This window comes from Pseudomonas sp. LB3P81 (genome assembly GCF_054897965.1).
In genome coordinates this window covers 1770352-1883456 of the sequence record NZ_JBUBVG010000001.1, presented here as the reverse complement: position 1 = coordinate 1883456, position 113105 = coordinate 1770352, and the positions used below count along the sequence as shown (strand labels likewise).

The 113105-nt window shown below is 59.9% G+C and carries 107 protein-coding genes and 1 pseudogene (2 of these 108 only partly in view); 53 read left to right on the top strand and 55 right to left on the bottom strand.

All coding sequences use genetic code 11. The features are described from left to right. The 6 genes from ACYZTL_RS08695 to ACYZTL_RS08670 form a co-directional block, all read left to right on the top strand. A protein-coding gene (locus tag ACYZTL_RS08695) for a glutamine synthetase family protein (protein WP_461951445.1) crosses the window boundary here: on the top strand, window positions 1-967 show its 3' portion. The gene continues 416 nt to the left of window position 1, outside the view; 967 of the gene's 1383 nt are visible here — the last part of the coding sequence; its start codon lies beyond the left edge, outside the window; its stop codon occupies window positions 965-967. Window positions 968-1135: 168 nt separating this feature from the next. Next, window positions 1136-2785: a phosphoethanolamine transferase gene (locus ACYZTL_RS08690; protein WP_461951444.1), complete on the top strand. Its 1650-nt coding sequence runs from the start codon at window positions 1136-1138 to the stop codon at window positions 2783-2785. 76 nt (window positions 2786-2861) lie between these two features. Next, window positions 2862-3524 carry a class I SAM-dependent methyltransferase gene (locus ACYZTL_RS08685; RefSeq protein ID WP_461951443.1) on the top strand — a complete coding sequence of 221 codons (663 nt, stop codon included), beginning with the start codon at window positions 2862-2864 and terminating at the stop codon, window positions 3522-3524. 123 nt (window positions 3525-3647) lie between these two features. Then, window positions 3648-4781: a ribonuclease D gene (rnd, locus tag ACYZTL_RS08680; protein ID WP_008034962.1), complete on the top strand. Its 1134-nt coding sequence runs from the start codon at window positions 3648-3650 to the stop codon at window positions 4779-4781. Next, window positions 4778-5071, top strand: coding sequence for a YcgL domain-containing protein (locus tag ACYZTL_RS08675; RefSeq protein WP_007898694.1), 294 nt, complete (start codon window positions 4778-4780; stop codon window positions 5069-5071). Before rnd ends, ACYZTL_RS08675 begins: the two co-directional genes overlap by 4 nt. 120 nt (window positions 5072-5191) lie before the next feature. After that, on the top strand, window positions 5192-6124 hold the full coding sequence (locus tag ACYZTL_RS08670; RefSeq protein WP_461951442.1) for a D-2-hydroxyacid dehydrogenase: 933 nt from the start codon (window positions 5192-5194) through the stop codon (window positions 6122-6124). A 91-nt stretch (window positions 6125-6215) separates the two neighbouring features. On the opposite strand, the gene ACYZTL_RS08665 is transcribed toward ACYZTL_RS08670, so the two are convergent. Then, on the bottom strand, window positions 6216-6809 hold the full coding sequence (locus ACYZTL_RS08665; protein ID WP_461951441.1) for a nitroreductase family protein: 594 nt from the start codon (window positions 6807-6809) through the stop codon (window positions 6216-6218). A 279-nt stretch (window positions 6810-7088) separates the two neighbouring features. On the opposite strand from ACYZTL_RS08665, the gene ACYZTL_RS08660 reads away from it, so the two are divergent. Both ACYZTL_RS08660 and ACYZTL_RS08655 read left to right on the top strand, forming a co-directional pair. Further along, window positions 7089-7538, top strand: a complete 450-nt coding sequence (locus ACYZTL_RS08660) for a YcgN family cysteine cluster protein (protein ID WP_461951440.1) — start codon at window positions 7089-7091, stop codon at window positions 7536-7538. Between the two features lie 18 nt (window positions 7539-7556). Beyond that, window positions 7557-8786 (top strand): hypothetical protein, encoded by a 1230-nt coding sequence (locus ACYZTL_RS08655; RefSeq protein WP_461951439.1) that lies wholly within the window; start codon window positions 7557-7559, stop codon window positions 8784-8786. Window positions 8787-8883: 97 nt separating this feature from the next. Here the strand turns inward: ACYZTL_RS08655 and ACYZTL_RS08650 are convergent, their stop codons facing one another. The 4 genes from ACYZTL_RS08650 to ACYZTL_RS08635 form a co-directional block, all read right to left on the bottom strand. After that, the gene (locus ACYZTL_RS08650) at window positions 8884-9261 is read right to left on the bottom strand and encodes a YgaP family membrane protein (RefSeq protein WP_461951438.1); all 378 of its coding nucleotides are present in this window, start codon (window positions 9259-9261) and stop codon (window positions 8884-8886) included. A gap of 92 nt (window positions 9262-9353) precedes the next feature. Continuing rightward, window positions 9354-9824: an RNA methyltransferase gene (locus ACYZTL_RS08645; RefSeq protein ID WP_008034973.1), complete on the bottom strand. Its 471-nt coding sequence runs from the start codon at window positions 9822-9824 to the stop codon at window positions 9354-9356. Between the two features lie 212 nt (window positions 9825-10036). After that, a complete protein-coding gene (locus ACYZTL_RS08640; protein ID WP_008034789.1) occupies window positions 10037-10408 on the bottom strand; it encodes a YajD family HNH nuclease in 372 nt (123 codons plus the stop codon). Window positions 10409-10456: 48 nt separating this feature from the next. Beyond that, window positions 10457-11143, bottom strand: a complete 687-nt coding sequence (locus ACYZTL_RS08635; protein ID WP_214381319.1) for a spermidine synthase — start codon at window positions 11141-11143, stop codon at window positions 10457-10459. 94 nt (window positions 11144-11237) lie between these two features. Between ACYZTL_RS08635 and ACYZTL_RS08630 the strand changes: the two genes are divergently transcribed. Further along, complete coding sequence (locus ACYZTL_RS08630) at window positions 11238-11528, top strand: hypothetical protein (protein WP_461951437.1); 291 nt, start codon at window positions 11238-11240, stop codon at window positions 11526-11528. A gap of 10 nt (window positions 11529-11538) precedes the next feature. Here the strand turns inward: ACYZTL_RS08630 and ACYZTL_RS08625 are convergent, their stop codons facing one another. Both ACYZTL_RS08625 and ACYZTL_RS08620 read right to left on the bottom strand, forming a co-directional pair. Next, entirely contained in the window at window positions 11539-12012 is a 474-nt protein-coding gene (locus tag ACYZTL_RS08625) for a cyclic nucleotide-binding domain-containing protein (RefSeq protein ID WP_461951436.1), read from the bottom strand. 242 nt (window positions 12013-12254) lie between these two features. Beyond that, complete coding sequence (locus tag ACYZTL_RS08620) at window positions 12255-14309, bottom strand: S9 family peptidase (protein ID WP_461951435.1); 2055 nt, start codon at window positions 14307-14309, stop codon at window positions 12255-12257. Window positions 14310-14468: 159 nt separating this feature from the next. Here ACYZTL_RS08620 and ACYZTL_RS08615 point away from each other — a divergent pair, with 159 nt between their 5' ends. From ACYZTL_RS08615 to ACYZTL_RS08605, 3 genes are read left to right on the top strand one after another with little or no spacing between them, the layout of a single operon-like run. Beyond that, the gene (locus ACYZTL_RS08615) at window positions 14469-14966 is read left to right on the top strand and encodes an MFS transporter (protein ID WP_461951434.1); all 498 of its coding nucleotides are present in this window, start codon (window positions 14469-14471) and stop codon (window positions 14964-14966) included. A 30-nt stretch (window positions 14967-14996) separates the two neighbouring features. Next, on the top strand, window positions 14997-15773 hold the full coding sequence (locus ACYZTL_RS08610; protein WP_461951433.1) for a class II glutamine amidotransferase: 777 nt from the start codon (window positions 14997-14999) through the stop codon (window positions 15771-15773). A gap of 14 nt (window positions 15774-15787) precedes the next feature. Beyond that, the gene (locus ACYZTL_RS08605) at window positions 15788-16330 is read left to right on the top strand and encodes a DUF2937 family protein (protein WP_461951432.1); all 543 of its coding nucleotides are present in this window, start codon (window positions 15788-15790) and stop codon (window positions 16328-16330) included. Between the two features lie 80 nt (window positions 16331-16410). On the opposite strand, the gene ACYZTL_RS08600 is transcribed toward ACYZTL_RS08605, so the two are convergent. Genes ACYZTL_RS08600 through ACYZTL_RS08590 form a run of 3 tightly spaced genes read right to left on the bottom strand, consistent with a single transcriptional unit; the run spans window position 16411 to window position 21660 of the window. Continuing rightward, window positions 16411-18522, bottom strand: a complete 2112-nt coding sequence (locus ACYZTL_RS08600) for a TonB-dependent receptor (RefSeq protein ID WP_461951431.1) — start codon at window positions 18520-18522, stop codon at window positions 16411-16413. Window positions 18523-18536: 14 nt separating this feature from the next. Further along, window positions 18537-19748 carry an MFS transporter gene (locus ACYZTL_RS08595; protein WP_461951430.1) on the bottom strand — a complete coding sequence of 404 codons (1212 nt, stop codon included), beginning with the start codon at window positions 19746-19748 and terminating at the stop codon, window positions 18537-18539. Next, complete coding sequence (locus tag ACYZTL_RS08590) at window positions 19738-21660, bottom strand: IucA/IucC family protein (RefSeq protein WP_461951429.1); 1923 nt, start codon at window positions 21658-21660, stop codon at window positions 19738-19740. Before ACYZTL_RS08590 ends, ACYZTL_RS08595 begins: the two co-directional genes overlap by 11 nt. 263 nt (window positions 21661-21923) lie before the next feature. Between ACYZTL_RS08590 and ACYZTL_RS08585 the strand changes: the two genes are divergently transcribed. Genes ACYZTL_RS08585 through ACYZTL_RS08575 form a run of 3 tightly spaced genes read left to right on the top strand, consistent with a single transcriptional unit; the run spans window position 21924 to window position 24291 of the window. Next, the gene (locus ACYZTL_RS08585) at window positions 21924-22676 is read left to right on the top strand and encodes a 5-oxoprolinase subunit PxpA (RefSeq protein ID WP_461951428.1); all 753 of its coding nucleotides are present in this window, start codon (window positions 21924-21926) and stop codon (window positions 22674-22676) included. Beyond that, window positions 22673-23377 (top strand): 5-oxoprolinase subunit PxpB, encoded by a 705-nt coding sequence (gene pxpB / locus ACYZTL_RS08580; protein ID WP_461951427.1) that lies wholly within the window; start codon window positions 22673-22675, stop codon window positions 23375-23377. The genes ACYZTL_RS08585 and pxpB overlap by 4 nt, the downstream gene beginning before the upstream one ends. After that, window positions 23374-24291 carry a 5-oxoprolinase subunit C family protein gene (locus ACYZTL_RS08575; RefSeq protein WP_461951426.1) on the top strand — a complete coding sequence of 306 codons (918 nt, stop codon included), beginning with the start codon at window positions 23374-23376 and terminating at the stop codon, window positions 24289-24291. The genes pxpB and ACYZTL_RS08575 overlap by 4 nt, the downstream gene beginning before the upstream one ends. 117 nt (window positions 24292-24408) lie before the next feature. Here the strand turns inward: ACYZTL_RS08575 and ACYZTL_RS08570 are convergent, their stop codons facing one another. Both ACYZTL_RS08570 and ACYZTL_RS08565 read right to left on the bottom strand, forming a co-directional pair. After that, complete coding sequence (locus tag ACYZTL_RS08570; protein WP_027925858.1) at window positions 24409-25587, bottom strand: vWA domain-containing protein; 1179 nt, start codon at window positions 25585-25587, stop codon at window positions 24409-24411. Window positions 25588-25616: 29 nt separating this feature from the next. Beyond that, a complete protein-coding gene (locus ACYZTL_RS08565; RefSeq protein ID WP_007984829.1) occupies window positions 25617-26462 on the bottom strand; it encodes an AAA family ATPase in 846 nt (281 codons plus the stop codon). Window positions 26463-26663: 201 nt separating this feature from the next. On the opposite strand from ACYZTL_RS08565, the gene ACYZTL_RS08560 reads away from it, so the two are divergent. Continuing rightward, window positions 26664-26894, top strand: a complete 231-nt coding sequence (locus ACYZTL_RS08560) for a DUF4160 domain-containing protein (protein ID WP_461951425.1) — start codon at window positions 26664-26666, stop codon at window positions 26892-26894. Next, complete coding sequence (locus ACYZTL_RS08555) at window positions 26882-27382, top strand: DUF2442 domain-containing protein (protein WP_461951424.1); 501 nt, start codon at window positions 26882-26884, stop codon at window positions 27380-27382. The genes ACYZTL_RS08560 and ACYZTL_RS08555 overlap by 13 nt, the downstream gene beginning before the upstream one ends. Here ACYZTL_RS08555 and ACYZTL_RS08550 read toward each other — a convergent pair. After that, window positions 27379-28455 carry an AsmA family protein gene (locus ACYZTL_RS08550; RefSeq protein ID WP_461951423.1) on the bottom strand — a complete coding sequence of 359 codons (1077 nt, stop codon included), beginning with the start codon at window positions 28453-28455 and terminating at the stop codon, window positions 27379-27381. The genes ACYZTL_RS08555 and ACYZTL_RS08550 overlap by 4 nt on opposite strands. Before the next feature lie 127 nt (window positions 28456-28582). On the opposite strand from ACYZTL_RS08550, the gene cysK reads away from it, so the two are divergent. Both cysK and ACYZTL_RS08540 read left to right on the top strand, forming a co-directional pair. Then, complete coding sequence (gene cysK / locus ACYZTL_RS08545; protein ID WP_461951422.1) at window positions 28583-29557, top strand: cysteine synthase A; 975 nt, start codon at window positions 28583-28585, stop codon at window positions 29555-29557. Between the two features lie 235 nt (window positions 29558-29792). Then, the gene (locus tag ACYZTL_RS08540; RefSeq protein ID WP_461951421.1) at window positions 29793-30731 is read left to right on the top strand and encodes an aspartyl/asparaginyl beta-hydroxylase domain-containing protein; all 939 of its coding nucleotides are present in this window, start codon (window positions 29793-29795) and stop codon (window positions 30729-30731) included. Between the two features lie 257 nt (window positions 30732-30988). Here ACYZTL_RS08540 and ACYZTL_RS08535 read toward each other — a convergent pair whose 3' ends face one another. Then, window positions 30989-31534, bottom strand: a complete 546-nt coding sequence (locus ACYZTL_RS08535; protein ID WP_461951420.1) for a hypothetical protein — start codon at window positions 31532-31534, stop codon at window positions 30989-30991. Between the two features lie 445 nt (window positions 31535-31979). Here ACYZTL_RS08535 and ACYZTL_RS08530 point away from each other — a divergent pair, with 445 nt between their 5' ends. Continuing rightward, entirely contained in the window at window positions 31980-32843 is an 864-nt protein-coding gene (locus ACYZTL_RS08530; RefSeq protein ID WP_461951419.1) for a DMT family transporter, read from the top strand. Between the two features lie 375 nt (window positions 32844-33218). Here ACYZTL_RS08530 and ACYZTL_RS08525 read toward each other — a convergent pair whose 3' ends face one another. Next, the gene (locus tag ACYZTL_RS08525; protein WP_461951418.1) at window positions 33219-34127 is read right to left on the bottom strand and encodes a DMT family transporter; all 909 of its coding nucleotides are present in this window, start codon (window positions 34125-34127) and stop codon (window positions 33219-33221) included. A 179-nt stretch (window positions 34128-34306) separates the two neighbouring features. On the opposite strand from ACYZTL_RS08525, the gene aceK reads away from it, so the two are divergent. From aceK to ACYZTL_RS08500, 5 genes are all read left to right on the top strand, one after another. After that, entirely contained in the window at window positions 34307-36025 is a 1719-nt protein-coding gene (gene aceK, locus ACYZTL_RS08520) for a bifunctional isocitrate dehydrogenase kinase/phosphatase (protein WP_461951417.1), read from the top strand. Between the two features lie 205 nt (window positions 36026-36230). Next, window positions 36231-40142 carry an ATP-dependent RNA helicase HrpA gene (hrpA, locus tag ACYZTL_RS08515; protein WP_461951416.1) on the top strand — a complete coding sequence of 1304 codons (3912 nt, stop codon included), beginning with the start codon at window positions 36231-36233 and terminating at the stop codon, window positions 40140-40142. 316 nt (window positions 40143-40458) lie between these two features. Continuing rightward, a complete protein-coding gene (locus ACYZTL_RS08510; protein WP_461951415.1) occupies window positions 40459-41580 on the top strand; it encodes a beta-ketoacyl-ACP synthase III in 1122 nt (373 codons plus the stop codon). A gap of 126 nt (window positions 41581-41706) precedes the next feature. Further along, window positions 41707-42003 carry a transposase gene (locus tag ACYZTL_RS08505; protein ID WP_461951414.1) on the top strand — a complete coding sequence of 99 codons (297 nt, stop codon included), beginning with the start codon at window positions 41707-41709 and terminating at the stop codon, window positions 42001-42003. 35 nt (window positions 42004-42038) lie between these two features. Then, a complete protein-coding gene (locus ACYZTL_RS08500) occupies window positions 42039-42833 on the top strand; it encodes an IS3 family transposase (RefSeq protein ID WP_461950135.1) in 795 nt (264 codons plus the stop codon). A gap of 171 nt (window positions 42834-43004) precedes the next feature. On the opposite strand, the gene ACYZTL_RS08495 is transcribed toward ACYZTL_RS08500, so the two are convergent. After that, entirely contained in the window at window positions 43005-44321 is a 1317-nt protein-coding gene (locus ACYZTL_RS08495) for a putative porin (protein WP_461951413.1), read from the bottom strand. A 281-nt stretch (window positions 44322-44602) separates the two neighbouring features. Between ACYZTL_RS08495 and ACYZTL_RS08490 the strand changes: the two genes are divergently transcribed. Beyond that, entirely contained in the window at window positions 44603-45727 is a 1125-nt protein-coding gene (locus tag ACYZTL_RS08490) for a GNAT family N-acetyltransferase (protein ID WP_461951412.1), read from the top strand. A gap of 16 nt (window positions 45728-45743) precedes the next feature. On the opposite strand, the gene aqpZ is transcribed toward ACYZTL_RS08490, so the two are convergent. From aqpZ to ACYZTL_RS08465, 5 genes are all read right to left on the bottom strand, one after another. Next, complete coding sequence (gene aqpZ, locus ACYZTL_RS08485; RefSeq protein WP_461951411.1) at window positions 45744-46439, bottom strand: aquaporin Z; 696 nt, start codon at window positions 46437-46439, stop codon at window positions 45744-45746. 376 nt (window positions 46440-46815) lie between these two features. Next, window positions 46816-48648, bottom strand: a complete 1833-nt coding sequence (locus ACYZTL_RS08480) for an ABC transporter ATP-binding protein (RefSeq protein WP_461951410.1) — start codon at window positions 48646-48648, stop codon at window positions 46816-46818. Between the two features lie 90 nt (window positions 48649-48738). Beyond that, window positions 48739-49302, bottom strand: coding sequence for a peptidylprolyl isomerase (locus tag ACYZTL_RS08475; protein WP_461951409.1), 564 nt, complete (start codon window positions 49300-49302; stop codon window positions 48739-48741). Beyond that, complete coding sequence (locus tag ACYZTL_RS08470; RefSeq protein WP_461951408.1) at window positions 49296-50111, bottom strand: alpha/beta fold hydrolase; 816 nt, start codon at window positions 50109-50111, stop codon at window positions 49296-49298. The genes ACYZTL_RS08475 and ACYZTL_RS08470 overlap by 7 nt, the downstream gene beginning before the upstream one ends. A gap of 14 nt (window positions 50112-50125) precedes the next feature. Beyond that, window positions 50126-51049, bottom strand: coding sequence for a LysR family transcriptional regulator (locus ACYZTL_RS08465; RefSeq protein WP_461951407.1), 924 nt, complete (start codon window positions 51047-51049; stop codon window positions 50126-50128). Between the two features lie 49 nt (window positions 51050-51098). Between ACYZTL_RS08465 and ACYZTL_RS08460 the strand changes: the two genes are divergently transcribed. The 3 genes from ACYZTL_RS08460 (at window position 51099) to ACYZTL_RS08450 (ending at window position 53467) form a co-directional block, all read left to right on the top strand. Continuing rightward, a complete protein-coding gene (locus ACYZTL_RS08460; RefSeq protein WP_461951406.1) occupies window positions 51099-51413 on the top strand; it encodes a 3-phosphoglycerate kinase in 315 nt (104 codons plus the stop codon). Window positions 51414-51717: 304 nt separating this feature from the next. Continuing rightward, the gene (locus tag ACYZTL_RS08455) at window positions 51718-52317 is read left to right on the top strand and encodes an FMN-dependent NADH-azoreductase (RefSeq protein ID WP_461951405.1); all 600 of its coding nucleotides are present in this window, start codon (window positions 51718-51720) and stop codon (window positions 52315-52317) included. Between the two features lie 283 nt (window positions 52318-52600). Next, window positions 52601-53467, top strand: a complete 867-nt coding sequence (locus tag ACYZTL_RS08450) for a carboxylate/amino acid/amine transporter (protein ID WP_461951404.1) — start codon at window positions 52601-52603, stop codon at window positions 53465-53467. A 63-nt stretch (window positions 53468-53530) separates the two neighbouring features. Here ACYZTL_RS08450 and ACYZTL_RS08445 read toward each other — a convergent pair whose 3' ends face one another. Further along, window positions 53531-54829: a mechanosensitive ion channel family protein gene (locus tag ACYZTL_RS08445; RefSeq protein WP_461951403.1), complete on the bottom strand. Its 1299-nt coding sequence runs from the start codon at window positions 54827-54829 to the stop codon at window positions 53531-53533. A 192-nt stretch (window positions 54830-55021) separates the two neighbouring features. On the opposite strand from ACYZTL_RS08445, the gene ACYZTL_RS08440 reads away from it, so the two are divergent. After that, the gene (locus tag ACYZTL_RS08440; protein WP_461951402.1) at window positions 55022-56368 is read left to right on the top strand and encodes a DEAD/DEAH box helicase; all 1347 of its coding nucleotides are present in this window, start codon (window positions 55022-55024) and stop codon (window positions 56366-56368) included. Window positions 56369-56445: 77 nt separating this feature from the next. On the opposite strand, the pseudogene ACYZTL_RS08435 reads toward ACYZTL_RS08440, so the two are convergent. After that, window positions 56446-56664, bottom strand: a pseudogene (locus tag ACYZTL_RS08435) (hypothetical protein); the annotation flags it as partial. A 308-nt stretch (window positions 56665-56972) separates the two neighbouring features. Continuing rightward, entirely contained in the window at window positions 56973-57707 is a 735-nt protein-coding gene (locus tag ACYZTL_RS08430) for a DUF899 domain-containing protein (RefSeq protein WP_461951401.1), read from the bottom strand. 177 nt (window positions 57708-57884) lie between these two features. Here ACYZTL_RS08430 and ACYZTL_RS08425 point away from each other — a divergent pair, with 177 nt between their 5' ends. After that, window positions 57885-58274 carry a transcriptional regulator gene (locus ACYZTL_RS08425; protein ID WP_461951400.1) on the top strand — a complete coding sequence of 130 codons (390 nt, stop codon included), beginning with the start codon at window positions 57885-57887 and terminating at the stop codon, window positions 58272-58274. 100 nt (window positions 58275-58374) lie between these two features. Here the strand turns inward: ACYZTL_RS08425 and ACYZTL_RS08420 are convergent, their stop codons facing one another. Further along, on the bottom strand, window positions 58375-59244 hold the full coding sequence (locus ACYZTL_RS08420; RefSeq protein WP_461951399.1) for a DUF6279 family lipoprotein: 870 nt from the start codon (window positions 59242-59244) through the stop codon (window positions 58375-58377). A 239-nt stretch (window positions 59245-59483) separates the two neighbouring features. Further along, window positions 59484-59672: a hypothetical protein gene (locus ACYZTL_RS08415; RefSeq protein WP_172668627.1), complete on the bottom strand. Its 189-nt coding sequence runs from the start codon at window positions 59670-59672 to the stop codon at window positions 59484-59486. A gap of 352 nt (window positions 59673-60024) precedes the next feature. Here ACYZTL_RS08415 and ACYZTL_RS08410 point away from each other — a divergent pair, with 352 nt between their 5' ends. Next, window positions 60025-60861 (top strand): CvfB family protein, encoded by an 837-nt coding sequence (locus ACYZTL_RS08410; RefSeq protein ID WP_461951398.1) that lies wholly within the window; start codon window positions 60025-60027, stop codon window positions 60859-60861. 65 nt (window positions 60862-60926) lie between these two features. Next, the gene (locus ACYZTL_RS08405) at window positions 60927-61859 is read left to right on the top strand and encodes a DMT family transporter (RefSeq protein WP_461951397.1); all 933 of its coding nucleotides are present in this window, start codon (window positions 60927-60929) and stop codon (window positions 61857-61859) included. On the opposite strand, the gene ACYZTL_RS08400 is transcribed toward ACYZTL_RS08405, so the two are convergent. After that, window positions 61804-62985 (bottom strand): MFS transporter, encoded by a 1182-nt coding sequence (locus ACYZTL_RS08400; protein ID WP_461951396.1) that lies wholly within the window; start codon window positions 62983-62985, stop codon window positions 61804-61806. The two genes, ACYZTL_RS08405 and ACYZTL_RS08400, sit on opposite strands and share 56 nt — an antisense overlap. Window positions 62986-63088: 103 nt before the next feature. Between ACYZTL_RS08400 and ptrR the strand changes: the two genes are divergently transcribed. Both ptrR and ACYZTL_RS08390 read left to right on the top strand, forming a co-directional pair. Next, a complete protein-coding gene (ptrR, locus tag ACYZTL_RS08395; protein ID WP_461951395.1) occupies window positions 63089-63982 on the top strand; it encodes a putrescine utilization regulator PtrR in 894 nt (297 codons plus the stop codon). 139 nt (window positions 63983-64121) lie between these two features. Continuing rightward, window positions 64122-64250: a PA1414 family protein gene (locus tag ACYZTL_RS08390; RefSeq protein ID WP_007914492.1), complete on the top strand. Its 129-nt coding sequence runs from the start codon at window positions 64122-64124 to the stop codon at window positions 64248-64250. A 127-nt stretch (window positions 64251-64377) separates the two neighbouring features. On the opposite strand, the gene ACYZTL_RS08385 is transcribed toward ACYZTL_RS08390, so the two are convergent. The 6 genes from ACYZTL_RS08385 to speB all read right to left on the bottom strand — a co-directional run bounded on the left by ACYZTL_RS08385 (window position 64378) and on the right by speB (window position 70065). Beyond that, on the bottom strand, window positions 64378-64629 hold the full coding sequence (locus tag ACYZTL_RS08385; protein ID WP_461951394.1) for an acyl carrier protein: 252 nt from the start codon (window positions 64627-64629) through the stop codon (window positions 64378-64380). Between the two features lie 52 nt (window positions 64630-64681). Continuing rightward, on the bottom strand, window positions 64682-65407 hold the full coding sequence (locus ACYZTL_RS08380) for an MBL fold metallo-hydrolase (RefSeq protein ID WP_461951393.1): 726 nt from the start codon (window positions 65405-65407) through the stop codon (window positions 64682-64684). A gap of 85 nt (window positions 65408-65492) precedes the next feature. Beyond that, complete coding sequence (locus ACYZTL_RS08375; protein WP_461951392.1) at window positions 65493-66872, bottom strand: sodium:solute symporter family protein; 1380 nt, start codon at window positions 66870-66872, stop codon at window positions 65493-65495. A 243-nt stretch (window positions 66873-67115) separates the two neighbouring features. Further along, complete coding sequence (locus tag ACYZTL_RS08370; protein ID WP_461951391.1) at window positions 67116-68627, bottom strand: purine-cytosine permease family protein; 1512 nt, start codon at window positions 68625-68627, stop codon at window positions 67116-67118. A 55-nt stretch (window positions 68628-68682) separates the two neighbouring features. Next, window positions 68683-69105: a YybH family protein gene (locus tag ACYZTL_RS08365; protein WP_461951390.1), complete on the bottom strand. Its 423-nt coding sequence runs from the start codon at window positions 69103-69105 to the stop codon at window positions 68683-68685. 9 nt (window positions 69106-69114) lie between these two features. Beyond that, window positions 69115-70065, bottom strand: coding sequence for an agmatinase (gene speB / locus ACYZTL_RS08360; protein WP_461951389.1), 951 nt, complete (start codon window positions 70063-70065; stop codon window positions 69115-69117). A 351-nt stretch (window positions 70066-70416) separates the two neighbouring features. Between speB and ACYZTL_RS08355 the strand changes: the two genes are divergently transcribed. Both ACYZTL_RS08355 and ACYZTL_RS08350 read left to right on the top strand, forming a co-directional pair. Continuing rightward, window positions 70417-71313: a LysR family transcriptional regulator gene (locus ACYZTL_RS08355; protein ID WP_461951388.1), complete on the top strand. Its 897-nt coding sequence runs from the start codon at window positions 70417-70419 to the stop codon at window positions 71311-71313. 14 nt (window positions 71314-71327) lie between these two features. Continuing rightward, the gene (locus tag ACYZTL_RS08350; protein ID WP_461951387.1) at window positions 71328-71921 is read left to right on the top strand and encodes a tRNA-uridine aminocarboxypropyltransferase; all 594 of its coding nucleotides are present in this window, start codon (window positions 71328-71330) and stop codon (window positions 71919-71921) included. A gap of 154 nt (window positions 71922-72075) precedes the next feature. On the opposite strand, the gene ACYZTL_RS08345 is transcribed toward ACYZTL_RS08350, so the two are convergent. From ACYZTL_RS08345 to ACYZTL_RS08335, 3 genes are all read right to left on the bottom strand, one after another. Further along, on the bottom strand, window positions 72076-73440 hold the full coding sequence (locus ACYZTL_RS08345; RefSeq protein ID WP_461951386.1) for an HlyD family type I secretion periplasmic adaptor subunit: 1365 nt from the start codon (window positions 73438-73440) through the stop codon (window positions 72076-72078). A 189-nt stretch (window positions 73441-73629) separates the two neighbouring features. Continuing rightward, on the bottom strand, window positions 73630-75789 hold the full coding sequence (locus ACYZTL_RS08340; protein WP_461951385.1) for a type I secretion system permease/ATPase: 2160 nt from the start codon (window positions 75787-75789) through the stop codon (window positions 73630-73632). 132 nt (window positions 75790-75921) lie between these two features. Next, a complete protein-coding gene (locus ACYZTL_RS08335; protein ID WP_461951384.1) occupies window positions 75922-77280 on the bottom strand; it encodes a TolC family outer membrane protein in 1359 nt (452 codons plus the stop codon). Window positions 77281-77870: 590 nt separating this feature from the next. Here ACYZTL_RS08335 and ACYZTL_RS08330 point away from each other — a divergent pair. After that, on the top strand, window positions 77871-83129 hold the full coding sequence (locus ACYZTL_RS08330) for a retention module-containing protein (RefSeq protein ID WP_461951383.1): 5259 nt from the start codon (window positions 77871-77873) through the stop codon (window positions 83127-83129). An 80-nt stretch (window positions 83130-83209) separates the two neighbouring features. Here ACYZTL_RS08330 and ACYZTL_RS08325 read toward each other — a convergent pair whose 3' ends face one another. Next, on the bottom strand, window positions 83210-83605 hold the full coding sequence (locus ACYZTL_RS08325) for a YbaN family protein (RefSeq protein WP_461951382.1): 396 nt from the start codon (window positions 83603-83605) through the stop codon (window positions 83210-83212). 10 nt (window positions 83606-83615) lie between these two features. Next, on the bottom strand, window positions 83616-84203 hold the full coding sequence (locus tag ACYZTL_RS08320; protein WP_262164422.1) for a YecA family protein: 588 nt from the start codon (window positions 84201-84203) through the stop codon (window positions 83616-83618). A 413-nt stretch (window positions 84204-84616) separates the two neighbouring features. On the opposite strand from ACYZTL_RS08320, the gene recQ reads away from it, so the two are divergent. The 4 genes from recQ (at window position 84617) to ACYZTL_RS08300 (ending at window position 89528) form a co-directional block, all read left to right on the top strand. Next, window positions 84617-86743, top strand: a complete 2127-nt coding sequence (gene recQ, locus ACYZTL_RS08315) for a DNA helicase RecQ (RefSeq protein WP_461951381.1) — start codon at window positions 84617-84619, stop codon at window positions 86741-86743. Between the two features lie 131 nt (window positions 86744-86874). Further along, entirely contained in the window at window positions 86875-87309 is a 435-nt protein-coding gene (locus ACYZTL_RS08310; protein WP_461951380.1) for a MarR family transcriptional regulator, read from the top strand. A gap of 128 nt (window positions 87310-87437) precedes the next feature. Continuing rightward, window positions 87438-89195 (top strand): FimV/HubP family polar landmark protein, encoded by a 1758-nt coding sequence (locus tag ACYZTL_RS08305; RefSeq protein WP_461951379.1) that lies wholly within the window; start codon window positions 87438-87440, stop codon window positions 89193-89195. A gap of 45 nt (window positions 89196-89240) precedes the next feature. Beyond that, window positions 89241-89528, top strand: a complete 288-nt coding sequence (locus ACYZTL_RS08300; protein WP_461951378.1) for an Rdx family protein — start codon at window positions 89241-89243, stop codon at window positions 89526-89528. Here the strand turns inward: ACYZTL_RS08300 and ACYZTL_RS08295 are convergent. Continuing rightward, the gene (locus ACYZTL_RS08295; protein ID WP_461951377.1) at window positions 89522-90415 is read right to left on the bottom strand and encodes a DMT family transporter; all 894 of its coding nucleotides are present in this window, start codon (window positions 90413-90415) and stop codon (window positions 89522-89524) included. The two genes, ACYZTL_RS08300 and ACYZTL_RS08295, sit on opposite strands and share 7 nt — an antisense overlap. Before the next feature lie 156 nt (window positions 90416-90571). Next, a complete protein-coding gene (locus ACYZTL_RS08290) occupies window positions 90572-91330 on the bottom strand; it encodes a helix-turn-helix transcriptional regulator (protein ID WP_461951376.1) in 759 nt (252 codons plus the stop codon). A 135-nt stretch (window positions 91331-91465) separates the two neighbouring features. Here ACYZTL_RS08290 and ACYZTL_RS08285 point away from each other — a divergent pair, with 135 nt between their 5' ends. Next, the gene (locus ACYZTL_RS08285; RefSeq protein WP_461951375.1) at window positions 91466-92281 is read left to right on the top strand and encodes a UDP-2,3-diacylglucosamine diphosphatase; all 816 of its coding nucleotides are present in this window, start codon (window positions 91466-91468) and stop codon (window positions 92279-92281) included. Between the two features lie 86 nt (window positions 92282-92367). On the opposite strand, the gene ACYZTL_RS08280 is transcribed toward ACYZTL_RS08285, so the two are convergent. Beyond that, on the bottom strand, window positions 92368-92958 hold the full coding sequence (locus ACYZTL_RS08280; RefSeq protein ID WP_461951374.1) for an HD domain-containing protein: 591 nt from the start codon (window positions 92956-92958) through the stop codon (window positions 92368-92370). Between the two features lie 83 nt (window positions 92959-93041). After that, on the bottom strand, window positions 93042-93353 hold the full coding sequence (locus ACYZTL_RS08275; protein WP_461951373.1) for an Mpo1-like protein: 312 nt from the start codon (window positions 93351-93353) through the stop codon (window positions 93042-93044). Between the two features lie 160 nt (window positions 93354-93513). On the opposite strand from ACYZTL_RS08275, the gene ACYZTL_RS08270 reads away from it, so the two are divergent. Then, window positions 93514-94575: an AraC family transcriptional regulator gene (locus tag ACYZTL_RS08270; RefSeq protein WP_461951372.1), complete on the top strand. Its 1062-nt coding sequence runs from the start codon at window positions 93514-93516 to the stop codon at window positions 94573-94575. On the opposite strand, the gene ACYZTL_RS08265 is transcribed toward ACYZTL_RS08270, so the two are convergent. Next, complete coding sequence (locus ACYZTL_RS08265; protein ID WP_461951371.1) at window positions 94532-95986, bottom strand: TrkH family potassium uptake protein; 1455 nt, start codon at window positions 95984-95986, stop codon at window positions 94532-94534. The genes ACYZTL_RS08270 and ACYZTL_RS08265 overlap by 44 nt on opposite strands. A gap of 121 nt (window positions 95987-96107) precedes the next feature. On the opposite strand from ACYZTL_RS08265, the gene ACYZTL_RS08260 reads away from it, so the two are divergent. After that, the gene (locus ACYZTL_RS08260; protein WP_461951370.1) at window positions 96108-96674 is read left to right on the top strand and encodes an NAD(P)H nitroreductase; all 567 of its coding nucleotides are present in this window, start codon (window positions 96108-96110) and stop codon (window positions 96672-96674) included. Between the two features lie 112 nt (window positions 96675-96786). On the opposite strand, the gene ACYZTL_RS08255 is transcribed toward ACYZTL_RS08260, so the two are convergent. From ACYZTL_RS08255 to ACYZTL_RS08230, 6 genes are all read right to left on the bottom strand, one after another. Beyond that, complete coding sequence (locus ACYZTL_RS08255) at window positions 96787-98127, bottom strand: sensor histidine kinase (protein ID WP_461951369.1); 1341 nt, start codon at window positions 98125-98127, stop codon at window positions 96787-96789. Window positions 98128-98362: 235 nt separating this feature from the next. Then, complete coding sequence (locus ACYZTL_RS08250) at window positions 98363-98812, bottom strand: LTXXQ domain protein (RefSeq protein WP_461951368.1); 450 nt, start codon at window positions 98810-98812, stop codon at window positions 98363-98365. A 268-nt stretch (window positions 98813-99080) separates the two neighbouring features. After that, window positions 99081-99758 (bottom strand): response regulator transcription factor, encoded by a 678-nt coding sequence (locus ACYZTL_RS08245; RefSeq protein WP_461951367.1) that lies wholly within the window; start codon window positions 99756-99758, stop codon window positions 99081-99083. Between the two features lie 7 nt (window positions 99759-99765). Beyond that, window positions 99766-100164, bottom strand: coding sequence for a translation initiation factor 2 (locus tag ACYZTL_RS08240; protein WP_461951366.1), 399 nt, complete (start codon window positions 100162-100164; stop codon window positions 99766-99768). A 109-nt stretch (window positions 100165-100273) separates the two neighbouring features. Next, window positions 100274-100573: a YciI family protein gene (locus ACYZTL_RS08235; RefSeq protein WP_461951365.1), complete on the bottom strand. Its 300-nt coding sequence runs from the start codon at window positions 100571-100573 to the stop codon at window positions 100274-100276. 1 nt (window position 100574) lies between these two features. Continuing rightward, the gene (locus ACYZTL_RS08230) at window positions 100575-101171 is read right to left on the bottom strand and encodes a septation protein A (protein WP_461951364.1); all 597 of its coding nucleotides are present in this window, start codon (window positions 101169-101171) and stop codon (window positions 100575-100577) included. 87 nt (window positions 101172-101258) lie between these two features. Here ACYZTL_RS08230 and ACYZTL_RS08225 point away from each other — a divergent pair, with 87 nt between their 5' ends. The 8 genes from ACYZTL_RS08225 (at window position 101259) to arfB (ending at window position 109245) form a co-directional block, all read left to right on the top strand. After that, window positions 101259-102122, top strand: a complete 864-nt coding sequence (locus ACYZTL_RS08225; protein ID WP_461951363.1) for a PHP domain-containing protein — start codon at window positions 101259-101261, stop codon at window positions 102120-102122. A gap of 13 nt (window positions 102123-102135) precedes the next feature. Further along, window positions 102136-102765, top strand: coding sequence for an L-threonylcarbamoyladenylate synthase (locus ACYZTL_RS08220; protein ID WP_461951362.1), 630 nt, complete (start codon window positions 102136-102138; stop codon window positions 102763-102765). A gap of 63 nt (window positions 102766-102828) precedes the next feature. Further along, window positions 102829-103587 (top strand): segregation and condensation protein A, encoded by a 759-nt coding sequence (locus ACYZTL_RS08215; protein WP_461954287.1) that lies wholly within the window; start codon window positions 102829-102831, stop codon window positions 103585-103587. 11 nt (window positions 103588-103598) lie between these two features. Next, complete coding sequence (scpB, locus tag ACYZTL_RS08210; protein ID WP_461951361.1) at window positions 103599-104573, top strand: SMC-Scp complex subunit ScpB; 975 nt, start codon at window positions 103599-103601, stop codon at window positions 104571-104573. 162 nt (window positions 104574-104735) lie between these two features. Further along, the gene (locus tag ACYZTL_RS08205; protein ID WP_461951360.1) at window positions 104736-104927 is read left to right on the top strand and encodes a DUF1289 domain-containing protein; all 192 of its coding nucleotides are present in this window, start codon (window positions 104736-104738) and stop codon (window positions 104925-104927) included. Between the two features lie 142 nt (window positions 104928-105069). Continuing rightward, window positions 105070-106341, top strand: coding sequence for a 23S rRNA pseudouridine(2605) synthase RluB (rluB, locus tag ACYZTL_RS08200; protein WP_461951359.1), 1272 nt, complete (start codon window positions 105070-105072; stop codon window positions 106339-106341). A 776-nt stretch (window positions 106342-107117) separates the two neighbouring features. Then, complete coding sequence (locus tag ACYZTL_RS08195) at window positions 107118-108530, top strand: amino acid permease (RefSeq protein WP_461951358.1); 1413 nt, start codon at window positions 107118-107120, stop codon at window positions 108528-108530. A 301-nt stretch (window positions 108531-108831) separates the two neighbouring features. Further along, window positions 108832-109245 carry an alternative ribosome rescue aminoacyl-tRNA hydrolase ArfB gene (arfB, locus tag ACYZTL_RS08190; protein WP_461951357.1) on the top strand — a complete coding sequence of 138 codons (414 nt, stop codon included), beginning with the start codon at window positions 108832-108834 and terminating at the stop codon, window positions 109243-109245. Here arfB and ACYZTL_RS08185 read toward each other — a convergent pair. The 6 genes from ACYZTL_RS08185 to phhA form a co-directional block, all read right to left on the bottom strand. Continuing rightward, window positions 109242-110441 (bottom strand): MFS transporter, encoded by a 1200-nt coding sequence (locus ACYZTL_RS08185; RefSeq protein WP_461951356.1) that lies wholly within the window; start codon window positions 110439-110441, stop codon window positions 109242-109244. The two genes, arfB and ACYZTL_RS08185, sit on opposite strands and share 4 nt — an antisense overlap. Before the next feature lie 104 nt (window positions 110442-110545). Continuing rightward, window positions 110546-110743: a hypothetical protein gene (locus ACYZTL_RS08180; protein ID WP_461951355.1), complete on the bottom strand. Its 198-nt coding sequence runs from the start codon at window positions 110741-110743 to the stop codon at window positions 110546-110548. A 77-nt stretch (window positions 110744-110820) separates the two neighbouring features. Beyond that, window positions 110821-110952, bottom strand: a complete 132-nt coding sequence (locus tag ACYZTL_RS08175; protein ID WP_461951354.1) for a hypothetical protein — start codon at window positions 110950-110952, stop codon at window positions 110821-110823. 316 nt (window positions 110953-111268) lie between these two features. Further along, complete coding sequence (locus tag ACYZTL_RS08170) at window positions 111269-112462, bottom strand: amino acid aminotransferase (protein ID WP_461951353.1); 1194 nt, start codon at window positions 112460-112462, stop codon at window positions 111269-111271. Next, window positions 112462-112818: a 4a-hydroxytetrahydrobiopterin dehydratase gene (locus ACYZTL_RS08165; RefSeq protein WP_461951352.1), complete on the bottom strand. Its 357-nt coding sequence runs from the start codon at window positions 112816-112818 to the stop codon at window positions 112462-112464. Before ACYZTL_RS08165 ends, ACYZTL_RS08170 begins: the two co-directional genes overlap by 1 nt. Before the next feature lie 104 nt (window positions 112819-112922). Further along, window positions 112923-113105: the 3' end of a phenylalanine 4-monooxygenase gene (phhA, locus tag ACYZTL_RS08160; RefSeq protein ID WP_461951351.1), read on the bottom strand. It continues 603 nt past the right edge of the window; 183 of the gene's 786 nt are visible here — the last part of the coding sequence; its start codon lies off the right edge, out of view — the gene reads right to left on this strand; it ends in the stop codon at window positions 112923-112925.

Sequence of the window (113105 nt, the reverse complement as noted above, 5' to 3'; positions counted from 1 at the left end):
CGGTTATTACCCGGTGATGGCGGCAGAGCTGGAGTTCTACCTGCTGGATCAGCAGCGCGACAGCAATGGTCGACCGCAACCGGCACGAGACGTTGACGGCGGGCGCCCTCGCGCCACTCAGGTCTACGGTTTGCGCGAACTGGAGCAGATCGAGCCGTTCCTGGCCGACCTGTACAGCGCCTGCAAACTCCAGGGCATTCCGGCGCGCACGGCGATTTCCGAGTACGCGCCGGGACAAGTGGAAATTACCCTCGAACATCGCACCGACGCCTTGCAGGCGATGGACGAAGCCGTGCGCTACAAACGGCTGGTCAAGGGCGTGGCGCACAAACACGGGATGACGGCGTGCTTCATGGCCAAGCCTTTCGACGACCTGGCCGGCACCGGCATGCATATGCACGTCAGCCTCGCGGACAAGGACGGAAACAACCTGTTCGCTAGCGAAGCCACGGACGGTACGCCGCTGCTTAAACAGGCGGTCGGCGGCATGCTCGGCACCTTGCTCGATTCGTTGCTGCTGTTCTGTCCGAACGCCAACTCCTACCGCCGTTTCCAGACCAACAGCTACGCGCCGCTGGCCGCCACCTGGGGCGTGGACAATCGCACCGTGAGTTTGCGCGTGCCAGGCGGGCCGGCGTTCTCGCGGCACATCGAACATCGCATTTGCGGCGCCGACGCCAACCCGTATCTGGCGGCTGCGGCGATCCTGGCCGGTATCCATCGCGGCATTCGCGAACAACTGGACCCGGGGGCGCCGGTGGAGGGCAACGGTTACGCCCAGGCCAAGGAACTGTTGCCCACCGACTGGCTGACCACCTTGCGCGCGCTGGAAGGTTCGAGCTGGGCGCGAGACGCGTTCGGCAGGGAGTTTCTTGGCGTTTACCTCGCGGTGAAGCGGGCCGAGTATCGGCAGTTCATGGGCGAAGTCGGTGAGCAGGATTGGCGTTGGTACCTGAATCAGGCCTGAACCATTCTCAGATACAACTTAAGTTTTGACCCAATACTAGAAGCCAACTAATCGTTGGCTTCTTTTTCACAAAAAATTGATGGTTGGCTGCCTAAAGTTAGTGCTGTCGCGGTAAATGAAATTTTCACATTTGCCGACGGCACTTCTTTTCAGGAACAGCCGATTATCATGTTGAAGATTAAAGCCGTGCGCCCGGAGTGGGTGACGTTGTTTGCCAGTGCCTTTCTATTGGCCGGCTTCAATTTAGTGCTCTGGCAACACCTGTTTGAAATCACCGCGTCCGACGGTAAAGGCATCGTCGTGCGTGTGGCTTTCGGCGTGATGATTCTGGCTGCCTTCAACCTGGTGCTGACGCTGCTGGCGTTCCGGCCCTTAATGAAACCTGTGCTCACGCTTATCTTTATGATCAGCGCGGGTGTTGCGTACTTCATGAGTCAATACGGTGTTTTGATTGATGCCGGCATGTTGCGTAACTTTGCCGAAACCAATGTCACGGAAGTGCGTGACTTACTCTCGATAAAGTTGATTGTTTATATTACGTTGCTCGGCTTATTGCCGTCGTGGTTGCTGTGGAAAACTCCGGTTAGTTACCGTCGCTGGCATCGCGAGTTGTTAAGTAAAGTGTTGGTGAGTGTCGTGTCGGTGGCGGTACTCGGTGGCGTCGCACTGGTTAACTATCAAGGCCTGGCCTCGCTGTTTCGCAATCACCATGAATTGCGCTTGATGGTGGTTCCGAGCAACTACATGGGGGCCTCGTTCGGCTACCTGCGCGAACAAGTCGCTTCGGCTCGGCAACCCTTCGTCAAAATTGGTGAAGACGCGCAGAGAAACCCGGCCTGGCAAGCTCACGGTCGCAAATCCCTGACCGTACTGGTCGTGGGTGAGAGTGCCCGGGCCGAGAACTTTGGGGTGCTGGGCTACGACCGTGACACCACGCCAAAACTGGACAAGGAGGCGGGCCTGATTGCCTTCACCGACGTGCATTCCTGCGGCACGGAAACCGCCGTCTCGGTGCCGTGCATGTTTTCCAAGATGGGCCGCAAAGACTACAACGCGAGCAAGGCAAAGAATGAAGAAGGCCTGCTGGATGTGCTCAAACGGGCGGGGCTGGACGTCATTTGGCGCGATAACCAGTCGGGCTGCAAAGGCACTTGCGATCGGGTCACCCTTGATGATGTGAGCAACCTGAAGGACCCGGTGCTCTGCGCCAACAGTGAATGCCGCGATGAAATCCTTCTGCAAGGTTTGCAGCACTTCATTGACACCCTGGATAAAGACACCGTGCTGGTATTGCACCAGATGGGCAGCCACGGCCCGGAATACTTCAAGCGTTACCCAAAAGAGTACGAACGCTTTACCCCGGTTTGCGAAAGTAATGCGCTGAACAATTGCAGTCGCGAAAGTATCGTCAACGGTTACGACAACACGTTGGTGTATACCGACCATGTGCTGTCGACCCTGATCGATCTGCTGCGCAGCAATCAGGACAAAGTCGATACCGCGATGCTGTATCTGTCGGACCACGGCGAGTCCCTGGGCGAGTACAACCTGTTCCTTCATGGCACGCCTTACATGATGGCGCCGGATCAACAGAAGCATGTCGCCATGTTGGCCTGGTTCTCCGACAGCTATCAGAAGTCGTTCTCGGTGGACACTCATTGCCTGCAACTGAGTCGTGACAAACCGTTGAGTCAGGACAACCTGTTCCATTCGATGCTTGGCTTGCTGGAAGTCAACAGCAAGGTCTACAACCAGGACCTGGATATGTTTGCAGGGTGCCGCGGTGCCGTGATCGACGGTGTATTGGCCAGAGAGTGACGGCCCCGACCTTTTTTTTACGTGTCGGCCGTTAACCTGCGGCCCCGGTAGATCTTTCCCACAAGAGCCCTCTTACATGTCCGCTCAACCCCCTTCCGCCATCGAGCTTGAGTTCGCCCGGCGTCAAGATCAGGAGCACGCCCGCGTCTGTCTTCAGCCGCGTCCGCGTGGTCTCGCCGGGCGCCTGGCGTTCTGGCGTGAGGAGCAACTGGTGCGCAACGCGCTCAAGGTCGCCGGCGAGCCGGGGCTGATTCTCGACGTCACCTGCGGGGCCGGACGCTTCTGGCCGGTGCTGGCCGAGCATGCAAACCGGGTGATTCTGGCGTCCGACCCGTCTCAGGATATGCTCGATCACGCGCCGACCCACCACCCGCAACACCTGCTGAAACGGGTCAAGACCTTTCAAAGCTCGGCGTTCACCATCGGCTTGTCGGCGAATGCGGTGGACTGCATTTTTTGCATGCAACTGTTTCAGCACATCGCCAGTCCCGAGCATCGGTTGGCGATGCTCGGCGAGTTCCATCGGGTCAGCCGCGATACGGTGATTGTGGCGGTGCGGATCGATACCGGTTTCAAGCGTCGACAGCCGGATGCACACGGCATTCAGGCCCTGCCGCTGGCCAGTAAGGCCGAAGTGGAAGACGAGTTCAAACAAGCAGGTTTTCGCCTGATCAGCCACCAGGACTTCCTGCCTGGGTACGTACGGATGCGTGTCTACGTATTGCGTAAGGCCAGATAACCTCCCTCCGTCAGACAATTCTTGCTATCAGGCAGGTATTTTCGCTAAAGCTCTTGTTCAGTGGATGCGCGGAAATCGCCGGGGGCGATATATACTGCGCGCCATTCTTCAAGGGAGAGCCGTGTGGCCATCGATATTCACTGGATTCGCGACAACGATAGCCTCGGCCGGTTTTGCGCCGAGTGGCAGCAACTGCCCTACGTTGCCCTCGACACCGAATTCATGCGGGTCGACACCTTTTATCCGATCGCAGGCCTGCTGCAGATCGGCGATGGCGTACGCGCTTACCTGATTGACCCGCTGACCATCGACAACTGGCAGCCCCTGGCCGCGTTGCTGGAAAACCCGGCCGTGGTCAAAGTCGTCCACGCGTGCAGCGAAGACCTCGAAGTGTTGCTGCGCCTGACCGGCAGCCTGCCGGCGCCGCTGTTCGACACGCAACTGGCCGCCGCTTACCTGAATCTCGGTTTCTCCATGGGGTATTCGCGGCTGGTGCAGGAAGTGCTCGGCATCGACCTGCCCAAGGGCGAGACCCGTTCCGACTGGCTGCAACGTCCGCTGTCCGACACTCAGATCAGCTACGCCGCCGAAGACGCCTTGCACCTCGCGGAAGTTTTCGTACAGCTTCGTCCGAAACTGTCTGACGACAAATACGCCTGGGTCCTGGAAGACGGCGCCGAGCTGGTGGCCAACCTGCGTCGTGAAGTTGATCCGTATGAGGTCTATCGCGAAGCCAAACTGGCCTGGAAGCTCTCCCGCGCTCAACTCGCCGTGCTGCGTGAACTCTGCGCCTGGCGCGAACGCGAAGCCCGCGCCCGTGATCTGCCGCGCAATCGCATCATCCGTGAGCATTCCCTGTGGCCGCTGGCGCGGACGCAACCGGACAACCTCGGCGCGCTGGCGAAAATCGAAGACATGCACCCGCGTACCGTGCGTCAGGACGGCGAATTTCTGCTTGATCTGATCAAGCGCTCTGGCAGTGTGTCGCCAGATCAATGGCCGCCTGCCGTGCCGGAGCCGTTGCCGGTGGATGCTGCGGCGCTGATCAAACAGTTGCGTGCACTCGGTCAGGCAGAAGCCGAGCGCCTGAACGTTGCGCCGGAACTGATGCTGCGCAAGAAAACCCTGGAAGCGCTGCTCAAGAGCGGCTTCCCCAACGGTCCTTACCAATTGCCTGATTCGCTGCGTGGCTGGCGCCGCGAATTGATGGGCCAGGCGCTGCTCGACAGCCTGGCCACCGCCGGAGAACAGCCTTGAAACGTATTTGCTCCATCTATCGAAGCCTGAAGAAAAACGAGATGTACCTCTATGTGCTCAAAAGCGATGCACTGGAGCGCGTCCCGGAAAGTCTGATGGCCGCTTTTGGCAAACCGCACCACGCGTTCGACCTGGTGCTGACCCCCGAGCGCAAGTTGTCCCGCGAGGACATCACCGTGGTGCTGGAAAACCTCGAAAAGCAGGGTTACCACCTGCAAATGCCGCCGGCCGAAGACGAATACATCGAACATTTGCCGGAAGAACTGTTGCGACGCAACGATCCGATGTGATCGGCAGACAGGCTCTGTTCAGAGTCTGCGTGAAACACTGGAATGATTTTGGCGATGGCCGCGATGAGGGAGCGAGACTCCGTCAGCGGCCGTCTGCCCTGCTTTTGAAAGGTTTGAACCATGCGCGTTCTGATTGCTGAACACGACCACGCTGTATATGCCCAACTGTTGCGCCAGGCAGCGCCTGATCTGGAAGTGCTGACCAGCGGCGACTCGGCCGAACTGGCCAGTCAGGCCGCCGATTGCCCGATCTGGCTGGGCCAGCCGGACCTCCTGGCCACACTGCTGCGTCAGGGGCACCAGCCGCAATGGCTGCAATCCACCTGGGCCGGCATCACGCCGCTGCTGGCCGACGGCCTGCCACGCCACTATCGCCTGACCCGCGCGGTGGGGATTTTCGGTCAGGTCATGGCCGAATACGTGCTGACCTACATGCTCGGCCACGAGCGCGAAGTGCTGCCGCGCCTGGTCAGTCAGGTCGAGCGCAAGTGGGACAGTCGCAAGGGCCAAAGCCTGGCGGGGCGCAAGGTGCTGATCGTCGGCACCGGTGATATCGGTCAAACCGTAGCGCAATTTCTGCTGCCGTTTGGCGTCGAGTTGTATGGCATTGCCAGCGAAGCCCGGGAGCAGGCGCCGTTTGTCGAAGTGGGAGCACTTGCGGACTTGCCGCGCCTGGTCGGTGAAGTGGATTACGTGATCAATCTGCTGCCGAACACCCCGACGACCCACGACTTGTACGACGCGGCGCTGTTCAAGCAGTTCAAGCCGACCGGGTTGTTCATCAACGTCGGGCGCGGCGTGGCGGTGGTCGATGCGGATCTGGTGGAAGCCTTGAAGGAAGGGCATCTGGCGGGCGCGGTGATCGACGTCTGCCGTCAGGAACCGCTGCCGCAACGTCATCCGTTCTGGACGGCGTGGGGCTTGCTGCTGACCGGACACAGCTCGGCACCGACTTCGCCGGCGATGATGGTGAAGCTGTTCGTCGAGAACCTGCGGGCGTATCAGGCGAGCGAGGCGTTGCGCGGGGAAGTGGATTTCAATCGCGGGTATTGAGGCGTAAACGAAAAGATCGCAGCCTTCGGCAGCTCCTACATTGGTTTGTGTACACCTGTAGGAGCTGCCGAAGGCTGCGATCTTTTGCTTTTTAGAGGGTGAAGTCGCCTTCAGCCGCCAACTCGCTCAACGGACGACGCGGGCTCGGCTCTTCACGCGCTTGCAGGTAATCCGCCAGTGTCGCTTTATCCCCCAGTTTGCCCACCGCAACCGCCGCGTGCAGTGCGTAACCTTCAGGAATGTTCAGCTCCTTGCGGGTCAGTTCCTGATCGAAACCGGCCATGCCGTGGGTGTGCCAGCCGCTGAGGCTCGCTTGCAACGCCAGATGGCCCCAGGCCGAACCAGTGTCGAAGGTGTGCCACAGCGCCGGAGTCTCTTCGGTGGCGCCAGGTGCGGTGAAGGTGGTTTTCGAGATCACGATCACCAGTGCCGAGGCATGCTGCGCCCAGCTGCGGTTGAATTCGTTCAGCAAGCCCAGGTAGCGCTCCCAGTTCGGCGTATCGCGGCGCGCGTAGAGAAACCGCCAAGGCTGCGAGTTGTAGGCCGATGGCGCCCAGCGTGCGGCTTCGAAAAAGCTCAGCAGGGTTTCTTCGGAAATGGCTTCGCCGGTGAAGGCGCGGGGCGACCAGCGATCGGTGAATTGAGGGTGGATGGCGTATTCGGCAACGCGTGGATTGGCACTCATGCAGAGATTCCTTGCGACGTGTGAGTCAGAGGGTAGTAAAAAACCGGCGGGCGCAGTTGAGCTGGGCGATGAGGTTTTCCGTGAGCCTGGCATTTCATCCGAATGCAACGCGGTGGGGCGTTAATGGCACGCAGGCCTGGCTCGTTGCGACTGGCAAAGCTACTTGGCGGCGCAGTAACTGACAAGTCCCTTTCTACCGGCAGTCGCCAACGCTTGGCCCGCGGGCCGCTGCGCACTAGACTGGCGGCCTTTTCACCACCTGATGTTGATGCTTGAGCCATGGCCGCCAAAGTCGAACCGTTCTGGATACGCAAAACCCTCGATCAACTCGATCACGAGGAATGGGAGTCGCTGTGCGACGGTTGTGGTCTGTGTTGCCTGCAAAAGCTCGAGGATGAAGAGGACAACAGCGTTTACTACACGCGCATCGCCTGCAAGTTGCTGGACCTGAAAACCTGCCAGTGCAGCGATTACACCAACCGCCGCGAATTCGTGCCGGACTGCATCCAGCTCACGCCGGGCAAGGCCGATGAGTTAAAATGGCTGCCGCCGACCTGTGGTTATCGCCTGGTCAGCGAGGGCAAGGACCTGCCACTTTGGCACCACCTGGTGTGCGGTGATCGCGATGCCGTGCATCACGAACGCATTTCCCAGTCCGGGCGCATGCTGGCCGAAGGCAGCGTGGCCGAGGACGATTGGGAAGACCATCTGATTTTCCGGGCAGGCTAGTTTTACAAAGGAGTGTGTATGGCTGTGGGATTGCGGCTGGCGTTGGCCGTCGGGCTGTTGGCCCTGAGTTCGTCCGTGTGGGCGGCGAAGAAGGTCGATCTGGATTACCACGTGCGCCTGTTGCCGCAAAGCGATCAGGCTGAAGTGCGCCTGACCCTGGCCCAGGGATCGGCGGTGCGCAGTCTGGATTTCGACCTCGGCGACAGCAGCCACTACAGCGACTTCAACGCCGACGGTCAATGGCAGCTCACGCCGGGCAAGCCGGCTCGAGGTGTCTGGCGCCCGGCCGCCGACAAGGCCAGCCTGACCTACCGCGTGCGCATCAGCCACGGCCGCAAGAGCGGCAGCTTCGACACGCGCATGACGCCGACCTGGGCATTGATGCGTGGCGACGATCTGGTGCCCGCCGCGAAACTCGATCAGCAGGACGGCGTCGAGCTGGTTTCGCGTCTTGAATTCGAATTGCCCACCGGCTGGAAAAGCGTCGAAACCGCCTGGCCGCGAATCGGCAAGAACACGTTCCGTATTGATGACGTCTCCCGCCTGTTCGACCGGCCGACCGGCTGGATGCTCGCCGGCCACCTCGGCAGCCGTCGCACCCGACTGGGGGAAACCGAAGTCACCGTCGCCTCGCCTCAAGGCCAGGGTATGCACCGCATGGACGTGCTGACGCTGCTGACGTTTGTCTGGCCGCAAGTGCAGGACGTGTTCCCGCGGCATCCCGCCAAATTGCTGATTGTCGGCGCCAACGACCCGATGTGGCGGGGCAGCCTGGCGGCGCGTGAGTCGATCTATTTGAATACGCGTCTGCCGCTGGTCAGCGAAAGCGGCACCAGCGCGCTGGTGCGTGAGTTGGCCCAGGTGTTTGGTCGGGTCAATGACAATCAGCGCAGTGACTGGATCAGCGAAGGGCTCGCCGAGTATTACGCCATCGAACTGGTGCGTCGGGCTGGCGGGATGAGTGACGAGCGGTATGACAGCCTGCATGGCAAGTTGGTCAAAGACAGCCAGAAGGTCACCACGCTGCGTGACGAGCAGGTCAGCCCGGCGCAGGTGGCTAAAGCGGTGTTGTTGCTACAGGAACTGGATCGCGAGATTCGCCTGAAGACGCGCAACAAGCGTTCGCTGGATGATGTGATGCGCGGGGCGATGCGGTTGGAGAGTGTCGATACGAAGGAGTTTATTCAACTGGCCGAAAGCGTTAATGGCGAGTCCTCGAAAGTTCTGGATACCGAATTGTTGCAATAGAACATCAAAAGATCGCAGCCTTCGGCAGCTCCTACAGGTGTACACAAAACCCGTGTAGGAGCTGCCGAAGGCTGCGATCTTTTGATCTTAAATGTGTTTAAGTTCCGGCTTTCGGCGACTTCAACGAATCATTCCCGGTGACGGTCGCGGTTTTGGTCGCCGCCTCGGCATTCGCCTTCAGCCGACCCAACTCTTCCCCGGCACGCTCGATCTTCGCCCGTACGTTGTTCATGTCCTGACGGCTTTTCTCCAGCAGGCTTTTGGCCGAACTGTGGCCGGTAATGCCACGGGCCAGCGCCACGCCGCCGATGGCCACCTGGATCAAACCGAATAGACCGCCGCGACGCAGGCCTTTGCCGACCATCACCACACCACCGGCGATAGATCCGGCGCGTTCCCAACCGTGGACGTTCTGGTCGGAATGAGTCTGGAACGGGGTGGATTCGATGCGCTCGACGCGTTTGGGTTCGCTCATGATCTGTCTCCTGGCGGGTATGACTGCTTCAAGAATAGATAATTAAGCTGACTGCCGAGGCGGGCGGCTTGTTCCATCGGATGTGTGTCGGTTCAGCGGAATTTCGGACCAGAGCGGGTGTTGAGGCCCTTGGCCATACGGTCGTAGAGCACGACGTTGACCGTGGCCGCGAGGTTCATGCAACCGGTGGTCGGGATGTAGACGACGTCTTCGCACCAGTCGCGAATCTCTTTGTCCAGCGAGCCGTCTTCCGGGCCGAAGATGTACAGCGCGCGATCCGGGTGGGTGTATTCCGGCAGCGAACGGGCGCCGTCGACCAGTTCCACGGCCACTGGCACGCAGCCGAGCGGCAGGATCTTTTTCAGGTCGTCGATCCCGATCAGCGGGATGTCGTAGTGGACACGCTTGGTGTCGGTGACGAAGTCGGCGGCGCGGTCATAACGCTTGCCGGTGTAGAACACGGACGCCACGTTGTAGCAGCCGGCTGCGCGCATGACCGAGCCGACGTTTTCCGGTGATTTGGGGTTGAACAAACCAATGCAGCTGTACCGTTTGTCTGCCACGAGCGGGGTGCCTTCGGGGAAAAAACGGCGATTATACGGGGATTGGGGGAGGGGTGTTTGGTTTGAGATTGGTGGTGTCTGGACAATTGCTATCGCTAGCAGGCTAGCTCCCACATTGGATCCAGGGCGTTCACAAATACTTGTGTGCACAGAAGATCCCCCTGTGGGAGCTAGCCTGCTAGCGATGAGGCCAGTTGGGGCACTGAAGACCTTCAGTCGTCTTTCTTCATCAAACCAGCCAACGCCGCAAACGGGTTATGCGTGGCTTTAGCAATCTTCGGCGTGCTCAACGAGCCCTCACCGAAATACTGCTGATCGGTGTACCGCGAGTGCTCGTTGTCATGGCAATACAGGCACAACAGTTCCCAGTTCGAACCATCCTGCGGATTGTTGTCGTGGTTGTGGTCGCGGTGGTGCACGGTCAGTTCGCTCAGGCGCTTGCCGGAAAACTCGCGGGCGCAGCGGCCGCACACGTGCGGGTACATTTTCAGGGCCTTGTCGCGGTAACCCATTTCCTTGTCGCGCTGGTTGTCGGCGAGGATGCGGTCCAGCTTCGAAGTGTTGGTCGGCGTTGACGAACTCATGGGTTCACCTTTGTAAAAGACTAATGACGGTTATGAACGAAGTTTAGCTCAGCCCTTGAGCTTCTCGGCAATCCAGATCGTGTGGCGGGTGCCCTTGTTGCCGTGGGCGAAGACCTGGACTTCCTCGGCCTTGAAGCCGGCTTTTTTCAGTTTGTCGGAAAACTGCTTGTCGGCGCTGGCCGACCAGACAGCCAACACTCCTTTTGGCCGCAGGGCTTTGGCGCAAGCGCTGAGGCCACCAGCGGAATAGAGCCAGCTGTTGGCCCTCTGGGTCAGGCCTTCGGGGCCGTTGTCGACGTCGAGCATGATGGCGTCGAAACCTTGCGGTTCGGCTTGCAGCACCTTGGCCACGTCTTCCATGCGGATCACCGTGCGCTTATCGAGCAGAGGGTTGCCGGCTTTTTCGCCCAATGGCCCGCGATTCCACTCAACCACGCCGGGCACCAGTTCGGCGACCACGACTTCAGCGGTCTTGCCCAAATGCTTGAGGGCCGAGGCGAGGGTGAAGCCCATGCCCAGGCCACCGATCAATACCCGCGAATTCGGCCGGCCAGCGACTTTACGGCACGGGATTTCGGCCAGCGCATCTTCGGAGCCATGCATGCGCGTGTTCATCAGTTGTCCGCCGTCGCCGCCCTGGATCTTGATGACGAAATCCTCACCGTATTCGAACAGGCACAGGGCACCGCCGTTCTCAGGAATGGGGGCGGTGTCGAGCAGAACGAAACGTTTCATGGAGCACTCTTGAGAAGATTGGGCATTGGGGGAAGGCAAACGAACGCAGTTGGGAGTAGCCTGCAAACAGACAACAAGGCCAACGGAGCCATTGATGAAGCGCACCATTCTAACGGTCATTGCCTTGGCCGCGCTCTCGATAACTGCAGTGCAGGCCCAGCAGTTGCAAACCATTCCGACCAGCCCGGCGCCGTTGCCCGGTTCACCCGGCACCGCAACGCCGACGCCGTATCCGCAGATCACCCCCAACAGCGTGCCCAAGGCCGGGCCCGGCAGTGGCGGGCCGCCGCTGTTGCCACCGATCGAAGTGCCCAGCCCGCCCAAGGACCAGCCCTTGCCGGGGCTTGAGCAGAACCGCACGAAGATCAAGTCCCCGGGCGGTTAAACCCGCGCGGTTAAACCTGCTGCGAAAGCAGTTGCCCGTCGGCCATGCGCAGGCGCCTGGACAGTGAAACGGCGAGGGCGCGAATGATCTTGGCGGCGATTTTCGGCGCGTCGTTGAGCATCTTTTCCAGTGAGTCCTTGCCCAGGTTCAGCAACTGGCAATTGCTCGCGGCCACGCAACTGGCTGAGCGTCGCTCACCATCCAGCACGGCCATTTCGCCGAACGCCCGACCGCTGCGCAAGGTGGCCATGGTCACTCGCTGCCCATCGCTGTTGGTTTTCTGCACCGCCACCTGGCCGGTGTGGATGATGCACATGAAGCTGCCGGCATCGCCTTCGTGGAAGATTTCTTCGCCTTCGGCCACCGCGCTGATGCTGAAGTAACCCGAAGCGGCAGCGAAGTCTGCCGGCAGCAGTTGGTCGAACAGGCCGCAGTCCATCAGCCAGTCGCGAATTTCGTTGTTCAGTAGGGTCGGTTCTGACATGTCGTCACGGTCTTTTTTTTGTGTCTGGTCCGGATGTTCTGGATGTCCCCAATCCCTTTGTGGGAGCGGCGGTGCGACGATTCGACTTGCTCGCGAAGGCGGTGTGTCAGTCGCAATCAATGTTGACTGACACGGCCCCTTCGCGAGCAAGTCGAATCGTCGCACCGCCGCTCCCACAGTGGAGATGTGTTGTATCGGCTTCCGGTGTCTGGTGTTAAGACCGGATCATCGGAGCAAGTTCCTCAGGCAATCCCTAAAACCTTGAAAACAAATGCGTATTCGAGTGCTACGTCACGCAATCCCTGGTAACGACCGCTCATCCCGCCATGCCCGGCGCCCAGTTCGGTCTTGAGCAGCAGCGGATTGTTGTCGGTTTTGGTCGCGCGCAATTTCGCCACCCACTTGGCTGCTTCCCAATACTGCACGCGACTGTCGTTGTAACCGGCGATCACCAGCGTCGCCGGATACGCTTGCGCCGTGACATTTTCGTACGGGGCGTAGGCCTTGATCCGATCATAAACATCCGGCTCTTCAGGGTTGCCCCACTCGTCGTATTCGGTAACGGTCAGCGGCAGATCCGGGTCGAGCATGGTGTTCAGCACGTCAACGAACGGCACTTCGGCAATTGCCGCGCCGAACAGCTCCGGACGCATGTTGAGCACCGCGCCAATCAGCAAACCGCCAGCACTGCCACCGCTGATCGCCAATTGCTGTGAGGTGGTGAAACCGTTGGCGATCAGGTGCTCGGCACAGGCGATGAAGTCGCTGAAGGTGTTGTGCTTGTGTTCCTGTTTGCCGGCGCGATACCAGGCTTCGCCCAGTTCGCCGCCGCCACGCACGTGGGCGATGGCAAACGCCACGCCGCGATCCAGCAGACTCAAGCGTGCGTGGGAGAACCACGGGTCGAGGCTTTCGCCGTAGGCGCCGTAGCCGTACAGATAAAGTGGCGTTGGCTTACCGAGGGCTTCGCGTTTGACGACCAGGCTGATCGGCACTTGCGTACCGTCCGGTGCTGTCGCCCAAAGGCGTTGGCTGACGTAGGCGTCGGCGTCGAACGGGCCGAGTACCGGGGTTTCCTTGAGCACTTTCTGTTCGCCGCTGACCAGTTCCAGTTGGCGGATCTGCGCCGGACGGTTCAGCGCTTCGTAACGCAAGCGGATGCGGTCGCTGACGAACTCCAGGCTGTTTTGCACATGCAGGCTGTAGGCCGCATCCGGCAACTGCACGCGGTAGCTCGGCAGGTCTTGCGGGTGGACTTCGATGATTGGCAAGCCGCCTTCACGCAGGCTGAGGCTCATGGCTCCGGCATTGAGGCTCATGCCGTCGATCATCGTCGTGTCGCTGTGGGGAATCAGGTTCTGCCAATCGGCTTCGGTCGGCGCAATGCCGGTATCGACAGCCGTGTACAAGGCAAAGTTGATGCCGTCGCGGTTGGTGCGAATGAACCAGCTCCATTGGCCATCAAGTGCGCCGTGATCGACATCGTACTCATGGTCTTCAACCCTCGGCGCGATGCAGGTAAACGCCTGCTGCGGCTGGAATGCGTCGAGCACCCAGACTTCGCTGGTGGTCTTGCTGCCCAGGGTCACCAGCAATTGCTGCTCCGAACTCGAGCGGTAGCAATGCATGAAGAAGCGGCCGTCCGGCTCATGGAACACTTCTTCGGCCGCCGTGCCATCCAGCAGATAGCGGAACAGTTTATGCGGACGGTGGGTGTCGTCGAGTTCGCCGAAGAACAGCGTCAGGCTGTCGTTGGCCCAAGTCATGCTGCCGTCGCAGTCGGCGAATTCCAGTTCGCTGACACGACCGCTGGATAATTCCTTCACGAACAGCGTGAAAATTTCATCGCCCGTGGAGTCGATGCTGTAGGCGAGGCGCTGGTGGTCCGGGCTGATGCTGAACGCACCGAGGGAAAAGAAGCCGCCGTTGGCCAGTTCGTTCGGGTCCAGCAGCAGTTGTTCCTGGCTTTCGTCGAGTTGCAGACTGTCATCGGCCGGGCGCGGGCAGCGGTAGTGACGGGCGTATTCGTCACCGGCAGTGGTGCGCGTGTAATACAGATACGGCCCCCACGGGGAGGGCAGCGACAGGTCGGTTTCGAGAATCCGGCTCTTGATCTCTTCGAACAGGGTTTCGCGCAGCCCGGCCTGATCGGCGGTTTGCGCTTCCTGGTAGCGGTTTTCAGCCTTGAGGTAATCGAGCACCGCGTGGGTGTCGCGTTCCTGCAGCCAGGCATACGGGTCAGAACCTTCAGCCTTGTGGGCAATCGGGGCGCTGGTGATGTTGGCGGATACGGGCATGAAGGGCTCTCGAACAATGTACGGAATAGAGGGTTTCGCAGGCTGTAAGCAAATCCTGATGCCTGTGCAGATCCTGTAGGAGCAAGCTCGCTCCTACAGTTGGGGCAAGCCTGACGTGCGAAAAGTCGTTACTATAAGCGCCTCTTTGCCTGCCTTGCCATGGACACCATGACCGAGAACGACTATCTGATCGCTTGGGGCCTTTACGCCTTCGCCGCTTTAGGCTGCCTGTTGGTGTGGATGCGCATGACCCGCTGGATGTGGCGCTGGTTGCGGGAGCCGTTGCGGCTGCTGGTCGCCGTGTTGCTGTTCAGTCCGACGATCATCGATCCGGTGAAGGAAAAGGTCGCCCCGGCCATCGCCATTACCGCCCTCGACCTCGCGTTCAAGGTTGGCAACAACGCCTGGCGAGCCATCTCCGACCTGCTCATGTACGGCATGATCGCCTTCGGCATTTATCTGGTGTTCGTCGCGATCCGTTTCCCGATCGAACGCGCCGCCAATGCGCGCAAGGAACGCACGGCGGCCGCCAAGGCTGCGGCCCGGGCCGACGATCCTGAAGACGATCATCCCTTCGGCGGTGCCGGCGATGACCGTTATGGTCGTCCGCCGGTCCCGAGCAACCCTCAGCGTATGCGGGTCGAACCGCGTTTGTGACCTTGCCCCTGCCTTACAGAGAGTCCGAGCATGTGTGAGTTATTGGGCATGAGCGCCAATGTGCCGACCGATATCGTGTTCAGCTTCACCGGGCTGATGCAGCGCGGCGGCCGTACCGGTCCGCACCGTGACGGGTGGGGCATCGCGTTCTATGAAGGTCGTGGCCTGCGGTTGTTCCAGGACCCGGCGGCGAGCTGCGAATCGGAAGTCGCGAACCTGGTGCAGCGCTATCCGATCAAAAGCGAAGTGGTGATCGGGCACATCCGCCAGGCCAACGTCGGCAAGGTCTGCCTGTCCAACACCCATCCGTTCGTGCGCGAACTGTGGGGCCGCAACTGGTGTTTCGCCCACAACGGCCAGCTGGCGGATTTTCAACCGATCAAAAGCTTTTATCGCCCAGTCGGCGATACCGACAGCGAAGCGGCCTTTTGCGATTTGCTAAACCGTGTGCGCGCAGCGTTCCCGGAACCGGTAGAGATCGAAGAGCTTTTGCCCGATCTGGTGGCCGCCTGCGCCGAATACCGCAGCAAAGGTGTGTTCAACTGCCTGCTCAGCGATGGCGATTGGCTGTTCTGTTACTGCTCGACCAAACTGGCGCAGATTACCCGTCGCGCCCCGTTCGGTCCGGCGCGCTTGAAGGATGTCGATGTGATCGTCGACTTCCAGGCCGAAACCACGCCCAACGACGTGGTCACGGTGATCGCCACCGAACCCCTGACCGAAAACGAAACCTGGACCCGCTACGAACCGGGCCAATGGAGCCTGTGGCGACGCGGTGAATGCGTCAGCCAGGGCAAGACCGATTAATAAGGATTCTCCCTATGTTGCTCAGTTACCTACGGCTGGTGTTGTTCGCGGCGGGCCTGTTGATCGGTGTCCAGGTGCCGGGGTTCATCAACGATTACGCCAAGCGGGTCGAAGCCCACCTGATCGAGGCGCAGACCGGCCTGAGCGGTTTTCAGGGCACCGCCAGTCAATTCTTCAAGGGTGACATGCAGGCCCTGGTCGCCCATTACCGCGCCAGCGAAGACCCGATCTTTCGCAGCGATGCCGACAGCCTGAGCAACCTGCTCACCCGTCAGTTGGCCCTCGATAAACAATTCCAGGCCATGCAGGGCCCGTGGTACATCCGTTTCCTGCAGGTTGTACTGGCCGCCGACCCGGATATCCGCAAGGAAACCTGGAACGGCTACAGCTACCAGATCCTGCTGACGCCGGAAGCGATGATCTGGGGCATGAGCGGCGCGTTGCTGTTGTCGTTCGGGATTGAATGCCTGTTCAGGCTGATCGACTGGGTGGTGCTGGGCGGCAAACGCCTGCGCCAGAGCCGGCCGATTGAAGAGCGGGATTTGCGCGGTCTGTAACACAGGAGCCGACTTGCCGGCGATTGCCGCGACACGGTATGCCTGGCATATCGCATCGCTGGCAAGCCGGCTCCTGTTTTTTACCAGTCGACCGAGTAGCTCATGCTCAACGTACGACCTTCGGCATTGGCGTACGGCGCTCTGGCGTTGGCCTGGGTGAACAGATTCTGGTACGCGCGATCAGTCAGGTTATACACCCCGCCTTCAAGACGACCGACCGGCAGTTGCACCGAGCCGAGCAGGTCTACCAGCGTATACCCTTCGATGTCGCGCCCGTTGTTGTCCTTGGCGGCGGCGTCGTAACTGGACAAATGCATGCCTTGCAGGCGAAGGGTGTAGTCGTCTTCGGTGTAGCCGACGAACAGCGTGGTCTTGGCGGGTGAGATGCGCGTGGCCGGCAGATCGATCCATTTGCCGTTCTGCTCGGTCTCGCCTTTGGCCCAGGCATAAGTGCCACCCACCGACCAGTGATCGGTCGCGCGGTAGGTCAGGCTGTTTTCGATGCCGCGAACTCGCTCTTTCTGGTTGATCAGGCGCAATACGCGGTCATTGGCATCGTAGAACTGGGTCACGTCCGAGGTGTTTTCGTACACGGTGACGTCGGCCTGCCACTGGTCCCAGTTACCGCGCCAGCCCAGCTCGTAACTGTCGACCTTGATGGTCTGGGCGTTGAGACTCTGGATGTCGAAGGTGCTGCTGACATCACGCATGAAGCGCTGGATATCCGGTAGCGAAAACCCCTGGCTGTAATTGGCGAAGACGTCCTGGTTTTCACTCAGGTGGTAGACCGCCCCCAGGTTGTACAGGGTGGCATCGTACTTGAGGGTGTCACCGGGCAGCGTTGCGCGTATGCCGGTCTGGACGATCTGACCATAAGCGATGCTGTCGGAGACCTCGCTTTCGATCCATTCACGGCGCACACCGCCACGCAAGGTCCAGTCACCGATGTCCCAGGACATCTGCCCGAACAGCGACTTGGTGGTGGTTTCGATGTCCGGGCCCAGCTCGTAGGTGGTGCCGGTCTTGGTGTAGGTCAGGCCCTTGAGCGTGTATTGATCACCTCGTTGGCGGGAGCGCTCATTATTGTAGTCGGCCCCCCAGACCAGATTACCCGTGGCGCTCCCGATCGCCGGCAGCGGCGTGTCGATGGCCGCGCGCAGGCCGTAGACATCTTGCACACTGTTGTTGTCGGAGATCCCGGCCTTGCCTCGCGACAGGTCCGGGAAGAACAGTGCATCGGCGCGGCGCCAGTAGCTTTCCAGTTGCAGGCCCTGACCGTAGAAGTCCGTGTCGGTGTAGTTGAGGTTGACCGCCTGGTTATGGGTATAGGGTTGGTCGTCGAGTTTCAGCCCTTTGACGGCCACGGCTTGCTGCAGGTTTTTCGGGTCTTTTGTGTAGCCGGTGTCCTGCTGGTCCTTGTAGTCCTGCAGCGACAGGCTGAGTTTTTTGTCGGCATCCAGTTCGTAACCGAAACGACCTTGCAGGTCATAGGTTTCGGTATCCATGTTGCTGCCCTGGGAGGTGTCCTGAGGGATGCGGTTGCCGTTGCCATCGTACTGATCGTTACGCTGGGTCAGGTCGGCGGAGACGTACCAGTCCAGGGCATCCTTGCGCCCCGTCGCACTCTGGAAGGCTTCGTAGGCAAAGCCTTTGCGGTTGAGGTTGTTGCCGCTGGTCAGGCCCAGTTTGCTGCTGTAGGCAATGTCCTGGCCCTGATTGCGCTTGGTGATGATGTTGATGATGCCGCCTGAAGCACCGGCACCGTAAATGCTGCTGGCGCCGGAGATTACTTCGATGCGTTCGATACTGGCCGGGGCGATGCTGTTGAGCTGGCGGTAGTTGTCGCGTGTGGCGTTCTGCGATACGCCGTCGATCAACACCAGCATGTTGCGCCCGCGCAGAGTCTGACCGAAGTTGCTCATCCCGCCGCTGGACGGCGCAAGACCGGGGACCAATTGCCCGAGGATGTCGGAGACCCGGCGACCGGCGCCGCTCTGCTCACGGACCTGTTGTTCGTCGATCACCTGGACCGAACCCGGAATCGAAGCAATGCTCGATTCGCTGCGAGTAGCGGAGACGACGGTGGCTTGCATGTTCAAGGTGCCGGGCTGCTGCTCGGTATCCTCGGCCCAGGTCTGGGCACTGAAGGTACTGAGCAGCGGGATCAGCAGAGAGAGTTTGGTTCGAGTCATGACGTGATCTTTTTTTAGTTGTAGTAAGTGTGAGTAGATAAGGTCGAGCGCTCAGGCGTGGCGTTGAACGACCGCACCCAGCGGATTCCGATGGCAGCTATGGCGTAGGTCAGCGCCACCAGCCAGAAACTGTGGGCCAGGCCGACCATGCTCATGCCGATCCCGCCAAGGACGACACCGAGCAGAGCGCCAGCCTTTGCCGCGCTGTTGCCGAGGCCAAGCGCGAAGCCCTGCTGGTTTACGCAAATGGTGTTGGCGATCAGGGCATAGGCGACGGGCAGCAGGGCGCCTTGCCAGATGCCCCAGACCAGTCGACTGACGAGAAACCCCAGCCATTCGTTGACCAATGCCGTGGCCGCCAGCGTCAGGGCACACAGCCAGGCCACGCCTTCGATGACGCGCAAGGTGTGGGCCGGCTGCCATCGGTCGAACAGGCGTCCCCACAGCGGTGCGCAGATGGCCAGGGTCGCGGCGCTCGCCGCGTAGGTGGCGCCGATCAGCCAGCTTGGGGCATGCAGAATGTTCGCGACGTACAGCGCGTAGAACGACTGCGGCATCATCTTCGCGGCCTGAATCAACACGATCACCAACAGGATTCCACCGAGCCAGCTTTTGGGCAGAGCCACCGGTTCAACAGGTTTTTTCTTCGAGGTCCGAGCCTTGTCAGCCGGCAGGAAAAAACTCCCCAGTGCGCACAGCAGGCAAATCGCCGTCGCGCCATAACAGAGCAGGGCAAACCCCGAGACGTCCATCAGCCAGCCACCCAGCACCGGGCCGATCAATGAGCCGACGGCGGTTGCCGATTGCAGGCGGGCCAGGGTGTGACCACGTCTGGAACTGTCGCAGCAGGCCAAGGCATAGGCTTGCGCGGCAGCGAGAAAACCGGCCAATGCGCCTTGCATCACGCGAATCCCCACCAGCAGCCACGGATCGAGGGTGATGGCCGCCAACCCTTGGCACAGCGCGAGTGCCAGCAACGCCCGAACGATCATCGGTTTGTGTCCGGTGCGATCCCCCAACCGGCCCCACATGGGAGTCAGGAGCATGGCCGCCAGCATCGGACCGGCATAGACCATCGCCGATAACAGTGCGGTGTAGCCGGCGCCCTCCGGCCCGAGCAAATGCTGGATCTGCAAAGGCCAGAACGGGCCGCTCATTTCCATTGCGCCCATGGAGACAAACTGGATGACGATCAGCAGTCGCAAGGCGCGACTGTCAGCGAGCATGGGCGTTTGGTCGCAGCGGGTTACTCAGGCGTCCGACGATGTCGGCATGACTGTCGAGCAAGCGCATGCGCATGAACGATTTGGCGGGCCAATCCTGTTCCAGCAAGGCCTGGCGCTCGCTTTCCCAACGTGCTGGTTCCACACGCTCGCGCAAAGTCTCGAAGCACTGTGCAACGTGCGATGCCAAGCGCTCCCAAAGGATACTTTTCGGCACATTCCAGTGGCGGGCACAGAGCAAAGTCAGCTCACCGAGGTGGCACATGAATGTGGTGTGCAGGAGTTTGTCGCGGACAAAGCCGGACTCGTCATACAGGGTCATTTTCGGATCGTGCAACCGGATATCCAGGCCCTTGGCGTGCAGGGTTTTGCGATCGATACGAACGTCGCCGAAATCACGCAACAGCAGCCGATTCAACTGCCCGTCAGCGCCCATCACCATGAAACTGTTTTGCTGATGCGCTTCGAACGCCACGCCATACATCAGGTAAATGCCCAGCAGACTCGGTACGGCAATCGACATGTAATCATCGAAGAACGCCAACATGGCCTCGCTGTCGTCACTGCCCTTAGCCAGTCTTACCCAATCACGCAGCAACGGTTGTTCGAATTCGTTGACGGCGAACAGGCTGCCGACCGGCACCGCCAACTCGCCTTCTTGCAGCAGGGTTAGCGGGTTGTCGCGATACAGCACGCCAGCATGCCGGGAGCGCTCGTCATCGGCCGGTAGTGGTGCGTAGTGCACGCCGATGCGCTCTGGAACGATGTTCAGCAAACGCTGAATCTGCGGCTCCTGATCGAGGATTTTCAATATCAGTTGGCTGATGCGCGGACCCATCCGGGCCGAGCGCGGCGACACGGTGCGTTGCACGCTGGTCAGTCGCAAAGCCACCGGCAGTTTGACCATCGGCGCCGTGCGACTGGCCTCTGGCAGGACCGTGCGGAAGGACATGGTCGGGTGGCCGGTAAAAGCAACGATGTCAGTGACGATCAGCAGGTTGTCGGCGATCTCGTTGGCGAATGACTGTGGCAGCTCTTCACGGGCTTGCCATGGGTGCGACGGGAGCGGGAGGTAGTCCTTTGCTTCCAGGCCCAGTTGCTGCAAATGGCGTTGCAATTGCTTGGCGGCCTGTGGGAAGTGACCTTGCCACCAGTCCCAGTAATCGGTGGTGCCAGCCAGCGCTTCGACGTGCGCGTACTGACGGTGCAGGGCGCACAGGACAATCGGAAAACTCGCTTCGAATTCTGGCGAGAAAGCGATGACCTGAGCGGCGCTCAAGCCCAGTTTGGTCTTGTAGTTCGGGTGCCACGGATGGCCGAGAGTGCCCCACTGTTCGAGCAATGACGTAGGGTTCTGGTGATTGGGGCCGGCTTTGAGCCAAGCGAGCAGATTGTCGTCGTACTCGGTGCCGATCTGCTCTCTCAGGCGCTCGGTCCATCCATGGTGAAACGCCAGGCACAGGGTGTCGTTGCTGAAGCTGTCATCCAGCTCCCGGGCCAGACGTTCCAGTACCTGCGGGGAGGCTGGCGGGTTGAGTTGAGTGCTGAGGTGAGCGAGCAGTTCGCTGGGTAACTGGATTTTTTGGGGCAGTCTGTCGGGGGTGTGCAGGACGATGCTGCCGCGTACGTCCCAGCTGTTCATTCTCCCGCCGGACAAATGCTCGAAGCAAAGATGCGCGCCATCGCCAAGCGGCAGCCAGCAACGGCTGGAGTCGTCGTATTCGCAGGCGTCGGGGTTGATCAGATCTTCACGAAACAGTGCCTGGATCAGGCGTTGGAAACAGCGCTGGGCGGCGGGCTCCAAGGCATTGCTCAAATGATCGAGAGTGATGCGGTGGGACTGGAAAGCCTGAGTGCCGAGAGCTTCGCTCCAGTGAGCGAGCAGTTGCTGCTGTTTTTGCGTGTAGTCGCGCATCAGGTCCGACTCCTTCTGGACAATTGATCAACTGAAAGCGCGCAGAGAGTACCCTCTTGGAAAAATAACGCAAATGATAGTGGTTCATATTCAGAGTTTGGGAAATGTCCTTCAGATTCCGGTCTGTTCTCTCTGACCGCATCGGCCGGGTGCGCACCCTGCAAGCCAACTCGACGCTCAATAACCGAATGCCCCGGTAACTGATAATCTGAGGGGCATATGCCCTTCAGCTAAAAAGACAAAAGCCTACAGGAGTGTTCTCCGTGAGCCGCCTGCTATTGAACTGCGACATCGGCGAGAGTTTCGGTAACTGGACCATGGGTCTGGACGCCGAGGTCATGCCCTTCATCGACTGCGCCAACATCGCCTGCGGCTTCCATGCCGGCGACCCGAGCATCATGCGCAAGACCGTCAGCCTGGCCCTGAGCAACGGCGTGAAAATCGGCGCCCATCCGGCCTATCAGGATCTGGTGGGTTTCGGCCGTCGCTCCATGGCGTACACCGCCCAGGAACTTCAGGACATTCTGCATTATCAGATCGGCGCCCTCGACGGCCTTTGCCGGGCTCAGGGCGGACGTGTCAGCTACGTCAAACCCCACGGCGCGATGTACAACGACATGATGGCCAACCCGGCGCAATTACGCGCCGTCCTGCAAGCCGTGGCGTCTTACGACCGGTCATTGCCGCTGATGCTGATGGCCACCCGCGACAACAGCGCCGCGCAGCAATTGGGTGATGAGTTCGGCGTGACGCTGTGGTTCGAAGCCTTTGCCGATCGCGCTTACGACAGCGCCGGCAGACTGGTTTCGCGACCACTGCCGGGCGCGGTGCATCACGATCCGGAAAAAATCATCGAACAGGCGCTGACCATCGCCCGTGGCGACACCCTCACCGCCAGCGACGGCAGTGCCTTGCACTTGCAGGCCAACACTCTCTGCGTGCACGGCGACAACGCCAGTTCGGTGGCCGCGGTACGGCGAATTCGCCAAGCCCTTGATCAGCAGAGGGCACCATGAAACCGCGGGTGGAAGTGGTGGCGCTGGATTGCCTGATGGTGCGGCTGTTCGATGAGATCGCCGAAGCCAACATGCCGTGGATGCTCGCTGCCAGCGAAAATCTGCGTGCTGCGTTTGGTGCGCATCTGATTGATCTGGTGCCGTCGTATACGACGTTGATGGTGCATTACGATCTGACCGCGTTGAGCCCGGCGCAGGCGCGAGAATTGATCGCCGAAGCACTGATCGATTTGTCGCCCAATACCCGCACCGGCGGCAAATGTCATGTGCTGCCGGTCTGGTATGACCTGAGCGTCGGTCCGGAGTTGAGCCGGTTGTCGCAGCGCAGCGGGCTGGCCGTGGAGGAGGTGATCCGCCGCCACAGTGAGCGTGAGTATCAGGTGTTCGCCTTGGGCTTCGCGCCGGGTTTTGCCTTTATGGGGTTAGTGGAAGAAGTACTCGCCGCACCGCGTCTGAATACGCCGCGCAAAAAAGTTGCGGCCGGCAGTGTGGGGATCGCCGAACGGCAAACCGCTGCTTATCCGGTGGTGTCTCCCGGCGGCTGGAACCTGATCGGCCGCACCCCGGCCAGATTGTTCGATCGCGAACGCGACGGATACAGCCTGATGCAACCGGGCGACACCGTGCGTTTTGAAGCGGTCAGCCATGCCGAGTTCATCAACCTGGGCGGTGACGACACGCCATTGGAGGCGCAGGCATGAGCCGTCTGTTGATTGAAACGAGTACACCGCTGTGCCTGTTGCAGGACGCTGGCCGGTTTGGCGTGCGGCATCTGGGTGTCACTCAGGGTGGCGCGCTGGATTGGCGCTCGATGTCCTGGGCCAATTGGCTACTGGGTAACGCGCTGGACGCACCGGTGATTGAAATCACCCTCGGCGGGTTCAGCGTTGTCGCCGAAGACGATTGCTTGCTGGCGTTGGCCGGAGCGGACCTTGGCGCGCAGCTGGACGGTCAGGCGCTGGCGCCGTGGCGCAGTTTCAAGCTGCGCAAAGGTCAGCGTTTGCAGTTCATTCAGCCGCTGCTGGGCGCGCGGGCTTATCTCGCGGCACCGGGCGGGTTCGATGCGCCGAAGGTGTTGGGCAGCAGTGCGACGGTGGTGCGTGAAGAGCTGGGTGGTCTGGACGGTATGGGTCGGGCGTTGGCCAAAGGCGCATCGTTGAGTTACTCCTCTGATGCGCCGCTGCTGGTGCGCGAGTTGCCGTTTGAGCAGATGCCGGATTTCAGGCTTGATTCACCACTGGACCTGGTGATCGGCGCGCAGATTGGTGAGTTCAGCGGCCAGAGTCTGTTCGATGCGTTCAATAGCGCATGGACCCTCGACAGCCGCGCCGATCGGATGGGTATTCGCTTGCTGGGAACTGCCTTGGCGTATCAAGGCAAGCCGATGATTTCCGAAGGCATACCGCTCGGCGCGGTTCAGGTGCCACCGGACGGGCAGCCGATTGTGCTGCTCAATGATCGGCAGACCATTGGGGGTTACCCGCGTTTGGGAGCGTTAACGCCGTTGGCGCTGGCGCGGCTGGCGCAGTGTCTGCCGGGGGCGACGGTGCGGTTGCGGCCGGTGGTGCAGGAGGTGGCGCATCGGGAGCAGGTTGCGTACTTACAGCGCTTTTAGTTGTGGCGAGGGAGCTTGCTCCCGCTGGGTCGCGAAGCGACCCCTCTAATCTGAAAAAAGAATGGGACTGCTGCGCAGTCCAGCGGGAGCAAGCTCCCTCGCCACAAGTTCAGTGTGTTACTTGGAGAGAAACCGCATCCCTTCTTCAAGCCCCCGCAACGTCAGCGGGTACATCTGATCATCAATCAAATCCCTCACGATATTGGTCGACGAGGTATACCCCCACGTATCTTTCGGATACGGGTTGATCCAGATGAGCTTCTTGTACTTCTCCTTGAACCGCTGCATCCACACATACCCGGCTTCTTCGTTCCAGTGCTCGACGCTGCCGCCGGCCTGGGTGATTTCGTAGGGCGCCATGGCGGCGTCGCCAATGAAGATCACTTTGTAGTCGGCGCCGTACTTGTGCAGCAAGTCCTGGGTCGAGGTGCGCTCGGAAGTGCGGCGCATGTTGTTCTTCCACACCGACTCATAGATGAAGTTGTGGAAGTAAAAGTACTCCAGGTGCTTGAACTCAGTCTTGCAGGCCGAGAACAGTTCCTCGCAGATCTTCACGTGGGCGTCCATCGAGCCGCCGATGTCGAACAGGAGCAACAGCTTGACGGTATTGCGACGCTCCGGCCGCATCTGGATGTTCAGTAACCCGGCATCTTTAGCCGTGTGGTCGATGGTGCCATCGATGTCGAGCTCTTCCGCCGCACCCTGACGGGCAAATTTACGCAGCCGACGCAGGGCAACCTTGATGTTGCGCGTACCCAGTTCCACCGAATCGTCGAGGTTCTTGTACTCGCGCTGATCCCAGACCTTGACCGCTTTGCCCTGGCGCTTGCCGGCATCGCCGACCCGAATGCCTTCCGGGTTGAAACCGCCGGAGCCAAACGGGCTGGTGCCGCCGGTGCCGATCCATTTGTTACCGCCGGCATGGCGTTCTTTCTGTTCTTCCAGACGCTTCTTGAACTCTTCGATCAGCTTGTCCAGGCCGCCAAGGGACTGGATCGCCGCCCGCTCTTCATCGGTCAGCGAGCGCTCGAACTCCTTGCGCAGCCAGTCTTCGGGAATCAAGGCCTGAAGGTGATCGTCGAGTTTTTCCAGGCCATTGAAGTAAGCACCGAAGGCCCGGTCGAACTTGTCGAAATGCTTTTCGTCCTTCACCAGAATCGCCCGGGACAGGTAATAAAACTCGTCCATGTCGGCGAAGGTCACGCGCTGTTTCAGCGCGTTGATCAGGTCCAGAAGTTCGCGCACCGAGACCGGCACCTTGGCTGCACGCATTTCATTGAACAGGTTGAGCAGCATGGCGTTAGTCCCTACTTATTTATCAGCGCTTAGCGAGTGCCGCGACGGCTCATGAACGCCAGACGCTCAAGCAATTGCACGTCCTGTTCGTTCTTGACCAAAGCACCGGCCAGCGGCGGAATCGCCTTGGTCGGATCGCGTTCGCGCAGCACGGCCTCGCCGATATTGTCGGCCATCAGCAGCTTCAGCCAGTCCACCAGTTCGGAGGTCGATGGCTTTTTCTTCAGGCCCGGCACCTTGCGCACGTCGAAGAACACGTCCAGCGCTTCGCTGACCAGATCCTTCTTGATGTCCGGGTAGTGAACGTCGACGATCCGCTGCATCGTGACGCGATCCGGGAAGGCGATGTAGTGGAAGAAGCAGCGGCGCAGGAAGGCGTCCGGCAGTTCTTTTTCGTTGTTGGACGTAATGATGATGATCGGGCGCTTCTTGGCCTTGATGGTCTCGTCGATCTCGTAAACGTAGAACTCCATTTTGTCGAGTTCTTGCAGCAGGTCGTTCGGGAACTCGATGTCGGCCTTGTCGATTTCATCGATCAGCAGAATCACTCGCTCTTCGGACTCGAAAGCCTCCCAGAGCTTGCCTTTTTTCAGGTAGTTGCGAACGTCGTGGACCTTTTCCGTGCCCAGCTGCGAGTCGCGCAGACGGCTGACCGCGTCGTACTCGTACAGGCCCTGATGCGCCTTGGTGGTGGACTTGATGTGCCAGGTGATCAGCTTGGCGCCGAAGGACTCCGCCAACTGCTCGGCCAGCATGGTCTTGCCGGTGCCCGGCTCGCCCTTGACCAGCAGCGGACGCTCCAGGGTGATGGCGGCGTTGACCGCCAGCTTCAGGTCATCGGTGGCGACGTAGGCCTGGGTGCCTTCGAACTTCATCTGCTAATCCTCGAACGGTAACGCCGACCTGACGGGGCAGGGCGGGACGCAATAATTGTAGTACCCGACTATAACGCGCTGCCCGGTCGACTGTGAACGCAGACGGCTTATTCAGTCCCTGAATGGAGCGTCACATCTTGACTCAGTCTCGGCGGCTGGCCAGTATTGAGATATCGCCATTTTGGCGATAGCTTGCGGAGCATGTCTACTAAATATCGATTTCGCGATACGTACCGCATTCAGTTGCGCGAGAGGGATCACCCGCCGCCCCATGTCCACCTGACCGGTGGCGGGCTGGATGTGATGCTCTGCCTGGAAACCGTCGACGTGATGGTGGGAAAGGCGCCGCCGCTGATTATCAAGGAAGCGCTGAATTGGGTCAGGGCCCATCAGGTGCAATTGCTGGAGGACTGGAAACGATGTTACCCATGAAACGACCACGATTGTCTGCCGTGCAGGCCTTGCCGGATTACCGTTTGGCGCTGACATTTATCGACGGTCAGCAACTGACGCTCGATTTGAGCCGTGACCTGCGTACCTATCCGGGATTGCAACCATTGCTGGAGGCGGGTGCTTTCGACGGTGCAACCCTGGGCGATGATGGCTGGAGCGTCGAGTGGCCCGAGCAGGATATCCAGATTGGCGCAGACACTGTGTATCTGGATGCGCTCGCGCAAAACGCAGCGGATGAAAACACCCGGATCTTCATCGACTGGCGTGCGCGTACCGGGTTGCCGCTCAATCAGGCGGCCGAAGCGCTAGGGGTCAGCGCTCGCAGCATCACCCGCTACAGCAGTGGTCGTGAAGCCGTGCCCCGATCATTGGCCCTGGCGTGTCTGGGCTGGGATTTTTTGCAGCAGCGAGACCCGGCGCGGGCAGCCGAAGAGACCGGCCGCTACACCGTTACACGCAAACCCTAACCGGCTTCCGGCTTCGGCCGTTCATACCGGGCATTGAATGCCTGGACAAAACCATTACGCAAAATCTGCAAAAACGCCTGGAATGCGCTGATATCTTGCCGATGTACATTGCCGCTCAGTTCCACGCGAGTCGCAAACTGGTTCTTGCCCTGGTTTTTCAGCACGGTTTCGGAGCCGCCGACAATGGCCTCCCAAATGGACCGGAACAGCCCTTTGTCCTTGTTCTCGACGTCCTGCTGCCAATTGAATACGTCGACGTCTTTCAGCAGCGGTTTGATGTAACCGGTCAACTGAGCCTTTTTGGCTTGCGCTTCAATGACCACATCACCGTGCCCGGCATTGAAATCGAACTTGCCATAGGCCGAGGCAAAGTCGTTCATGCGTTTGAGTTCAATGTCTCTGGCGCGTAGGCGGAACTGGAAATCTTCGAAATTGCTCAATGGATCGAAAGTCGCGGTGGTTTCCAGTGGGGCGTGCCCCAGTAGCAGCGCTTTGCCATCGAAGCGTGCGTCGCGCTTGCCTTCCTTGTCGATGACGTTGGTCAGGTTGTAAATGCTGGCGTTGACCTGGGTCGCGTTCATGTTCACGGGAGGCTTGGAATTGAAGTTTCTAAAACTGATCTTGCCATCGAAAATACGCACTTCGTCCAGGGTGATCGGTGCCAGTTTGCTCAATTGCGCACGCCAATCGGTGCCCTGACCGGTTTGCGAGTTTTGCTTGTTGGCGCCGCCGTCGACGAAGTTCACCTCGGGATTGAAGAACTGCACCTTGGCCACTACAGCGTGGTCGTACAGGAGCGAATGCCAGCTGACGGCAAGGTCGATCAACGGCGCATTGACGAAGGGCACCGGGACTTTGCCATCGACCTTGACGATTTTCAGCCCGTTAATCTTGTAGGCCCCGCGCCACAGGGCAAGGTCGACATCGGTGATCTGTCCACGGTAGTCGCCCATGTCGGCGAGCTTGTCATTCAGGTAGTCACGTACCATGTAGGGCAGGGCAACATGCAAGGTAATCAATAGCACAACGAGGCCGACGAGGGTCCATAGGGGCCAGCTGTATCGACGTTTCATGATGGCAAATCTCCGGCGATGTAAGACCATTGACTGCGGTGGTCACCGGACGTTCGACCCGACTGGACGACCACGGGCAACAGGCATACCGTGAAGGGCTAATTCAACGCTGTATAAGGACCCAGCCATGAGCCGTATTTTTGCTGACAACGCCCATTCCATCGGCAATACGCCGCTGGTGCAGATCAACCGCATCGCTCCGCGTGGCGTGACCATCCTGGCCAAGATCGAGGGGCGCAATCCTGGTTATTCGGTCAAGTGCCGGATCGGAGCGAACATGATCTGGGACGCCGAAAGCACTGGCAAACTCAAGCCTGGCATGACCATCGTCGAGCCCACTTCCGGTAATACCGGCATTGGTCTGGCGTTCGTTGCCGCTGCACGGGGCTACAAGCTGATGTTGACCATGCCGTCGTCCATGAGCATCGAGCGTCGCAAAGTGCTCAAGGCGCTGGGCGCAGAACTGGTGCTGACCGAGCCGGCCAAGGGCATGAAAGGCGCGATCGAAAAGGCTGCCGAGATCCTCGCCAGCGACCCGTCCCTCTACTTCATGCCGGCGCAGTTCGAGAACCCCGCCAACCCGGCCATCCACGAGAAAACCACCGGTCCGGAAATCTGGAACGACACCGACGGTGCGGTTGATGTGCTGGTGGCAGGCGTTGGAACGGGCGGAACCATTACCGGAGTTTCGCGGTATATCAAGAATACCCAGGGCAAACCGATTCTGTCGGTGGCGGTGGAGCCGGTGGTGTCGCCAGTGATCACTCAAGCAATGGCCGGTGAAGAGATCAAACCGAGCCCGCACAAGATTCAGGGCATCGGCGCCGGTTTTGTGCCGAAGAACCTCGACCTGTCGATGGTGGACCGTGTCGAGTTGGTGACCGACGATGAATCCAAGGCCATGGCCCTGCGCTTGATGCAGGAAGAGGGCATTTTGTGCGGTATATCCTGTGGTGCTGCCATGGCCGTGGCCGTACGCCTGGCGGAAACCCCGGAAATGCAGGGCAAGACGATCGTGGTGATCCTGCCCGATTCTGGCGAACGCTACCTGTCGAGCATGCTGTTCAGTGACCTGTTTACCGAGCAGGAGAATCAGCAGTAGGAGCTGCCGCAGGCTGCGATCTTTTGATCTTGTTTTTGATCTTGTGGTCGGGGGGTTGATTCAGGGTCAGCCCCCGTTCAGGAGACTTATGGTAACAAGTGCTTTATTGCACAATCCTGAACAGTGAATGTTGAGTTGTGCGGGTTATTCCCGAGGCCGGTAATGTTGATAATGGCCGACAGCCACGTCGGGTAAATGGCGTTGTGCAGGGTTGATTTTTCTCAAGGAGTTGTTGATGACCTTTTCCTTTGCCGCGAAGGCGTCGCTGTTGCTGCTGTTTATGGGCAGTACTCTGTATGTGCATTTGCGCGGCAAGGCGCGTTTGCCGGTCTTGCGTCAGTTCGTCAACCACTCAGCGCTGTTCGCACCTTACAACGCGTTGATGTATCTGTTCTCCAGCGTACCGTCCAAGCCCTACCTGGACCGCAGCAAATTCCCGGAGCTGGACTTGCTCAAGGACAACTGGGAAGTCATTCGCGGCGAAGCGATGCATCTGTTTGACGAGGGTTACATCCGCGCCGCCGAAAAGAATAACGACGCCGGGTTTGGCTCGTTTTTCAAGAAAGGCTGGAAGCGTTTCTACCTCAAGTGGTACGACAAACCCCTGCCATCGGCCGAAACCCTGTGCCCGAAAACCGTGGCGCTCGTCAGCAGCATTCCCAACGTCAAAGGCGCCATGTTCGCGTTGTTGCCGGGCGGCAGTCATCTCAACCCGCACCGCGATCCGTTTGCCGGTTCCCTGCGTTATCACTTGGGGCTGTCGACGCCTAACTCCGATGATTGCCGCATTTTCGTCGACGGTCAGGTTTACGCCTGGCGTGACGGTGAAGATGTGATGTTCGACGAGACGTATGTGCACTGGGTGAAGAACGAAACCGAGAAGACTCGGGTGATCCTGTTCTGCGACGTTGAACGTCCGCTGAGCAACCGATTGATGACTCGGATCAATCGTTGGATCAGCGGCTGGCTGGGGCGCGCCACAGCTCCACAGAACATCGACGACGAACGCGTTGGCGGGATCAACAAGGCCTATGCCTGGAGCAAGAACTCCAGTGACAAGGTCAGTGGTGTCGTCAAACAGTGGAAGCGTAGTCACCGTAAGGCCTACCGTGTGTTGCGACCGGTACTGGCGGTGGTGGTGTTGACAGGGTTGGGGTATTGGTTATTTGGGTGATTCGATTTCCAGATGAAAAAACCGCTCCTTTTTGAGCGGTTTTTTTTTGCCCCGAATTTCATCGGCGCCCGGCGAGCACGTCAGGTTCTTCGCCTTCGATGCCCGTCGCAAGTAGTTCCAGAAGGCGTCGCTGACTGTCTGTGAGCGCTAGAGCAATCTTTTTCCTTTCCAGTACGGGTAAGCGATTTTTTGTAGGGGATTTCTTACTGGATTTACCCATTTTGTCCTCCGCTATTGATCATTGATTAAGCAGTTTTTTACGATACTTGGCTTTCCACCGCTTTGACAAGCCGCCGTTCAGTATCGAAATAGAAGCCATGTTGTTGATAGATAGGAATCGCCCCTTTCAGGGGCTCCTGAACTTCGATGAATCTACTTCCGATAATTGTGGCGTAGTGCTGAATGACCATTATGGACAATGTTGCAATACGTTTTTTAAGGGGGTGAGCCTCTCTTGGCCGTCCCTCCAGTCGTACGATGCGAATTCGTTGCCGACTTTTGTTTGGATTTGCGAAGCAAAGTCCGCACAGTTGTTCATCGAACCAGATGGATAGATCCAGCGCCAAAGGCTCCTTCGCCTTCCATCCAACTACTTCATGCCATGAAAAATGCAGATCATCCCAGCGCTCCCAGGCACTCAATGCATGTACGTCGATCGGTTCAAATCGCACCTTCGATAAATCAAGAACGGTAGGGCCAAACCGTTCCTTTTCCTCTTGCAACTCGGCGGTGCTGACGGCTGCCAGTTTTCTAGCTCTCGACTTATACAACTGATACCGAAGATGCGTCCGTTCCCTTGGCATTTGATCTCTTGCATTCCATGTCTCCCACCGCGGGCGATTTCCTTTCCCTCAGAGTAAGCAACAGGTCTAAAGCTGTCTTTACTGGCCCTTTGTCCAAGTCATTGCAATCCATGTCACCCGCTGGTTATAGTCGGCGCTCGGTGGTTTCCAACCCACCGTCCACCTCATCAAAAAAGATCAGCACATGCCAGTTTCCCTCATCAACGCGGTAGTCGATTCAGCGGTCAACGCTGGCGTCGTGCCGTGCGGGAATCAGCAGCCTGTGCAGATCAGTCATTACCCCCCACCTGTCCGTAGCACGCCGGTGTGCGCAGTCGTATCACCGCCGGGCGTTGGCATTTCGGGCTGATCAGCTTCTGTTTGCTGCTCACCCTGCCTGCCTGAAAAAACTACTGGATTTCAGCTTCGGCTGAGTTGGCTTCTTGCCTGACTACAGGCGGTATTCATGTTTGTCCTTTCGAAAAAATCCGCGCTCGCGGCGGCGTCCACGAGCCTGTTCGTCCTGCTGTGGAGCAGCGGGGCGATCTTCTCCAAATGGGGGCTGGCCCACGCGTCACCCTTTGCCTTTCTGCTGATTCGCTTCGCCATCGCGCTCTGTGGATTGGTGCTGCTGATGCCGTTGCTCAAGTTGAAACTGCCCAAGCGTGGTAAACCGTTGCTGTACGCGATGGCCACGGGCGTGGTGTTGCTGGGGGCTTATCAGATTTTCTATCTGTTGGCCCTGGACCTGAAAGTCACGCCGGGCGTGATGGCCACGATCATGGGCGTGCAGCCCATTCTCACGGTGGTGATCATGGAGCGGCAGCGCTCAGCCAGCCGTCTGTTCGGTCTGACCCTGGGCCTGGCCGGTCTGATCATGGTGGTTTACCAGGGCATCGGTCTGGCGGGCATGTCGCTGGCGGGGATGCTCTTCGGTTTGCTGGCGTTGGCGAGCATGACGTTCGGCTCGATCATGCAGAAACGGATCACTGAAAATCCCCTCGGTACATTGCCTGTGCAGTACCTCGCGGGCTTGTTGCTCTGCGGGATTTTCGTGCCGTTCCAGCCTTTTCACTTCGAGCACAGTAGCGGCTTTGTCGTGCCGGTGTTGTGGATGGGGCTGGTGGTGTCGGTGTTGGCGACATTGCTGCTGTATCGGCTGATCGCCCGGGGTAATTTGGTGAACGTCACCAGTCTGTTCTACCTGGTGCCGGCGGTGACAGCGGTGATGGACTACCTGTTTTTCGGCAATAGACTAGCGATACTGAGCCTGCTTGGCATGCTGCTGATAATCGTCGGTTTGGGGTTTGTGTTCCGTAAGTCAGCGTAGAAACGGACCGGGGTATATCCATTTCAGCGGTAACGGCGGCTATTGGTTTCGCCCTTACGGCGAGTCACTTGGAAAAGCCCCAAGTAACCAAGGGCTCTTGCCCCTGTCGTTCGGTGCCTCGCTGGGGCTCGGCATGCCCTCGCTCCGGTCCTGCTCCGTGGGCCCGCCGCGATCGGCCATCCCTGGCCGTGCGCGGCTAACCCGGCATCCATGCCGGGTTGCCCACTGCGCAGAACCTGCGCTCGGCCACTCGAGGGGGCGACTACCGCAACAGCACCGCGAGGCGGCCTACCAGCCGACCTGGCTCTTCAGACGTACGCATTCACTTGTGGGAGCGGGCTTGCTCGCGAAGGCGCCATCAGCGGCACCATCAATTTACCGGGCCACCACCTCAACCTTCTTCATCACCGAAGTCTTCAACACCAACCACAACGCCGCCGCAATCAACACCCCGCCATAAATGTGTGCCATCGACAGCGGCTCATCCAGCAATAACCCCCCCCACAACACGCCAAACGGCGGAATCATGAAGGTCACGGTCATCGATTTCACCGGCCCGATTGAGCTGAGCAGCCGGAAGTAAATAATGTACGCAAAGGCCGTGCACCCAAGGCCCAGACCTAACAACGACAGCCACACACTCCAGCCGCCCCAGCTCGCCGGTGGCTGGCTGATCACGCTGTAGCCGAACAGCGGCAGCAGAAACAAGGTCGCTCCGAGCATGCTGCCCAGCGCCGAAAGACGGCTGTCCAGACCGCCGGCCTGATCGAGCCAGCGGCGGGCGAGGAACCCGGCGAAGCCATAGCAAGTCGTGGCGAGCAGGCAGGCGAGGGCGCCCATCAGCAATGGCAGGTCGAACGCCACCGGGCCGGCACGGGTCAGGATGGCGACGCCGAACAGGCCGAGGAACACCCCGCCCAGTTTGGCTACGGTGAGTCGTTCACTGAAGAACAGGCCGCCAATCAACACACCCATCAATGGCGTGGTGGCGTTGAAGATTGCCGAATAACCGGCCGGCAGTACCTGGGCCGCCACGGAGTAGAGGGTCGCCGGAATCCCGGAGTTGATCACCCCGAGCAACATCACGGTTTTCAACTTGCCTTTGAAATCCCAGCTGATGCGCATCAGCCCGATAATCACCAGCAACCCGGCTGCGGCGATCGACACCCGGAAAAAAGCAGTGGGGATCGTGCCAATCACTGGGGCGATGATGCGCATGAATAGAAAGCTCGCGCCCCAGATGGCGGCAAGCGACAACATACGCAGAATATCGACGGGGTTCACAGCGCGTTCCTTCCTTGATGGGGACGAAAGTGTTACTGAGTGCCTGATCGATGGCAACCGAAAAACGGGCATTAAACTCTCCAGGGCGTCGATGACGCGGTGGCGCGAAAATTACGCTTCTCCTGCACCCGCTTCACTGGCTAAGCTCAGGGCTCCCGAATTCCCGCAGAGGTCTCACCATGCCGCAGCAATGGCCAGCCGCCGACATCGCCCGAATGATCCTCGATGGCTTTGACGATTACCGCGAGCACTTCCGTCAGATTACCGACGGCGCCCGGGCCCGCTTCGAGCAGGCGCAGTGGCAGGAGACGCAAGTCGCCTCGGCGGCGCGGATCAACCTCTACGAAGAAAAAGTCAGTGAAACGGTCGACCGGCTACACATCGCTTTCGACGCCGACACGCTGGATGTCAGCTGCTGGCCACTGGTCAAAAGCGCTTACATCAGCCTGATCGACCTGCGTTTCGACGATGAACTGTCCGAAACCTGGTACAACTCGATCTTCTGCGGGCTGTTCAGTCATGACCTGATCAGCGACGGCTGCATGTTCATCCACACCACCCGGCCGAGCCTGCGCCGGGCGCGCGCCGCACAAACTCGCACCTACAAACCCCAGGGCAAGCTGTCCGATATGTTGGCAAGTATTTTTGCCGACTACCGCTTCAGCGAGGATTACGCTGACCTCGAAGGCGATCTGCGCCGTCTCGAAGCGCAACTGCGCGAGAACCTGCCGGACTGGGTGTGCAAAGACCCCGAATTGAACGTCGAGCTGGTTTCTTCGGTGCTCTACCGCAACAAGGGTGCGTACCTGGTGGGCCGAATCTTCACCCGGGACGAGCAGTGGCCGCTGGTGATTCCGCTGTTGCACCGCGAAGGGAAGGGGATTCAGATCGATGCGTTGATCACCGATGAAGCCGATGTGTCGATCATCTTCTCGTTCACCCGTTCGTACTTCATGGTCGACGTGCCGGTGCCGGCGGAGTTCATCGGTTTCCTGCGGCGCATTCTGCCGGGCAAACACATCGCCGAGTTGTACACCTCGATAGGTTTCTACAAGCACGGTAAATCCGAGTTCTACCGGGCGCTGATCAACCACCTGGCCAATACCGACGACCAGTTCATCATGGCCCCCGGTGTGCGCGGCATGGTGATGAGCGTGTTCACCCTGCCGGGGTTCAACACCGTATTCAAAATCATCAAGGACCGTTTCTCGCCGTCGAAAAACGTCGACCGGGCGACGGTGATCGAGAAGTACCGACTGGTGAAAAGCGTCGACCGGGTCGGACGCATGGCCGATACCCAGGAGTTCGCCGACTTCCGTTTCCCGTTGAGCAAGTTCGACCCGGCGTGCCTGGAAGAATTGCTGGAGGTCGCCGCGTCCACCGTTTCGGTGGAGGACGACACCGTGTTGATCCGCCACTGCTGGACCGAACGGCGGATGACGCCATTGAACCTGTACCTGGAAAACGCCAACGAGGCGCAGGTGCGCGAGGCGCTGGAAGATTACGGTCTGGCGATCAAGCAATTGGCGGCGGCAAACATCTTTCCCGGCGACATGCTGCTGAAAAACTTCGGCGTCACCCGTCACGGTCGCGTGGTGTTTTACGACTACGACGAGATCTGCTTCCTGACCGAAGCCAACTTCCGCCACATCCCGCAACCGCGCACGCCGGAAGACGAGATGGCGTCCGAACCGTGGTATTCGATCGGACCGCTGGATGTGTTCCCCGAGGAGTTTCCGCCGTTCCTGTTCGCCGATTCCGGTCAGCGACGCTTGTTCGATCAGTTGCATGGCGAGTTGTACAACGCCGATTACTGGAAAAGCCTGCAAGAGGCCATTCGTGCCGGCAAAGTGATCGACGTGTTCCCGTATCGACGCAAAGGCCTCGATAACGAGTAACGCACCTGAGTGAATCCTGTGGCGAGGGAGCTTGCTCCCGCTGGACTGCGCAGTAGTCCCCTTCTTTTTAGGTAGAGATGGGGTCGCTTCGCAACCCAGCGGGAGCAAGCTCCCTCGCCACAAAAAACAGGTTGCATTCGTCGCTTTAGACCCAAATCTGCGACAATCCGCCCCCTGCGCCACTAGACGACTTATTGCGTACCTGATGACTGACGAATCGCCTTCAATCGACAAACTGCTGAAAAACCTCGATCACGCCATGCTCGCCGACCGCCACCGGCTGCGGCGGCAGTTGCTTGAACTGCGCAAGAAACCCGACGAAGCCAAGCTGGCCCAGTGGGTGACGCGCATGCAGGCGTCCTGTGATCAGGTGCTGGCGCGACGTGCCAGCCTGCCGGTGATTCGTTACGACGACAGCCTGCCGATCGCCGCCAAGCGTGACGAAATCAAGGAAGCGTTGCTCAAGCATCAGGTGCTGATCATTGCCGGCGAAACCGGCTCGGGTAAAACCACCCAGTTGCCGAAGATCTGCCTGGAGATCGGTCGCGGCCAACATGGCCTGATCGGCCATACCCAGCCGCGTCGAATTGCGGCGCGCAGCGTCGCCAGCCGGGTCGCCGAAGAACTGGCGACGCCGTTGGGCGCGCTCGTCGGCTATCAGGTGCGGTTCGAGGATCAGAGCGATTCCAACACCCTGATCAAACTGATGACCGACGGCATCCTGCTGGCGGAAACCCAGAACGACCGTTACCTCGAACGCTACGACACGATCATCGTCGACGAAGCTCACGAACGCAGCCTCAATATCGACTTCCTGCTCGGTTACCTGAAAACCCTGCTGCCCCGTCGTCCGGACCTGAAGGTCATCATCACCTCGGCGACCATCGACCTGGAGCGCTTCTCAAAACATTTTGACGATGCGCCGATTGTTGAAGTCTCCGGTCGCACCTTCCCGGTGGAAACCTGGTACCGCCCGCTGACCCTGGAACAGGATGAAGAGGGCAACCGCGTCGAAGACGACCTGACCGTGGACCAGGCGATCCTCGCGACTCTCGACGAAATCGCCGCGTTCGAACGCAGCGAGCGCAAGAGCCCCGGCGATGTGCTGGTCTTCCTGCCCGGAGAGCGCGAGATTCGCGACGCCGCCGACATGCTGCGCAAGGCCCAACTCAAACACACTGAAATCCTGCCACTGTATGCGCGGCTATCGCCGGCCGAACAGCAGCGGATTTTTCAGTCGCACCCGGGTCGTCGCGTGGTCCTGGCGACCAACGTCGCGGAAACTTCGCTGACGGTGCCGGGCATTCGTTACGTGATCGACAGCGGCACCGCGCGTATCAGCCGTTACAGCTACCGCGCCAAGGTCCAGCGCCTGCCCATCGAAGCGATTTCCCAGGCCAGCGCCAACCAGCGTAAAGGTCGCTGCGGGCGGGTCGAGCCGGGCATTTGCATCCGCCTCTATGGCGAGGAAGACTTCATCGGTCGCCCGGAATTTACCGATCCGGAAATCCTGCGGACCAACCTGGCCGCCGTGATCCTGCAGATGCTGCACCTGCGCCTCGGCGAGATCACCGATTTCCCGTTTATCGAGCCGCCGGATGGCAAGGCCATCAGCGACGGTTTCAACCTGCTGCAAGAACTCTCGGCGGTGGATCGCAACAGCCAACTGACGCCGCTGGGGCGCAACCTGGCGCGTTTGCCGGTGGACCCGCGCATGGGCCGCATGCTGCTGGAAGCGGCGAAACTCGGCAGCTTGCAGGAAGTGCTGATCGTCGCCAGTGCCATGTCGATTCAAGACCCGCGCGAGCGTCCGCCGGAGCGCCAGCAAGCGGCGGATCAGGCCCACGCGCAATGGAAAGACGTGGACTCGGACTTCGCCGGGCTGGTCAATCTGTGGCGTGGTTTCGAAGAGCAGCGCCAGGCGTTGACGGCGAGCCCGCTGCGCAACTGGTGCCGCAAGAATTTCCTGAACTACCTGCGTCTGCGCGAATGGCGTGATTCCCATCGCCAGTTGAGCCTGATCTGCCGCGACATGCAGCTGAGCCTCAACAAAGAGCCGGCGGATTATCCGAAGCTGCACAAAGCCGTGCTGTCCGGATTGCTCAGCCAGATCGGCCAGAAAACCGATGAGGGCGATTACCTCGGTGCCCGTCAGCGGCGGTTCTGGATTCACCCGTCATCGGGCCTCGGCAAGAAGCGTCCGCAATGGCTGATGACCGCCGAACTGGTGGAGACCACCAAGCTCTACGCGCGCATGGTCGCCAAGATCGACGCCGACTGGATCGAGCCGCTCGCTGGGCACCTGATCAAGAAAAACCACTTCGAACCCCATTGGGAGAAGAAGCGCGGTCAGGTCGTGGCGTTCGAGCAGATCACCTTGTTCGGGCTGATCGTGGTCGGCCGCCGGCCAGTGCATTACGGGCCGGTCGATCCGGTGGTTTCCCGCGAGTTGTTCATTCGTGAAGCGCTGGTGCGTGGTGAGATTCAGTCAAAGGCCAAATGCCTGACGGCCAACAAACAACTGCTGGAACAACTGGACGAACTGGAAGCCAAGGCCCGTCGCCGCGATATTCTGGCCGATGAAGAAACCCTGTTCGCCTTCTACGATGCGCGGTTGCCGGCGGAGATTCACCAGACGGCGACCTTCGATAGCTGGTATCGGGTCAACAGCCAGAAAGATCCGCAGCTGCTGATCATGCGCGAAGAAGACGTGCTGGCCCGCGAGGCCAGTGAAGTCACCGCCGCACATTACCCGGACACCTTGCACATCGGCGATCTGGAACTGGCGCTCAGTTACCACTTCGAACCGAACCATCCGCGCGACGGCGTGACCTTGCGTGTGCCGGCGCCGTTGTTGCCGATGCTGCCGCCGGAGCGTCTGGAATGGCTGGTGCCGGGTGTGATCGAAGCCAAGTGCATCGCGCTGGTGCGCAATCTGCCCAAGGCGCTGCGCAAGAATTTTGTACCGGTGCCGGATTTCGTCAAAGCCGCGTTGCAACGCATGACCTTCGCCGAAGGTTCGCTGCCTCAAGCGTTGGGTCGCGAGTTACTGCGCATGACCGGTGCGCGCGTCAGTGATGAAGCCTGGGCCGAAGCGGCGCAGCAGGTGGAAAGCCATCTGCGCATGAACCTGGAAATCGTCGACGGCCAGGGCAAGTTCCTTGGCGAAGGACGTGATCTGGCGGAACTGACCGCTCGATTCGCTGAAGCGAGTCAGGCTGCTTTGGCCGTTCCGCAAACGGCGAAAAGCCAGCAACCGGTCGAGGCGAAAGTCTTCGCGGCCGTGGCGCAAAAGACTCAACAGAAGATCGCCGGGCTGTCGATGACGGTGTATCCGGCGCTGGTGGAAGAGGCCGGCACGGTCAAGGAAGGGCGATTCTCGACGCCGGCCGAAGCCGAGTTCCAGCATCGCCGCGCCTTGCAGCGCTTGCTGATGCAACAACTGGCGGAACCGGCGAAATTCCTGCGCGGCAAGTTGCCGGGGCTGACCGAACTGGGCCTGATGTACCGCGACATGGGCCGCATCGACAGCCTGGTGGAAGACATTCTGCTGTCCAGTCTCGACAGCTGCATCCTCGACGGCGAAGACCCATTGCCGCGTGATGGCGCCGGACTGGCGGCGTTGGCCGAGCGCAAACGTGGCGGCTGGACCGAGCACGCCGAGCGGCTGGCGAAGCTGACCCTGGAGATTCTCAAGCTCTGGCACGGTCTGCAAAAACGTTTCAAGGGCAAGATTGATCTGGCGCAGGCCGTGGCCCTGAACGATATCAAGCAGCAGCTCAGTCATCTGGTGTATCCGGGGTTTGTCCGCGAAACGCCAATGCAGTGGCTCAAGGAACTGCCGCGTTACCTGAAAGCCATCGAGCAACGGTTCGAGAAACTCGGTGCCCAGGTGCAGAAGGATCGGGTCTGGAGCGGTGAGTTGTCCGGCCTCTGGACCCAATACCAGACCCGCGCCGGCAAGCATGCCCAGGAAGGCAAGCGCGATCCGCAGCTTGAGCTGTATCGCTGGTGGCTGGAGGAGTACCGGGTTTCGCTGTTCGCCCAGCAGTTGGGGACCAAAGTGCCGATCTCCGACAAGCGCCTGAACAAGCAATGGACCCAAGTGGAACCTTGACGCGATCTCCTGTAGGAGCTGCCGAAGGCTGCGATCTTTTGATCTTTCTTTGCCGCGACACTAAAAGATCAAAAGATCGCAGCCTTCGGCAGCTCCTACAGGTAACCGTGTTTGATTCGGCAAATAGGGCCAAACCCCAATGTTTATGGCAAACTTCGCGCCTATAAATGCCGGCCCCGCAGTTTTGAGCCTCTCAAGGTTCGGGCGGAACGGATTAAAGCGATGCCAGGTTTGATTCCTCTGACGGGAACAGACCCTTTATGCGTTGGTACGTCGGTGCCAACGCTTTCTGCCTGAACAGATTAGAGAAACGACCATGTATAACGTCGTCATCAGCGGCACCGGCCTGTACACCCCGGCCAACAGCATTTCCAACGAAGAGCTGGTGCAGTCTTTCAACGCTTACGTTGCGCAATTCAATGCCGACAACGCTGACGCCATCGCCCGTGGCGAAGTCGAGGCATTGACCGAGTCCAACGCAGCGTTCATCGAAAAAGCCTCCGGCATCAAAAGCCGCTTTGTCATGGACAAGGACGGCATTCTCGACCCGCAACGCATGGCGCCACGCCTGCCGGAGCGCTCGAACGACGAGTGGTCGGTGCTGTGCCAAATGGCGATCGGCGCGGCCGAGCAAGCCTTGCAGCGCGCCGGCAAAACCGCCGCCGACATCGACGGCGTGATCGTTGCCTGCTCCAACCTGCAACGCGCTTACCCGGCCATCGCCATCGAAGTTCAGGAAGCGCTGGGCATCCAGGGTTTCGGTTTCGACATGAACGTCGCCTGCTCCTCGGCGACTTTCGGTATTCAGGCGGCCGCCAACAGCGTGCAACTGGGCCAGGCCCGTGCGGTCCTGATGGTCAACCCGGAAGTCTGCACCGGTCACCTGAACTTCCGCGACCGTGACAGCCATTTCATCTTCGGCGATGCAGCCACCGCGGTGATCATCGAGCGCGCCGACCTGGCAACGTCCAAGCACCAGTTCGACGTGGTCAGCACCAAGCTGTTGACCAAGTTCTCCAACAACATCCGCAACAACTTCGGCTTCCTCAATCGCGCGGCGGAAGAGGGCATCGGTGCCAAGGACAAACTGTTCGTGCAGGAAGGCCGCAAGGTGTTCCGTGACGTATGCCCGATGGTGGCCGAGCTGATCGCTACGCACCTGGAAGAGAACCAGCTCAACGTCGGCGACGTGAAGCGCTTCTGGCTGCACCAGGCCAACCTCAGCATGAACCACCTGATCGTGAGGAAACTGTTGGGCCGCGAAGCCACCGAACAAGAAGCACCGGTGATTCTCGACACCTACGCCAACACCAGCTCCGCCGGTTCGGTGATTGCATTTCACAAGCATCAGGATGATCTGGCCGCCGGTTCGCTGGCGGTGCTCAGCTCGTTTGGCGCCGGCTACTCGATTGGTAGCGTGATTCTGCGCAAGCGCTGAGTTCGACTAAAAAGATCGCAGCCTTCGGCAGCTCCTACAGGGTTATGTAATCCCATGTAGGAGCTGCCGTGTGGTGGTCGAACGTTTTTGGACCATGATGTAGGAGCGTCGATTTAAGGAAGCATCATGGGATATCGGGTTGTTACCTCTGAGGAAAAAGCGGAAGCCATTCGCTTGGTTGTGGAGATGAATTACTCCATACCTAAAGCCTGTGAGGCTACAGGTGTGGGGCCAACAGCGTTACGCCGCTGGGTTTCACGCTGGCGCCGGGAGCAGGAAGGAATTGTGCAAGCTCCTCGCCTACAGGATCAGGAGCTGATTGAGTCGCTCCAGGCGAAACTGGCGCTACTTGAAGCCGAGAACCAAGTGCTAAAAAAGCAATTGCCCTCTCATCTAAAGGTTCTGTTCGGTCGAACCAAGTGATTGATGGCATCAGAGGGGCAATGTCGATTCGGCGTATGTGTGTCTTGTTCGGCTTGGCCCGCAGCAGCTATTACGTGAAACGTAAAGCCGTGCGGCAGCGACCAGTTTTGGGAGATCTGGGGAGTAAACTTCGTGCGTTGCATAAGCAGCATCGAGAAGCATTGGGTACTCGCGGGCTATCCAAGGAGTTGAGGAAAGAGGGAGTTTTTATAGGGCGTTATCGAATGCGTACCTTGATCAAGACCTTTGACCTACAGCGGCGCAGGCCACGTTATGCGCACTATCGCCGGGCCACGAAGCCAGCTGTCGTTGCACCGAACATACTTGATCGTCGTTTCAATCCAGCCCGGTCAGACACGCTTTGGGCAGGTGATATCACCTACATCAGAGTGGGACATGGCTGGCTGTACCTGGCAGTGGTGATGGACCTGTTTTCGCGCAGGATTGTGGGATGGGCTTGCTCACGAACAGCGGATGCCGAGCTGTCTATGAAGGCACTGAAGCTTGCGGTAGCACTACGCCGTCCGATGCCTGAACTGCTATTTCACTCTGATCAGGGCTGCCAATACACCGCCGATCGCTTTGTTGAGTGCTTGGCAGAAAACCGGATCGTTCAGAGCATGAGTCGTCGAGGTAACTGCTGGGATAACGCAGTAGTCGAGCGCTACTTCAGGACGTTGAAGCACGATTGGATGCCGGAAAACGGATACCAGAATCATTTCGAAGCGGAGAAGGATGTGATGGATTTCATCTCGCACTACAACCATCGCCGTTGCCACTCAGCCTCGAACAACTTGCCGCCTGCGCTGTTTGAGCAGCAGGCGGCTTAATGCTCCTACGGAGTGGTGCAAAAAAACTGAACCACTACACCGAAGGCTGCGATCTTTTTTTTTGCACAAAAAAACTCGCGCTGCTGTATCGGACGGATGATGGGGACCGATACAGCAACGCGAGTTTGTAAAAGCAGTTCGGGCTTCCTTGCCCGAACCGTGTAGCAGGGATCAGAACTTGGCTTCAGCATCCAGTTGCAGGGTGTTGATTTTCGAATCCCGCAGGTTGGCGTTGGTGTAGTCGGAATCAGCCAGGAAGTACGTCGCGCCGAGGGCGAAGTTCTTGTCGATCTCGTAGCTCACTTTCAGCTTGCTGCCGCGCGAACCGGTGAAACCGTTGGCGAAGTCGGAGTCGGTGAAGGCACCGACAACGGCATTACGCTGTACGTCGCGATAGTTGTAGTCCACGCCGAAGCCGAAGACGTTGGTCTTGACACCGGCCAACCAGCCCATGTCCTGATCGTTGCTGGCATCGTCGTTGTTGACGACTTGACCGTAAAGCGACAGCGGCATTGGCAGGCCGCCGATGTCGATCTGACCAAAGCCTTCGTACAGTTTGAACTGTTCGTTCGCAGTGTTGCCGTTAATGGCCAGTCGGCAGGTGTTCGCAGCACAGGTATTGTTGATGTCGTTGTCGTTGTCGTAAGCGTAGAGACTGCCGCCCAGAGTCATTTTCAAGTTGTCGGTGATCGCGAAGCGCGCGCCCAACTGGCCCGAGTACAGACGCAGGTCGTGACGGAACTGCTTGCCTTCGCCGTCGACGTTGTCCTTGAGGGTGAAGTGACCGGCGCTACCGAACAGCTCGGTGCTGCCGCCCAGCGGGTATTTGTAAGTCAGTGCCAGACCTTCCGGGCTGATGTCGCTATCCCAGATGATGTCGCCCATGCTCACCCATGGTTGCGGCATCTTGCCGCCGATCAAGTGCAGATTCTTGATGGCGTCAGGGTGGTAGTCGACGTAACCCTGGTCCAGCCAGATGTCTTTCTTGGTGAAGTTGTTGTCCAGGCTCTGGTTGGTGGAGCGAGGATCGTTGTCGCTGCCGGTGGCAATACGAATGCCGGTGTCCACTTGCGGGTTGATTGCAGTGTAGGCACCCAGGCGGACACGAATACGTTGACGGTCCTGGTCGCCGGTGTTGGAAACACCATCGTTCTTGACCGTTTCCTGACGGAAACGCACGTCACCCTTGAACTGGGTCTTGGCGGCCCACGCCAGCTTCTGGTCGAAGGTGCTCAGCTCATTGGTTTTCTTCGCCGTTGCTGCGATCTGCTCGTTGCTCTCTTGTTGAGCCTGACGGGCGATTTGCTGTTCTTTCTGATCCCGGGCCAGTTCGGCTTGCAGTTCGCCGTACTGCGCGTTGGTAATCGAACCGTTAGCCTTCAGCATGTCGAGCAGTTTGGCGTCGACTGCGGCACTGGCCGGAACACTCATGGCCAGCAACAGTCCGCCACACAGGGCCGCCGCAGTTTTCGTGGAAGCAAGACGCATATCAATCTCCGAAGATGAAAGGGGATGACTGAGCCATCCGGGGCACAACCGACCGTTGAAGGACGGAAACAGTGGCCGGGTTAGAACCCGACGCTCTAAAAACTTGCGCCAGTATCGCGATGGTTTATGACAAATCGGTGGCAATGTGATGGCGTCTCGATGACGAAACAAAGCTTTTATGAACTTTTTACTCGCCGGTCTGCCGGCGGATCGCAGGGTGTGGAACAGGCGTCGATAAGCGATAATCGCAGGGCTTTACGCCGCGAAGTGGAGAGAAGTGGATGCCGTTGCAACGTCTGGAAAAACTGTCTGATATAGCACCGCGCACCTGGGATGCCCTGGTGCCGGATGCTCAGCCGTTTCTGCGCCATGCCTTTCTAAGCGCACTGGAGGACAGCGGCAGCGTCGGTCCGCATTCCGGGTGGCAGCCCGAGCATTTGCTGCATATGGAAAGTGGCCGGTTGATCGCCGCGCTGCCCAGTTACCGCAAATGGCACTCCTACGGCGAGTACGTGTTCGATCACGCCTGGGCCGATGCGTGCGAGCGTGCCGGCATCGACTATTACCCCAAATTGCTGACCGCCGTGCCCTTCAGCCCGGTCAGCGGACCGCGTTTGCTGGCGGCCACGGTTGAGGACGGTTTCGAACTGCTGAAGAGTTTGCCCGGCTACCTTGAGATCGAAGAACTCTCCAGCGCTCACATCAACTTCACGGACCCGTTCACCGACGCGGCACTGGCTGAACAACCCGGCTGGCTGCAGCGCATCGGCTGTCAGTACCACTGGCAAAATCGCGGCTATCGGGATTTTCAGGACTTCCTCGACGTCCTCAGTTCACGCAAGCGCAAGCAGATGCGCAAGGAGCGCGAGCAGGTGGCGGGGCAGGGCTTCGAATTCGAATGGCTGGAAGGCCGGCAACTGGATCAGGTGCAGTGGGATTTCGTTTACGCCTGTTACGCCAACACCTATGCAGTGCGTCGGCAACGGCCTTATCTGACGCGAGAATTTTTCAGCCTGTTGGCCGAACGCATGCCGGAATCCATCCGCGTGGTGCTGGCCAAACAAGGCTCACGACCGGTGGCCATGGCCTTCAGCCTCGTAGGCGGCGACAGTTTTTATGGGCGTTACTGGGGCTGTCTGGCGGAGTTCGACCGTCTGCACTTCGAGACGTGTTTCTATCAAGGCATGGACTACGCGATTGCCAACGGCTTTCAGCGTTTCGATGCCGGCGCTCAGGGTGAGCACAAGCTGATTCGCGGGTTTGAACCGGTGATTACCCATTCCTGGCACTACTTGCGCCATCCCGGCCTGAAAGCGGCGGTAAAAGACTTCCTTCATCAAGAGCGTCTCGGCGTGTTGGCGTATGCCGAGGAAGCGAGGACCGCCTTGCCTTTTCGGCAAGACTGATCCTTCGTCCGTGGGCTCAAGTACTTTCCTTGCCCAGCCAACGATAGGTCACGCCACCGATCACCGCACCGAGCAGTGGTGCGACCCAGAACATCCACAATTGCGCGATGGCCCAGCCGCCGACAACCAGTGCCGGTCCGGTACTGCGAGCCGGGTTGACCGAGGTGTTGGTGACGGGAATCGAGATCAGGTGGATCAGCGTCAGGGCCAGGCCAATGGCGATCGGTGCCAGCCCGGCAGGCGCACGTTTGTCGGTCGCGCCGAGGATGATCAGCACAAACATCGCCGTCATCACCAGCTCACAGACAAAGCCTGCGGCCGCTGAGTATTTACCGGGGGAGTGTTCGCCGTAGCCGTTGGAAGCGAGGCCGGCGGAGAGGTCGAAGCCTTCCTTGCCACTGGCAATGTAATAGATCAGCGCGGCGGCGATAATCGCGCCGATGACCTGGGCAATGATGTAAGCGGGCAGTTCTTTGGCCGGGAACCGACCACCTACGAACAAACCGACCGATACCGCGGGGTTGAGATGGCAGCCGGAAATATGGCCAATGGCGAACGCCATGGTCAGCACCGTCAGACCAAACGCCAGGGCCACGCCAAGCACCCCGATCCCCAGCGGAGAAGACGCGGCCAGCACCGCACTGCCGCACCCCCCCAACACCAGCCAGAACGTACCAAACAACTCAGTGACTGAACGTTTGAACAGAGACATGAGATCTTCCTTGATAGGCGAGCTATCGAGACTGAATCGAGTGACGCATCCTGCGGGTTTACGGCTGGCTCATCTCCAGAACCTTGGCTGAGTACAGCAGGGTTTTTATGGATTGCCAGCGGGCGTGAAAAAACCGCCAGCGCCTGTGGTTGGCGGGCTGTGGCGGTTCTTGTGATGGGTTTAGCGGTCTTTTGTGGCGAGGGAGCTTGCTCCCGCTGGACAGCGAAGCTGTCCCCATGGCGAAAACTCCGTTGTGTCAGACAAACCAGGCCGCCTGAATTTACGACTGCTGCGCAGTCGAGCGGGACGGTGCGGCGTTCCGACAAGCTCCCTCGCCACAGAAGCTCTCTCCCACATGGGCGGTGGTGAATTCGAATTAATCGATCCCGACAAACCCGCCCGTCTGATGCTGCCACAACCGCGCATACAACCCGCCATGCGCCAGCAGTTCAGCATGGGTCCCCGTCTCGGCGATCTTGCCTTTCTCAAGCACCACCAACCGATCCATCCGCGCAATGGTCGAAAGCCGGTGCGCGATGGCAATCACGGTTTTACCCTGCATCAGGGTTTCGAGGCTTTCCTGAATCGCCGCTTCGACTTCCGAGTCCAGCGCCGAGGTCGCTTCGTCCATGATCAGGATCGGCGCGTCCTTGAGCAGCACCCGTGCGATGGCGATCCGCTGACGCTGGCCGCCGGAGAGTTTCACTCCGCGTTCACCGACATGGGCATCGAAACCGGTGCGGTCTTCGGCGTCCGACAGTAACGGGATGAACTCGTCGGCACGGGCCTTGTGCACCGCTTCCCAGAGTTCGGCGTCGGTGGCATCGGGTTTGCCGTAAAGCAGGTTATCGCGGATCGAGCGATGCAGCAGCGATGTGTCCTGGGTGATCATGCCGATGCGCTCGCGCAGGCTTTCCTGGCCGACGTCGGCGATGTTCTGGCCATCGACAAGGATTCGCCCGCCCTCCACGTCGTAGAGGCGCAGCAGCAGGTTGACCAAGGTCGACTTGCCTGCGCCGGACGGGCCGATCAAGCCGATTTTTTCACCGGGTTTGATCGTCAGGTTGAGGTCGCCGATGATCCCGCTTTTCTTGCCGTAGTGAAAATCCACGTGCTCGAAGCGCACTTCGCCACGGGCAACGGTCAGCGGTTTCGCCGCTTCACGGTCGGTGACACTCACCGGTTGCGAGATAGTCCGCAAACCGTCCTGAACCATGCCGATATTTTCAAAGATGCCGGTGACCACCCACATGATCCAGCCAGACATGTTGACGATCCGAATCACCAGGCCGGTGGCCAGGGCAATGGCACCGACGGTAATCAGCGACTGCGTCCATAGCCATAACGCCAGACCGGTGGTGGTGACGATCAGCAAGCCGTTCATGCTGGTGATGACCACGTCCATGCTGGTGACCACGCGGCCAGCCAGTTGGGCTTTTACGGTCTGTTCCTGGATGGCTTCCCTGGCGTATTGCTGTTCGAAATTGGTGTGGGCGAACAGCTTCAGCGTGGTGATGTTGGTGTAGCCGTCGACGATCCGGCCCATGAGCTTGGAGCGCGCATCCGAGGACACCACCGAGCGTTCTTTCACCCGTGGCACGAAGTAGTAGAGGGCGCCAATGTAGGCTGCGATCCAGCACAACAACGGAATCATCAGGCGCCAGTCGGCTTCGGCGAACAGCACCAGCGAACTGATCGCGTAGATCAGCACATGCCACAGCGCGTCCACCGCTTGCACGGCGGAATCGCGCAGCGAGTTGCCGGTCTGCATGATGCGTTGGGCGATGCGCCCGGCGAAGTCGTTCTGGAAGAAATTCAGGCTTTGCTTGAGCACGTAGCTGTGGTTCTGCCAGCGGATCATGCTGGTCATGCTCGGGCTCAGGGTCTGGTGCACCAGCAGGTCATGCAGGCCCACGAATACCGGGCGCAGGATCAGTGCCACGACTGCCATCCAGGCCAGTTCGATGCCGTGTTCCTTGAAGAAGTTGACGTTCGGCGTGCCCTGGGCCAGGTCGATGATGCGGCTCAGGTAGCTGAACAGCGCCACTTCGATCAGTGCGCCGAACAGGCCGACGGTCAGCAGGGCGGCGAAACTCGGCCAGACCTGCTTCAGGTAATAGGTATAGAAGGGGAAAACACGGTCGGGCGGAGCCGCCGTGGGGGCGTCACGGAATACGTCGATCAGTTGTTCAAAACGGCGATAAAGCATTTGTTCTCCGCCCGCGCGCGGGCTCTCCTTTAAACGCTATGAGCGGCGCCGAATGCCGGCGGCCGCTCAACATCCCTGTGCCTGTGGGTCTTAGTCGATGCGCTTGGCCGACTTGATCAGCACCGGGTCGATGGGCACATTCTGCATGCCGCTTTTGGTGGTGGTCTGGGAGTTGACGATGATGTCCACCACGTCCATGCCCTTGACCACTTTGGCGAATACCGCGTAACCGGCGTCACGGCCCGGATCGAGGAAGGCGTTGTCGGCGACGTTGATAAAGAACTGGCTGGTGGCCGAATCCGGGTTCGACGTACGCGCCATCGACAGCGTGCCACGCACGTTATGCAGGCCGTTGCTGGCTTCGTTCTTGATCGGTGCCTTGGTTTCCTTTTGCTGCATCTGCGTGGTGAAACCGCCGCCCTGGGCCATGAAACCCGGGATCACGCGGTGGAAAATCGTGTTGTTGTAGAAGCCGCTGTCGACGTACTCAAGAAAGTTCTTGGTACTGATCGGCGCCTTGACCGGGTCCAGTTCGATTTCGATCTGACCGTTGGTGGTCTCCAGCAGCACGTGCGGCACCTTGGCGGGCGTGGCGGCCATCAGGTTGGCGGCAAACAGAACGGAGCCAGCGACGAGGGCGATTTTTTTCAGCATGGGTCAGTAATCCTGAGTGTGGTGGTGTCGACTGCGGTGAGAAACTCGAGCAGGGTTTGGTTGAAGCGTTCGGGTTGATCCATCGTGGTGGCGTGGCGCGAATCGGCGATCACCACCAGCCGCGCATCGGGCAGCAGTTTTACGTAAGTCTCCTTCAGCGACACCGGTGTGTAGTCATGGTCGGCGCTGACGATGAGGGTTGGACAGGACACTTTGGAAAGTCGTTCCTGAACACCCCACCCAACGATCGCGTCGAAGCTGGCGAGATAAGCATGTTTGTCATTTTTTGCCCAGCGCTCGGCGATCTTTTGACGCAATTCGGCCTGTTCCGGTTTCGGGAACAGTTTGGCGCCCATGGCTTTACCGATGGTGCCCAGACTGAGCACACGCATCAGGCTCCAGCGCTTGAACCACTGCCAATAGTCGTCGCGGCTGCGCAGTTTGACCTCGGGCGCGCTGTTGACGATGCACAGGCTTTTAAGCAGTTGCGGCTGATCCACCGCCAGTTGAAAGCCGATCATGCCGCCCATCGAAAGTCCCACATAATGTGTCGGGCCGAGGTTCAAATGCTCGATCAGGGCGACCAGGTCGGCGCTGAACCCGGCGATGCTGTAGCGCTCGCGGGGTTTGTCCGAACGACCGTGGCCGCGTATGTCCGGGACGATCACCCGATAGCGGGCCGACAATGCCGGGATCTGATTTTCCCAGTCCAGGGTGCTGGAACCCAATCCATGGACCAACAGCAACGGCGTGCCGTGGCCATATTCCTCGTAGTGCAGGTTGCAACCGTCGTGTTCGAAATAGGCCATGTGTTCACTCCGTGTCAGGCTTGTGCAGGGGCGGCGAAGGGGGCATCCAGCGGTGCGGTATCGAAGGTGCGCAGCAGTTCGATGAGGATTTGCGTCGCCGGGCCCAGCGGTTTGTCCTTGTTCGAATACAGGTAGAAGCTCGGGTTACGGCTGCCACCCTGATCCAACGGTAGCAGCTTGAGCGTCCCTTCCTTCAGTTCGCGTTCGATCATGTGCCGGGGCAACCACGCAAAACCCAATCCGCTACCGACAAACGTCGCAGCGGTGGCGAGGCTGCCGACGGTCCAGCGCTGTTCGGCGCCGAGCCAGCCGACATCCCGTGGTTGCTGGCGGCCGGAGTCGCGGATCACCACTTGCATCTGGCTTTCCAGGTCCTGGAAGTTCAGTTCGCGGTTCAGGCGATGCAGTGGGTGTTCGGGGTGGGCGACGGCGACGAATTCTACGTCGCTCAATTCCGCGCCAAGGTAACCGGGAATGCTTAGGCCGGTGATCGCGAGGTCGGCCACGCCTTCGAGCAAGACTTCCTCCACGCCCGACAACACTTCTTCGCGCAGACGCACCCGGCAGCCGCGGCTTTGCGGCATGAACGCGGTCAAGGCGCGAACGAGGCGGGCGCTCGGGTACGCGGCGTCGACCACCAGCCGCACCTCCGCTTCCCAGCCTTGCTCCATGTGATGCGCCAGGTCTTCCAGTTGGCTGGCCTGTTTCACCAGTTGCCGCGAACGGCGCAGCAACACGCCGCCGGCTTCGGTCAGCACGGCTTTACGGCCGTCGATGCGCAGCAGGGGTACACCGAGCTGGTCCTGCATGCGTGCCACGGTGTAGCTGACAGACGATTGCGAGCGGTGCAGCGCTTCGGCGGCCTGGGCGAAACCGCCGTGGTCGACCACGGCCTGCAACGTTCGCCATTGATCAAGGGTCACGCGGGGCGCTTTCATGTTGAGCTCCTCTTGTCCTAAGCTGGCAGTCCTTATTGGAGACTGCCGAATGAAAAAATTCTGTGTTGTGGCGCTGGCGATGTTGCCGTTGACTGCGTTTGCCTACCCGATCGACGTCCAAAAACAGCTGAACGGCTTGAGCATCGACTACAACGCGTATGACACGGATACCGACATCGCCTCCATTCAGGTAAACAACTACGGCAGCACCGATGCAGTCTGTAAGGTGGTTTTCAATAATGGTCCTGAAGCGCCTCGCACCCGCAATATAGAAGTGGCTGCCGGCAAGCACAAAAATGCCACTGCCAAGTTCAACCGGTCCATCATCAAGATGCGCATCAACCTGACCTGCACCCCGAAATAACTTTTACCACCCCTGTGGGAGCGGGCTTGTGTGGTGAGGGGATTTATCCCCGTTGGGTTGCGAAGCGGCCCTAAACCTGGGACTACGGTGTCTCAGAAAAACCGCATTCACCGGTTTTGCGACTGCTTCGCAGCCGAACGGGGATAAATCCCCTCACCACACAAGCCCGCTCCCACAGCTAAGCACTGCTTATAAACGAATTTATTGATGGGTTGTAGCAGTTATTTGCGCTTTTTCATCGATACGACTCTGTTTAACCTTCACTCCATCGACTTACAGCATTCTCAGATGGAGCCTACATCCCATGTCCCGCGTTCTGATCATCGAAAGCAGTGCCCGTCAGCAAGACTCGGTTTCCCGTCAACTGACCCAAACCTTCATCACCCAGTGGAAAGCCGCACACCCCAACGACCAGATCACCGTGCGTGACCTGGCCGTCAACCCGGTGCCGCATCTGGACATCAACCTGTTGGGCGGCTGGATGAAACCCGCCGGGCAGCGCAGCGACATCGAACAGGTTTCCCTGGAGCGCTCCAACCAGTTGACCGATGAATTGCTGGCCGCCGACGTGCTGGTCATGGCTGCGCCGATGTACAACTTCGCGATCCCCAGCACGCTGAAAGCCTGGCTCGACCACGTGCTGCGTGCCGGCGTGACCTTCAAGTACACCGACACCGGCCCGCAAGGTCTGCTCAGTGGCAAACGCGCTTACGTGCTGACCGCTCGCGGCGGGATCTACGCCGGTAGCACCGCAGATCATCAGGAACCCTACCTGCGTCAGGTCATGGGCTTCATCGGAATCCACGACGTGATCTTCATCCATGCCGAAGGCATGAACCTGGGCGGTGACTTCCAGGAGAAGGGTCTGAACCAGGCCAACGCCAGCCTTGCCCAAGTGGCTTGAGGTTTTAATCGCCAGATAATCGCTGGGTGGTCTAGTGACCTGGCGCAACCCTTCAAGCCTGTACGCGCATCGACCTCCCTTTGCACTTTTTGCTCCTGAGTGCTGTAGCCCGATTGAACGCTTTAGCGAGATCGGGCTTTTTTTTTTGCCCGGGATTTGGTGGGCGTACACATAGACCCGTGGGAGCGAGCAAGCCCGCTCCCACAAGGGATTTGTGTTGTCTGGCAATTCGCAGTGAACGGCAAAACCCGCTATCGTCGCCGCCATTCGAAACGAGGCGAGCATGGGCTATCTACTTTTTGTCACGCTGATCCAGGCGTTTTCCTTCAGTCTGATCGGCGAATACCTGGCCGGTCATGTCGACAGTTACTTCGCAGTGCTGGTGCGCGTGGTGTTGGCGGGATTGGTGTTCATTCCGCTGACTCGCTGGCGTTCGGTGGAGCCGGCGTTCATGCGTGGCATGCTGCTGATCGGTGCGTTGCAGTTCGGCGTGACTTACGTCTGCCTGTACCTGAGCTTCCGGGTGCTGACGGTGCCGGAAGTGTTGCTGTTCACCATCCTCACGCCGCTGCATGTGACGCTGATCGAAGATGCGCTGAACCGGCGCTTCAATCCGTGGGCGCTGGTCGCAGCGTTGGTGGCAGTGCTCGGCGCGGCGGTGATTCGCTATGACCGGATCAATCCGGATTTCTTCATGGGGTTTCTGCTGCTGCAACTGGCCAACTTCACCTACGCCGCCGGGCAGGTGCTTTATAAGCATCTGGTGGCGCGTCATCCGAGCGATCTGCCGCATTACCGGCGCTTTGGTTATTTCTATCTCGGCGCATTGGCGGTGGCGTTGCCGGCCTTTGTGCTGTTCGGCAAACAGAATTTCCTGCCCGAAGCACCGCTGCAATGGGGCGTGCTGGTATTCCTCGGCCTGATCTCGACCGCGTTGGGGTTGTACTGGTGGAACAAGGGCGCGTGCCTGGTGAATGGCGGGACGCTGGCGGTGATGAACAATCTGCATGTGCCGGTGGGATTGCTGATCAATTTGCTGATCTGGAATCAGCATGAAGAGCTGGGGCGTTTGTTGCTGGGTGGTTCGGTGATTCTGATGGCGGTGTGGATTAGTCGGTTGGGTATCAGACGAGCCGCTCAACCGGTGTAGGAGCTGCCGAAGGCTGCGATCTTTTGATTTTGAAGATCAAAAGATCGCAGGCTGCGCCAGCTCCTACATGACGTGTTTTTCGGGCTCGGGAATGTGGCTTGCGCCTAGTACCGCCGGGAGCAACCCGGCGCGCAGATCCCCACCACTCGGCTGCTGATAAAGATTCAACCCAAACTCCGGCAGCACCGCCAGCAGATAATCGAAAATATCCCCCTGAATCCGCTCGTAATCCGCCCACGCCGTGGTGCGCGTAAAGCAGTAGATCTCCAGCGGAATCCCCTGCGCCGTCGTCTGCATCTGCCGCACCATGCAGGTCATGTTCGGCTGGACCTCCGGGTGACTCTTCAAATACGCCAGCGCATAGGCGCGGAAGGTCCCGATGTTGGTCATCCGCCGCCGGTTGGCCGACATCGCCGCCACGTTGCCCTGAGCCTCGTTCCACGCCTTGAGTTCAGCCTGTTTGCGGCTGATGTAGTCGGTCAGCAGATGCACCTGGGACAGTTTTTGCTCCTCGTCATCACGGATGAAGCGCACACCGCTGGCATCAATGAACAAGCTGCGCTTGATCCGTCGCCCACCCGACTGCTGCATGCCGCGCCAGTTCTTGAACGACTCGGACATCAGGCGCCAGGTCGGAATCGAAACGATGGTCTTGTCGAAGTTCTGCACCTTGACCGTGTGCAGCGTGATGTCCACCACATCGCCATCGGCGCCGACTTGCGGCATCTCGATCCAGTCGCCGACCCGCAGCATGTCGTTGCTGGTCAACTGCACGCTGGCGACGAACGACAGCAGGGTGTCTTTGTAGACCAACAGAATCACCGCCGACATGGCGCCCAGACCCGACAGCAGCAACAGCGGCGAGCGGTCGATCAACGTGGCGACGATGATGATCGCGCCAAACACGTACAAGACCATTTTCGCCAGTTGCACATAGCCTTTGATCGAGCGGGTGCGGGCATGTTCGGTGCGCGCATAGATGTCCAGCAAGGCGCTGAGCAGGGCGCTGATCGCCAGCACCAGAAACAGAATCGTGAAGGCCAGCGCCACATTACCGAGGAAGATCAGCGCGGTTTTGCTCAGTTCCGGAACCAGGTGCAGGCCGAACTGGATCACCAGCGACGGCGTCATCTGCGCCAGACGGTGAAACACCTTGTTCTGCCGAAAGTCGTTGACCCAGTGCAACGCCGGTTGGCGTCCAAGCATTTTGGTCGCGTGCAGGATCAGGTAGCGCGCCACTCGTCCGAGGGCCAGCGCCACCGACAGTAATAAAAGCAGACCTAGACTGGAATGCATGAGTGGGTGCTGGTCGAGCGCACCCCAAAGGTCTTGGACGTTGAGCCAGAGCTGTTTGATATCCATGGGTAAAACCGTTCTTCTATAGGACGCGTCGGGGCGATTAGAGCATTTAAGACGCTTTGGATGACGTTTAAGGACTAAAGACGCAACAAAAAAGCCACTGTTTGCGGTCGTTTGCATAAAGAAACTCGGCCTCGGCGCTCGAAACCGTTACCCTATGCAGCTGTTTTTTTGTATTTCTTCGAGGTAGCACCCGTGTTTTCCCAATTCGCCCTGCACGAACGCCTGCTCAAAGCCGTGGCCGAGCTTAAATTTGTCGAGCCAACGCCTGTGCAAGCAGCGGCTATTCCGCTGGCGCTCCAAGGGCGTGACCTGCGGGTGACAGCGCAAACCGGTAGCGGCAAAACCGCTGCTTTCGTTTTGCCGATCCTCCACCGTCTGATCGGCCCGGCGAAAATCCGCGTCAGCATCAAGACCCTGATCCTGCTGCCGACCCGCGAGCTGGCCCAGCAGACCATCAAGGAAGTCGAGCGCTTCGCCCAGTTCACTTTCATCAAGTCCGGCCTGATCACCGGCGGTGAAGACTTCAAGGTCCAGGCCGCCATGCTGCGCAAGGTGCCGGACATCCTGATCGGCACGCCGGGGCGGATGATCGAGCAACTGAACGCCGGCAACCTCGACTTGAAAGAAGTCGAAGTGCTGGTCCTCGACGAAGCCGACCGCATGCTCGACATGGGCTTTGCCGAAGACGTGCAGCGTCTGGTGGATGAGTGCACCAACCGTCAGCAGACCATGCTGTTCTCCGCCACCACTGGTGGTTCGGGCCTGCGCGAGATGGTCGCCAAGGTTCTGAACAACCCGGAACACCTGCAGCTGAACAACGTCAGCGATCTGAATGCGACCACTCGTCAGCAGATCATCACCGCTGACCACAACCAGCACAAAGAGCAGATCGTGAACTGGCTGCTGGCCAACGAGACCTATCAGAAGGCCATCGTGTTCACCAACACCCGGGCCATGGCCGACCGCATTTACGGCCGCCTGGTGGCGCAGGAATACAAAGCGTTCGTCCTGCACGGTGACAAGGACCAGAAAGACCGCAAACTGGCGATCGATCGCCTGAAACAGGGCGGCGTGAAAATCCTCGTTGCCACCGACGTCGCCGCTCGCGGCCTCGACGTTGACGGTCTCGACCTGGTGATCAACTTCGACATGCCGCGCAGCGGCGACGAGTACGTTCACCGCATCGGTCGCACCGGCCGCGCCGGCAACGATGGCCTGGCCATCTCGCTGATCTGCCACGGCGACTGGAACCTGATGTCGAGCATCGAGCGCTACCTCAAGCAGAGCTTCGAGCGCCGCACCATCAAGGAAGTCAAAGGCACCTACGGCGGGCCGAAAAAGGTCAAGGCCTCGGGTAAAGCCGTTGGCGTGAAGAAGAAAAAGGTCGACGCCAAGGGCGAGAAGAAGAAAACCGGCGCCAAGGCACCGACCAAGCGCAAAATCGCCAACCGCCCGAAGACCGACGCCCTGTCGCTGGTCAGCAAGGACGGCATGGCGCCGCTCAAGCGCCGCAAGCCGGAAGCGCCGGCGGCTGAGTAAGCGTCGATAGCGACCCAATAAAAACCCGGACAGTGTCCGGGTTTTTTTACGTCAAAAGATCGCAGCCTTCGGCAGCTCCTACATTGGACCGGCAAATCCTTGCTGGCCGTGCCCAGATCCATCTTCTGCAACTCAGCATTTATTTCCTTGGCCTTGGCCGGATTCTGCTCCGTGAGGCTGGCGACTTCCTTGGCCAACTGTTCGCGCTTGGCAGTGGCTTCCTCCGGCGTACAGGCCCAGGCGGGGAGGGCGCAAGCGAGGGTGGCGGCGAGGGTAAGTTTCAACAGGGTTTTCATGGAGAGGGCTTCGGTTCCGGTTAAGGCGGGTTATCCGGTTGAGGGTTGAGGTCAGGGGAAAGTTCAGCGCGCAGGCATCTTTTGGTCACGCAACGGGTTGATAACGAGTCCGTCAATTGACCGGATGCGAAGGAAGGGAAAGCCATGGTGAAGGGATATTCTTATATACCGGTGAAGTAGCCGCGCCGTTGTAAGCGACAGCACAAGCTAAGACGGGCGACCTTCAGGTCGCCCGTTTTCATTTCACCGCGTAGTCTGCTGCGCTCGCAAGCGTCTACCAATGACATCCATCTTGCTCGCGAAGCGATCTATCCACCGTGGCAGCAGCTAGAAGATGCTTTGTCTTCATACCGATCGTGATGCCTTACCCATTCCATGATTTCCTCTTCATTACGGCCCTTGGGCGTCAGGTCGAGGTAGTTGTAGGCGCCGACCAGCATGTCCAGGCCGCGGGCATAGGTTGAGTAGGTGTGAAAAATATCGCCAGCTTCGTTGCGATAAAACACGCTGAGGCCTGGGAGTTCTTCCTCGGCACTGTCGGATTTTTCGTAGTTGTAGGTCGCCTTGCCGGCAGCGACATCTTCTGCCCGGGCCGAGACGCCGAAGTCGTAGTTGAAATCGCAGCCTGCTGACGACACCCAATCGAATTTCCAGCCCATGCGCCGTTTGAACGCCTGGAATTCGGCGAACGGTGCGTGGGAAACCGCCACCACTGCGACGTCATGATGAGCCAGATGCTGGTTTGCACCGTCGATGTGGTCGGACAGGAAGGAGCAACCGGGGCAGCCTTCGTCCCAGCCGTCGGCGAACATGAAGTGGTAGATGACCAACTGACTGCGACCGTCGAACAAGTCGGCCAGTTTGAGCTCGCCGTCGGGGCCCTGGAAGCGATAGTCCTTGTCGATTTTTACCCAGGGCATGGCGCGGCGTTCGGCGCTGAGTTTGTCCCGTTCCTTGGTGAAGGCTTTTTCGTGGGCCAGGTGTTGTTTGCGGGCGGCGAGCCATTCTTCTCGCGATACGACTTGATGGTTCTGAACGTTCATCGGGTTTTCTCCTGCGCAATGCTGGGAGGTGACTGACACAACCTTGTCGTTTGACCTGTGCCGAATTCGACATCCCTCCGTTCAGCGCCGTTCAAAACCTGCGCTGAACGGCTGCGCGCATCGCCGGTCACAACTGATGAAGGCCATCACACTCACGGGTTTTGGAGGTTGAACAGGATGACGACTTATAACTGGGATTTGATTGAGCGCTTGCTGCACGAGGTGCAAAACGCAGCACCCAGCTTCACGCCACGGCCCTATGCCGAGCAATACGCAGCGGAGAAAGCCACGGAAGGCGAGCAGACTGAAAACCTGGATCACCTGAAAGCGGTGGCCGGCGAGTATGAAAAGTTACTGTTGGCGCGCGGTTATATTGAACCTCGACCTGAAGAGCAGGGCGGCACCGGTTCGAATTACATGCTGACGATGCGTGGTTCGAGGTTGTTGAGCCTGATCGACAGCTGCATTCCGGGCAATGCTCATCCGCGGCAGGTGCTGGATGAGCAGGAAGATGCGCTGGATGAAGCGACGTTTGATGAGGTGGCGTCCATGGCGCAGATTGCCTGATTGCATGGTGATAGCAAAAAGATCGCAGCCTTCGGCAGCTCCTACAGGTGTACACAAAACCCGTGTAGGAGCTGCCGTGTGGCTGCGATCTTTTTGATTCTTAGCTCTGATGCGCTGCCTTCAAACACTTCAAATCATTGAAGTCCTTGCGCACCCCTTCAATCTTTTTCAACAACCGCTCACGCTGAGTCGGCGTGCTCTCGGCCATCACATCCACAAACAGGCTTCGCGCCTGTGCTTCGGTATTGGCGTAGGCCTTGCGGTAATCGGACGTCCATAAACTCTCTCGATTCACCAGAAGCGTCTCGATTCGCTGTGGGAATTCTGGACTCTGACGCTGCGCAACCGCCGCACTGAACTGCTTCTGCCAATGAGCACGGTTGGCAATCCATTGCGTGTTCTGGTCACCCAAGGCATTCGACCAGGTGACGACACGTTGTTGCTGGGTCGGGCTCAGCGGGCCGAGCCAGTCATTCAAACGTTTTTCCATACGCGCGCCGCGCTCCTTGATCTGCTGATCGAGGGACGGTTTCAGGTAATCCTGCTGGCGTTTGCGCTGGTCCTTGGCAAAGGCGTCGTTCATTTCCGCCACTTGCTTGTCATCCAGCCCCTGCAACAACTCGATGGCCGACGGGGTGATTTCCCGGGCGGTCTGGGCGATGGCTTGTTTGGCTTCCTGGGTGCGGGTTTGCAGTGCGGCGTCGGTGACCTGGTTGGTTTCGACCATCACCTGCAAGCGGTCGAGCCAATCGAGGTAACCCGGCAGTTGCGTGGTGCAGTGCCAGCTCAGGTGTTCTTTCAGGCGCTCGTTGAACCAGCCTTTCTGCTCGCCGTTCATGTCCAGGTAATCGCTGAGCGTCCACGGAATGATCACGTCGAGGTTGCGGTAGGCCAGGCCCACGCGACTGCACGCGCCGAGGGCGAGACTGAGGGTGAGGACGACGGCGAGACACTTCAACCAGCGCGACATGGGCGAGTCCTTGCGAAAGCGTAGGTTCTCATGTGAACGCAGGATGAGCCTGCCAGTTCAGCCGATCAATAGAACGCGCGTTCGGCTTTGAGAGTGACCCGACTGTCGCTCGAATGCCGTTCGTCGATTGTTGAAATATTGATGTGTTTGATGGGGTGTTGCGGGAGGGTTCCAGTCCAAGCGCTTCGAAGCTCAAAGCGCTTACGGACCAGGTGACGCGAGGGAGTCTTGTAAAGGTGTTACTTTTTGCCGAGCGTGATCTGCTTGGATGGGCCGAACGTCTGGCCGCTGACGCCTTTGGCAATTTGCTGGATCTCGCCACCGGACTTGAGGAACGCAGCAATCTGGCTGTTGATCGATTCGCTGGTTTCAACGGCTGGAGCTGGCTTTGCTTTGCTGTTGGATGCTTTTACACGCATGGCGGCCATTAACCTGTAGAAAATTAACTTGGCCACGCATCGTACAGGAAATACTTGACAATTGCTTGGTAAATATCCCCCTGAAATACACATCACAAAAGCGGGATTAATCGCAAGTTATTATTCGAAATATTCTCGTAAGCTGCTGTTTTAAATAAGAACATTGGTGGATGTAAATGGATTTTTGCCTGACTGGAAGGGGCAAAGATCCGCAGGCTGGACTGACGAGTGGCCTGACGCGTCCGATAAAACCCTGGAAAATTAAGACCTTCAGAGGGATTTTCTCGAGCCGCCTGGCCGGGCGTCGAACGTAGCGTGCAAAAACGGGTAGAATGCCGCCCACGCAATGAGGGTATTTGAAATGGCTTTAGTCGGGCGTTACAACAGTTTGCAAGTGGTTAAACACACTAACTTCGGTTTATATCTGGACGGTGGTGCGGATGGCGAAATCCTTCTGCCTAACCGTTATATTCCCAAAGATATTCCCAGCGAAGATGAAGACTGGCTCAACGTTTTTATTTATCTGGACAGCGATGACAAACTTATCGCAACTACCGAAAAGCCGAAAGTTCAAGTCGGTGAATTCGCCAGTTTGAAAGTCGTTGAAGTCAACAGCATCGGTGTTTTCCTGGATTGGGGTTTGCCGAAGGATCTGTTGCTGCCGTTTTCCGAAGAGAAGCGCCAGATGACTGCAGGCGAGTACGTCGTGGTGCACGTCTACCTCGACAAGCACACCCGCCGCATCACTGCGACGGCGCGTCTGGACCGTTATCTGGACAAGACCCCGGCCAACTACACCCCTGGCCAGGAAGTTGATTTGCTGGTTGCCGAAGCCACCGACATGGGCTTCAAGGCGATCATCAACAACAAGCACTGGGGCTTGATCCACAAGAACGAAATCTTCAAGTTCATGCGCGCCGGCAAGGAAGAGAAGGGCTTTATCAAAGAAGTCCGGGCCGACGGCAAGATCAGCCTGAGCCTGCAACCCGTAGGTGAAGAAGCCGCCACCAGCCTTAACTCGAAGATCCTCGCCAAGTTGCGCGAAAACAACGGCACGCTACCGGTGAGCGACAAGAGCGACCCGACGGTGATCACCAGCATGTTTGGTGTCAGCAAAGGCAACTTCAAGAAAGCCATTGGTGCGTTGTACAAGAATGGCCAGATCGTTATTCATGCCGATCGCATTGAACTGAGCTGATCGCACGCCGACCTTTGCTTTAACTGTCGAGTCACTGCCATGGATTGTGTTGACGAGGTGTTCCGGTGAGCGCCACCCGGCGTAGCGCCGATAAGTTTGCCCTGCAAGTGATGATCGGCTTGTGCCTGATCTGGGGCGTGCAGCAAGTGATGATCAAGTGGGCGGCGCCTGACATCGCGCCGGTCATGCAGGCTGCGGGTCGGTCGGGTATTTCTGCGTTGCTTGTAGGACTGCTGATCTGCTGGAAGGGCGGCTGGGATCAGGTCGGCAACACGTGGCGCGGTGGACTACTGGCTGGCGCGCTCTTTGGCCTGGAGTTCTTCTTCATTTCCGAAGGCCTGCAATTGACCACGGCCGCGCACATGTCGGTGTTCCTTTATACGGCGCCGATCTTCACTGCGTTGGGCGTGCACTGGCTGTTGCCGAGTGAACGTTTAAGACCCGTCCAGTGGCTGGGCATTTTCCTCGCCTTCATCGGGATTGCCATCGCGTTTGCCGGCGGCGTGTCGTGGGAAAACCTTGATCGCCGCATGTTGATGGGGGATGCGCTTGGCGTCTTGGCCGGCGCCGCGTGGGGCGCGACTACCGTGGTAGTGCGTGCTTCGCGCTTGTCGGAAGCACCGGTGACGCTCACGTTGTTCTACCAACTGATTGTCGGTTTCGTCGGTTTGCTGCTGATCGCGATGCTCAGCGGCCAGTTCACTCACGTCAGCCTGACCACCGTGGCGGTGGCGAGTGTGCTGTTCCAAGGACTGGTGGTGTCGTTCTTCAGCTACCTGACCTGGTTCTGGTTGCTGCGTCGCTATCTGGCGGCGAACCTGGCGGTGTTTTCGTTCATGACGCCGTTGTTCGGCGTCACGTTCGGTGTGGTATTGCTGGGCGAAGCGCTGAGCCTCAACTTCGTCATCGGTGCCGTGCTGGTGTTGCTCGGCATCACGTTTGTCAGCGCTGAAAAGTGGGTGCGCCGTCGTTTACGCAAAGCCCTCGGCCAACACTGACCGGACGGAACAACAGGCCACCCGCGATAAGCAAACCACTGCCCGCTACGATCAGCGCCGGCTGCAAACCGCCGCTGAAATGGCTACTCAATGCCGCCAGTAACGGTCCGGCAAGCTGACCCACGGCGAAGCACGCGGTCAGCAGTCCGGCATTGCGCTGGGTGGCGTGGGGGGCGAGTTCCCGCGAGCGTTGCATCACCAGCTGCATGCAGGCCAGGAACGGCGTGCCACACAGGATCACCCCCAGCGCCAGGCCTGACCCGCTGCCCAACAGGCAGGCGAACACACCGGCCGCTTGCAGCCACAACGTTGCCATCAGCCAATGACGGGTGGCATTCGGGTTGTGACGACGAAGACTCACCAGCACCACGCCGATGGCCGACGCCAGACCAAAGCAGGGCCAGAACAGGTCGGCTTGCCATTGCCCGTGGAACTGCGCGTTGGCCATTTGCGAGAGGAAAGTGGCCGGGATGATGTAGCCCAGACCGTACAAGCTGTAGATCACCCCCAAACGACCGATCCCCTGGTTGCCCGAATCGGCAGCGTTGGAGGCGACTGCCACGGTGGCGGACGGTTGCGGCAGGAATGGCAAAATCCCCAACAGCATCACCAGTCCGACGCCGGCGTATACCAACCACAAGGTTGCGGAGGTCTGACCCAACAGGTTCGAGCCCAAGGCCAGCAATCCCGTCAGAAAAATCCCCAAACCCGGTCCGGCAAATACCAGTGCGCCAAGCCGCGGTCGACCGGCTGCCGCGGCCAGTGGCTGGCTCAACGCGGTGATCATCACCAGCACCCAGGCGCTGGCCACGCCCGTGCCGAAACGCAGCAACAGATGCGACCAGAACCCGTTGGCCCAGAACGATGCGAGCGTGAGTAATACACACAGCCACAACCCGCCCAGCAGCCGCTGCCGGACTTGTTCGGGACGACGGGAAAACATCGCGTCTACGGCGCCGACGAAGTACCCAAGGTAGTTGGCCGCCGCAATCAGACCGGCGGCCGTGAGGTCGACCTGACCTTCGCTGAGCAGGTGTGGCATTTGCGGGGTGAGGGCGAACCGCCCGATGCCCATGGCCATCATGAGCGCGATGAAACTGGCGAGTAAGCGAATCAGAGGCGACATAGTCTGAGTTCCGGCAGAGGATCAATGACCGTCAGGCTAGGACTGATTGACTTTCTTTAAAAGTGAATAATAGTGAGTAACTTGTTCTGATTTGGAGAATGCCGTGGAATTCAGCCAATTGCGGATCTTCCAGGCGGTGGCGGAAGAGGGCTCGATCACCCGTGCTGCCGAGCGTTTGCATCGGGTGCCGTCGAACCTGTCGACACGACTCAAACAACTTGAAGAACAGCTCGGTGTAGAACTTTTCGTACGCGAGCGTCAGCGTTTGCAGTTGTCTCCTGCGGGAAAAGTCCTGCTGGACTACACCGCGAAGCTATTCAACTTGCACGATGAAGCGCAAGCGGCGGTGCAGGGCGGGCAACCGGCCGGTGAATTCGTGCTGGGTACGATGTACAGCACCGCCGCCATTCACCTTCCCGGGCTGTTGGCCCGCTATCACCGCACGTACCCGGCGGTGAACCTGCAAGTGCAGTCGGGCCCTAGCGGCGAATTGCTGGAAGGACTGCTCACCGGTCGACTCGATGCGGCGCTGGTGGACGGCCCGCTGGAACTGGCCGGGCTGGACGGCGTGCCGTTGTGCGACGAACGGCTGGTGCTCATCAGCGAAGCCGATCACCCGCCAGTGCGTAGCGCGCTGGATGTGCAGGGGCGCTCGGTGTTTACCTTTCGCCAGGGCTGTTCCTATCGGATGCGGCTGGAAGCCTGGTTCGCTCATGATCACGCGGCCATGGGCCGGGCGATGGAGATTGAATCCTATCCGGGAATGCTCGCCTGCGTGATTGCCGGTTCGGGTGTAGCGCTGATGTCGGAGTCGATGCTGGCCAGTCTGCCGGGCCGCGAAAGTGTGGCGGTGCACCCGTTGGCCGAGCCGTTCGCCACGGCGACGACCTGGCTGATGTGGCGCAAGGGCATGGTCGGGGCCAATCTGAACGCGTGGATCGAGCAGCAACAGGCGGTTTTTCCATCGCAAGCGATTCCGGCGCAGGCAATAGCCTGAGCTATAGGTCAGGTATTTGGATCAATTCAGTAACAGATCATTGCGGATTTTGCCGAGCATTGCGTAGGACTTCGGACTATTATCAGTGCGAAGGGGCTACAGAATTTCAGCCGCTCGGCACTACCCTGAAGGGGGCACCATGAAAGAGAAAATCCAAAACTGGCTGCATGACCTGGGTGTCGCACTCGGTTTGATCGAACCGCCTCTGCAACCTGTGCCTATTCGCACTGACGACGAACAGCGTCGACGCCAGCAACGCCGTCGGTAGTACGTCAAGGTCAAAAGATCGCAGCCTGCGGCAGCTCCTACATGGGCTAGCACAAATGCTGCGATTATTTGCGTATCCGTAGGAGCTGCCGAAGGCTGCGATCTTGGCGATCTTGGCGATCTTCAGGTCAATGCCTTCCTATCTCGATCAAAAACCGACTCAAGTCATCCGCCGTCCTGGCGCTTTTGAGCAACCGGTCTTCCTCCGCCGTAAACGCCGTCAACCCCAGCTCATCTTCCAGATGAAAGATCAGCTCCTCGATATCTTCTTTATCCAACCCTAATTCCATCAGGCTGGCGTAATCGTCGAAGTCATCCTGACGCTCCAGCAGTCGGCTGATGAAACGATGCACAGCGGCACGCACGGTGGCTCTTTTCATGAGGGTTCTTCCAGGGCGTTGGTGTTGTCCCTGTGCTTGAGTACAGCAGGCTTCAGGCGTGCGAGCGCTGCCACTCGTCAATCATGCTGCGCAAATGTTCCCCGGAAAAACTCCCGAAATGGCCGCCATGCACGGTGCGGATCGGCATCTCGCGCAAGCGTTGCAGGCTGCGGGCGTAGTCGTCGAGGTTGGAGTGGTAGGCGTTTTCGATCAACGGCCCGTCGTAGATGATGTCGCCGCTGAACAGGGTTTCGGTTGCCGCCTCAAACAGGCTGATGCCGCCTGGTGAATGTCCGGGTGTGTGCAGTACTTGCAGCACTCGGTCGCCCAGATCCAGCACATCCCCCTCATTGATAAACCCGGTGGCCGGTGCGGCTTTGACCCGGTATTCGGCGTAGCACAACGGGCAATCCGGGTGTGCCTCGAACATGTCATCGCCGACGAACGCCCGGCTCAAATCGTTTTCGCCGTCAGGTGCCGCCAGGATGTCCGCTTCGGCAGGATGCACCAGGCGTTCAGGGAATTCGTGATGCCCGGCGATGTGGTCGAAATGGCAATGGCTGGCCACCGCCAGCAGCGGTCGTTCGGTGATCCACGGCAATTGCTCGCGCAGGCTGACCAGCCCGGAACCGCTGTCCAGCAGCAGGTCCTTGTCGCGGCCCTGAATGTGCCAGAGGTTGCAGCGATAGAAAGGGCGGATGTAGGGCTCGTGAATCAGGCGGATGCCGTCGCTGAGTTGTTTGACCTCGAACCACTGATCGCGAGAAACAATCTTCATCAAAGGTTTTCTCCAGACGAAAAAAAACGAGTGTGGCAACCGACGCCACACCCGTCGAAGAAAGCATCAAGTCGTTATGTTCAGCTTAGATAGCGCTCGCCACTACTGCCGGGCGACGGGACATCAGGCTGACTACAACGAAGCTCACCAGACCTACAGCCAGGCTGTAGTAGATCGGGGTGTTGGCATCCAGACCGTCCTTGACCATGAACACCAGCGCAGCGGCGAAGCCCAGGCCCATGCTGGCGATGGCGCCGGCGGTGGTGGCGCGTTTCCAGAAGATTGCACCGATCAGCGGGATCAGCATGCCACCCACCAACAGGTTGTAGGCCAGGGTCAGGGCGCTGATCACGTCATTCACGACCAGTGCGATACCCAGCACCACAAAACCGGTCAACAGAGTGACCACGCGGTTCATACGCAGGCTGGACTGTTTCCCGCCACGCAGTTTCGGCAGCAGGTCTTCGGTCAGGGTGGTGGCGGCGGCGAGCAGGCCGGCGCTGGCGGTGGACATCATGGCGGCCAGTGCAGCAGCGATCACCAGGCCACGGATACCGTCCGGCAGGGACAGTTTGACGATGGCGGCGAAAGCGTTGTTGACGTTGTCCAGGTCCGGGATCAGCACGTGAGCCGCCATGCCGATCAGGGCGCAGGCCAGACCGTAAAGGATGCAGTAGACACCCGCGAAAGTACCGGCGACCTGAGCCACTTTGGCGGTCTTGACGGTGAACACCCGTTGCCAGATGTCCTGGCCGATCAGGATCCCGAAGAAGTAGATCATGAAGTAGGTGATGATGGTGTCCCAGCCGATGGTGCTGAAGTTGAAGGCTGCTTCCGGCAGTTTCAACACCAACTCATCCCAACCGCCGACGCGGTACAGGCAGATCGGCAACAGGATGAACATCAGGCCAACGGTCTTGATCACGAACTGGACGATGTCGGTCAGGGTCAGGGACCACATGCCGCCAATGGCCGAGTAGATCACCACGACGCCGCCGCCAAGCAGTACCGAGATCCAGAACGGCAGGCCGAACAGCACTTGCAGCACGGTGCCGATTGCCAGGATCGAGGTCACGCCGATCATCAGCGCGTAGGCCAGCATGATCACCGCGCTCGCGGAGCGGGCCATCGGGTTGTAGCGTTTTTCCAGGACCTGGGTAACGGTGTAGATCTTCAGTTTCAGCAGCGGTTTGGCGAGGAACAGGTTCAGCGCCACGATCCCGCAACCCAGGGCCGCACACAGCCAGAAACCGGAGATGCCATGCACGTAGCCCAGACGCACGGTGCCCACGGTGGACGCGCCGCCCAGGACGGTGGCAGCCATGGTGCCCATGTACAGGCTTGGGCCGAGGTTGCGACCGGCGACCAAAAAGTCTTCGTTGGTCTTGGCCTTGCGCATGCCGTAGTAGCCGAGTATCAGCATCGCGGCGGCGTAGATGAGTACGACGAATAAATCCAAAGCCATGAAGCGTGTCTCCGATTGTCTTTTTTATGGTGAGGCTGAATTGCATTGCTGTGATGGGGTGTTTTTGTGGCGAGGGAGCTTGCTCCCGCTGGGCTGCGGAGCAGCCCCAATCCTGCAACCGAGTTTCCTCAGGGGAAACTCAATCGCCTGTTTTGCGACTGCTGCGCAGTTGAGCGGGACGGTGCGGCGATCCGACAAGCTCCCTCGCCACAGGTGTGCACCTCATTACCGTGTATTTTTGAATCAGGCGACTTGTCGAACCGCCGGTTTAGCGAGCGGGTCCGTGCCCTTGCTGCGTGAATCATTCGGGCCGAACACCGCAGCCGATTCCGGGAACAGGCTCAGCAGCGCCAAGTACACCAGCGAGGCCAGGCCAAGGGTCACCGGCAGGCTGATGTCGATGCCATCCGCCAGATTCCCGAGCACACCCACGAATTGCCCCGGCAGGTTCACAAAGCACAAACCGATCAGTGCACTCGGGATCCAGGCTCCCAGCCCACGCCAGTTCCAGCCATGCGTGAACCAGTAACGGCCACCTTTCTCGCCGCGGGTGAACACTTGCAGGTCATCCGGGCAATAGAAGCCGCGGCGCACCAGCAGGCCGATGATCATGATCACCATCCACGGGGTGGTGCAGGTGATGATCAGCACGGCGAAAGTCGACACGCTCTGCACCAGGTTGGCCGCGAAGCGTCCGATGAAGATGAAGGCAATCGACATCACACCGATCAGCAGCGTGGCCTTGACCCGCGACAGCACCCGCGGGAACACGCTGGACATGTCCAGGCCGGTGCCGTAGAGCGAGGTGGTGCCGGTGGACATGCCACCAATCACCGCGATCAGGCACACCGGCAGGAAGAACCAGCTCGGCGATACCGCCAGCAGACCGCCGACGTAGTTGTTGGCCGCGATGTAGTCGGGCGCCTTGACCGCTACGATGGTGGCGGTGACGAGGCCGAACAGGAACGGAATCAGCGTGGCGAGTTGCGCGGCAATCACCGACGCCATGATCCGGCCTTTGGGCGTATCACGCGGGATGTAGCGCGACCAGTCACCGAGGAACGCACCGAAGGAGATCGGGTTGCTCATGGCGACCAATGCTGCCCCGATGAACGCAGCCCAGAAACCGGCCTGGCCCATGGCTACGGTGCCGGCGTACTGGCTGTCGAATGCAGGGGCGAAAGCGAAAACCCCCAGCAGGAACAGCAGACTGGCCGCCCACACCGCAATGCGGTTGACCCACAGCATGAAGCGGAAGCCATAGATGCACACGGTCAATACCAGTAGCGCGAACAGGCCGTAGGCCAGGCCCAGGGTCAGATCGGTTTCCGGCAGATCGATCAGGCGTTTGGCACCGCCCACCAGCGCATCGCCCGAACTCCAGACAGAGAGCGAGAAGAACGCGATAGCGGTCAGCAACGACAGGAAGGAACCGACGATTCGCCCGTGCACGCCGAAGTGTGCACCGGAAGAGACGGCGTTGTTGGTGCCGTTGATGGGGCCGAACAGGCCCATCGGCGCCAGGATCAGCGAGCCGAGTACCACGCCCAGCACAATCGCCCAGACGCCAGCCTGAAAGGACAGGCCGAACAGCACCGGGAAACTGCCGAGCACGGCGGTGGCAAAGGTGTTGGCGCCGCCGAAGATCAAGCGAAACAGATCGCTGGGCCTGGCGTCACGCTCATGGTCCGGGATCTGTTCGACCCCGTTTGTTTCGATGCTGCTAAGGCTTTTTTCGTTGTTTTTGTTATTCATGATCAGCTCCGATCATAAAGGCGCGCTCATCGTGCGTGAGCGTCACCTATGTTGGCTAAGGGGATGGCAGCCCTTCCGGCATCGCGGACAAATGTTCATGGCAGGCCAGCCATAGGCCTTGTTGTTCTTGGCCAGACGCTTGTTTCTTGAAAACAATCGTCTCGCGCTCCTGGCTGAAGTGTTGCTCCCCTTGCATGCGCAGCTCGGTGGCCACGTCATGGATGAAAATCGCCACGTCACCCTGCAGGCTGACAAAGGCGTTGCTCGAGGTGCACGACAGCACCTCAAAGCCATCCTCGGTACGCCAGCTGTCCCATAACGCCTGATAGGCATCGCGCGACAGTAGTGGTTGTTCGAGGGTGTAAAACACGAAGCTGGCATCGGCGCTGAATGCGCCGAAGTAGGCTTCGCGATCGTTACGGGCAAAGGCGGACACCAGATCGGCGGCGGCCTTCAAAACCTGATCACGTTCGTTCATGACCGATCCTCAGCGATGGACCACGCCAGGCAGTACGCAGAGCATTTCGTACAGCAGGTTGGCGGCCAGCAGGGAGGTGTTGCCGGTTGTGTCATAAGCTGGCGAGACTTCTACCAGATCGCAACCGACCAGGTCGAGGCCTTGGCAGCCGCGAACGATTTCAATTGCCTGAATGGTCGTCAGACCACCGATTTCCGGGGTGCCGGTGCCAGGCGCCCAGGCCGGGTCGATACCGTCGATGTCGAAACTCAGGTACACCGGACCGCCGCCGACTTTCTCGCGAACTTCGGCCATCAACGGGGTCAGGGATTTGTGCCAGCACTCTTCGGCCTGAACCACACGGAAGCCCTGGTTACGGCTCCAGTTGAAGTCGTCAGCGGTGTAACCCTGGGCGCGCAGACCGATTTGCACGACGCGGTCCGGGTCGATAAGGCCTTCTTCGACAGCACGACGGAAAGTAGTGCCGTGGGCGATTTTCTCGCCAAACATGTGATCGTTTACATCGGCGTGGGCGTCGATGTGCACCAGGCCGACCTTGCCGTGCTTCTTATGGATGGCACGCAGGATTGGCAGGGTGATGGTGTGGTCGCCGCCGAGGGTCAGGGGGATCACGTCGTGTTCGAGGATGTTGTTGTAGGATTCTTCGATGATCCGTACGGCATCCAGCAGGTTGAAGGTGTTGATCGCCACGTCGCCGATGTCGGCAACCGACAGCGAGTCGAACGGCGCTGCGCCGGTGGCCATGTTGTACGGGCGGATCATCACCGATTCGGCGCGGATGTCACGCGGCCCGAAACGGGTGCCGGGGCGCAGCGAAGTACCGATGTCCAAAGGCACGCCGACGAAGGCAGCGTCGAGGCCGGCAGCGGTAGGCACATGGGGGAGTCGCAGCATGGTGGCGATGCCGCCGAAGCGCGGCATTTCATTGCCGCCCAGTGGTTGGTGAAGAATCTTGTCCACGGGTAGGGCCTCATCGTCGTTGTTTTATTTATGTCGGTTGCGCAGGTCCAGGGAGGATCGGGCACCGTTAGGGGCCGATTCTGCGAAAGGTAGTGGCCGGGAAGAATCGCTACGGGCAAATACTTAGTTCAGATTTTTCTAAACTAATGGTCGTGACGGCGATAGACTTCATCACTTGGCTCGCGAGTAACCCTGTAGGAGCTGCCGAAGGCTGCGATCTTTTGATCTTGATTTTCTGCGGCCATGAAACCACCAAAGATCAAAAGATCGCAGCCTTCGGCAGCTCCTACAGGGCCTCAGCTATCGCGACCCTGATTCAGCTGAAATTCGACCGGTGTTTGGAGCCCCCCCATGGCCAACGCTTTACCCGACCTGAAACTGTTACGCATCTTCGTCAGCGTGGTCCGTCATCAGGGGTTCGCCAACGCCCAGCAAGAACTCAACCTCTCGACCTCGGCGATCAGCACCTACATGAGCCAGCTTGAAGCGGCCCTTGGCCTGGTGCTCTGCCATCGCGGTCGCGGTGGTTTCAGCCTGACCAGCAAAGGCGAATTGTTCCATCAGGAAACCCTGCGCCTGCTCGGCGAACTCGAAGGTTTTGAGCAATACGCGGCGGCGCTGAAGGGTGAACTGCGCGGTACGCTGAACCTCGGCGTCATCGACTCCACCGTCAGCGACAAGGCCTTGCCGTTCGCCGAAGCCATCGGCGCCTATAGCCAGGAACACCCGGCCGTGCATTTGCACCTCTCGGTGATGAGCCCGTACGAACTGCAACTCGGCGTGCAGGACAATCGTCTCGACCTGGCCATCGGCGCGTTTTCCACGCGCATGAGCGGGCTGGTCTACATGCCGCTGTACCGCGAACAACACTGGTTGTATTGCAGCAGCCGTCATCCGCTGTTCACCGAGCGGCGCATCCCCGAGCAAGTCATCACCCAGCAACGCATGGTCGGTCGCGGTTACTGGAGCCAGGCCGAACTGGCGCGCCACGGTTTCAAACACAGCGCCGCGACCGTGGAAAGTATGGAGGCGCAGCTGATCCTGGTGCTGTCCGGCGCCTACATCGGTTACCTGCCGGAGCACTACGCCCAGGCCTGGGCAGACAAGGGTGACTTGCGCGTGTTGCTGCCGGCGACCTTCGGTTATCAGGCGCCGTTCTCGATGATCGTGCGCCGGGGTCGTAGCCGCGAGCCGCTGATCCAGACGTTTCGCGACCTGCTCAAAGCGCAACTCAATCAGGCCGTTTAAAGGGAAAAGAAGCGATGTCCAGAATCCAGTGCCCGCGCTGCCTGCGCCCGCAAACCCATTGCTTGTGCCTCCTGATCCCGAGCCTCGACAGCCGCACTCGGGTGTTGTTGCTGCAACATCCAAGCGAAGTGAACCATGCGCTGAACACCGCGCGGTTGGCGGCGTTGGGGCTGAAGAGTGCGCAGTTGATCGTGGGCGAAGTATTCAAGGATTTGCCGACGCTGTTGAATCAGCCGGGCTATCAGGCACGACTGCTGTTTCCTGGGGAAGAGGCGCAGCCGTTGCAGGCGTACACCGCGAAAGATCAGCCGCTGTTGCTGGTCGTACCGGACGGCACCTGGCGCAAGGCGCGCAAAATGCTGCACCTCAATCCGCTGCTGGCGGCGTTGCCGAGGGTGATGCTGGCGGAGGGTGGGGTGTCGCGTTATCGCTTGCGCAAGGCGCCGGAGCCGGGCGCGTTGTCGACGGTGGAGGCGATTGTGCAGGCACTGCAGACGCTGGAAGCACCTGTCAGTTTCGAGCCGTTGTTGAAGCCGTTCGAGGCGTTGATCGAGGGGCAGATTGCGGCGATGGGGGAGGAGACTTACCAGAAGAATCACCTGCGATGAGTTCCTCTGTGGCGAGGGAGTTTGCTCCCGCTGGGCTGCGCAGCAGCCCCAAAACTGCTCACTCCGGTGAATCAGGTATACCGAGCTGCCAGGATCGGGAGCGCTTCGCACTCCAGCGGGAGCAAGCTCCCTCGCCACAGGGACCGCGTCAGACTTAGCGCTCCCGCATCGCCTCAGTCCGGGCCTTCAACACCGGTTTCAGCAGGTAATCCAATACACTTTTCTCCCCGGTAATGATGTCCACAGTGGCAACCATCCCCGGAATAATCAGCAACGGTTTCACATCCCCACCCAAGTGATTTTTATCAGTGCGCACCTGAATCAGATAAAAACTGTTGCCCTTGTCATCCGTAATCGTATCCGCACCAATCAACTCCAGCTTCGCACTCAACCCGCCATAAATCGTGTAGTCGTACGCACTGAACTTGACCATCGCTTTCTGCCCCGGATGCAGGAACGCCACGTCCTGCGGCCGCACCTTGGCTTCGATCAGCAGGTTGTCTTCGATGGGCACGATTTCCACCATGTCGCTGCCCGGCTGAACCACGCCGCCGATGGTGTTGATCTTCAGCACTTTGATAATCCCGTGCACCGGCGACACCACCGTGGTGCGGCTGACTCGGTCATCGATGGCGATGCTCGACGCGGTGATTTTCGACAGGTCGGTGCGTTTCTCATTCAGCTCTTTTGCCGCGTCCGAGCGGAAGGATTGTTCCGATTCGTCGATCTTGCTTTTGATCTCGTTGATCGCCGATTCAGCGCGAGGAATCGCCAGCGTCGTGGCGTTCAGCGAGCCGCGAATCTCCACCGCGCTGCGTTTGAGCCGGAGGATTTCCACCGGCGAAACCGCTCCGGAGCCCACCAGCGGCGCGGACATGTTCATCTCCTGTTGCAGCAGCGCCAGGCTTGAACTGTATTGACCCTGTTTCGAGCGGAACTCCGCCAGTTCCTGGGTTTTCTGCCGAAGTTGTTCGGTCAGCGTGCGCTGTTCGCTGGCCAGGCGCCGTTGCCGTTGTTCGTACAGCGAGCGCTCGTCCTCGGCGACTTGCGGCGCTTTGGCGATCACGTCCGGCGACAGCTTGAACGGCCGCCCTTCCGCCTCGGCGGACAGGCGTTCGACCTGCGCGGTCAACGCATACCGATCGACCTCGCTTTCACCCTTGTTCGACAGAAACCGCGTGTCATCCAGGCGCAGCAAGGTGTCGCCCTTGTTCACCATTTGCCCTTCGCGCACGAAAATCTCGGTGACGATGCCGCCTTCCAGGTTCTGGATTACCTGAACCTTGCTCGACGGAATCGCCTTGCCTTCGCCCATGGTGACTTCCTGCAACACCGCGAACTTGGCCCAGACCACGGCGCTGATAATCAACGCGGCGGCGAGCCACACGGTGATCCGCGACCAGCGTGGAGAATCCTGCAACGAAGCGCCGGCCGTTTCCGGCATGAATTCGCTTTCGGCGCTTTTGCTGAAACTGCCGAAGTAGCTTCGGGCCGCTGAATCCGGTGTTTGAGCAGACATGGGGCGATACCCGTCAGTTAAGAGAAAAAAAGCCGAACACACACCTGTGGCGAGGGAGCTTGCTCCCGCTGGGTTGCGAAGCAGCCCCATTTACCTCGTTGTGTCAGCTGGACTTTTGCGACGGCTTCGCCGCCGAGCGGGAGCAAGCTCCCTCGCCACAGGTTATGTCTTGGCATCGAGTGGGCGCCCCTAGACGGGCGCAGAGCCGACACGGCCCTTGCGCAGTGCATCAATGACCGCTTCTTTCGAACCGTCGGCGACGATCCGCCCGTTGTCCAGCACCACCAGCCGATCCACCAGGCTCAGCATCGAGGTGCGGTGGGTCACCAGCAGCAAGGTTTTGCCCTGGACCCAACCGTGGAGTTTTTGCCGCAGGACATCTTCGCTGCTGTTGTCCATGGCGCTGGTGGGTTCGTCGAGCAACATGATCGGCGGATCAAGCAACAAGGCGCGAGCCAGTAACACTGCCTGACGTTGACCGCCGGACAGCAATTGCCCGCGTTCGCCGACAGGCCGGTCAAACCCTTGGGGATGTTGACGCGCCAGCTCGGTCACGCCGGTCAGTTCCGCCACTTCCAGCATCCGCGAATCGCTGATGTAACGCGCGCCGAGGGTCAGGTTGTCACGCAGGCTGCCGGCCAGCAGCGGCAGGTCATGGGCGACGTAGCCGATCTGTTGGCGCAGGTCGGCGACGTCCAGTTGCCGCAGGTCCAGGCCATCGAGCAGAAGTTGACCTTCCTCCGGTTCGTAGAAACCCATCACCAGTCGCCCCAAGGTGCTTTTGCCCGAACCGCTGCGCCCGATGATGCCGACCCGTTCACCGGGTTTCAGGCTGAAACTGATGTTGGCCAGCGCCGGTGCGTTCTGGCCGTTGTAGCGAAAGGTCACGCCGCTGACGTCGAGGGCGCCCTGCAATTGCGTGCGTTCCAGCGGCCGCTGTTTGGCGTCGCGCTCTTGCGGCAGACCCATCAGCGCATCGGTGCTTTTCATGGTCAGTTGCGCTTGCTGATAGCGCGTGATCAGCCCGGCAATCTGCCCCAGCGGCGCGAGTACGCGACTGCCGAGCATGTAGGTCGCCACCAGCGCACCGACGCTGAGGTTGCCGGCGATGATGCTGTAGACCCCGGCGACGATGGTCGCCATGCCGGAGAACTGCTGGATGAACAGCGTACCGTTGGTGGCCAGCGCCGAGAGGTTGCGCGCGTGGCTGTCGAGGCGGGTGAGGGCGCCGTGGGTGCTTTCCCATTTGTGCTGGCGCTCGCTTTCGGCGCTGCAGGCCTTGAGGGTTTCCAGGCCGCCGAGGGTTTCGATCAACAAGGCCTGGCGTTCGGCACCGAGGGTCAGGCTCTTTTGTACGGTGTCGCGCAGGCGCACCTGAATCACCATTGCGAACAGGATCGTGATCGGAAACGCCAGCAACGGAATCACCACCAGCCAGCCACCCAGCAGGCCGATCACCACCAGCATCAGCGCGGCGAAGGGCAGGTCGATCAGGCTGGTCAGCGTGACGGCGGTGAGGAATTCGCGCAGGCCCTGAAAGTCATGAATGCTCTGGGCAAAACCGCCGATGGTCGCCGGGCGCGCTTTCATCGACATGCCGGTGATGCGTTCGAACAGCGTCGCGGAAAGGATCACGTCGGTTTTCTTTCCGGCGGTGTCCAGCAAATGCGCGCGAACCACTCGCAGCGCCAGCTCGAAACCGGTGCCGATCAGCAAGCCGATGGACAGCACCCACAAGGTTGAAGTGGCCTGGTTCGGCACCACCCTGTCGTAGGTCTGCATGACGAACAGCGGCACCATCAGCCCCAGCAGGTTGATCAGGAAACTCGCCAGGATCGCATCGCTGTACAGCCATTTCGACAGCTTCAACGTGTCGCGAAACCACGCCTCGACCCGTGGCACCAGCGGCGAACGCAAATCTTCGAGTTCATGCCGTGGCCGGGCGAACAACGCCTGGCCGCTGTAGTTTTCGGCCAGCTCTTCACGGCTGACCCACTGCTCGCCGCCATCGGCTTCGCTCGGCAGAATCAGCAAGCGACCATCATCGCCAAAGCGCCGCAGGACGGCGGTGCGGCCATTGTTGAGGATCAGCAGCACGGGCAGGTTGAGCGCGGAAATGTCTGCCAGGTCTCGGCGCAACAGCCGCGCCTGCAAACTGGCCCGGGCCGCTGCGCGCGGCAGCAGGTCCAGGCTCAGGCGTTGGTGTGCCATTGGCAGCCCGGCACTCAGGCTGGCGCGACTGACCGTCGCGCCGTGGAGTTTGCAGAGAATCAGCAGACCGTCCAGAAGCGGGTCATCGAAGCTCAGCCGCGGATCGACACCAGAGTTGCCGGGTTCCATGCTGGTCACATTGATCGCTCCCGTTTAACGGTGGATACACATCTCACTGTAGGAGCTGCCGCAGGCTGCGATCTTTTGATTTTGTTTTTAAGATCAAGATCAAAAGATCGCAGCCTGCGGCAGCTCCTACAGGGGGGCACTTCATTTGAGTTCAGGCAAGCGGGCTTCGTTCTTCACTTCGGTCCGGGCGATCGCATCGGCGGGCAGCACCACCCGTTGTTTGCTCAACAACTGACCCATGTTCGCCAGCACGCGGTACATCGAGAATTCCTCGGTGTAGCGCACTTCGGTGTAGCGGCGGTTGGCGTTGTAGAGCTCGTTTTCGCTGTCGAGCACGTCGAGCAAGGTCCGTTGGCCGAGGCCGAACTGGTCCTGATACGCCGCCCGCACACGGGTGGTGGTTTCCGCGTATTCGCGGGCGGTCGGGGTTTGTTTTTTCGCGTTGACCATGGCGTTCCAGGCCAGGCGGATGTTCTCGTTGAGCTGGCGCAGGGCGTTGTTGCGGATGTCCATCGCCTGGTTGATCTTGTGTGCATCCGAAGCCAGCCGCGCCTTGTCGCTGCCGCCACGGAACAGGTTGTAGTTCATCACGATACCGACGCGCCACTCGTTGTCGTGGCCTTCTTCACCCTGCACGTTGTTGTTCGCGCCCACGGCGGCTTCCGCATCGAAGCGCGGATAGAACGGCGACTTGGCGACTTCGTACTGGCTCTCGGCCGATTGCACGTCAGCCTGGGCGGATTTCAGGTACGGGTTGTTGTCGACCATGCTCTGTTGGGCATCCTGGATCGTGGCCGGCAATTCGCCACGAATCGATGGCAGCGTCTCCAGTTCATCGGGCATGCGCCCGGTGACGGCGTAGAAATTCGCTTCGGCATCGGCCAGATCGACTTCGGCGGTATCGAGGTTGTTCTCCGCCAACGCCCGGCGAGCCACGGACTGATCGGCGTCGGCGTTGCTGCCGATGCCGCGCTGGGTACGCAGACCGATCTGGTCGTTGACCCGCAGGTGCGCCTGCAAATTGTTCTTGGCCAGGGTCACCAGTTCGCGGCGCTTGAGCACGTCGAGATAGACCTCGATGGTGCGCAGGGCCAGATCCTGAGCGGTGCCCTGGGCGTAATAGGCTCGGGAGTTGACCACGCCTTTGGTGCGCTCGACTTCGTTGGATGTGTTGAAACCATCGAAGAGCATCTGCCGCAGGCGCAGTTCCGACTGGGTGTAGTTCAGGATTTCCGTGTGGTGATTGCCGAAGGCCCGGGTGTTGGTGTTGTCGCTGTACCCGCGCCCGTACGCGGCATTCAGATCAACGGAGGGATAAAAACCGCCCTTGGCGACTTTCACGTCTTCGTCCGCAGACAGGCGGCTGTCTACCCGCGACGCGAGTTCCGGGTGGGTGGCGATGGTGCTCTGGATCGCCTCGGTCAGAGACATGGCTTGAGCCTGAGTCGTGCATGCCATGGCCAATAGAATCACGCTATACACGGGGGGCAGTCGGCGCATGGTGCATCTCCCTGAAATCCTGATGGTGCTTATTATTCGTCAAATATATGACGGATTTTATAGGTAAACTGTTTCATACTTGTAACATCAGAGCTAAGAACATTTTCAAAAGAACCTTAGAAGTTTTTCTCATGATTGTTATGTCGAAAAAAACTTATGCGCTCTGAAAAATCCAGCACATTGTTCACTGCGAAAGCCCTTGATTTTAGAGCTTTAGGGAGCTTCTTGAGGGTCGAGAAAAGTTCAATTCACTTATCGACGTTAGGGCGAGGAAGTGCTGGAGGGGAGGGACGCGCAACGGTTTTTTGGTGACGGTTTTTTGTCACGGGTTGGTTCAAAACCGTTACGTATTGCTCGCAGGTAAGGTGGTTTCGCAATGGAATCCCGATGCGATTGATTGCATTGGGTTTTATGCCGAATCGGAACACTTCGCCCACGAGCGCACGCTTGGCGAGAATGTCGCCAGGGCAGCGGCTTGATCAGGCAAGCCGCTGCCCGGTAGTCGATCCGCCGATAACCCGCTCACGCCATGAACACGTTCTTCGCAATCAACAGGATGCCGACAGCGGTTGGCAGCGGAGGAAGTGCACATGGCTACGCTCATCGGTATCGTCAGTAAGGTCATTGGTCAGGTGTTCGCGCAAGCAAGCAACGGCACCCGACGTGCGTTGATCGAGGGGGACAGGCTGTTCGCCGGCGATCAACTGGTCACGGGTGCCGAAGGCGCGGTGGCGGTGCACCTGCAAAATGGCCAGGAACTGACCCTCGGGCGTGGCAGCAGCCTGCAAATGAACTCGCAGTTGCTTGCTCATCACGTACCCCATGTGGATACCGCTGAAGCGAGCACGCCGACCCAGGCGCAACTGACCGACGTCGAACGACTGCAAAAAGCGATCGCGGCGGGTGATGACCCGACTCAGACAGCGGAAGCCACGGCGGCAGGCCCGGGTACACCGGGCGCACCCGGTGGTGCATTGGGCGGCGGCCACAGTTTTGTCATGCTGGAGGAGGTGGCCGGGCGGGTCGATCCGAACATCGGTTTCCCCACTGCCGGCTTCAACGGTATCCCTGAATTTCCACTGGAGCGTCTGGCTGGTGATCCGGATAACGGTGGCAACGCGGCTGCGGCGCCGATTGCTGCTGATACCCCGGATACCCCGGATACCCCGGATACCCCGGATACCCCGGATGTTCCGGATGTTCCGGATGTCCCGGATGTCCCGGATGTCCCGGATGTCCCTGAAACTCCGGACCATCCCGTCACCCTCAACGGCCTCGACGTAGAGGGCGGCGAACTGACCGTCTACGAAAAAAACCTCACTTACGGCACCGATCCCGATGCCCCGGCCCTGACCCAGAGCGGCACCTTCACCGTCAGCGCACCGGATGGCCTGCAAACCCTGACTATCGGCGGCATCGCCGTCGTCACCGGTGGCGTGGCCGCAGGCTTCCCGCAATCGGCCGACACCTGGCACGGCAGCACGCTGACCATCACCGGTTACGACCCGGCCACCGGCGTGGTGAGCTACAGCTACACGCTGAATTACGACAGTGACCACCCAAATGCCGGCGGCGCCAACAGCCTCTCCGAGGACTTCGACGTCGTCGCCACCGATACGGATGGCAGCACCGCGACCGGGCAAATCAACGTCAACATCGTCGATGACACACCGAACGCCAACCCCGACGCGACCTCGGTGACGGAGGGCGGCGTCGTCAGCGGCAACGTGCTGTGGAACGACGTCGCTGGCGCCGACGGTCCCTTGCTCGGCGGTGGCGTGGTCGGTGTGCGCGCCGGCTCGGACACTTCGACCCCGGTGAACGGCGGTCTCAACACCCAGATCAACGGCACCTACGGTTACCTGACCCTGGATGCCCAGGGCAACGCCGAATATCACAGCAACCCGAACGCCGTGAACGGCCCCGGCGCGACCGACGTGTTCACCTACACCCTGCGTGATAACGACGGTGACGAAAGCACTACCACCATCACCATCGACGTCAACAACAGTTGTATCAACAACCCGGTCACCCTCAACGGCCTCGACGCGTGTGGCGGCGAGCTGACCGTCTACGAAAAAAACCTCACCTACGGCACCGACCCCCACGCACCGGCCCTGACCCAGAGCGGCACCTTCACCGTCAGCGCACCGGATGGCCTGCAAACCCTGACTATCGGCGGCATCGCCGTCGTCACCGGTGGCGTGGCCGCCGGCTTCCCGCAATCGGCCGACACCTGGCACGGCAGCACGCTGACCATCACCGGTTACGACCCGGCCACCGGCGTGGTGAGCTACAGCTACACGCTGAATTACGACAGTGACCACCCAAATGCCGGCGGCGCCAACAGCCTCTCCGAGGACTTCGACGTCGTCGCCACCGATACGGATGGCAGCACCGCGACCGGGCAAATCAACGTCAACATCGTCGATGACACACCGAACGCCAACCCCGACGCGACCTCGGTGACGGAGGGCGGCGTCGTCAGCGGCAACGTGCTGTGGAACGACGTCGCTGGCGCCGACGGTCCCTTGCTCGGCGGTGGCGTGGTCGGTGTGCGCGCCGGCTCGGACACTTCGACCCCGGTGAACGGCGGTCTCAACACCCAGATCAACGGCACCTACGGTTACCTGACCCTGGATGCCCAGGGCAACGCCGAATATCACAGCAACCCGAACGCCGTGAACGGCCCCGGCGCGACCGACGTGTTCACCTACACCCTGCGTGATAACGACGGTGACGAAAGCACTACCACCATCACCATCGACGTCAACAACAGTTGTATCAGCCCGGTCACCCTCAACGGCCTCGACGTAGAGGGCGGCGAGCTGACCGTCTACGAAAAAAACCTCACCTACGGCACCGACCCGGATGCTCCGGCGCTGACCCAGAGCGGCTCCTTCACCGTCAGCGCGCCGGATGGTCTGCAAACCCTGACCGTGGGCGGCATCGCCGTGGTCACCGCTGGCGTAGCAGCCGGCTTCCCGCAGTCGGCCGACACCTGGCACGGCAGCACGCTGACCATCACCGGTTACAACCCGGCCACCGGCGTGGTGAGCTACAGCTACACCCTCAATTACGACAGCGACCACCCCAATGCCGGTGGTGCCAACAGCCTCTCCGAGAACTTCGACGTGGTGGCCAAGGATGTCAACGGCAGCACCGCGACCGGGCAAATCAACGTCAACATCGTCGATGACACGCCGAACGCCAACCCTGACGCGACCTCGGTGACGGAGGGCGGCATCGTCAGCGGCAACGTGCTGTGGAACGACGTCGCCGGCGCCGATGGCCCCTTGCTCGGCGGTGGCGTGGTCGGCGTGCGCGCCGGTTCGGACACCTCGACACCGGTCAGCGGCGGCCTCAACACCCAGATCAATGGCACCTACGGTTACCTGACCCTGGATGCCCAAGGCAACGCCGAGTACCACAGCAATCCGAACGGCGTTAACGGCCCCGGCGCGACCGACGTGTTCACCTACACCCTGCGTGATAACGACGGTGACGAAAGCACTACCACCATCACCATCGACGTCAACAACAGTTGTATCAGCCCGGTCACCCTCAACGGCCTCGACGCGTGTGGCGGCGAGCTGACCGTCTACGAAAAAAACCTCACCTACGGCACCGACCCCCACGCACCGGCCCTGACCCAGAGCGGCACCTTCACCGTCAGCGCACCGGATGGCCTGCAAACCCTGACTATCGGCGGCATCGCCGTGGTCACCGCTGGCGTGGCCGCCGGCTTCCCGCAATCGGCCGACACCTGGCACGGCAGCACGCTGACCATCACCGGTTACGACCCGGCCACCGGCGTGGTGAGCTACAGCTACACGCTGAATTACGACAGCGACCACCCGAATGCCGGCGGCGCCAACAGCCTCTCCGAGGACTTCGACGTCGTCGCCACCGATACGGATGGCAGCACCGCGACCGGGCAAATCAACGTCAACATCGTCGATGACACACCGAACGCCAACCCCGACGCGACCTCGGTGACGGAGGGCGGCATCGTCAGCGGCAACGTGCTGTGGAACGACGTCGCTGGCGCCGACGGTCCCTTGCTCGGCGGTGGCGTGGTCGGTGTGCGCGCCGGCTCGGACACTTCGACCCCGGTGAACGGCGGTCTCAACACCCAGATCAATGGCACCTACGGTTACCTGACCCTGGATGCCCAGGGCAACGCCGAGTACTACAGCTACCCGAACGGGGTAAATGGCCCCGGCGCGACCGACGTGTTCACCTACACCCTGCGTGATAACGACGGTGACGAAAGCACCACGACCATCACCATCGACGTCAACAACGGCTGCATCGAAGCGACCAGCGACAACGACGGCGATCTGGCCATTCCGAACGCGCCGCCGGTGGCGGTCGATGACCACGTCATCACCAACGTGCTGTCGGGCAGTGTCACCGTGCCCGGCGACATGCTGCTGGCCAACGACACCGATGCCAACGGCGACCCGCTGACCGCCTCGCCAACCACCTTCAACACCGGCTGGATCGCCAAAGGCGCGGACTTCACCGGCAGCGACCAGAACTACAGCTTCACCGGCAGCAACGCCCGATCTGTGACCATCTCCCGCAGCGCATTCGTCGCCAACAGCGCCGCCATGACTGCGGTGCTGGTGGTCAGCGGAGCGTTGGGCGAAGTCAAAAACCACAACACCAATGACGAGGACCGCATCACCGTTACCCTCAAACAGGGTGAAACCCTCAACCTCGACCACAACCTGGCGGCCGGTCACGTCGCCATGGAGTACTCGGTCAACGGCGGCGCGTTCATTGCCATCGGCGACGGCCAGACCATCACCGCCGCCTCGGACGGCACCTACCAGATCCACATCATCAACATCGACAATGACGGGCCGGGCCGCAGTGGCAAGGGCGCGGAAAACTACCAACTGACCATGACCGTCGACTACTCCGGCGCCCACAACACCACCCCGGACTATCACGGCACCTACACCGTCAACGACAACCATGGCGGCAGCGACAGCGCCGCCGTGACCATCACCTATCAGGACGGCCACACCCTAACCGGCACGGCGGGCGATGACGTGCTGGTGGCAGGCACCGGCAACAACGTGATCAACGCGGGCGACGGCAACGATGTGCTCACCGCCGGTGCAGGCAACAACGAACTGCACGGCGGCGCCGGCAACGACTTGCTCTACATCGGCGCGGGCAACGACCTGCTCGACGGCGGCACCGGCCTCGACACCGCGAGCTACGCCCACGCCACCGCCGGGGTCAAGGTCGATCTGAGCCTGCTCGGCGCGCAAAACACCCTGGGTGCCGGCACCGACATCCTGACCGCGATCGAGAACATCATCGGCTCCAACTTCGACGACAAACTCACCGGCGACAACCACAACAACATCATCACCGGCGGCCTCGGCAACGACGTGCTCAACGGTGGTGGCGGCGACGATTTGCTCATTGGTAGCCTCGGCAACAACACCCTCACCGGCGGCAGCGGCGCGGACACCTTCCAGTGGCTCAAAGGCAACAGCGGCCACGACGTGGTCACCGACTTCACCCCAGGCACCGACAAACTCGACCTGTCGCAACTGCTGCAAGGCGAGAACGGCACCGCGGCGTCGCTGGATGACTACCTGCACTTCAAAGTCACCGGCAGCGGCGATTCACTGGTCACCAGCATCGACGTCAGCGGCATGGCCGGCGCCGCGCCGAACCAGACCATCGACCTCGCGGGGGTGAACCTGGCCAGCCATTACGGCGTCACGCCGGGGGCGGGCGGGGTGATTGCCGGCGGGGCGGATACGGCGACCATCATCAATGGCATGTTGAATGACCATTCGTTGAAGGTGGATACCGTGTGACCTGAGCCTTAAACAACAAAACCCGCCATCCCTGTGTAAGGGATGGCGGGTTTTTTGTTTGGATCAATCACAGAGAGGGCTCAGGGTCGATGCAGGGTTTTTTGCTTGAGTATGTAGATCGTCACCAGCATTGCACTGGTCAGCATGAACCCGCGTGCCCACGGCAGGGGCACCAGGTAGCACGACAACAGGATGCTCACCCACATCAAACCGATGGCGTACACCTTGCCTTTAAGCGGAATGCCGTTTCCATCAAGGTAATCGCGAATCCACGGACCCAGCCGTGGGTGCTCCACCAGCCAGTGATAAAAACGCGGTGAACTGCGGGCGAAACACGCGGCCGCCAACAGCAGAAAAGGCGTGGTGGGCAGCACCGGCAGGAAAATCCCGATCACCCCCAGCGCTACGCTCAGCCAGCCGATGGCCAGCAGCCCGTAACGCAACATCAGGGAGCGGTTGCCTATGGGGTTGTCCATAGGCAGAACCTTAGTGGTGACGTGGCTTGAGGATCGCCGGTTTTTCGTCTGGCGCGTTGCACAGCAGGTACAGCGCAGTCAGGGCTTCCGGGATCTGCACGATCATGTCGTCCATCAGGTTCGGGTCGGCCGCGATGTCGGAGAACTCGGGCTGCTCGTCGAACAGACCCGAACCGACCATGATCGGTAGCAGCATTTCGCTGACTTCGTCTTCGGCGGTTTCGAACCAGGCCGCTTCGCGCAGGAACACGCCTTCCATGAAACCGATGCACCAGCCGCGCAGGTCGGAATCGTCCGGCTCTTCGCCCAGGTCGAGGTCGCACGGCAGCTCGAATTCTTCATCGGACGCCAGTTGGCGAGCGATGTGAGCCTTGAGGGCCAGCAGGGTGGATTCGATGGCTTCACGCTCGGTGTCGTCGGCGTAATGCGGCTCTTCGGCGAAGAGGGCATCGATCCATTCACGGTCGGGAACGCTTTCGGAACAGATCGACAGCGCGGTGAGGTAGCCGTGGGCGGCCACGTAGTCCAGCGCCTCGTCATGCAGTTCATCGGCGTCGAGGAAGACTTGCAGGCGGGTTAGTTGCTCAGCGAAGGACATTAAAGGGCTACCTTGGGAATTAAACAGATGCGGGAATTCTAGGCCTTCTTGAGCACACAGGCCAGCCGCGCGGGATATTTGCAGCCATGCAACCTCGCGGAGCACCGCGAACAACCTGTGGGAGCGGGCTTGCTCGCGAAAGCGGTGTGTCAGTCAATGTAAATGTTGAACGTTTGACCGCCTTCGCGAGCAAGCCCGCTCCCACAGGTTACGCGGTGTTTGTCCTTGTGTGTCTTATCAGCGGCGCCCTTTGACGCGGAGGCCTCGGGTATACTCCCGCGTTTTGTGATGCCCTGCTGGCGTCGCGGCTGAAATGTGAAGCGTCATGCAACGCGCACTTACGATTTGTCGGTGCAGCCTTGCAGATCCTGAACCAGCCTTGCAGGGATGTTTTGGTGATTTTTGGAGTTTTTATGCTCGAACAGGCTCAACGCGTCCTCAAGGACATCTTCGGCTACGACAGTTTTCGTGGCCGCCAGGGTGCAATCATTGAGCGCGTGGCCAGTGGCGGCGACGCCCTGGTGCTGATGCCTACCGGCGGTGGCAAATCCTTGTGCTTCCAGGTGCCGGCGCTGTTGCGCGAAGGCCTGGCGGTGGTGGTGTCGCCGCTGATCGCGCTGATGGACGACCAGGTCGCGACCCTCGAAGAACTGGGCGTCGCCGCTGCTGCATTGAACTCCACGCTGAGCGCCGAGCAGCAACGCGACCTCGCCGCGCGGATCAAACGCGGTGAAGTAAAAATGCTTTATCTCGCGCCTGAACGTCTGGTTCAGCCGCGCATGCTGGCGTTTCTGCAAAGCCTTGAAATCGCTCTGTTCGCCATCGACGAAGCGCATTGCGTGTCCCAATGGGGTCACGACTTCCGCCGCGAATATCTGCAACTGGGCCAATTGGCGGAGTTGTTTCCCAACGTCCCGCGCATCGCTCTCACCGCGACCGCCGACAAGCGCACCCGGGAAGAAATCGTCGATCGCCTGCACCTTCAGGATGCTGAACGCTTCCTCTCCAGTTTCGACCGGCCGAATATTTTTTACCGCATCGTGCCCAAGGAGCAGCCACGCAAGCAGTTGTTGGCGTTCCTCGCCGAGCGGCGCAGCGATGCCGGTATCGTCTATTGCCTGTCACGCAAAAAGGTCGACGAAGTGGCGGTGTTCCTCAGCGAGCAAGGCTTCCCGGCGCTGCCGTACCACGCCGGACTGCCCAACGAAACGCGAGCGCTCCACCAGAAACGCTTCCTCAACGAGGAAGGCCTGATCATGGTCGCCACCGTGGCATTCGGCATGGGCATCGACAAGCCCAACGTACGCTTCGTTGCTCACCTCGACCTGCCGAAATCCCTTGAGGCTTACTACCAGGAAACGGGGCGCGGTGGCCGTGACGGTCTGCCGGCGGATGCCTGGATGGCTTACGGCCTGCAAGACGTGGTGATGCTCAAGCAGATGCTGCAGAACTCCGAAGGCGACGAACGCCACAAGCGTCTGGAGCAGCACAAGCTCGACGCGATGCTGTCGCTCTGCGAAGAAACCCGTTGCCGTCGTCAAACCCTGCTGGCGTACTTCGACGAAGACATGCCCGAGCCATGCGGCCACTGCGACAACTGCGTCGATGGCGTGCAGACGTGGGACGCCACCGAGCCGGCGCGTCAGGCACTGTCGGCGATCTTCCGCACCGGTCAGCGCTACGGCGTCGGCCATCTGGTGGACGTGTTGCTGGGCAAGGACAACGAAAAGGTCCGCAGTTTCGGTCATCAGCATCTGTCGGTGTACGGTGTCGGCAAGTCGATGGGGGAGAGCGAATGGCGTTCCCTGTTCCGCCAGCTGGTGGCTCGTGGTCTGGCCGACATCGATCTCGAAGGCTACGGTGGCCTGCGCCTCAGCGCTACTTGCCGGCCGCTGCTCAAGGGCGAAGTGACCCTGGAATTGCGCCGCGACCTCAAGCCGCAAACCACGGCGAAAAGCAGCAAGAGCCAAGCGAGCCAACTGGTCCGTGGTGAAGAGCGCGAACAGTGGGAAGCCTTGCGCGCCCTGCGTCGCAAGCTCGCCGAAGAGCACGGCGTGCCGCCTTACGTCATCTTCCCCGACTCGACGTTGCTGGAAATGCTCCGCAGCCAACCGACCTCGTTGTCGGAAATGGCCACGGTCAGCGGCGTCGGTGCGCGCAAACTGGAGCGTTACGGCGAGGCTTTCCTCGAAGTGCTCGGCGGTCAGGCCGAGGCCCCGAAAGTGGTAGCCGATGTGCGTCACGAGCTGATCACCCTCGCTCGCGCTGGCATGACGCCGCTGCAAATCGCCGGTCAACTGCAATGCTCGGAAAAGAACGTCTACACCATGCTCGCCGAGGCAATCGGCAAGCAGCAGTTGTCGCTGGAACAGGCGCTGGACCTGCCCGAAGACTTGATGGGCGAAGTTCAGGATGCGTTCCTCGACGGCGAGGGCGAATTGCCGCCGGTGGCGGAGATTGCGGCACTGTTCGCCGGTCGCGTGCCGGAAGGTGTTTTGTATTGCGTACGTGCCGCGCTGCAATCGGAATTCGAAATCTGAAGCTCAAATCCCGGATACGGTTGTATGGGTGTAACGATTCAGTACAGAGCAAGCCTTGCCTCAAACCAAGGGCCATGCTTAGCTGACTAATAATTAGTTTTTCTCTATTTCAGTCTAACCATGAGTGTTTTATGCCGTTAACCGATCAACACCGATTTGGCATGCAACTGGCCCAGATGTCGCGCGGCTGGCGTGCCGAACTGGACCGCCGTCTGGCCGGTCTGGGGTTGTCCCAGGCGCGCTGGCTGGTGCTGCTGCACCTGGCACGCTTCGAGGAGGCGCCGACCCAACGCGAACTGGCGCAAAGCGTCGGCGTCGAAGGGCCGACCCTGGCGCGACTGCTCGACAGTCTGGAAAGCCAGGGCCTCGTCCAGCGCCAAGCCGTGGTGGAAGACCGCCGGGCGAAAAAAATTGTCCTCTGCGCCCCGGCCCGTCCTCTGATCGAACAAATTGAAACCATTGCCACTCAACTGCGCCACGAGCTGTTTGATGGCGTTGACGAGGCGGATTTGAAGGTCTGCATGCGTGTTCACGGGCACATTCTGGCCAACCTGGAAAAATCCTGAGGCATAACCGGGTGTAAGCTTTTTGAGATACTCCGTTGGGCAGACTATAAAGAACTACTAGGCAATATCGTGTTCGTACCGGATGTGCGAACACGCACTGGTTGGTTCTGGTTATTTAAGGGATGCTCATGCTCAAGAGTAGGCACGTTGTATTGCGGTGGTGCGCCAGACTGCTTCTGGCCGGCGGGGCTGTGACCTACTCGGCATTGGCACCCGCGCTGGGGCTGGGTGAAATCACTGTGCATTCGGCATTGAATCAACCGCTGGTTGTCGATATCGCCCTGGTGGATGCTGCCGGTCTGGAGGAGGGCGACCTGTCCGTCAGTCTGGCGACGGCGGACGAATTCAGTCGCGCCGGCGTCGAGCGGGTGTTCTTTCTCAATGATCTGAAGTTCACGCCAATCCTGAGGGGCAACCAGAGTCTGATCCGGGTGAGCTCCAGCAAAGTGGTCGACGAACCTTTCCTGAATTTTCTCGTGCAGCTCAATCAACCCAATGGGCGTGTGCTACGCGAGTACACAGTGCTGATCGATCCGCCGGGTACGCCGGGAATTGTGCCGGTTGCCGACGAGCCGGTCTCCAGCTCCCCGAACTCTCCATTCCCGAGCGTCCAACCGGCCACTGCGCCGTCACCCGAAGCGAACAAACCTGCCCCTACTGTTGAACCAGCCGTTGTACCGGTCATTGATCCCCTCGCCGAGCAATTGGCCGCCAGCGTGCTGCAAAACCAGCAACTGCAAACAACCGTCGACGAGCTGAACGTGAAACTTCAGGCCCAGGACGAACAGATCGCCGGCCAGAAAAAACAGATAATCGAGCTGGAAACCCGATTGGTGGAGGTCCAGCAAGCGCCCCCGGTTACGCCGCAAGCGGTGGCGCCAGCCCCGGTCGCGGTGCAAGAGCCCGAGACGTCCGACTGGCCGCTGATCGTCGGGTTGTTGGCGTTGGTGGCATTGCTGTTGGTGGGACTGTTTGTTCGCCGCCAACGACAGCAGGTTCAGGTACTGGCCGCAGATCGTCCCGTTTTGCCGTCGCGACACGAGCCGGTGCTCAATCAAACCGTGGAGCCGCCAGCAAAACCCACCCCGCCGAAACCTGCGCCCGATCGTCAAGACGAGACACCGTCAGGCGATGTGCTGGAAGGCGTCGGCATCTATCTGGCCTATGGCCGTTTTTCCGAAGCGGCGGGCTTGTTGCGTGATGCCTTGGAGAAGGAGCCACAACGCACGGACCTGGCCGTGCAATTGCTGGAAGTCCTCGGCAAGCAAGGGGATGGGCCAGCCTATGACGCGCAGGAAAACAGCTTGCGGGATGCCGGGTTCGATTCTCAGCAACTTCAGGACATCCGTGCCCGCTACCCGAAACTGGACAATGCGGTGCCCGTGGCTGCTGCGGCAGCCATCACAACACCGGTGAAATCTGAAGCAGCGCCGGACGACGAGTTCCAGTTGAACCTGGATGACCTGTCGATGGATTCCAGTTGGGATCTGGTCAGTCCATTCGAAAACACCAAACCCTCGGACAAACCGCCCAAGGCAGAGGAACCGGCGTTCACCTCGAACCTGTACGTGTTGCCTGATCTGGTGGAGATGCCTGAAGAACCGACCCTGGACGAGCCCGAGCTGGAATGGATCGCCGAACCGGACTCACAGTCCCTGGACGACGACTTCCTCGACGAATTCAGTGATGCCGGTCAGTCACTTGACCTTGAACCTCTGAACCTGGAACCGGGGGAACCGACCAGCACAGGCAAACTGGAACAGGCCCAGACCTGCATCGATGACGGCGATCTGGAGAGTGCCATCGAGCTGCTCAACGAGTTGCTCAAGGACGGCGATGAGCCGCTCAAGCAGACCGCGCGGACATTGTTGGCCGGTATCCGCTGACGCTTTATCATGGCGACGCCCTCTGGCTCAGGAGTTTCGCCCGTCATGACCACGCACAAACCGGAAATCGTCATCACCTACTGCACGCAATGCCAATGGCTGTTGCGTGCCGCGTGGCTGGCGCAAGAACTGCTCAGTACCTTTGGCGATGATTTGGGCAAAGTGTCGCTGGTGCCTGGCACCGGTGGCGTGTTTCACATCTTCTGTAACGATGTGCAGATCTGGGAGCGCAAGGCGGACGGCGGTTTCCCGGAGGCCAAGGTGCTGAAGCAGCGGGTCCGCGATCAGATCGATCCGGACCGCGACCTCGGGCACAACGACCGCACTCAGTGAGACGCGGCTTCGGCAGCGACCACTTTTTTGCTTGAAGCGCCCGATAGCCTGCTGGACACCACAATCGCCACGATGATCAATGCACCGCCGATCAGCATGCGCAGCGTCGGGTTTTCATCGAACAGCAGCCAGGCCACGGTGATGCCGTAAACCGGCTCCAGAGCGAACACCACGGCGGCGGTTCGCGCCTTGATCACCGCGAGGCTGGCGACGAACAGGCTGTGAGCGACGCCGGTGCAGAACACTCCGAGCAGGCCGATCCACAGCCAGTCGATGGTGCGGACTTCGCTCAACTGTGGCGCCGCCACCGGCAGCAGGCACAACGCGACCACCACGTTCTGGCACAGCGCAGCCTGTACCGGCGGAATTCTTCCTGAACTGGCGCGGTTGGTCAGGGACAGTAGTGCAAACAGCAACCCGGAGCCCACCGCCCACAACAGGCCGGTGGTGGCGCCGCTGGCCAGATCGAAGTCAGGCGTGACCAGCACCAGTCCGACACTCACCAACACCACCAGGAGGATTTCATTGGCGCGAATGCGCTCGCGGAAAATCAACCCTTCCAGGATCACCGTAAACGCCGGGAAACTGGCGAAACCCAGGGTCGCGATCGCTACGCCCGCGACCTTCACCGCAATGAAAAAACTCACCCAGTGCCCGGCCAGCAACAACCCGCTGAGCAGCAGGCGACGCCAGTCCACGGCGTGCAGTTTCTGCCAGCGCGTCTGGCTGGCGAACCGCGCGAAAACGGCGAGGGCGAGCACGGCAAAGGCTGCACGACCGAAGACGATGACGGCGGGGGAGGCGGCGGCGAGTTTGCCGAACACTCCGGTCAGGCCAAACATCAGTGCGCCGATATGCAGGGCGCCAAGGGCGGAACGGGGAGTCATTGCAATCCTTAACAACAAACGAACAGAGGCGTAGGAGCTGCCGCAGGCTGCGATCTTTTGATTTTGTTTTTTAAGATCAAGGACAAAAGATCGCAGCCTTCGGCAGCTCCTACATTGAAGCGTGTAAAGCGGGGCCTGTCTGTCGCGAGACTATTGTCATTTGTTGCCAGCCTCGCGCCGCAATTTTCCGGGGGAGGCACCAAACTCCCGCAACACCGCCGCTGAAAATGCACTTTGCGAACTGTAGCCAACCCGACTGGCAATCTCGCCAACGGGCAACGCCGAATCCCGCAACATGCTCACGGCCATGTGCAAACGACGACTGCGAATGTAGTCCATCGGCGTCTGCCCGCATTCCGCAACAAACCGCGCATGCAGCCGAGCGCTGGACAGGCCGGCGATGCGCGCCAGATCGGCCACTTGCAGCGGATAGGCCGCGTACTGATCGATGTGTGTATTCAACGCGGCGTAGGGCAGACGCCGACCACCCATCACTTCGGGGCTGGCATTGTTGAGGCTGGCCAACAACAGCACCGCACCTTGTTGCGCAATCAAGGGGTCGCTGACCTGACTGCCCGCCAGCCAGTTCACCAATTGGCTTTGCCCGGCATCCAGCGGCAGACGCCCGGCGTTGTCGAGTAAACGACGGCTGGCGTCGGCGTGCTCGCCAAGGGACTGAGCCACCCATTGATCGCTCGGCACGTCCAGCACCAGGCAGCGGCTGCCATTGGCGCTGCCGCACGCATGATGAAAACCGGACGGGACCACCACGAAACTCTGCTGAACCACCTGACTGCCACGCCCGTCGACCTCGAAATCCAGCGCGCCCGAGAGCCCGAACACCAGTTGCGCGTGGTCGTGACTGTGGACGATCAGGTCGTGAGTGTATTGGCGTAGCGTGAGGATCGGTCTCATCGCAGGTCTCCCGATTAAGGCCGTCAGTCTACACCGAGGTCGCTCCAGCGCGTTGTCACAGGACTGACTTGCCACTGTCATGGGCAATTAACCGGACCGGCGCAAGCTTGAAAAAAATATCGCAGAGGGTTGCCCATGACCAGCGCCGAGCTCGCCAAACCCAGCCGTAAGCAACGTGTACGGACCCTATGGATTTCCGATGTGCATCTGGGCACCCGGGATTGCCAGGCCGAGCATTTGTCGCAGTTTCTCAAGGGCTACCACGCGGACAAGATCTACCTGGTCGGCGATATCATCGACGGCTGGAAGCTGCGCAGCGGCATGTACTGGCCGCAGGCGCACACCAACGTGATCCGTCGCCTGTTGACCATGAGCAAGCGCGGCACCGAGGTGATCTACGTCACCGGCAACCACGACGAATTCCTGCGCCGCTATTCGAAGCTGATCCTGGGCAACATCCAGTTAGTGGACGAAGCCGTGCACGTGACCGCCGATGGCCGCCAATTGCTGGTGATCCATGGTGACCAGTTTGACGTGATCACCCGTTATCACCGCTGGCTGGCCTTTCTCGGCGATTCGGCCTACGAATTCACCTTGACCCTCAACCGCTGGCTCAACCACTGGCGTGCCCGTTATGGCTACGGTTACTGGTCGTTGTCCGCGTACCTCAAGCACAAGGTGAAAACCGCGGTCAGCTTCATCAGCGACTTCGAAGAAGCCATCGCCCACGAATGCGTTAAACGCGAACTGCACGGGGTGGTGTGCGGGCACATTCACCATGCCGAGATTCGCAAGGTCGGCGAAGTGGAATACCTCAATTGCGGGGATTGGGTGGAGTCGTGCACGGCGCTGATCGAGCATTGGGATGGCTCGATCGAGTTGTACCGGTTGGCGGATGCCCAGGCGCGGGAGGCGGAGTTGAAGGCAATGAAGGTCGCGGAGCCCGCGTAAAAAATCAAAAGATCGCAGCCTTCGGCAGCTCCTACATGGAAATGCGGTCCTCTGTAGGAGCTGCCGAAGGCTGCGATCTTTTGATCTTAGGCTGGCGAATGCTCTTCCATCGCCGCCTTGTAGATTGAATGCCTGGGATGAGCAAACAACCGCTCCATCATCGGCTCAAAGAAACTCAATGGCAGCGTGTCATACGCCGGATCAAACGCCGCCGCATCGTACTTCGCGCAGAACTCGATGGTCGCCTGATACTGCAGATGACCGCTGAACTGCTCGCGCAAATGCCGATCCATGCCCAGGTGATGGAAAAAGTAGTACCCCTGGAAGATCCCGTGTTTCTCCACCATCCACAGATTCTCGGCGCTAACGAATGGCTTGAGGATCGCTGCCGCGATGTCCGGGTGGTTGTAGGAACCCAAGGTGTCGCCGATGTCGTGAAGCAGGGCGCACACCACGTACTCTTCGTCGCGGCCATCGCGCCAGGCACGGCTGGCGGTTTGCAGGGAATGGGTCAGACGATCCACCGGGAAGCCGCCAAAATCACCCTCCAGTAATTTCAGGTGCGCCACAATCCGTGTCGGCAATTGCCTCGCATAGGCACTGAAGTCGGCGGCGATGATCGCCCAGTCTTCCTGTGTGCCTTCCTGCATGTGGGTGAAACGGGCATTGGCATTCATCGGCTATCCTCTTGTTCTTGTCGAAACGGACCTGTATCTATCAGCGCACTGGCTGTGCAGGACGCATTGCTGGCCAATCGAGCCTAGAACGGCACGCGGCCCAGAATCATGTCGCGGTACATGACGAAATCGCCAAGCAGGCTGTAAAGCGGATGTTGAAAAGTCGCAGGACGGTTCTTTTCGAAGAAAAAGTGCCCGACCCAGGCGAAGCTGTAGCCGGCCAATGGAAGGGCCAGCAGCCACAGCCAGGCCCCTTTGCCGATGGTCAGGGCCAGAATGAAAATAACCAGTGTCGTGCCAATAAAGTGCAATCGTCGGCAGGTACTGTTGCTGTGTTCACTCAGGTAATACGGGTAGAACTCGGCGAAGCTGTTGAAACGGTTGTTGTTTTCCACGACTGCGATCTCTGTGCTTATTGTTCTGACTGCAAGTTGTTCTGCGGGTAGCTTATTTGAGTCTAGAGTGATCATTGGCATCAGCCAGTGACAATGGGCGCCACTTTAGTATCCTTCGGAAATTGGCCGTAGCATGCGGCTCACCATGTCAGTAAACGCCATGAGCGAACGAACGACTTCTGCAAGCTGGGCGATGGGGATTGTCAAAGCACTGGAGATGGACGGCCTGGATTGCCGGGATCTGTTCAAGCAGCTGGGGCTCGACTACGCGTCACTGGACGATCCGGATGCGCGCTTCCCGCAAGATTCCATGACGCGACTCTGGCAGCGAGCGGTCGAGTTGTCCGGCAACCCGGCGATCGGCCTGAACATGGGCAAGGTGGTGCGACCTGCGCAGTTTCATGTGACCGGCTACGTCCTGATGTCCAGCCAGACTTTGGCCGAAGGCTTCAAGCGGTTGGTGCGTTATCAGCGAATCATTGCCGAAAGTGCGGACTTGAGTTTCCGCCTGCTGGATGAGGGCTACGCGCTGATTCTGACGGTCCACGGCGACCACTTGCCGCCGACCCGACAAAGTGCCGAAGCCTCGATGGCCTGCGCGCTGGCGTTGTGCGGCTGGCTGACCGGGCGCACCCTGCAACCGCGCAAGGTGCTGGTGCAGGGCGAACAGCCCGCCGATCTTGAACCTTATAAACAAGCCTTCCATGCGCCGATGGTGTTCAACGCGCCCTACGACGCCCTGATCTTCGAACGCGCCGACATGGAAGCACCCTTGCCGACCGCCAACGAGGCCATGGCGCTGCTGCATGACCGGTTTGCCGGCGAATACCTGGCGCGGTTTTCCGAGAGGCGCGTGACTCACAAGGCACGTCAGGTGTTGTGCCGCTTGCTGCCCCAGGGCGAGCCCAAGCGCGACACCGTGGCGCAGATTCTGCACCTGTCGCAACGGACGTTGCAGCGGCGCTTGCAGGAAGAGGGCACGAGTTTTCAGACATTGCTTGATGACACCCGACGCGAACTGGCCGAGCAATACCTCGCGCAGCCAACCATGACCCTGCTGGAAATTGCCTACCTCTTGGGGTTCGCCGATCCGAGCAATTTCTTCCGCGCCTTCCGACGCTGGTTCGACGCCACCCCCGGCGAATACCGGGTGCGGCTGATGGAAGCGCCGAACAGGGTCAGTGACGCCAGAACGCCGGAATACACAGAACAAAGACCGTAATGATCTCCAGTCGGCCGAGCAGCATGCCGAACGAGAGAATCCATTTGGCGGCATCCGGCAGGGTGGCGAAGTTGCCCGCCGGGCCAATGGTCTCGCCGAGTCCTGGCCCGACGCCGGACACGGTGCTGGCCGCGCCGGTCAGGGCGGTCATCCAGTCGACGCCGAGCAGCGACAGCAGCAAGGCGATCACGCAGATGGTGATGGCGAAGAAGAACGAAAAGGTCAGGATCGAACGCACGATCTCTTCGTCGAGGCGGTGGCCGTTGTACTTCTGCTTGATCACCGCGCGCGGGTGAATCAGCTGGTTAAGGTTGGCCTTGAGCAATATGTAGGCGACCTGGAAGCGGAAAATCTTGATCCCGCCCGCGGTCGATCCCGAGCAACCGCCGACAAACCCCAGATAAAAGAACAGCATCAGCGAGAAATTGCCCCAGAGGCTGTAGTCCCCGAGTGCGAAACCGGTGGTCGTCACTACCGACGTCACGTTCAGCGCCACATGCCGCAGCGCGTCCAGCCAATGCAGCTGGGTGGTCCACCAGTACCAGGTGGTGAGCACCAGCCATGTCACCAGCAACATGCCGAGCAAGCCTTGAACCTGCTCATCCTTGATCAGCGCCCGGCGGTTACCGCGCAAGGTCGCCACGTACAGCGTGAACGGCAGACTGCCGAGAATCATGATGACGATCGCCACCCAGTGCACCGCCGGTTGCGTCCACTTGGCCAGTGACTGATCGGAGGTGGAGAAACCGCCGGTGGAAATCGCCGACATCGCGTGGTTGATCGCATCGAACGGACTCATCCCGGCCCACCAGAACGCCAGGCTGCCGAAAATGGTGATGCCGACGTAGGCCGCTACGATCAACCGCGCCACCATGTGCGAACGGGGCATGACTTTTTCGGAACGGTCCGACGACTCGGTCTGAAACAGCCGCATACCACCGATACGCAGCAATGGCAGAATGGCGACCGCCATGCCGATAAAGCCGATGCCGCCGATCCAGTGCAGCAACGAACGCCACATCAGAATGCCGGGAGACATGTCGTCCAGACGATTGAGTACTGTCGAACCGGTGGCGGTAATGCCAGACATGCTTTCGAAGAACGAGTCGGTGTAACTGATGTGCTGGGTCAACAGGAAGGGCAGCGCGGCGAAGATGCACACCACCAGCCAGCTACTGACAGTCAGCAGGTACATGTCTCGCGGACGCAGCTGCACGTGCTCGGGACGACCGGGAATGACCAGCGCGAGGCCGGCGACAAAGGTGATCATGCTGGCCCAGAGGAACGACGGCAGGTCGCCGGTACGATCGAAAATCACCAGGGTGGCCATGGGCACGGCCATGGCGATCGCCAGCGTGATCAGGAAGAGGCCGATGATGAAACCAATGAGACGTAAGGTCGGCAACGCCATGAAGTCCGCTCGGGCTGAAAGTAAGAAGGGCGCCATTCTACCCGTGGGGTCTGCTATGTAAACCGGCACTCCTGAGGTGTTGCCGCTAGAATAGCCAAACATTTTTTTCAGGAGGTGGCCGATGCAGGCTCTCGACGCTTTGCTCAACCGTGTTTCCGTTCCACGACTGATCGACCCGGCCCCCACCGCCGAGCAGCGCGACGTGCTGTTTGCCGCCGCGATGCGTGCGCCGGACCACGGCCACTTGCAGCCTTGGCGCTTCCTGACAGTCGAAGGCGCAGCGCGTGAGCAGATGGGCGAGTTGCTGGCCGACGCCGCGAAACTGCAGGACAGCGATGTGTCCGAAGCTGCGCTAGACAAGGCGCGTAACGGCCCGCTGCGTGCACCACTGGTGGTTGTGGTGATCGCGCGGTTGCAGGATCACGCCAAATATCCGAAGTCCGAGCAACTGTTGGCGGCTGGCTGCGCGGCGCACGGGATTTTGCTGGCGGCGTATGCGCAGGGGATTGGCGCGGTGTGGCGCACGGGGGATCTGGCGTATTCGGCGCATGTGGCCAAGGGCTTGGGTTTGGCGGAAGGGGAAGAGGTGATTGCGTTTCTTTACCTGGGTACGCCGCAGAAAGAACCGCGGGTTGCGGAGAAGGTTGATCTGGCTGAATTTGTCAGCGCATGGCCCGGTAAGGCCTGAAGATCAAAAGATCGCAGCCTCGTTTCACTCGACAGCTCCTACAGGGCTAGGTGTACACCTGTAGGAGCTGTCGAGTGAAACGAGGCTGCGATCTTTTTGCATCACCACTGCACTACGGTTGGACGACGGCCCCCGGCACCAACGGCAATTCCAGACTGGCGATGAACCCGCCATCCGGATGATTGGCCAGCACCAGACTCCCGCCATGCCGCTCCGCCGCACGGCGCGCAATGGCCAATCCCAAACCATGCCCCGCCGCCGTCTGCCCCGGAGCCCGATAAAACGGCTCACCCAACTGGCTCAAATGCTCGGCATCCACGCCGGGCCCATGGTCGCGCACACTCACCACAATCCGCTCACCCTGCCGCACCGCCTGCATCTCGATCGATCGCCCCACCGGGTTGAAGCGCTGAGCGTTGCGCAGCAGGTTGTCCAAGGCGCGCTCGATCATCGTCGGCCAGCCTTTCAGGTTCAATTGCGGTTCGGCGTCGAGGCGAACGGTCTGCTCCGGCGAACCCAATTGCGCATCCTTTTGCAGCGTGTTGAGCAGCGCATTCAGGTCGACGTCTTCAGCACTGGCGTTGTCGGCATCGACCCGCGCCAGCACCAGAATCTCGCTGATCAGCGCTTCGAGCCGATCGCACTCGCGGGTCAGGCGCGGCGAGAGTTTTTCCCGCTCTTCGGGGTTGGCCCGTTCCGCCAGTGCCAGCGCAATGCGCAGCCGGGCGAGGGGCGAGCGCAATTCGTGGGACACATCTCGCAGCAGTTGCCGCTGACTGCCGATCAGGCTTTGCAGGCGCGCACCCATGCGGTTGAAGTCGTTGGCCAGCACGCCGAACTCGTCGCGACGGTTGGCCAGTTTCACCAGGCTGTTTTGTTGATAGGTGGTTTGCCCCAGATCATGCACCGCACCGCGCAGACGGCTAAGCGGGCGAGTGATGGACAGGGTCACGAACAGGCTGAACAGGGTCAGCACCACCAGCGCAATGCCCAACGCACTTAATGGCCAGAGCAGGCTTTCGCGGTGCCATGAGTCCAGCTCCGGGTGCGGAATTCGATAAATCAGAAGGTAGGTGTCGCCGGTTTTTTCGCTGGTGTACTCAGCGGTCAGACGACGCCAAGGCAGGCGCCGGTCATCGTTGTTCTGCCGTGCTTCGAAGGCGGCCGCACGGCGCGGAAAGGTGCCGCGGACGACCGGATCACCGCTCTCGTTGAGCACTTGAACGTCGATGTGATACTGACGTTTGCGCTGTTCCAGAATGTCCTGGGCGGCTTCTTCGCCTTGTGCTTCGTAGGTCTGCGTCCACTGTTCGGCCAGGGTGTTTAGGCCCGGGTGACGGCTGAGAATCCACGCATCCTGGTTGAGCATGTGCCCGAGCAGAATGGAAAGCCCTGCAACCAGAGCGATGGCCAGCCAGAAGCTGGCCAGGATACGCCAGAACAATGAGCGCACAGAAAATCCTCAAACAAACACAAAGTCCAATGTAGGAGCGAGCTGTGGCGAGGGGATTTATCCCCGTTGGGCTGCGAAGCGGCCCCCAGCATTCCTTCAGCCACACCGAGTTGTCAGGATCTACGACTGCTTCGCAGCCGAACGGGGATAAATCCCCTCGCCACAGCTCGCTCCCACAGTAGACTGAATGGAGTCAGACCCAACGGGTTCAGCCGTTGGGTCCGGGGTTAGCGCATTATTGCGCTTTTTGCGGTTGTTGCGCTTTCCAGGCCTTGAACTCGGCCCATTCGGCGCGGCGCTCAGCCTGTTTTTTCTGGATCTCGTCGAATTGCTTCTGTTGATCCGGTTTCAGCAGGGCGCGCACATCGGCCTCGGCTTTCTTGTGGTTGGCGGCCATTTCATCTTTCATGGCTTTCTGGTCGGCTGGCGAGAGTTTTTCCAGGTACTTGTCGACCACTTGCTGACGCTCGTGCATCTGCTCGCCCATGATCTTGCGGATCTGTTCGCGCTGTTCGCGGCTCAGGTCCAGTTGGCTGTACGGGCCTTTGCCGTGCATGCCGTGCATCTGACCGCCGTGGCGCGAGCCGTCCATCGGGTCACCCATCGGGCCGGCACCTTCAGGCATGGCCATGGCAACGGTCGGCAGGGCGGCAGCGAACATCAGAGCGATAAGAGTCTTGCGCATGGTGAATCTCCTTGTCTCGTTCCCGGTACGTTCCGGATGAGTTCAGATTACGGAGATCAAGGTCAGCGGCGGTCAGCGGAGCGTAAAGCTTGGGTAAAGACGATTTCTCGCCGACCTGACAAAACGCCATGTGGGGGCACCGGTCTGTGGCGAGGGAGCTTGCTCCCGCTGGACTGCGCAGCAGGCCTTCTTTTGGGGCCGCTTCGCAGCCCGACGGGAGCAAGCTCCCTCGCCACAGGATGCATTTAGCCAGTTCTTTCTCGGTTTTCTACAGGCTGTAGTAATAACCGCGGCTGCGCAGGGCGACGATACGCGGACGGCCGTCGGGGTGGGGGCCGATCTTTTTGCGCAGGTTGCTGACGTGCATGTCCAGGCTGCGGTCGTACAGGGTCAGTTTGCGGCCGAGGGCGATTTGCGCCAGTTCCTGTTTGTCCAGCGGCTCGCCAGGTTGCTTGAGCAAGGCTTCGAGCAAGCGGCTTTCGGACACGGTGAGGGTGAATTCCTGTTCATTGATGCTGACCACGCCGCGCACCGGGCTGAAACACAGGTCGCCCAGTTCGAGCTGACTGGACACCGCCGCCGGATGACTGCGGCGCAATACGGCGCGCAGGCGGGCGGTGAGTTCCCGTGGGTCGCACGGCTTGGCCAGGTAATCGTCGGCGCCCAGTTCCAGGCCGAGGATGCGGTCCAGCGGCTCGCCACGGGCCGAGAGCATCAGCACCGGCAAGTCCGGGTGATCGCTGCGCAATTGCTTGAGCAGTTCCAGACCACTGCCATCCGGCAGCATCACGTCCAGCACCACGGCGGCGGGGGAGGTTTCGGCCAAGGCGCGACGAGCGCTCTGGCCGTCGTGGCAGGCACGAACCTGGAAGCCTTCCTGGCTCAGCCAACTGACCAGCAGCTCACACAGCTCCTGATCATCATCAATTAATAACAGCTCGCTCATGACTCACTCAATTTAGCCATTGTCGACGTTTTCGACTTGCACCACTGGCGAAGATACCGCAGAGCAGGGCCAATAGCGCTACTCCCGCGCCGATCACGAACCATTGCTGCTGGTCTGTGAGAAAACGCGGCGGCGAACTGCTGGCCTGGGCTTCCTTGAGTTGCAGCTTCAGACGCTGGTTCTCCTGGCGCAACCGGCTCAGCTGAGCGCTTTCACGTTCGGCATCGGCATTTTGCAGTTGTTTGCTCAACTCTTCCCGTTGCTGTTCGCTTGTCTTCAAGCGCTGCTGCAACTCGGTGATCTGGCTGCCGGCGCTCAAGGACAGCGGGGTTGCGCTTTCTTCGCCGTGGGCAGGCGCCACGATCGACAACGTGACCAACATCAGACACAACGGACCTTTGCGCATCGGAGCTCCTGATTCCAATCGAGTATTGGGCAGGTTGTCGGCAGGCAAACGAGAATAATGAGCAATTGAGCGCGCGATGAACCGAGAAGGTTCATCGCGAGACAGAGCACTAAGGCAGGACTTGCTTGAACGGCTTGACCGAAACGTTAGCGTAGACGCCTGCGGCGATGTACGGGTCGGCGTCGGCCCAGGCCTGGGCGGCGCTGAGGGAATCGAATTCGGCGACGATCAGGCTGCCGGTGAAACCCGCAGCGCCCGGATCATTGCTGTCGACCGCCGGGTTCGGGCCGGCCAATACGATACGACCTTCGCCCTTGAGCAATTGCAGGCGTTCAAGATGTGCAGGCCGTGCGGCCAGGCGAGCTTCCAGGGAGTTGGCGACGTCTGTGGCAATGATTGCGTAAAGCATGTCAGTCCTCGGTTTTTGGCGTGGTGGTTTCGGCGTCGTGCAGGTGGCGGGACAGGTAAATGCCCTGAGCGACCAGGAACAGCAACGTCATGCCCAGGCTGCCGAAGACTTTGAAGTCGACCCAGTACTCCTGGAACGTGAACGCGACGAACAGGTTGGCGGCACCGCAAAACAGGAAGAACGCGATCCAGGCGATGTTCAGGCGGGTCCAGACCTGGTCCGGCAGGGCCAGCGCGTGGCCCATGATCCGCTTGATCAGCAGTTGGTCACCGATGAAGTGGCTGCCGATGAACGCCAGGGCAAACAGCCAGTTGACCACCGGCGCTTTCCATTTCAGGAAGGTTTCGCTGTGGAACGCCAGGGTCAGGCTGCCGAAGACCAGGCAGGCAATGAGGGTCAGCCACTGGCTCTTTTCCAGCTTGCGCTGCTTGATGAAGAGCGTGCCATAGACGACCAGGGAGCTGATGATCAGCATCGCGGTGGCGCTGTAGATGCCACCGACAGTCAGTTGATGACCGCCAATGTCAACGACCCGTGGGTCGATCTTGAAAACAATGAAAAACAGCAGAAGCGGGATGAAATCGATGAATTGTTTCACAGTGGCAGCCAGAAGCAGGATGTGGCGGCATAATAACAAACATATGGGCGCGCGATAGCGCCAGCTGATTTGAGGTTACACATCCCCGTGAATGTTGATTTGCACTGCCATAGCACGGCCTCCGATGGCGCCCTGGCGCCTGCGGTTCTGGTTGCGCGTGCGTTCGAGAAAGGCGTGCGAGTCCTGGCCTTGACCGATCACGACACCCTCGAGGGCCTCGACGAAGCCCGCAGTGCGGCAACAGCGATGGGGATGCAACTGGTCAACGGCGTCGAATTATCCTGCACCTGGGGTGGTGCGACCATTCACGTGTTGGGTTACGGATTTGATGTGAATGCGCCGCCGTTGGTCGAGGCCATCGCCAGATTGCACGATGGCCGCTGGCTACGGTCCGAAGAAATAAGTCGCAAGCTCGCGTTGAAAGGCATGCCGGGTGCGCTGGAAGGTGCACGAGCCATTCAGCAGGAACTGGGCGACAGCGGTAACGCGCCGGCCCGCCCGCACTTCGCCGACTGGATGGTGCGCGAAGGTTTCGTCAAGGATCGCGCCGAAGCGTTCCGCAAATGGCTGGGCGCCGGCAAGCTGGGGGACGTCAAGCAACACTGGCCGACCCTGGAAGAAACGGTCGAAACCCTGCGTGCAGCGAAAGCCTGGGTGAGTCTGGCGCATCCCTGGCACTACGAATTCACACGCAGCAAGCGTCGCCGCCTGATTGCCGACTATATTCAAGCAGGCGGCCACGCGATCGAAGTGGTCAATGGCCATCAGCCCGCCGAGCAAGTGGGCAGCCTGGCGATTCTTGCCCGCGAGTTCGGTCTGCTGGTCAGCGCCGGCAGTGATTTTCATGGACCTGGAGGCTGGTCCGAGATCGGTGAGTACCGCCCGCTCCCGGAGGATCTGCCACCACTGTGGTGTCGATTCAAACATGACCCAAATATTGCCGCCGTCTGAACAGGTAGAGAATGTGAGTCAATTTTTCCAGATTCATCCGGAAAACCCGCAAGCGCGCCTGATCAAACAGGCTGTCGAGATCATCCGCAGCGGCGGGGTGGTGATTTATCCCACAGACTCGTCCTACGCCATTGGCTGCCAGATCGGCGACAAGAATGCCGTGGAGCGCGTGCGCCGGTTGCGTCAACTGGATGAAAAGCACAACTTCGCGCTGATTTGCAGCGACCTGTCGCAGCTGGGGCTGTTTGCCAAGATCGACACCGGCACGTTCCGCCTGCTCAAGGCGCACTTGCCGGGGCCTTACACCTTCATTCTCAACGCCACCCGCGAAGTCCCGCGGCTGTTGTTGCACCCGAAAAAACGCACTATCGGCCTGCGCGTGCCCAGCCACCCGATTGCCCTGGCGCTGCTGGAAGAGCTCGGCGAGCCGCTGATGAGCGTGACGCTGATCATGCCTGGCGACACCGATCCGCTGACCGATCCGTATGAAATGCGCCAGTTGCTCGAGCATCAGGTCGACCTGATCATCGACGGCGGCTTCGGCGGAATCAAGGCATCCACCGTGATCAGCCTCGCCGACGGCGAGCCGGAAGTGATCCGCGTCGGTTGCGGCGACCCGACGCCGTTCATGGCCGAGGCGTAGATGTCTGCAATAGAACCCGTTGTCGACAGTCAGGCCGGCGCCCAGCAAGAGCTGCCCTTCGCCATGGTCTATGGCCAGGCGGTTCTGGAAATGCCGTTGGACCTGTACATCCCGCCGGATGCGCTCGAGGTGTTTCTTGAGGCCTTCGAAGGCCCGCTCGACCTGCTGCTGTACCTGATCCGCAAACAGAACATCAACATCCTCGACATTCCGGTGGCGGAAATCACCCGCCAGTACATGGGCTATGTCGAGTTGATGCAGTCGGTGCGCCTGGAACTGGCCGCCGAGTACCTGGTGATGGCCGCGATGCTGGCCGAGATCAAGTCGCGGATGCTGTTGCCGCGAGCCGAAACCATTGAAGACGAAGAAGACGATCCGCGCGCCGAGCTGATCCGCCGCTTGCAGGAATACGAACGCTTCAAGGCGGCCGCCGAAGGCATCGATGGCCTGAGTCGCGTCGGTCGTGATGTGGTGGTGCCCAAGCTGGATGCCCCGGAAGCCCGGGCGCGCAAGCTGTTGCCGGACGTGAGTCTGGAAGAGTTGCTGATGTCCATGGCCGAGGTCCTGCGCCGTGGCGATATGTTCGAAAGTCACCAGGTCAGCCGCGAGGCGCTGTCCACCCGCGAGCGCATGAGCGATGTGCTGGAGCGGCTCAAGGGCGGCGGTTTCGTGCCGTTTGTCGAGCTGTTCACTGCCGAAGAAGGGCGTTTGGGTGTCGTGGTGACCTTTATGGCGATCCTCGAACTGGTCAAGGAATCTTTGGTCGAGCTGGTGCAGAATGAGCCGTTCGCGGCGATCCACGTGCGAGCCCGAGCCGAATAACGAGTTGAATCATGAACCTGACTGAACCCCGCGAGCTGGCGCCGCTGCTTGAAGCCTTTCTGTTGGCCTCGGGAAAACCGCAATCGCTTGAACGCCTGTTCGAACTCTTCGAAGAGGGTGAGCGCCCCGAGCCGCCAGTCTTCAAGAAAGCCCTGACGATTCTGGCCAAGTCCTGCGACGGTCGTGCCTTCGAGCTGAAGGAAGTCGCCTCCGGCTATCGCCTGCAGATCCGCGAAAAGTTCTCGCCGTGGGTAGGACGTTTGTGGGAAGAACGCCCGCAGCGTTATTCCCGGGCCATGCTCGAAACCATGGCGCTGATCGCCTATCGCCAGCCGATCACCCGGGGCGAGATCGAAGATGTGCGGGGCGTGGCGGTCAACAGTCATATCGTCAAAACGTTGCTGGAGCGGGAGTGGATTCGCATCGTCGGCTATCGTGACGTGCCGGGTAAGCCGGCGATGTTTGCCACGACCAAGGCGTTTCTCGATCACTTCAACCTGAAGAATCTTGACGATTTGCCGCCGCTCGCCGCGCTGCGTGAGCTGGAGCCTGACCCGGTACTCGACTTCGACGACGCGCCGGTGCCGGCCGGGTTGCAGGAACTGGCGGATGCCAGCGCCGAGCCGGAAGAACCCAAGGAAGAAACCAGTTTCCATACGTTGTTGCTGGAACTGGACACCATGGAGGAGGGGCTCAAGACCGACTTTGATGACATTTTGCGCGATGGCGAGATGAGCGCGACCGAAGAGGTTTTGGCGCAGCCGGAGCCGGTCATTGAAGTTGAATTTCAAGTCGAACCAGAAGCCATCGTCGAAGAAGAGCTGGAAGATGACGTGCTCGGCATCGCCGAAGCGCGCGAAAAACTCCTGGCCGCCGTCGCCGCACTCGAACAGCCGAAACCCGAGCCCGAGTTGTCCGACGAAGAAGCCGAAGCCTTGGCCCTCGCCGAAGCCATCGAGGCCGAACGCCGCGAATTCGAAGACTGACCCGAATCTTGTGGACACTGAATAACCCCTGTGGGAGCGGCGGTGCGACGATTCGACTTGCTCGCGAATGCGGAGGGTCAGTCAAAGTTGATGTTGATTGACACACCGCATTCGCGAGCAAGCCCGCTCCCACAGTGGATCGCGTTGATAGGAATATCTGCGATGAGCTCATCCAAAGACCCCTGCATCAGCCTCTGCAAATTCACCGATGACATCTGCCTCGGCTGCGGTCGCAGCAAGCGCGAGATCAAGGCCTGGAAGAAGCTCGACAAGGTCGACAAGCGCACAGTCCTCGCCGAAGCGGCATTGCGCCTGATCAAACTCGGCGCCACCGGTCGGCGGAAATCCAGGTAACTGGCCATTCATCAGCTAGTCTCTGATGCGCGAACGCTCCCATGAGCGTATGATTCGCGACCCTCCGGCGATCCCTTCGCCCGAGAACCTGCTTTCAACTCTTCAGGCCAGGCCTGAACAGACCACACCGGGAGGTGCCCAGATGAGTATCAACGACCAGAAAGACGACCAGGAAATCGGCCCAGCAGGCGAAAAACTGCAGAAAGTCCTCGCCCGTATCGGCGTCGGCTCGCGCCGTGACGTAGAAGCCTGGATCAGCCACGGCCGCATCAAGGTCAACGGCAAAGACGCCACCCTCGGGCAGCGCGTCGACATGCACGACGCCATTACCATTGATGGCAAGGTGATCAAGCGCGAGGAAGCCGCCGAGTCGGTACGCCGCGTGATCATGTACAACAAGCCCGACGGTGAAATCTGCACCCGCCTTGACCCGGAAGGCCGCCCAACCGTTTTCGACAAGATGCCACGCCCCAAAGAAGGTCGCTGGATCAACATCGGTCGTCTGGACATCAACACCACCGGTCTGCTGATGTTCACCACTGACGGCGAACTGGCCAACCGCCTGATGCACCCTTCCTACGAAATGGACCGTGAATACGCGGTACGTGTCCGTGGCGAAGTCGATGACGAGATGATCGAGCGCTTGAAAGCAGGCGTCGTCCTCGAAGACGGCCCGGCCAAGTTCACCGACATCAAGCAAGCACCAGGTGGCGAAGGCTTCAACCACTGGTACCACTGCGTGGTGATGGAAGGTCGCAACCGCGAAGTTCGTCGTCTGTGGGAATCCCAGGGCCTGGTGGTCAGCCGTCTGAAGCGTGTGCGCTTCGGTCCGGTGTTCCTCAACTCCGACCTGCCGATGGGTCGCTGGCGCGAAATGAGCCAGTACGAAGTCGACATTCTGAGTGCGGAAGTGGGCCTGACGCCTGTGGCCATGCCGCAGATGAACGCCAAGAGCAAAGACAAACTCGACCGTATGCAGCGTAAATCGTCGCGTCCGATGGGCAAGACCGAGCGCGTGCGTTCGTTGCGTCCTGCCATCGGTAACCAGTCCGCTGCTACACCGCGCGATACCCGTGAACCGCATATCGAAGGCGAGCGTCCAGCCCGCAAACCAGCAGCGCCACGCGCTGATGGCGAGCGCGGTTCACGCACGCCACGTCCGGCCAACGGTCGCACTGAACGTGGCGAAGGCCGCGGTGCGCCAAGCGGTGGTCGCAGCGATCGCGGTGCTCCAGCTGGTCGCGGTACACCAGTGGCCGATCGTCCGTCCGACACCAAGCGCCCGGCCAAACCGGCACCGAAGAAACGCCCGGGCATCGTCCTGGTTGACAAGGATGCGCCATCGGGCAAGCGCCGTGGCGCGCCAGCCGGTTCGGGTCAGCGTCCGGGCTTTGGTCGTCGCAAGCCTGAGTAATTGGTGAGCGGTACATAAAAAACGCCAACCTTCGGGTTGGCGTTTTTTTTTGCCCGGGCTTTAGCTCTGTGGTGTTCTCAAAGGCCTCTTCGCGGGCAAGCCCGCTCCCACATTGACTAGTGTTGTTGCGCGATTTTGTGGTCAACGCAAAACCCTGTGGGAGCGGGCTTGCCCGCGAAGGCGTCAGTGGGAGCACTGCCAAAGGCAGGGTGGAAAACGGTTGTTACGCCTCGTAAAGAAAACCTGACGATTTCTGCCGATTGACCCCGAGAAACCACTCTCCCGCGATAGCTGTAAGAAATTTCTTCCGCTCCATAAGCGTTTAGGTCTTTTTCATCGCTCTGGCCCGCTTGTTTCACCGCCCCATGCAGGGTGAGATGCGTCCCATGCCTGTCGTGCAGGTGCATAACAAAAAGGAGGCGCAATGTACGCCGTGACTCATCTCCACCTCTCCCCGTGGGGCGGTTTTCCCATCGCTCACGCCGACGACCCGCAAAGGTCTGACTCCATTTTTGCAGCCGCCCGAAACCCTCGAGGCGGACACAGGCAATCCCGGCAACCGACGCGCTGATCCAGCGGGTCTGGCAGCAGGGGGTTGGCGGTGTACAATGCGCCGCGTTTTACCTGTGACCTCCTGCGCAGCTGCGCAAACCTCAAGGCTACCCGCCTTGTTCACTCCGCCACGTCACGAGCGTGTCGGGTTCGATTTCGTCACAGATAAAAACAAACAGGTGACGCATGACCGTTGCAAATACGCTGAACGTGGGGCCCTTTTCATGAGTGGACAAAACTCGCATTCAGGCGAGCTGAAACGCGGCCTGAAGAATCGTCATATTCAACTGATCGCCCTCGGTGGCGCGATTGGTACCGGCCTGTTCCTCGGCTCGGCCGGTGTACTGAAATCCGCTGGCCCGTCGATGATCCTCGGCTACGCCATCTGCGGCTTCATTGCCTTCATGATCATGCGCCAGCTCGGCGAAATGATCGTCGAAGAGCCCGTAGCCGGTTCCTTCAGCCACTTCGCCCACAAATACTGGGGTGGTTTCGCCGGGTTCCTGTCGGGCTGGAACTGCTGGATTCTGTACATTCTGGTGGGCATGTCGGAGCTGACCGCGGTCGGCAAATACATCCATTACTGGGCGCCGGAGATCCCGACCTGGGTCTCGGCCGCCGGGTTCTTCGTGCTGATCAACCTGATCAACCTCGCCAACGTCAAAGTCTTCGGTGAGGCTGAGTTCTGGTTCGCAATCATCAAGGTCGTGGCGATCGTCGGCATGATTGCCCTGGGCAGCTACCTGCTGGTCAGCGGTCACGGCGGCCCGCAAGCGTCGGTCAGCAACCTGTGGTCCCATGGCGGTTTCTTCCCGAACGGCGTCAGCGGTCTGGTGATGGCCATGGCGATCATCATGTTCAGCTTCGGCGGCCTGGAAATGCTCGGCTTCACCGCGGCTGAAGCGGACAAACCGAAAACCGTGATCCCGAAAGCGATCAACCAGGTGATCTACCGCATCCTGATTTTCTACATCGGTGCGCTGGTTATTCTGCTGTCGCTGACTCCGTGGGACAGCCTGCTGGCGACCCTTAACGCGTCCGGCGATTCCTACAGTGGCAGCCCGTTCGTGCAAGTGTTCTCGATGCTCGGCAGTAATACTGCGGCGCACATCCTCAACTTCGTGGTACTGACCGCGGCGCTGTCGGTGTACAACAGCGGCACCTATTGCAACAGTCGCATGTTGCTGGGCATGGCCGAGCAGGGCGATGCGCCGAAAGCCCTGGCGAAGATCGACAAGCGCGGCGTGCCGGTGCGTTCGATCCTGGCGTCGGCTGCTGTGACGCTGATCGCGGTGCTGCTGAACTACCTGATCCCGCAAAACGCGCTGGAACTGTTGATGTCGCTGGTGGTGGCCACGTTGGTGATCAACTGGGCGATGATTAGCTTCTCGCATTTCAAATTCCGTCAGCACATGAACAAGACTAAACAGACGCCGCTGTTCAAGGCGTTGTGGTACCCGTACGGGAACTACATCTGCCTGGCGTTCGTGGTGTTTATCCTTGGTGTGATGCTGCTGATCCCGGGCATCCAGATCTCGGTGTATGCGATTCCGGTGTGGGTCGCGTTCATGTGGGTGTGCTACGGCATCAAGAACAAGCGCAGCGCGCAGCAGGTGTTGCAGGCTGCGGTGAAATAACGCAGCGCGCAGACACAACAAACCCGGCCATGTGCCGGGTTTGTTGTTTTCAGCCTCACTCAAAACCCTGTGGGAGCGAGGCTCTGTGGCGAGGGGATTTATCCCCGTTCGGCTGCGAAGCAGTCGTAAAAAAGTTGCATACGGTGTATCTGATCCAACGTAGTTGCTGGTTTTGGGGCTGCTTCGCAGCCGAACGGGGATAAATCCCCTCGCCACAGAGGCCCGCTCCCACAGTTGATCTTCGGCGTGCCGGGTATCTGATTCGCGGTATCCTGCGCGTTCTGAATACGGACGCTTTTCCATGCTGGTGATTTCCAACAACGTGCATCTGCCGGATGCCGAGATTGAGTTGACGGCCATTCGCGCCCAAGGCGCCGGTGGGCAGAACGTCAACAAGGTCTCCAGCGCCGTGCACCTGCGCTTCGACATTCCGGCCTCGTCCTTGCCCGAGTTCTACAAGGAGCGGCTGCTGGCGTTGCGGGACAGTCGCATCACCAGCGAAGGGGTGTTGATCATCAAGGCCCCGCAATACCGGACGCAGGAGGCCAATCGCGCCGATGCGCTGGAGCGGCTGACCGAGTTGATCCTCAGCGCCACCAAGGTCGAAAAGAAACGCCGTCCGACCAAGCCGACTCTCGGCTCGAAAAAGCGTCGGCTCGAATCCAAGACCAAACGCGGCAGCATCAAAGCCGGGCGCGGCAAGGTCGACTTCTAGCGCGCAGCTCTTTCTTCGCGGTGCTTGGGTGCTTGCCTGTATAGGTAAATGCTTAAAGCCAAACCGCTCAGCGCGGCAATCGCGGCGAACAGGAAGATCGAAGCAAAACCAAATCCGGCCGCAATCGCCCCCGCCAACGGCCCGGTAATCCCCAGCGACAAATCGATGAACAGTGAGTAAGCCCCAACCGCCGCACCACGGCTCGACGCCGGCACCAGATTGACCGCTTCCACACCCAGCGCCGGGAACACCAGCGAAAAACCGAAGCCACTCAGTGCCGCACCCGCCAGTGCCCAATGGGCATCCGGTGCCAGCCACAACAGCAACAGGCCCAGGGTTTCCACCGACAGACAGGCAATCGCCACGCGGAAACCGCCGAGACGGTTGATCAGATTGCCGAACAACAGCCGCGCGCTGATGAAGCTTGCGCCGAACAGGCTCAGGCACAGCACGGCGTTGTCCCAGTGTTGCGTGGCGTAATACAGGGTGATGAAGGTGGCGATGGTGCCGAAGCCGATCGAGCCCAGCGCCAGGCCACAACCATGCGGCAACACCCGACCCAGCACATGCATGAACGGCAAACGTTCACCAACCACAATCGGCGCAGCGGTTTTCGGCCAGGCCAGCGCCAGGCCCAGTACGGCCAGCAACACGATGCTGACGCCCATGCTCCACAAACCCAACTGGCTGACCAGCAACACACCCAGCGGCGCGCCGACGGCCAACGCGCCGTAACTGGCGATGCCGTTCCAGGAGATGACTTTGGCGGTATTCGCGGCGCCGACCCGGCCGATGCCCCAGCCAATCGAGCCGGAACCCACCAGGCTTTCCGCGCTGCCAAGCACCAGACGACCGATCAACAGGCTGATCAGACTCAACGTCGGCACGGTTTGGGTCCAGGCCGAAACCAACATGAACACACCACTCAAACCGCAACCGGCAAGGCCATACATCACCGCCAGTTTGCAGCCCTTGTTGTCGATGATTTTCCCGGCGTAAGGACGGCTGAGCAGGGTGGCCAGGTATTGCACGCTGATCACCAGGCCGGCGACCACGGCACCGAAACCCAAATCGCTGTGGACGTAGCCGGGCAATACGGCCAAGGGAATGCCGATATTGAGGTAGCCGATAAAGGTAAAGAGGACGATGGAAACGACTTGCAGCGTGACCGCCAGGGGGCGCTGGTTTTCAGACATGGGTAAAGGTCCACGGGAAAGCAGGATAGATAGGCTGCTTATGATAGCGGCGCGAACGGCCGTGGGGCGGGGAAAAGTAAAACTATTTGCCGGGCGGCGGTGATTCAGGGCTTGGCGGGGGCGACCAGTTGCGTCGTGACCAGAGCGGCCAAGGCATTTTCTTCGCTGCCGAAACGGGCGAGCAAGGTGGCTTGTTTCTCGGGGGACAGGCGATTCCAGATCTCGATCATCTTCTCGGCGGTGCCGATCAGGACGCTGGCCTGCTGCTCTTCATTAAAAGTAGGAGAGAATTCGTCGGTCATGGTTGTGGAACTCGAGGTTCAGGCAGTGTGGAAAGCGCATGTTAGCGCTTTCCACACGGTCTGGCATTGCGGGTGTTTCAGTCTTCGCTGTCAGCCTGGCGGCGTTCAGTGGCTTCCTTCGGCTCGGGCTGTTGGGCGCCGGCTTGTTGCGGGGGTGTCTGCTCAGGTTCGTGCAGGCTTGGGAAGGGGAGATTAGGGATCTCGTGCATGTTTCGCGCTCCTCGCAAAGTCTGTTGATAGTTCTGGTAGATCCGCGCTTTTACAAAGCCTGAGAAGGATACAGCAGGAGAAATGACAAAAAGACTTTTATATCCATTTGTTTCGACGGATGGGGTTGTCTAGACAGGTCTGTCAGAGATTTGCGAAACCACTGTGGCGAGGGAGCTTGCTCCCGCTGGGCTGCGAAGCGGCCCCATGCAGATAATGAATTGTTTCTGATAGATCACGGTTGCATTGATTGCGACCGCTGCGCGCTCGAGCGGGAGCAAGCTCCCTCGCCACAAGGGAGCTCGCCGTTGCAGCGGGTTACTTGCAGACTTCAGCGATTGCCTCGGCCAACAGATCCAGGCGTGTCGCATCAATACCCGCCACGTTCGCCCGGCCAGTGCCGACCATGTAAACGCTGTGGTGATCACGCAGCTGTTTAACCTGAGCAGGCGTCAACCCGGTGTAGGAAAACATTCCGCGCTGTACACCAATATGCGCAAAGCGATCGCGCAAACCGTGAGGTTCCAGCGCTTCCACCAGACCGCTGCGCAGTTGCGCGATACGCAAACGCATGGCTTCCACTTCGTCGGCCCAGAGACTTTTCAGCTCCGGATCACCAAGAATCGTTGCCACCACGGCCGCGCCATGATCCGGCGGAGTCGACCACAGGTTGCGGGCGATGTTGGCCAGTTGACTGCGAATATCCACCAGCTTCTCGGCTGTCTTCGCGCAGACAATCAATGCCCCCGTGCGATCCCGGTAAAGGCCGAAGTTCTTCGAGCAGGAACTGGTGATCAGCACTTCCGGCAACGCGTCAGCGAACAACCGGGTCGACCACGCATCCTGTTCCAAGCCATCGCCGAAGCCCTGATAGGCGAAGTCGATCAACGGCACCAGATCACGATGCCGCACCACGTCCAGCACGCGGTGCCAGTCGTCATGGGACAGATCGAACCCGGTCGGGTTATGGCAGCAGGCGTGCAACAAAACCACGTCGCCCTTCGGCGCTTCATTGAGCACCGCCAGCATCGCTTCAACATCGAGACGGTTATCGCTGCCGACATAAGGGTAATGATTAACCTTGACCCCGGCCGTGGTGAAAATGGTTTCGTGAATCGGCCAGGTCGGGTTGCTCAGCCACACGCCGCGCCCCGGCAGGCACTGGGCGATGAAGTCCGCGCTCAAGCGCAACGCACCGGTGCCGCCCGGGGTCTGGGTGACGCCGGCCCGTTGTTCGGCGATCAGCGCAGAATCGGCGCCAAGCACCAACTCATTGATGACTTTGCCGAACGCCGGTTCGCCGTGACCGCCGATGTAGGTTTTGGTGGTCTGACGATCCACCAGGCGCTGCTCGGCGAGCTTTACGGCCTGGGGAATCGGCGTCAGGCCGAAGGCATCCTTGTAGACGCCCACGCCAAGGTCGAATTTGCGCGGGTTGGGGTCCTGCGCATAGGCCTCCATCAGGCCGAGAATCGGGTCGCCGGGTACTCGACCTATGGCGTCGAAATGCATTATTTACGGCCCTCGGCGTCCTTGGCCACTTCGTCAGTGCGCGCGGCCATGATGAAATCGTTGCGGTGCAGGCCCTTGATGGAGTGGCTCCACCAGGTCACGGTGACTTTGCCCCATTCGGTCAGCAGGCCCGGGTGGTGACCTTCAGCCTCGGAGATTTCCCCGACTGCGTTGGTGAACGCCAGCGCGTGCTTGAAGTTCTTGAACAGGAAAACCTTTTCCAGCTGCATGATGCTGTCGCGAACTTCGATGTTCCAGTCGGGGATCTGCTTGATCAGTACCGGCAGCTCTTCGTCGCTGACTTGCGGGGCGCCGGCCTGGCAGGCTTCGCAATGGGCTTGGTTCAATGTGGACATGATGTGTTCCTGAAATCGAATTATTGGAAATCGGCCGTCAGTGTTTCCACGCTAAACCAAAGCGTCGATTCCTGACAGGCTCACTTGATTCTAAAAGCTACGGATCACGCGGCTTTCGGCGGAAACTTCGGTGCGTGCAAGCCCAGCTGCATGCCTTGCTTGACCATGCCCATGATGTCTTCGTGGGCCAGGTCGAACAAACGCTTGAGGTTCGGCAGGACAAAGTACAGCGGCTGCAGGATGTCGATGCGGTATGGCGTGCGCATGCATTCCAGCGGATCGAACGC

Coding starts and splice junctions, on each gene's coding strand:
- ACYZTL_RS08290 (WP_461951376.1), bottom strand. CDS start 91,330: ATGAGACCGATCCTCACGCTACGCCAATACACTCACGACCTGATCGTC.
- ACYZTL_RS08565 (WP_007984829.1), bottom strand. CDS start 26,462: ATGAAGTTCGAAGGCACCCAGGCCTACGTCGCCACCGATGACCTGAAG.
- ACYZTL_RS08400 (WP_461951396.1), bottom strand. CDS start 62,985: ATGTCGCCTCTGATTCGCTTACTCGCCAGTTTCATCGCGCTCATGATG.
- ACYZTL_RS08615 (WP_461951434.1), top strand. CDS start 14,469: ATGGACACCATGACCGAGAACGACTATCTGATCGCTTGGGGCCTTTAC.
- ACYZTL_RS08195 (WP_461951358.1), top strand. CDS start 107,118: ATGAGTGGACAAAACTCGCATTCAGGCGAGCTGAAACGCGGCCTGAAG.
- ACYZTL_RS08260 (WP_461951370.1), top strand. CDS start 96,108: ATGCAGGCTCTCGACGCTTTGCTCAACCGTGTTTCCGTTCCACGACTG.
- ACYZTL_RS08595 (WP_461951430.1), bottom strand. CDS start 19,748: ATGCTCGCTGACAGTCGCGCCTTGCGACTGCTGATCGTCATCCAGTTT.
- ACYZTL_RS08605 (WP_461951432.1), top strand. CDS start 15,788: ATGTTGCTCAGTTACCTACGGCTGGTGTTGTTCGCGGCGGGCCTGTTG.
- ACYZTL_RS08310 (WP_461951380.1), top strand. CDS start 86,875: ATGCCGTTAACCGATCAACACCGATTTGGCATGCAACTGGCCCAGATG.
- ACYZTL_RS08235 (WP_461951365.1), bottom strand. CDS start 100,573: ATGCTTTACGCAATCATTGCCACAGACGTCGCCAACTCCCTGGAAGCT.
- ACYZTL_RS08575 (WP_461951426.1), top strand. CDS start 23,374: ATGAGCCGTCTGTTGATTGAAACGAGTACACCGCTGTGCCTGTTGCAG.
- arfB (WP_461951357.1), top strand. CDS start 108,832: ATGCTGGTGATTTCCAACAACGTGCATCTGCCGGATGCCGAGATTGAG.
- ACYZTL_RS08335 (WP_461951384.1), bottom strand. CDS start 77,280: ATGCGCCGACTGCCCCCCGTGTATAGCGTGATTCTATTGGCCATGGCA.
- ACYZTL_RS08620 (WP_461951435.1), bottom strand. CDS start 14,309: ATGCCCGTATCCGCCAACATCACCAGCGCCCCGATTGCCCACAAGGCT.
- ACYZTL_RS08450 (WP_461951404.1), top strand. CDS start 52,601: ATGGGCTATCTACTTTTTGTCACGCTGATCCAGGCGTTTTCCTTCAGT.
- ACYZTL_RS08380 (WP_461951393.1), bottom strand. CDS start 65,407: ATGAAGATTGTTTCTCGCGATCAGTGGTTCGAGGTCAAACAACTCAGC.
- ACYZTL_RS08345 (WP_461951386.1), bottom strand. CDS start 73,440: ATGTCTGCTCAAACACCGGATTCAGCGGCCCGAAGCTACTTCGGCAGT.
- ACYZTL_RS08470 (WP_461951408.1), bottom strand. CDS start 50,111: ATGGCCTATTTCGAACACGACGGTTGCAACCTGCACTACGAGGAATAT.
- ACYZTL_RS08420 (WP_461951399.1), bottom strand. CDS start 59,244: ATGTCGCGCTGGTTGAAGTGTCTCGCCGTCGTCCTCACCCTCAGTCTC.
- hrpA (WP_461951416.1), top strand. CDS start 36,231: ATGACTGACGAATCGCCTTCAATCGACAAACTGCTGAAAAACCTCGAT.
- ACYZTL_RS08665 (WP_461951441.1), bottom strand. CDS start 6,809: ATGAGTGCCAATCCACGCGTTGCCGAATACGCCATCCACCCTCAATTC.
- ACYZTL_RS08240 (WP_461951366.1), bottom strand. CDS start 100,164: ATGCGCAAAGGTCCGTTGTGTCTGATGTTGGTCACGTTGTCGATCGTG.
- ACYZTL_RS08625 (WP_461951436.1), bottom strand. CDS start 12,012: ATGTCAGAACCGACCCTACTGAACAACGAAATTCGCGACTGGCTGATG.
- ACYZTL_RS08295 (WP_461951377.1), bottom strand. CDS start 90,415: ATGACTCCCCGTTCCGCCCTTGGCGCCCTGCATATCGGCGCACTGATG.
- ACYZTL_RS08535 (WP_461951420.1), bottom strand. CDS start 31,534: ATGCCAAGGGAACGGACGCATCTTCGGTATCAGTTGTATAAGTCGAGA.
- ACYZTL_RS08300 (WP_461951378.1), top strand. CDS start 89,241: ATGACCACGCACAAACCGGAAATCGTCATCACCTACTGCACGCAATGC.
- ACYZTL_RS08215 (WP_461954287.1), top strand. CDS start 102,829: ATGGTCTATGGCCAGGCGGTTCTGGAAATGCCGTTGGACCTGTACATC.
- ACYZTL_RS08375 (WP_461951392.1), bottom strand. CDS start 66,872: ATGGCTTTGGATTTATTCGTCGTACTCATCTACGCCGCCGCGATGCTG.
- ACYZTL_RS08285 (WP_461951375.1), top strand. CDS start 91,466: ATGACCAGCGCCGAGCTCGCCAAACCCAGCCGTAAGCAACGTGTACGG.
- ACYZTL_RS08330 (WP_461951383.1), top strand. CDS start 77,871: ATGGCTACGCTCATCGGTATCGTCAGTAAGGTCATTGGTCAGGTGTTC.
- ACYZTL_RS08495 (WP_461951413.1), bottom strand. CDS start 44,321: ATGCGTCTTGCTTCCACGAAAACTGCGGCGGCCCTGTGTGGCGGACTG.
- ACYZTL_RS08425 (WP_461951400.1), top strand. CDS start 57,885: ATGACGACTTATAACTGGGATTTGATTGAGCGCTTGCTGCACGAGGTG.
- ACYZTL_RS08370 (WP_461951391.1), bottom strand. CDS start 68,627: ATGAATAACAAAAACAACGAAAAAAGCCTTAGCAGCATCGAAACAAAC.
- ACYZTL_RS08430 (WP_461951401.1), bottom strand. CDS start 57,707: ATGAACGTTCAGAACCATCAAGTCGTATCGCGAGAAGAATGGCTCGCC.
- ACYZTL_RS08560 (WP_461951425.1), top strand. CDS start 26,664: ATGTCTACTAAATATCGATTTCGCGATACGTACCGCATTCAGTTGCGC.
- ACYZTL_RS08455 (WP_461951405.1), top strand. CDS start 51,718: ATGTCCCGCGTTCTGATCATCGAAAGCAGTGCCCGTCAGCAAGACTCG.
- aceK (WP_461951417.1), top strand. CDS start 34,307: ATGCCGCAGCAATGGCCAGCCGCCGACATCGCCCGAATGATCCTCGAT.
- ACYZTL_RS08170 (WP_461951353.1), bottom strand. CDS start 112,462: ATGCATTTCGACGCCATAGGTCGAGTACCCGGCGACCCGATTCTCGGC.
- ACYZTL_RS08305 (WP_461951379.1), top strand. CDS start 87,438: ATGCTCAAGAGTAGGCACGTTGTATTGCGGTGGTGCGCCAGACTGCTT.
- aqpZ (WP_461951411.1), bottom strand. CDS start 46,439: ATGTCTCTGTTCAAACGTTCAGTCACTGAGTTGTTTGGTACGTTCTGG.
- ACYZTL_RS08540 (WP_461951421.1), top strand. CDS start 29,793: ATGACCTTTTCCTTTGCCGCGAAGGCGTCGCTGTTGCTGCTGTTTATG.
- ACYZTL_RS08555 (WP_461951424.1), top strand. CDS start 26,882: ATGTTACCCATGAAACGACCACGATTGTCTGCCGTGCAGGCCTTGCCG.
- ACYZTL_RS08670 (WP_461951442.1), top strand. CDS start 5,192: ATGCGCGTTCTGATTGCTGAACACGACCACGCTGTATATGCCCAACTG.
- ACYZTL_RS08250 (WP_461951368.1), bottom strand. CDS start 98,812: ATGCGCAAGACTCTTATCGCTCTGATGTTCGCTGCCGCCCTGCCGACC.
- ACYZTL_RS08510 (WP_461951415.1), top strand. CDS start 40,459: ATGTATAACGTCGTCATCAGCGGCACCGGCCTGTACACCCCGGCCAAC.
- ACYZTL_RS08325 (WP_461951382.1), bottom strand. CDS start 83,605: ATGGACAACCCCATAGGCAACCGCTCCCTGATGTTGCGTTACGGGCTG.
- ACYZTL_RS08570 (WP_027925858.1), bottom strand. CDS start 25,587: ATGCTGCTCAACCTGTTCAATGAAATGCGTGCAGCCAAGGTGCCGGTC.
- ACYZTL_RS08410 (WP_461951398.1), top strand. CDS start 60,025: ATGGCTTTAGTCGGGCGTTACAACAGTTTGCAAGTGGTTAAACACACT.
- ACYZTL_RS08685 (WP_461951443.1), top strand. CDS start 2,862: ATGTCCGCTCAACCCCCTTCCGCCATCGAGCTTGAGTTCGCCCGGCGT.
- ACYZTL_RS08280 (WP_461951374.1), bottom strand. CDS start 92,958: ATGAATGCCAATGCCCGTTTCACCCACATGCAGGAAGGCACACAGGAA.
- ACYZTL_RS08390 (WP_007914492.1), top strand. CDS start 64,122: ATGAAAGAGAAAATCCAAAACTGGCTGCATGACCTGGGTGTCGCACTC.
- ACYZTL_RS08490 (WP_461951412.1), top strand. CDS start 44,603: ATGCCGTTGCAACGTCTGGAAAAACTGTCTGATATAGCACCGCGCACC.
- ACYZTL_RS08165 (WP_461951352.1), bottom strand. CDS start 112,818: ATGTCCACATTGAACCAAGCCCATTGCGAAGCCTGCCAGGCCGGCGCC.
- ACYZTL_RS08365 (WP_461951390.1), bottom strand. CDS start 69,105: ATGAACGAACGTGATCAGGTTTTGAAGGCCGCCGCCGATCTGGTGTCC.
- ACYZTL_RS08475 (WP_461951409.1), bottom strand. CDS start 49,302: ATGCTGAAAAAAATCGCCCTCGTCGCTGGCTCCGTTCTGTTTGCCGCC.
- ACYZTL_RS08640 (WP_008034789.1), bottom strand. CDS start 10,408: ATGAGTTCGTCAACGCCGACCAACACTTCGAAGCTGGACCGCATCCTC.
- ACYZTL_RS08460 (WP_461951406.1), top strand. CDS start 51,099: ATGAAAAAATTCTGTGTTGTGGCGCTGGCGATGTTGCCGTTGACTGCG.
- ACYZTL_RS08180 (WP_461951355.1), bottom strand. CDS start 110,743: ATGACCGACGAATTCTCTCCTACTTTTAATGAAGAGCAGCAGGCCAGC.
- ACYZTL_RS08530 (WP_461951419.1), top strand. CDS start 31,980: ATGTTTGTCCTTTCGAAAAAATCCGCGCTCGCGGCGGCGTCCACGAGC.
- ACYZTL_RS08205 (WP_461951360.1), top strand. CDS start 104,736: ATGAGCTCATCCAAAGACCCCTGCATCAGCCTCTGCAAATTCACCGAT.
- cysK (WP_461951422.1), top strand. CDS start 28,583: ATGAGCCGTATTTTTGCTGACAACGCCCATTCCATCGGCAATACGCCG.
- ACYZTL_RS08500 (WP_461950135.1), top strand. CDS start 42,039: ATGTGTGTCTTGTTCGGCTTGGCCCGCAGCAGCTATTACGTGAAACGT.
- ACYZTL_RS08415 (WP_172668627.1), bottom strand. CDS start 59,672: ATGGCCGCCATGCGTGTAAAAGCATCCAACAGCAAAGCAAAGCCAGCT.
- ACYZTL_RS08635 (WP_214381319.1), bottom strand. CDS start 11,143: ATGAAACGTTTCGTTCTGCTCGACACCGCCCCCATTCCTGAGAACGGC.
- scpB (WP_461951361.1), top strand. CDS start 103,599: ATGAACCTGACTGAACCCCGCGAGCTGGCGCCGCTGCTTGAAGCCTTT.
- ACYZTL_RS08465 (WP_461951407.1), bottom strand. CDS start 51,049: ATGAAAGCGCCCCGCGTGACCCTTGATCAATGGCGAACGTTGCAGGCC.
- ACYZTL_RS08550 (WP_461951423.1), bottom strand. CDS start 28,455: ATGAAACGTCGATACAGCTGGCCCCTATGGACCCTCGTCGGCCTCGTT.
- ACYZTL_RS08350 (WP_461951387.1), top strand. CDS start 71,328: ATGTCCAGAATCCAGTGCCCGCGCTGCCTGCGCCCGCAAACCCATTGC.
- ACYZTL_RS08650 (WP_461951438.1), bottom strand. CDS start 9,261: ATGAGCGAACCCAAACGCGTCGAGCGCATCGAATCCACCCCGTTCCAG.
- ACYZTL_RS08245 (WP_461951367.1), bottom strand. CDS start 99,758: ATGAGCGAGCTGTTATTAATTGATGATGATCAGGAGCTGTGTGAGCTG.
- ACYZTL_RS08590 (WP_461951429.1), bottom strand. CDS start 21,660: ATGCGCGACTACACGCAAAAACAGCAGCAACTGCTCGCTCACTGGAGC.
- ACYZTL_RS08270 (WP_461951372.1), top strand. CDS start 93,514: ATGAGCGAACGAACGACTTCTGCAAGCTGGGCGATGGGGATTGTCAAA.
- ACYZTL_RS08655 (WP_461951439.1), top strand. CDS start 7,557: ATGGCTGTGGGATTGCGGCTGGCGTTGGCCGTCGGGCTGTTGGCCCTG.
- ACYZTL_RS08690 (WP_461951444.1), top strand. CDS start 1,136: ATGTTGAAGATTAAAGCCGTGCGCCCGGAGTGGGTGACGTTGTTTGCC.
- ACYZTL_RS08445 (WP_461951403.1), bottom strand. CDS start 54,829: ATGGATATCAAACAGCTCTGGCTCAACGTCCAAGACCTTTGGGGTGCG.
- ACYZTL_RS08480 (WP_461951410.1), bottom strand. CDS start 48,648: ATGCTTTATCGCCGTTTTGAACAACTGATCGACGTATTCCGTGACGCC.
- pxpB (WP_461951427.1), top strand. CDS start 22,673: ATGAAACCGCGGGTGGAAGTGGTGGCGCTGGATTGCCTGATGGTGCGG.
- ACYZTL_RS08265 (WP_461951371.1), bottom strand. CDS start 95,986: ATGGCGTTGCCGACCTTACGTCTCATTGGTTTCATCATCGGCCTCTTC.
- ACYZTL_RS08385 (WP_461951394.1), bottom strand. CDS start 64,629: ATGAAAAGAGCCACCGTGCGTGCCGCTGTGCATCGTTTCATCAGCCGA.
- ACYZTL_RS08600 (WP_461951431.1), bottom strand. CDS start 18,522: ATGACTCGAACCAAACTCTCTCTGCTGATCCCGCTGCTCAGTACCTTC.
- ACYZTL_RS08320 (WP_262164422.1), bottom strand. CDS start 84,203: ATGTCCTTCGCTGAGCAACTAACCCGCCTGCAAGTCTTCCTCGACGCC.
- ACYZTL_RS08505 (WP_461951414.1), top strand. CDS start 41,707: ATGGGATATCGGGTTGTTACCTCTGAGGAAAAAGCGGAAGCCATTCGC.
- ACYZTL_RS08185 (WP_461951356.1), bottom strand. CDS start 110,441: ATGTCTGAAAACCAGCGCCCCCTGGCGGTCACGCTGCAAGTCGTTTCC.
- ACYZTL_RS08630 (WP_461951437.1), top strand. CDS start 11,238: ATGAAGCGCACCATTCTAACGGTCATTGCCTTGGCCGCGCTCTCGATA.
- recQ (WP_461951381.1), top strand. CDS start 84,617: ATGCTCGAACAGGCTCAACGCGTCCTCAAGGACATCTTCGGCTACGAC.
- rluB (WP_461951359.1), top strand. CDS start 105,070: ATGAGTATCAACGACCAGAAAGACGACCAGGAAATCGGCCCAGCAGGC.
- ACYZTL_RS08355 (WP_461951388.1), top strand. CDS start 70,417: ATGGCCAACGCTTTACCCGACCTGAAACTGTTACGCATCTTCGTCAGC.
- ACYZTL_RS08660 (WP_461951440.1), top strand. CDS start 7,089: ATGGCCGCCAAAGTCGAACCGTTCTGGATACGCAAAACCCTCGATCAA.
- ACYZTL_RS08175 (WP_461951354.1), bottom strand. CDS start 110,952: ATGCACGAGATCCCTAATCTCCCCTTCCCAAGCCTGCACGAACCTGAG.
- ACYZTL_RS08610 (WP_461951433.1), top strand. CDS start 14,997: ATGTGTGAGTTATTGGGCATGAGCGCCAATGTGCCGACCGATATCGTG.